This window comes from Burkholderia sp. LS-044, from assembly GCF_004803625.1.
Classification (GTDB): domain Bacteria; phylum Pseudomonadota; class Gammaproteobacteria; order Burkholderiales; family Burkholderiaceae; genus Burkholderia; species Burkholderia cepacia.
This window is the reverse complement of sequence record NZ_SSWO01000005.1, coordinates 1-113,372: the sequence shown is the minus strand read 5'-3', so window position 1 is coordinate 113,372 and position 113,372 is coordinate 1. Positions and strand designations below refer to the sequence as shown.

At 65.3% G+C, this 113,372-nt stretch carries 109 protein-coding genes and 1 pseudogene; 62 read left to right on the top strand and 48 right to left on the bottom strand.

The features are described 5' to 3' along the window. Positions 1–109: 109 nt before the first annotated feature. The 5 genes from E9536_RS14785 to E9536_RS14765 form a co-directional block, all read right to left on the bottom strand. On the bottom strand, positions 110–1,201 hold the full coding sequence (locus E9536_RS14785; RefSeq protein ID WP_136470081.1) for a porin: 1,092 nt from the start codon (positions 1,199–1,201) through the stop codon (positions 110–112). 184 nt (positions 1,202–1,385) lie between these two features. Then, positions 1,386–2,108, bottom strand: coding sequence for an SDR family NAD(P)-dependent oxidoreductase (locus E9536_RS14780; RefSeq protein ID WP_060193137.1), 723 nt, complete (start codon positions 2,106–2,108; stop codon positions 1,386–1,388). After that, positions 2,086–3,207, bottom strand: a complete 1,122-nt coding sequence (locus tag E9536_RS14775) for a 2,3-butanediol dehydrogenase (protein ID WP_124535764.1) — start codon at positions 3,205–3,207, stop codon at positions 2,086–2,088. Before E9536_RS14775 ends, E9536_RS14780 begins: the two co-directional genes overlap by 23 nt. A gap of 1 nt (position 3,208) precedes the next feature. Further along, entirely contained in the window at positions 3,209–4,513 is a 1,305-nt protein-coding gene (locus tag E9536_RS14770; RefSeq protein ID WP_027790114.1) for an MFS transporter, read from the bottom strand. 18 nt (positions 4,514–4,531) lie between these two features. Then, on the bottom strand, positions 4,532–5,065 hold the full coding sequence (locus tag E9536_RS14765) for a 2,4'-dihydroxyacetophenone dioxygenase family protein (protein ID WP_021157568.1): 534 nt from the start codon (positions 5,063–5,065) through the stop codon (positions 4,532–4,534). 184 nt (positions 5,066–5,249) lie between these two features. Between E9536_RS14765 and E9536_RS14760 the strand changes: the two genes are divergently transcribed. Next, entirely contained in the window at positions 5,250–6,230 is a 981-nt protein-coding gene (locus tag E9536_RS14760; protein WP_021157569.1) for a helix-turn-helix domain-containing protein, read from the top strand. Positions 6,231–6,339: 109 nt separating this feature from the next. Here the strand turns inward: E9536_RS14760 and E9536_RS14755 are convergent, their stop codons facing one another. The 4 genes from E9536_RS14755 to E9536_RS14740 all read right to left on the bottom strand — a co-directional run bounded on the left by E9536_RS14755 (position 6,340) and on the right by E9536_RS14740 (position 11,191). Then, the gene (locus tag E9536_RS14755; protein ID WP_060083154.1) at positions 6,340–7,905 is read right to left on the bottom strand and encodes a GMC family oxidoreductase N-terminal domain-containing protein; all 1,566 of its coding nucleotides are present in this window, start codon (positions 7,903–7,905) and stop codon (positions 6,340–6,342) included. Positions 7,906–8,050: 145 nt separating this feature from the next. Further along, positions 8,051–9,031 (bottom strand): helix-turn-helix domain-containing protein, encoded by a 981-nt coding sequence (locus E9536_RS14750; RefSeq protein ID WP_027790110.1) that lies wholly within the window; start codon positions 9,029–9,031, stop codon positions 8,051–8,053. Positions 9,032–9,234: 203 nt separating this feature from the next. Beyond that, positions 9,235–10,023, bottom strand: coding sequence for a hypothetical protein (locus E9536_RS14745; RefSeq protein ID WP_211097463.1), 789 nt, complete (start codon positions 10,021–10,023; stop codon positions 9,235–9,237). Positions 10,024–10,243: 220 nt separating this feature from the next. Further along, the gene (locus E9536_RS14740) at positions 10,244–11,191 is read right to left on the bottom strand and encodes an aldo/keto reductase (RefSeq protein WP_136470080.1); all 948 of its coding nucleotides are present in this window, start codon (positions 11,189–11,191) and stop codon (positions 10,244–10,246) included. Between the two features lie 409 nt (positions 11,192–11,600). Here E9536_RS14740 and E9536_RS14735 point away from each other — a divergent pair, with 409 nt between their 5' ends. Genes E9536_RS14735 through E9536_RS14720 form a run of 4 tightly spaced genes read left to right on the top strand, consistent with a single transcriptional unit; the run spans position 11,601 to position 17,465 of the window. Then, positions 11,601–14,051 carry a type VI secretion system Vgr family protein gene (locus E9536_RS14735; RefSeq protein WP_244105390.1) on the top strand — a complete coding sequence of 817 codons (2,451 nt, stop codon included), beginning with the start codon at positions 11,601–11,603 and terminating at the stop codon, positions 14,049–14,051. Positions 14,052–14,064: 13 nt separating this feature from the next. Beyond that, a complete protein-coding gene (locus E9536_RS14730) occupies positions 14,065–14,970 on the top strand; it encodes a DUF4123 domain-containing protein (protein WP_059699212.1) in 906 nt (301 codons plus the stop codon). A 56-nt stretch (positions 14,971–15,026) separates the two neighbouring features. Continuing rightward, positions 15,027–15,704, top strand: a complete 678-nt coding sequence (locus E9536_RS14725) for a DUF3304 domain-containing protein (protein ID WP_027790106.1) — start codon at positions 15,027–15,029, stop codon at positions 15,702–15,704. Positions 15,705–15,740: 36 nt separating this feature from the next. Further along, complete coding sequence (locus E9536_RS14720; protein WP_060193151.1) at positions 15,741–17,465, top strand: DUF2235 domain-containing protein; 1,725 nt, start codon at positions 15,741–15,743, stop codon at positions 17,463–17,465. A 63-nt stretch (positions 17,466–17,528) separates the two neighbouring features. Here the strand turns inward: E9536_RS14720 and E9536_RS14715 are convergent, their stop codons facing one another. Beyond that, a complete protein-coding gene (locus tag E9536_RS14715; protein WP_021157577.1) occupies positions 17,529–18,149 on the bottom strand; it encodes a LysE/ArgO family amino acid transporter in 621 nt (206 codons plus the stop codon). 110 nt (positions 18,150–18,259) lie between these two features. Between E9536_RS14715 and E9536_RS14710 the strand changes: the two genes are divergently transcribed. Then, positions 18,260–19,153: a LysR family transcriptional regulator ArgP gene (locus tag E9536_RS14710; protein WP_039344521.1), complete on the top strand. Its 894-nt coding sequence runs from the start codon at positions 18,260–18,262 to the stop codon at positions 19,151–19,153. A gap of 56 nt (positions 19,154–19,209) precedes the next feature. On the opposite strand, the gene fnr is transcribed toward E9536_RS14710, so the two are convergent. The 3 genes from fnr to E9536_RS14695 all read right to left on the bottom strand — a co-directional run bounded on the left by fnr (position 19,210) and on the right by E9536_RS14695 (position 21,521). After that, on the bottom strand, positions 19,210–19,956 hold the full coding sequence (gene fnr, locus E9536_RS14705; protein ID WP_059523493.1) for a fumarate/nitrate reduction transcriptional regulator Fnr: 747 nt from the start codon (positions 19,954–19,956) through the stop codon (positions 19,210–19,212). Between the two features lie 103 nt (positions 19,957–20,059). Beyond that, the gene (locus E9536_RS14700) at positions 20,060–20,527 is read right to left on the bottom strand and encodes a universal stress protein (RefSeq protein ID WP_136470078.1); all 468 of its coding nucleotides are present in this window, start codon (positions 20,525–20,527) and stop codon (positions 20,060–20,062) included. A 583-nt stretch (positions 20,528–21,110) separates the two neighbouring features. Further along, positions 21,111–21,521: a DUF3005 domain-containing protein gene (locus E9536_RS14695; protein WP_059684808.1), complete on the bottom strand. Its 411-nt coding sequence runs from the start codon at positions 21,519–21,521 to the stop codon at positions 21,111–21,113. A 278-nt stretch (positions 21,522–21,799) separates the two neighbouring features. Between E9536_RS14695 and E9536_RS14690 the strand changes: the two genes are divergently transcribed. After that, complete coding sequence (locus E9536_RS14690) at positions 21,800–22,033, top strand: hypothetical protein (RefSeq protein WP_011356723.1); 234 nt, start codon at positions 21,800–21,802, stop codon at positions 22,031–22,033. A 137-nt stretch (positions 22,034–22,170) separates the two neighbouring features. Beyond that, the gene (epsC, locus tag E9536_RS14685; protein WP_021157582.1) at positions 22,171–23,091 is read left to right on the top strand and encodes a serine O-acetyltransferase EpsC; all 921 of its coding nucleotides are present in this window, start codon (positions 22,171–22,173) and stop codon (positions 23,089–23,091) included. A 42-nt stretch (positions 23,092–23,133) separates the two neighbouring features. On the opposite strand, the gene E9536_RS14680 is transcribed toward epsC, so the two are convergent. From E9536_RS14680 to E9536_RS14670, 3 genes are all read right to left on the bottom strand, one after another. Continuing rightward, positions 23,134–23,937 (bottom strand): SDR family oxidoreductase, encoded by an 804-nt coding sequence (locus E9536_RS14680; RefSeq protein WP_136470077.1) that lies wholly within the window; start codon positions 23,935–23,937, stop codon positions 23,134–23,136. After that, on the bottom strand, positions 23,937–24,569 hold the full coding sequence (folE, locus tag E9536_RS14675; protein WP_021157584.1) for a GTP cyclohydrolase I FolE: 633 nt from the start codon (positions 24,567–24,569) through the stop codon (positions 23,937–23,939). The genes E9536_RS14680 and folE overlap by 1 nt, the downstream gene beginning before the upstream one ends. An 89-nt stretch (positions 24,570–24,658) precedes the next feature. Beyond that, on the bottom strand, positions 24,659–25,585 hold the full coding sequence (locus E9536_RS14670) for a LysR family transcriptional regulator (protein WP_059489708.1): 927 nt from the start codon (positions 25,583–25,585) through the stop codon (positions 24,659–24,661). Positions 25,586–25,701: 116 nt separating this feature from the next. On the opposite strand from E9536_RS14670, the gene pobA reads away from it, so the two are divergent. The 7 genes from pobA to E9536_RS14635 all read left to right on the top strand — a co-directional run bounded on the left by pobA (position 25,702) and on the right by E9536_RS14635 (position 32,766). Beyond that, positions 25,702–26,934 (top strand): 4-hydroxybenzoate 3-monooxygenase, encoded by a 1,233-nt coding sequence (gene pobA, locus E9536_RS14665; RefSeq protein ID WP_136470076.1) that lies wholly within the window; start codon positions 25,702–25,704, stop codon positions 26,932–26,934. Between the two features lie 143 nt (positions 26,935–27,077). Further along, the gene (locus E9536_RS14660) at positions 27,078–27,794 is read left to right on the top strand and encodes a 3-oxoacid CoA-transferase subunit A (protein WP_021157587.1); all 717 of its coding nucleotides are present in this window, start codon (positions 27,078–27,080) and stop codon (positions 27,792–27,794) included. A gap of 13 nt (positions 27,795–27,807) precedes the next feature. After that, positions 27,808–28,464, top strand: coding sequence for a CoA transferase subunit B (locus E9536_RS14655; RefSeq protein ID WP_006482308.1), 657 nt, complete (start codon positions 27,808–27,810; stop codon positions 28,462–28,464). Positions 28,465–28,552: 88 nt separating this feature from the next. Then, positions 28,553–29,911: a 3-carboxy-cis,cis-muconate cycloisomerase gene (locus E9536_RS14650; protein WP_136470075.1), complete on the top strand. Its 1,359-nt coding sequence runs from the start codon at positions 28,553–28,555 to the stop codon at positions 29,909–29,911. Positions 29,912–29,925: 14 nt separating this feature from the next. Next, the gene (gene pcaD, locus E9536_RS14645) at positions 29,926–30,711 is read left to right on the top strand and encodes a 3-oxoadipate enol-lactonase (protein WP_027790095.1); all 786 of its coding nucleotides are present in this window, start codon (positions 29,926–29,928) and stop codon (positions 30,709–30,711) included. 10 nt (positions 30,712–30,721) lie between these two features. Further along, positions 30,722–31,108 (top strand): 4-carboxymuconolactone decarboxylase, encoded by a 387-nt coding sequence (gene pcaC / locus E9536_RS14640; RefSeq protein WP_021157590.1) that lies wholly within the window; start codon positions 30,722–30,724, stop codon positions 31,106–31,108. Positions 31,109–31,407: 299 nt separating this feature from the next. After that, on the top strand, positions 31,408–32,766 hold the full coding sequence (locus E9536_RS14635; RefSeq protein WP_060083163.1) for an MFS transporter: 1,359 nt from the start codon (positions 31,408–31,410) through the stop codon (positions 32,764–32,766). A 60-nt stretch (positions 32,767–32,826) separates the two neighbouring features. On the opposite strand, the gene E9536_RS14630 is transcribed toward E9536_RS14635, so the two are convergent. Both E9536_RS14630 and E9536_RS14625 read right to left on the bottom strand, forming a co-directional pair. After that, entirely contained in the window at positions 32,827–33,075 is a 249-nt protein-coding gene (locus E9536_RS14630) for a hypothetical protein (RefSeq protein WP_027790093.1), read from the bottom strand. Positions 33,076–33,182: 107 nt separating this feature from the next. Continuing rightward, on the bottom strand, positions 33,183–33,800 hold the full coding sequence (locus tag E9536_RS14625; RefSeq protein WP_091923880.1) for a LysE family translocator: 618 nt from the start codon (positions 33,798–33,800) through the stop codon (positions 33,183–33,185). A gap of 457 nt (positions 33,801–34,257) precedes the next feature. Here E9536_RS14625 and E9536_RS14620 point away from each other — a divergent pair, with 457 nt between their 5' ends. From E9536_RS14620 to E9536_RS14610, 3 genes are all read left to right on the top strand, one after another. Then, positions 34,258–34,443 (top strand): hypothetical protein, encoded by a 186-nt coding sequence (locus E9536_RS14620; protein WP_136470074.1) that lies wholly within the window; start codon positions 34,258–34,260, stop codon positions 34,441–34,443. Continuing rightward, positions 34,444–34,710, top strand: coding sequence for a DUF1488 domain-containing protein (locus tag E9536_RS14615; RefSeq protein WP_059699228.1), 267 nt, complete (start codon positions 34,444–34,446; stop codon positions 34,708–34,710). A gap of 391 nt (positions 34,711–35,101) precedes the next feature. Continuing rightward, entirely contained in the window at positions 35,102–35,311 is a 210-nt protein-coding gene (locus E9536_RS14610) for a hypothetical protein (RefSeq protein ID WP_226150733.1), read from the top strand. 536 nt (positions 35,312–35,847) lie between these two features. Here the strand turns inward: E9536_RS14610 and E9536_RS42645 are convergent. From E9536_RS42645 to E9536_RS14585, 4 genes are all read right to left on the bottom strand, one after another. Then, the gene (locus tag E9536_RS42645; RefSeq protein WP_059699230.1) at positions 35,848–36,132 is read right to left on the bottom strand and encodes a hypothetical protein; all 285 of its coding nucleotides are present in this window, start codon (positions 36,130–36,132) and stop codon (positions 35,848–35,850) included. Positions 36,133–36,209: 77 nt separating this feature from the next. Beyond that, positions 36,210–36,497 (bottom strand): hypothetical protein, encoded by a 288-nt coding sequence (locus E9536_RS14595; RefSeq protein WP_027790089.1) that lies wholly within the window; start codon positions 36,495–36,497, stop codon positions 36,210–36,212. A 48-nt stretch (positions 36,498–36,545) separates the two neighbouring features. Continuing rightward, positions 36,546–36,818 (bottom strand): hypothetical protein, encoded by a 273-nt coding sequence (locus E9536_RS14590; RefSeq protein WP_136470073.1) that lies wholly within the window; start codon positions 36,816–36,818, stop codon positions 36,546–36,548. 62 nt (positions 36,819–36,880) lie between these two features. Further along, complete coding sequence (locus E9536_RS14585) at positions 36,881–37,078, bottom strand: hypothetical protein (protein WP_041489505.1); 198 nt, start codon at positions 37,076–37,078, stop codon at positions 36,881–36,883. Between the two features lie 538 nt (positions 37,079–37,616). Here E9536_RS14585 and E9536_RS14575 point away from each other — a divergent pair. Both E9536_RS14575 and E9536_RS14570 read left to right on the top strand, forming a co-directional pair. Then, on the top strand, positions 37,617–37,934 hold the full coding sequence (locus E9536_RS14575; RefSeq protein WP_060083184.1) for a hypothetical protein: 318 nt from the start codon (positions 37,617–37,619) through the stop codon (positions 37,932–37,934). A 147-nt stretch (positions 37,935–38,081) separates the two neighbouring features. Further along, positions 38,082–38,342 (top strand): hypothetical protein, encoded by a 261-nt coding sequence (locus E9536_RS14570; RefSeq protein WP_060175077.1) that lies wholly within the window; start codon positions 38,082–38,084, stop codon positions 38,340–38,342. A 271-nt stretch (positions 38,343–38,613) separates the two neighbouring features. Here E9536_RS14570 and E9536_RS14560 read toward each other — a convergent pair whose 3' ends face one another. Both E9536_RS14560 and E9536_RS14555 read right to left on the bottom strand, forming a co-directional pair. Further along, on the bottom strand, positions 38,614–38,853 hold the full coding sequence (locus E9536_RS14560; RefSeq protein WP_027790084.1) for a hypothetical protein: 240 nt from the start codon (positions 38,851–38,853) through the stop codon (positions 38,614–38,616). A gap of 68 nt (positions 38,854–38,921) precedes the next feature. After that, a complete protein-coding gene (locus E9536_RS14555; protein WP_060371751.1) occupies positions 38,922–39,161 on the bottom strand; it encodes a hypothetical protein in 240 nt (79 codons plus the stop codon). 724 nt (positions 39,162–39,885) lie between these two features. Between E9536_RS14555 and E9536_RS14550 the strand changes: the two genes are divergently transcribed. The 3 genes from E9536_RS14550 to E9536_RS14540 all read left to right on the top strand — a co-directional run bounded on the left by E9536_RS14550 (position 39,886) and on the right by E9536_RS14540 (position 41,256). Further along, on the top strand, positions 39,886–40,089 hold the full coding sequence (locus E9536_RS14550; protein WP_011548695.1) for a cold-shock protein: 204 nt from the start codon (positions 39,886–39,888) through the stop codon (positions 40,087–40,089). Between the two features lie 542 nt (positions 40,090–40,631). Continuing rightward, positions 40,632–40,898, top strand: coding sequence for a translation initiation factor IF-1 (gene infA / locus E9536_RS14545; RefSeq protein ID WP_027790083.1), 267 nt, complete (start codon positions 40,632–40,634; stop codon positions 40,896–40,898). Positions 40,899–40,971: 73 nt separating this feature from the next. Continuing rightward, positions 40,972–41,256 carry a hypothetical protein gene (locus E9536_RS14540; protein WP_136470072.1) on the top strand — a complete coding sequence of 95 codons (285 nt, stop codon included), beginning with the start codon at positions 40,972–40,974 and terminating at the stop codon, positions 41,254–41,256. Between the two features lie 222 nt (positions 41,257–41,478). On the opposite strand, the gene E9536_RS14535 is transcribed toward E9536_RS14540, so the two are convergent. Both E9536_RS14535 and E9536_RS14530 read right to left on the bottom strand, forming a co-directional pair. After that, positions 41,479–41,763 (bottom strand): hypothetical protein, encoded by a 285-nt coding sequence (locus E9536_RS14535; RefSeq protein WP_230942819.1) that lies wholly within the window; start codon positions 41,761–41,763, stop codon positions 41,479–41,481. 129 nt (positions 41,764–41,892) lie between these two features. Beyond that, positions 41,893–42,048 carry a hypothetical protein gene (locus E9536_RS14530; protein WP_166742277.1) on the bottom strand — a complete coding sequence of 52 codons (156 nt, stop codon included), beginning with the start codon at positions 42,046–42,048 and terminating at the stop codon, positions 41,893–41,895. A 900-nt stretch (positions 42,049–42,948) separates the two neighbouring features. Here E9536_RS14530 and E9536_RS14525 point away from each other — a divergent pair. From E9536_RS14525 to E9536_RS14475, 11 genes are all read left to right on the top strand, one after another. Next, positions 42,949–43,971 carry a porin gene (locus E9536_RS14525; protein ID WP_124535780.1) on the top strand — a complete coding sequence of 341 codons (1,023 nt, stop codon included), beginning with the start codon at positions 42,949–42,951 and terminating at the stop codon, positions 43,969–43,971. A gap of 637 nt (positions 43,972–44,608) precedes the next feature. Further along, the gene (locus E9536_RS14520) at positions 44,609–46,606 is read left to right on the top strand and encodes a hydantoinase/oxoprolinase family protein (RefSeq protein WP_136470071.1); all 1,998 of its coding nucleotides are present in this window, start codon (positions 44,609–44,611) and stop codon (positions 46,604–46,606) included. Further along, a complete protein-coding gene (locus tag E9536_RS14515; protein WP_059699243.1) occupies positions 46,606–47,070 on the top strand; it encodes an acetone carboxylase subunit gamma in 465 nt (154 codons plus the stop codon). The genes E9536_RS14520 and E9536_RS14515 overlap by 1 nt, the downstream gene beginning before the upstream one ends. A 19-nt stretch (positions 47,071–47,089) precedes the next feature. Continuing rightward, complete coding sequence (locus E9536_RS14510) at positions 47,090–49,219, top strand: hydantoinase/oxoprolinase family protein (protein WP_136470070.1); 2,130 nt, start codon at positions 47,090–47,092, stop codon at positions 49,217–49,219. A 14-nt stretch (positions 49,220–49,233) separates the two neighbouring features. After that, positions 49,234–51,495 carry a hydantoinase B/oxoprolinase family protein gene (locus E9536_RS14505; RefSeq protein ID WP_136470069.1) on the top strand — a complete coding sequence of 754 codons (2,262 nt, stop codon included), beginning with the start codon at positions 49,234–49,236 and terminating at the stop codon, positions 51,493–51,495. Next, positions 51,483–52,331, top strand: coding sequence for a hypothetical protein (locus tag E9536_RS14500; protein WP_136470068.1), 849 nt, complete (start codon positions 51,483–51,485; stop codon positions 52,329–52,331). Before E9536_RS14505 ends, E9536_RS14500 begins: the two co-directional genes overlap by 13 nt. A gap of 1 nt (position 52,332) precedes the next feature. Next, the gene (locus E9536_RS14495) at positions 52,333–54,333 is read left to right on the top strand and encodes an acetoacetate--CoA ligase (protein ID WP_136470067.1); all 2,001 of its coding nucleotides are present in this window, start codon (positions 52,333–52,335) and stop codon (positions 54,331–54,333) included. Then, positions 54,330–54,527 carry a hypothetical protein gene (locus E9536_RS14490; protein WP_136470066.1) on the top strand — a complete coding sequence of 66 codons (198 nt, stop codon included), beginning with the start codon at positions 54,330–54,332 and terminating at the stop codon, positions 54,525–54,527. The genes E9536_RS14495 and E9536_RS14490 overlap by 4 nt, the downstream gene beginning before the upstream one ends. Before the next feature lie 108 nt (positions 54,528–54,635). After that, positions 54,636–57,218 (top strand): LuxR C-terminal-related transcriptional regulator, encoded by a 2,583-nt coding sequence (locus E9536_RS14485; protein WP_247873443.1) that lies wholly within the window; start codon positions 54,636–54,638, stop codon positions 57,216–57,218. Positions 57,219–57,404: 186 nt separating this feature from the next. Continuing rightward, positions 57,405–58,418: a LysR family transcriptional regulator gene (locus E9536_RS14480; protein ID WP_124919648.1), complete on the top strand. Its 1,014-nt coding sequence runs from the start codon at positions 57,405–57,407 to the stop codon at positions 58,416–58,418. 49 nt (positions 58,419–58,467) lie between these two features. Then, the gene (locus E9536_RS14475) at positions 58,468–59,481 is read left to right on the top strand and encodes an AraC family transcriptional regulator (protein WP_226113253.1); all 1,014 of its coding nucleotides are present in this window, start codon (positions 58,468–58,470) and stop codon (positions 59,479–59,481) included. 45 nt (positions 59,482–59,526) lie between these two features. Here E9536_RS14475 and E9536_RS14470 read toward each other — a convergent pair whose 3' ends face one another. The 4 genes from E9536_RS14470 to E9536_RS14455 all read right to left on the bottom strand — a co-directional run bounded on the left by E9536_RS14470 (position 59,527) and on the right by E9536_RS14455 (position 63,395). Continuing rightward, positions 59,527–60,312, bottom strand: a complete 786-nt coding sequence (locus tag E9536_RS14470; protein ID WP_119337173.1) for an enoyl-CoA hydratase-related protein — start codon at positions 60,310–60,312, stop codon at positions 59,527–59,529. A gap of 62 nt (positions 60,313–60,374) precedes the next feature. Beyond that, the gene (locus E9536_RS14465) at positions 60,375–61,310 is read right to left on the bottom strand and encodes a 3-hydroxyacyl-CoA dehydrogenase NAD-binding domain-containing protein (RefSeq protein WP_136470064.1); all 936 of its coding nucleotides are present in this window, start codon (positions 61,308–61,310) and stop codon (positions 60,375–60,377) included. Positions 61,311–61,353: 43 nt separating this feature from the next. After that, on the bottom strand, positions 61,354–62,118 hold the full coding sequence (locus tag E9536_RS14460; RefSeq protein ID WP_059699259.1) for an acetoacetate decarboxylase: 765 nt from the start codon (positions 62,116–62,118) through the stop codon (positions 61,354–61,356). Positions 62,119–62,162: 44 nt separating this feature from the next. Then, positions 62,163–63,395 carry a CoA transferase gene (locus E9536_RS14455; RefSeq protein WP_060206207.1) on the bottom strand — a complete coding sequence of 411 codons (1,233 nt, stop codon included), beginning with the start codon at positions 63,393–63,395 and terminating at the stop codon, positions 62,163–62,165. A 241-nt stretch (positions 63,396–63,636) separates the two neighbouring features. Between E9536_RS14455 and E9536_RS14450 the strand changes: the two genes are divergently transcribed. The 6 genes from E9536_RS14450 (at position 63,637) to E9536_RS14425 (ending at position 72,600) form a co-directional block, all read left to right on the top strand. Next, positions 63,637–64,887, top strand: coding sequence for a helix-turn-helix domain-containing protein (locus E9536_RS14450; RefSeq protein WP_059699263.1), 1,251 nt, complete (start codon positions 63,637–63,639; stop codon positions 64,885–64,887). Positions 64,888–65,449: 562 nt separating this feature from the next. Beyond that, positions 65,450–67,240: an acyl-CoA dehydrogenase gene (locus E9536_RS14445; protein WP_060193184.1), complete on the top strand. Its 1,791-nt coding sequence runs from the start codon at positions 65,450–65,452 to the stop codon at positions 67,238–67,240. Between the two features lie 13 nt (positions 67,241–67,253). Continuing rightward, a complete protein-coding gene (locus tag E9536_RS14440; protein WP_136470063.1) occupies positions 67,254–68,951 on the top strand; it encodes an electron transfer flavoprotein-ubiquinone oxidoreductase in 1,698 nt (565 codons plus the stop codon). Positions 68,952–69,153: 202 nt separating this feature from the next. After that, positions 69,154–69,903 carry an electron transfer flavoprotein subunit beta/FixA family protein gene (locus E9536_RS14435; RefSeq protein ID WP_136470062.1) on the top strand — a complete coding sequence of 250 codons (750 nt, stop codon included), beginning with the start codon at positions 69,154–69,156 and terminating at the stop codon, positions 69,901–69,903. Positions 69,904–69,919: 16 nt separating this feature from the next. Then, positions 69,920–70,855: an electron transfer flavoprotein subunit alpha/FixB family protein gene (locus tag E9536_RS14430; protein ID WP_136470061.1), complete on the top strand. Its 936-nt coding sequence runs from the start codon at positions 69,920–69,922 to the stop codon at positions 70,853–70,855. A 233-nt stretch (positions 70,856–71,088) separates the two neighbouring features. After that, positions 71,089–72,600 (top strand): NADH-quinone oxidoreductase subunit M, encoded by a 1,512-nt coding sequence (locus tag E9536_RS14425; protein ID WP_136470060.1) that lies wholly within the window; start codon positions 71,089–71,091, stop codon positions 72,598–72,600. A 303-nt stretch (positions 72,601–72,903) separates the two neighbouring features. Here E9536_RS14425 and E9536_RS14420 read toward each other — a convergent pair whose 3' ends face one another. The 8 genes from E9536_RS14420 to E9536_RS14385 form a co-directional block, all read right to left on the bottom strand. Next, positions 72,904–73,839, bottom strand: a complete 936-nt coding sequence (locus E9536_RS14420) for a 3-hydroxyacyl-CoA dehydrogenase NAD-binding domain-containing protein (RefSeq protein WP_060358284.1) — start codon at positions 73,837–73,839, stop codon at positions 72,904–72,906. Between the two features lie 28 nt (positions 73,840–73,867). After that, complete coding sequence (locus E9536_RS14415; RefSeq protein WP_060172464.1) at positions 73,868–75,073, bottom strand: acyl-CoA dehydrogenase family protein; 1,206 nt, start codon at positions 75,071–75,073, stop codon at positions 73,868–73,870. A gap of 21 nt (positions 75,074–75,094) precedes the next feature. After that, positions 75,095–75,850 (bottom strand): acetoacetate decarboxylase, encoded by a 756-nt coding sequence (locus E9536_RS14410; protein ID WP_136470059.1) that lies wholly within the window; start codon positions 75,848–75,850, stop codon positions 75,095–75,097. Positions 75,851–75,935: 85 nt separating this feature from the next. Beyond that, complete coding sequence (locus E9536_RS14405) at positions 75,936–77,363, bottom strand: CoA transferase (RefSeq protein ID WP_247873442.1); 1,428 nt, start codon at positions 77,361–77,363, stop codon at positions 75,936–75,938. After that, positions 77,257–78,060, bottom strand: coding sequence for an enoyl-CoA hydratase-related protein (locus tag E9536_RS14400; RefSeq protein WP_059698784.1), 804 nt, complete (start codon positions 78,058–78,060; stop codon positions 77,257–77,259). Before E9536_RS14400 ends, E9536_RS14405 begins: the two co-directional genes overlap by 107 nt. 120 nt (positions 78,061–78,180) lie before the next feature. Next, positions 78,181–78,585 (bottom strand): DUF3331 domain-containing protein, encoded by a 405-nt coding sequence (locus E9536_RS14395; protein ID WP_136470058.1) that lies wholly within the window; start codon positions 78,583–78,585, stop codon positions 78,181–78,183. A 299-nt stretch (positions 78,586–78,884) separates the two neighbouring features. Beyond that, complete coding sequence (locus E9536_RS14390; protein ID WP_059698783.1) at positions 78,885–79,349, bottom strand: hypothetical protein; 465 nt, start codon at positions 79,347–79,349, stop codon at positions 78,885–78,887. A 64-nt stretch (positions 79,350–79,413) separates the two neighbouring features. Beyond that, on the bottom strand, positions 79,414–80,655 hold the full coding sequence (locus E9536_RS14385) for a helix-turn-helix domain-containing protein (RefSeq protein ID WP_136470057.1): 1,242 nt from the start codon (positions 80,653–80,655) through the stop codon (positions 79,414–79,416). Between the two features lie 721 nt (positions 80,656–81,376). Here E9536_RS14385 and E9536_RS14375 point away from each other — a divergent pair. The 12 genes from E9536_RS14375 to E9536_RS14320 all read left to right on the top strand — a co-directional run bounded on the left by E9536_RS14375 (position 81,377) and on the right by E9536_RS14320 (position 93,015). Beyond that, positions 81,377–81,646 (top strand): YtcA family lipoprotein, encoded by a 270-nt coding sequence (locus E9536_RS14375; protein ID WP_136470055.1) that lies wholly within the window; start codon positions 81,377–81,379, stop codon positions 81,644–81,646. A 14-nt stretch (positions 81,647–81,660) separates the two neighbouring features. Continuing rightward, positions 81,661–82,716 carry a multidrug transporter subunit MdtN gene (gene mdtN / locus E9536_RS14370; protein ID WP_136470054.1) on the top strand — a complete coding sequence of 352 codons (1,056 nt, stop codon included), beginning with the start codon at positions 81,661–81,663 and terminating at the stop codon, positions 82,714–82,716. Between the two features lie 7 nt (positions 82,717–82,723). Continuing rightward, positions 82,724–84,820: a multidrug efflux transporter permease subunit MdtO gene (gene mdtO / locus E9536_RS14365; RefSeq protein ID WP_136470053.1), complete on the top strand. Its 2,097-nt coding sequence runs from the start codon at positions 82,724–82,726 to the stop codon at positions 84,818–84,820. After that, on the top strand, positions 84,817–86,301 hold the full coding sequence (locus E9536_RS14360) for an MdtP family multidrug efflux transporter outer membrane subunit (RefSeq protein ID WP_059698773.1): 1,485 nt from the start codon (positions 84,817–84,819) through the stop codon (positions 86,299–86,301). The genes mdtO and E9536_RS14360 overlap by 4 nt, the downstream gene beginning before the upstream one ends. Before the next feature lie 8 nt (positions 86,302–86,309). Beyond that, positions 86,310–86,771, top strand: a complete 462-nt coding sequence (locus E9536_RS14355; RefSeq protein WP_247873441.1) for a MarR family winged helix-turn-helix transcriptional regulator — start codon at positions 86,310–86,312, stop codon at positions 86,769–86,771. A 97-nt stretch (positions 86,772–86,868) separates the two neighbouring features. Next, positions 86,869–87,510 (top strand): paraquat-inducible protein A, encoded by a 642-nt coding sequence (locus E9536_RS14350; RefSeq protein WP_136470051.1) that lies wholly within the window; start codon positions 86,869–86,871, stop codon positions 87,508–87,510. Next, complete coding sequence (locus E9536_RS14345; protein WP_136470050.1) at positions 87,507–88,148, top strand: paraquat-inducible protein A; 642 nt, start codon at positions 87,507–87,509, stop codon at positions 88,146–88,148. The genes E9536_RS14350 and E9536_RS14345 overlap by 4 nt, the downstream gene beginning before the upstream one ends. After that, positions 88,141–89,781 (top strand): MlaD family protein, encoded by a 1,641-nt coding sequence (locus E9536_RS14340; protein WP_168799528.1) that lies wholly within the window; start codon positions 88,141–88,143, stop codon positions 89,779–89,781. Before E9536_RS14345 ends, E9536_RS14340 begins: the two co-directional genes overlap by 8 nt. Then, positions 89,778–90,473, top strand: coding sequence for a PqiC family protein (locus tag E9536_RS14335; RefSeq protein WP_136470049.1), 696 nt, complete (start codon positions 89,778–89,780; stop codon positions 90,471–90,473). The genes E9536_RS14340 and E9536_RS14335 overlap by 4 nt, the downstream gene beginning before the upstream one ends. A 129-nt stretch (positions 90,474–90,602) precedes the next feature. Beyond that, positions 90,603–91,514: a LysR family transcriptional regulator gene (locus E9536_RS14330; protein ID WP_136470048.1), complete on the top strand. Its 912-nt coding sequence runs from the start codon at positions 90,603–90,605 to the stop codon at positions 91,512–91,514. A 463-nt stretch (positions 91,515–91,977) separates the two neighbouring features. Continuing rightward, complete coding sequence (locus E9536_RS42060; RefSeq protein ID WP_309600208.1) at positions 91,978–92,085, top strand: hypothetical protein; 108 nt, start codon at positions 91,978–91,980, stop codon at positions 92,083–92,085. Positions 92,086–92,100: 15 nt separating this feature from the next. Beyond that, on the top strand, positions 92,101–93,015 hold the full coding sequence (locus E9536_RS14320; RefSeq protein WP_136470047.1) for an MBL fold metallo-hydrolase: 915 nt from the start codon (positions 92,101–92,103) through the stop codon (positions 93,013–93,015). A gap of 141 nt (positions 93,016–93,156) precedes the next feature. Here E9536_RS14320 and E9536_RS14315 read toward each other — a convergent pair whose 3' ends face one another. The 5 genes and pseudogenes from E9536_RS14315 to E9536_RS14295 form a co-directional block, all read right to left on the bottom strand. Further along, positions 93,157–93,456, bottom strand: coding sequence for a hypothetical protein (locus E9536_RS14315; protein ID WP_049098627.1), 300 nt, complete (start codon positions 93,454–93,456; stop codon positions 93,157–93,159). A 123-nt stretch (positions 93,457–93,579) separates the two neighbouring features. Further along, positions 93,580–94,758, bottom strand: coding sequence for a chromate transporter (locus E9536_RS14310; RefSeq protein ID WP_059695103.1), 1,179 nt, complete (start codon positions 94,756–94,758; stop codon positions 93,580–93,582). Next, positions 94,755–95,732: a chromate resistance protein ChrB domain-containing protein gene (locus E9536_RS14305; RefSeq protein ID WP_060349452.1), complete on the bottom strand. Its 978-nt coding sequence runs from the start codon at positions 95,730–95,732 to the stop codon at positions 94,755–94,757. Before E9536_RS14305 ends, E9536_RS14310 begins: the two co-directional genes overlap by 4 nt. Positions 95,733–95,968: 236 nt before the next feature. Then, a pseudogene (locus E9536_RS14300) lies at positions 95,969–96,196 on the bottom strand (hypothetical protein); the annotation flags it as partial. Between the two features lie 115 nt (positions 96,197–96,311). Further along, positions 96,312–96,917, bottom strand: coding sequence for a TetR/AcrR family transcriptional regulator (locus E9536_RS14295; RefSeq protein ID WP_027790077.1), 606 nt, complete (start codon positions 96,915–96,917; stop codon positions 96,312–96,314). Between the two features lie 110 nt (positions 96,918–97,027). Between E9536_RS14295 and E9536_RS14290 the strand changes: the two genes are divergently transcribed. From E9536_RS14290 to E9536_RS14270, 5 genes are all read left to right on the top strand, one after another. Next, positions 97,028–98,083: a sugar phosphate isomerase/epimerase family protein gene (locus E9536_RS14290; protein ID WP_027790076.1), complete on the top strand. Its 1,056-nt coding sequence runs from the start codon at positions 97,028–97,030 to the stop codon at positions 98,081–98,083. Positions 98,084–98,115: 32 nt separating this feature from the next. Further along, positions 98,116–99,000, top strand: coding sequence for an alpha/beta hydrolase (locus E9536_RS14285; RefSeq protein WP_136470046.1), 885 nt, complete (start codon positions 98,116–98,118; stop codon positions 98,998–99,000). Between the two features lie 2 nt (positions 99,001–99,002). Next, a complete protein-coding gene (locus tag E9536_RS14280) occupies positions 99,003–99,941 on the top strand; it encodes an alpha/beta hydrolase (RefSeq protein ID WP_136470045.1) in 939 nt (312 codons plus the stop codon). Positions 99,942–100,175: 234 nt separating this feature from the next. Continuing rightward, positions 100,176–101,021 carry an MFS transporter gene (locus E9536_RS14275; RefSeq protein ID WP_136470044.1) on the top strand — a complete coding sequence of 282 codons (846 nt, stop codon included), beginning with the start codon at positions 100,176–100,178 and terminating at the stop codon, positions 101,019–101,021. 3 nt (positions 101,022–101,024) lie between these two features. Next, positions 101,025–101,540, top strand: coding sequence for an MFS transporter (locus E9536_RS14270; protein ID WP_136470043.1), 516 nt, complete (start codon positions 101,025–101,027; stop codon positions 101,538–101,540). Between the two features lie 26 nt (positions 101,541–101,566). Here E9536_RS14270 and E9536_RS14265 read toward each other — a convergent pair whose 3' ends face one another. From E9536_RS14265 to E9536_RS14255, 3 genes are read right to left on the bottom strand one after another with little or no spacing between them, the layout of a single operon-like run. Then, entirely contained in the window at positions 101,567–102,301 is a 735-nt protein-coding gene (locus tag E9536_RS14265) for a polysaccharide deacetylase family protein (RefSeq protein WP_136470042.1), read from the bottom strand. A gap of 23 nt (positions 102,302–102,324) precedes the next feature. Then, positions 102,325–102,891, bottom strand: coding sequence for a hypothetical protein (locus E9536_RS14260; RefSeq protein ID WP_226113248.1), 567 nt, complete (start codon positions 102,889–102,891; stop codon positions 102,325–102,327). Next, on the bottom strand, positions 102,891–104,036 hold the full coding sequence (locus E9536_RS14255; RefSeq protein ID WP_124919172.1) for a glycosyltransferase: 1,146 nt from the start codon (positions 104,034–104,036) through the stop codon (positions 102,891–102,893). Before E9536_RS14255 ends, E9536_RS14260 begins: the two co-directional genes overlap by 1 nt. Before the next feature lie 653 nt (positions 104,037–104,689). On the opposite strand from E9536_RS14255, the gene E9536_RS14250 reads away from it, so the two are divergent. The 3 genes from E9536_RS14250 to E9536_RS14240 all read left to right on the top strand — a co-directional run bounded on the left by E9536_RS14250 (position 104,690) and on the right by E9536_RS14240 (position 109,657). Continuing rightward, positions 104,690–105,994, top strand: coding sequence for a dicarboxylate/amino acid:cation symporter (locus E9536_RS14250; RefSeq protein ID WP_060083017.1), 1,305 nt, complete (start codon positions 104,690–104,692; stop codon positions 105,992–105,994). Between the two features lie 547 nt (positions 105,995–106,541). After that, positions 106,542–108,476: an SMP-30/gluconolactonase/LRE family protein gene (locus E9536_RS14245; protein ID WP_136470041.1), complete on the top strand. Its 1,935-nt coding sequence runs from the start codon at positions 106,542–106,544 to the stop codon at positions 108,474–108,476. A 341-nt stretch (positions 108,477–108,817) separates the two neighbouring features. Beyond that, the gene (locus E9536_RS14240) at positions 108,818–109,657 is read left to right on the top strand and encodes a peptidyl-prolyl cis-trans isomerase (RefSeq protein ID WP_027790068.1); all 840 of its coding nucleotides are present in this window, start codon (positions 108,818–108,820) and stop codon (positions 109,655–109,657) included. Positions 109,658–109,682: 25 nt separating this feature from the next. On the opposite strand, the gene E9536_RS14235 is transcribed toward E9536_RS14240, so the two are convergent. Beyond that, entirely contained in the window at positions 109,683–110,120 is a 438-nt protein-coding gene (locus E9536_RS14235; protein ID WP_136470040.1) for a GNAT family N-acetyltransferase, read from the bottom strand. 130 nt (positions 110,121–110,250) lie between these two features. Then, positions 110,251–111,156, bottom strand: coding sequence for a LysR substrate-binding domain-containing protein (locus tag E9536_RS14230; protein ID WP_136470039.1), 906 nt, complete (start codon positions 111,154–111,156; stop codon positions 110,251–110,253). A gap of 174 nt (positions 111,157–111,330) precedes the next feature. Here E9536_RS14230 and E9536_RS14225 point away from each other — a divergent pair, with 174 nt between their 5' ends. Further along, positions 111,331–111,831 carry a lipocalin-like domain-containing protein gene (locus E9536_RS14225; RefSeq protein WP_136470038.1) on the top strand — a complete coding sequence of 167 codons (501 nt, stop codon included), beginning with the start codon at positions 111,331–111,333 and terminating at the stop codon, positions 111,829–111,831. Between the two features lie 292 nt (positions 111,832–112,123). Continuing rightward, on the top strand, positions 112,124–113,372 hold a 1,249-nt coding region (locus E9536_RS14220; RefSeq protein ID WP_136470037.1), incomplete at its 3' end, for an MASE1 domain-containing protein.

Sequence of the window (113,372 nt, the reverse complement as noted above, 5' to 3'; positions counted from 1 at the left end):
TTCTACGTGAAGCCGACCGTCGTCGTACCGAAGTCGTTGCAGCCGAGCGTGTGCCGCAACGAAAGCTTCGGGCCGGCCACGCGGGTTGCGCGGCCGGCCGCCGCGCGTGTCAGAACCGCGTACTGAATCCGACCCGCGCGATCGACTGCAGTGCGCCGCTCGACGCACCGTTCGCGTCCATCACGCCGTTGATCTGCGCGTTGCTGCCGTGGTTCGCGCGCTGATGCACGCCCGCCACGTACACCATCGTGCGCTTCGACAGCCAGTACTGGACGGCCGCCAGGAACTGGTGCGCGTGCGCATTGTCGAGCGTGTCGTTGCCTTTCATGTAGGTGTAGCTCGCGCCGACCACCCACGCAGGCGACGGATGCCACGACGCGCCGGCTTCTGCCGCCCACGCGCCCGCGCCGTTCGCCGAGTTCCGTACGGTCGTCACGAGCGCCTTCCCCGTGACCGTGCCGAGTGTGTAGTGCACCCCTGCGCCCCAGTTGCGCACGCTGGTCGGCGGGAGCCCCGCCGACGCGCCGTATTTCTGGTTCGTATAGGCCGCGCCCGCGCCGAACGGGCCGTTGTCGTAGCTCGCGCCGACGCTGACCGTGTTGTTCGCACCGACCGACCCCGCGACGTTCCCGAAACCGTACAGCGCGCCGAAGGTCAGGCCCGACAGCGACGGGCTCGTGTACTTGACGGAATTCGCGACGCGATTGCTGCCCGCGACGCGATCCCAGTCGAACGCGCCGGTGGGGTTGTTCGGCAAGGCGAGCTTGTCGAACGGCCCGTTGCGAAAGCCGTACAGGCCGACGAGATCCTGCGCGATCTCGTTGCCGCCGGCGGCGAGCGCATCGACCATGAACTCGTACTGGTTGCCGAGCGTGAGCTTGCCGTAACGGTCGTTCTCCAGCCCGACGTAGGCCTGCCGCGCGAACAGCCCGCCGCCGATGATCGAGCCGTTGCCGAGCGAATACTGGTTCACGAGCCGGAAGATCGCGCGCGTGCCCGCGCCGAGATCCTCCTTGCCTTCGAAACCGAGCAGGTTCGGAAAGAAGATGTTGTCGTCGAACTTCGCGTTGCCGTGGCCGCCTTCGTTGCTGACGTAGCTGATGCCGGCATCCATCAGCCCGAACATCGTCACGCTGCTCTGCGCGAACGACACGGCGGGAAGGGCGCATGCCGCGAGCGCCAGAAGGGTCTTTTTCGTCATCTCCAATGTGCTCCTCACATGTTTCCGGTCAGGCCGGATATTTTTAATTGGACTACTGATTGATATGAAAAAACCCGAGCCGGGCGATTGCCGGTTCGGTGGCAACCGGAGCGAACCGGTGTGCGGCCGGTATCGGCTGGAACCGCGTGCCCGCCGATGCCGGCCGATGCCTGTCGAGCGCGCGCTAGACCGTCGAATACCCGCCGTCGACCGGCACGACCGCACCTGTCACGAACGACGCGGCGGGCGAGCACAGGAACAGGATCACGTCCGCGACTTCGTTGGCCGTGCCCCAGCGCCCGAGCGGCGTGCGTTCGAGGATGCGTCGTGACGCCTGCGCGTCGGCCATCAGGCCGCTGCTGAGCGGCGTGTCGATCCAGCCGGGCGCGACCGCGTTCACGCGGATGCCGCGATCGGCCCACGCCTGCGCGAGCGAGCGCGTGAGCTGTGCGATGCCGCCCTTGCTCGCGCTGTACGCGGGGCGGTCCTTGCTGCCGAAGTACGTGTACATCGATGCGACGTTGACGATGCTGCCGCCTTGTACGGACAGCGCCGGCAACGCGGCGTCGGAGGCGCGCATCACCGACGTCAGGTTCACGTTCAGCACGAGTTCGAACTGGTCCATCCGGTATTCGTCCGCGTGCCGGCTGATGCCGACGCCGTTGACGAGCACGTCGAGCCGCGGCAATGCGGCGATCGTGCGCGTCAGTGCGTCGCTGTCGGTCACGTCCAGTTCCATGCACCGGACGCGCGGATGCACCGGCGCGTGCGGGCCGGTAGCGTCGAGCCCGAGCGCAACGACGGATGCGCCGGCTTCCGCGAAACGCCACGCCGTGCTTGCGCCGATGCCCGATGTGCCGCCGGTTACCGCGACGGTCCTTCCTTCAAATAACCACTGGCGACTCATGTTCGACACTCTCGACGGCGTGGGTGGAGCGCGCATGCCGCTGCGCGGGGGAAACCAGGATCTTGATCTGCGTGCGATCGGCGAGCAGCGCGTCGAAGCCGTCGGCGACGGCGTCCTCCAGCGACACGGTGCGCGTGACGATCGACGTGAGATCGAGCGCGCCCGATGCGACGATGCGCAGCAGGTCCTCGTACGCATGCCGGTAGCCGACGCTCGCCGTGAAGGTCAGCTCGTCGTTGACCGCGCGGAACGCGTCGAAGCCCGCCTGCGGCATCAGGCCGACCATCACGACGCGGCCGCCCTTGCGCAGCGCCTGCATCGCCGCCTCGAACGTGGCCGGCAAGCCGGCCGCCTCGAAGCTCGCGTCGACGCCGAGCCCGCCCGATGCCTCGTGGATCGCATCGCGCAGCACGGCCGCGTCGAGCGTGCGCGCATTGAACGTGTGCGTCGCGCCGAAGCGGGCGGCGGCCGCGAGGCGCTCGGTCGACACGTCGACCGCGACGAGGGTCGTCGCACCCTGCAGCTTCGCGAGCTGGATCAGCAGCAGGCCGATCGGCCCGAGCCCGAATACCGCGCACGTGTCGCCGAGCCGGAGCTCGGCGCGGCGCAGCGCGTGCAGCGCGACGGCCGCGGGTTCCATCACGGCGGCCTGCTCGAGACTCACGCCGTCGGGCAGCCGGTGCAGCATGTAGGCGGGCACGACCGCGAAGTCGGCCATCCCGCCGTCGCCCATCAGCCCGGCGAAGCCCATCGACACGCACAGGTTGTACGACCCCGAGCGGCAGTACGCGCACTGGTGGCAGCGATATTCGGGCTCGACGGCGACACAATCGCCCGGATTCAGCGTCGTCACGCCTTCGCCGACTTCGACGACGGTGCCGCAGAATTCGTGGCCGAGCGTCAGCGGCGCGGTACGGCGCGACAGCGGATGCGGCGTGTCGACCGGAATCGCATGTGGGCCGTCCGCGTATTCGTGCAGGTCGCTGCCGCAGATGCCGCAATACGCGACCGCGATGCGCACCTCGCCCGGCCCGGGGCGCGGCGTATCGATTTCCACGAGACGGACGTCGCGCGGGCCATGCCATTGAAGTGCACGCATGTCAGCGTCCTCCGAGGTTCTGTGTATCGAGACGGTTCGCGGCCGTGCCGGCGAGCGCGCGCTTGCGCAGCACGGCGGGCGCGGTTTCGACGAGGCCGAACGACAGCACGCACGCGAGGATCGCGCCGGTAGCCGACGTCCACATCGCGAACTGCAGGCCGTACTTGTCCGCGGCGAAGCCGGCGACGGTCGGCGCGACGAAGCCGCCGATCAGCTCGCCGGCGCCCATGATCAGCCCGAGCGCGCTGGCGATCGCGCGCGGCGGCACCGTTTCCGCCGGGATCGTCGCCATGAACAGCGTGAAACAGCCGAGGCCCGTGTAGGTCGCGAGCACGAGCGCGCAGAGCGCCCACAGCGAATTCGCGTGAATCATCGCGACGGGGCACGCGGCGGCGACCAGCGCGAACACGATCATCGTCGGCTTGCGGCCGATCCGGTCGGAGATCGCGGGCACCGCGAAACCCCAGAACACCCACGCGGCGCCGAGGCAGGTCATCACGACGCCCATGTCGGCAGGGGACAGGTGGCGGCTGTCGACGAGGAACACCGGCGCGAACGAGATGATCACGATGAACCACGTGAGGAAGAAGCAGCTGATCAGCACGCAAAGCAGGATGTTGCGTTCCTTCAGCAGCGCCCAGCGGCTGATCGCCGCGCCGCCCGCGGCCGGTGCGCCGACGGTGTCGGCCTGTGCATGCCGTGCGCCGCCGGGCGGCACCTCGCGCACCCAGCGCCAGATGCAGAACGCGATCAGGAAGCCGGGAATGCACGATACGAAGAACGCGTGGCGCCAGCCGTGCGCGGTCGCGATGCCGATCACGACCGGCGGGCCGATCATCGCGCCGAGCAGGCCGGCGGCGGAGCCTTGCAGCAGGCCCATGTTCAGCCCGCGGCGGCTCGGCGTCGAACTCTCGACCATCAGCGACTGCGAGAGCGGCAGCACCGGGCCTTCGGCGATGCCCATCAGCGCGCGGAACGCGATCAGGCTCGCGAAACCGCCGACGAGCCCCGACAGCGCCGAGCACACGGAAAAGCCGATCACGGCGGCGATCAGCAGCGGCTTGCGGGTGCCGCGCGCGTCGGACCACGCGCCGGTCGCGGCGCCCGACAGCGCCCACGTGAGCGCGAGCGCGGACGACACCATGCCGAGCTGCGCATTCGTCAGGTGCAGCTCGGCGGACATGAACGGGAACAGGAACGACAGCGCGAGGCGGTCGAAGAACACGAAGCCGAACGTCATGAACAGGATCAGCAGCAGCCTGTTCTCGTACGTCCAGGCGGGCCTGGAGGAGGAAGGGGATGTCATGGTGAGCCTCGCCGCGCGTCAGCGGAACAGCTTCTCGATCGCTTGCGCGCCGAGGCCGACCTTCTCGTAGTGCGCCTTGCACATCGCGATGTACGAGTGCACGTCGAAGTAGCCGTCGGGCTGGCCTTCGTCGTCGAGCCAGATCAGCGGCCCCTTGACGATGAAGAACGCGCGCATCGGCTCGGGGTGATCGAATGCGACGAGCGTGTGGCCTTCGCCCGGCGTCTCGTAGACGAAATCGCCGCGCGTCGCGGTCCATTCGTGCTCCAGGTAACCCCACTTGCCCGACAGCGTGTAAGCGAACACCTCGTGCGGGTGATAGTGCCGGTTCACGAGCCCGGCTTCCTTCGCCATCAGGATGTCGCACCATTTGTTCTGCGACGGCGAGATCCACAGCGGCCGCGACGAAACCGTTTCGGTGAACGGAACGTAATAGCGCTCGTCGTCGGTGGCCGCGTTCGCGATGTAGGCTTCCGGAAGCGCATCGGGCTTGAACGGATTGGCAATCGGCGGGATGTTTTGCCAGAATTCGGCTACGGCTTGGTCGACCACGGTTCGTCTCCTTGTGTTTGGATGTCGTGGCCTCGACTTTAGCCAGCAGGTGCGCGCCGCTCTTGACTGGGCTGGACGAATTGCTTGATCGGGCCGGACATCGCACCGCACGACGTTTAAACGATCCATCCCCCAATTTCGCAATGCATGGCGCTCCGCACGACGGGCGCCAGCAGGAGGCGACGTGACGAATTCGACCGTTTTTTCACGCACGCGAGGCTCGACGGCCGACGTGCCGGTGCGCGACCGGATGGCGTACTGGGACGCGTTCAATGCAGAGACGCTGGTCGGCCTGCGCTGCTCGTCGCTGTCGCCGGCCGGGCTCGAGGTCGAGAAGACCGACATCGCGCTGCCGGGCCTCGGCATCGCCGACATCAGCGGCCAGGATCACGTGATCGAACGCAGCCCCGCGCTGGTGCGCCAGTTGCCGAAGGAGTCGTTGTTCGCGTGCCAGATCCTGAGCGGGCGTGCGTATTTCATCCAGCACGACCGGTGCCTGCTCGCGGAAGCCGGCGATGTCGTCGTCTACGACACGCGTGTGCCTTATCTGTTCGGATTCCTGACACCGATGCGGCAGTTGCTGATCGATATCCCGGTCACGACGCTCGACGACCGGCTCGATGCGGAACTGGCGGCGCTGCCGCTGCGGATCGCGCCGAAGCCGGGCGCGGGCGCGATGCTCGGCGCAACGTTGCGCGCGAGCGTCGAGCGGTTCATGAAGGACCCGGTCGAGCGCGATGCCGCGCGATTCGCCGAGCACACGCGCACGCTGATCGCGGAACTCGTCGATGCGGAAGTGAACGGCGCGGGCGCGTCGCGCGCGTCGCTGTCGTACCTGCTGACCGCGAAGCAGTACGTCGCGACGCACCTGGGCGACCCGGAGCTCGGGCCGCAGGCGGTTGCCGACGCGGTCGGGCTGTCGCTGCGCCACCTGAGCCGGCTCTTTGCGGCCGAAGGCGAGTCGATCACGCAGCACATCTGGTCGGAGCGGCTGGCGCACGCGCATCGCGAGCTGACCGATGCGCGGCTGCGCAAGACGAGCATCGGCGAGATCGCGTTTCGCTGGGGTTTCTCGAGCCAGGCGCACTTCAGCCGGGCGATTCGCGAGCGCTACGGCGCGTCGCCGATGGCGTTGCGCGACGCGGCGCACGCGGCCGGCCGCTGATACCGGCAGCCGATACCGGCAGCCGATACGGATGGAGCGGCGGCGCGTGTCCCACGCGCCGTTTTTTCGTGCAGCGAACGACGGCGCAGATGCGCCGCGCCGCGTCGTGTCATTCCGCCAGCATGAATTCGGCGCAGCGCTCCGCGATCATGATCGTCGGCGCGTTCGTGTTGCCGGACACGATTCGCGGCATCACCGACGCATCGCAGATCCGCAGGCCGTCGACGCCCTGCACCGAAAGGCGCGGCGTCACGACCGCGTGTTCGTCGTTGCCCATGCGGCAGGTGCCGGCCGGGTGATAGACGGTTTTCGCGCGGCGCCGCACGTAGTCGGCGAGTGCCGTATCGGTCAGCGTCTCGGCTTCGCGCACGATGCGCGCGAGCGACGGCGCGCGGATGATCCGCCGCGCGAGCGCGACGCCGCGCACGAGACCGTCGACATCGGCCGGGTCGGACAGCGCGCCGCTGTCGAACAGGATCGGCGCGGCCGGATCGTTGCCGCGCAGTTGCACCGAGCCGCGCGAGCGCGGTCTGAGCAGGCACGGGTTGATCGACAGGCCGTGGCCGGGCAGCGGCTCGCGATCGACGTCGCCGACGAGCGTCGGCAGCACGTGGAACTGGATGTCCGGGCGGCCGCTGCCGGTCGTGTCGACGAACGCGCCGGATTCGACGACGTTCGACGTCAGCAGGCCCGTGCGGCACAGCATCCACTGCAGCCCGTGCCGCAATGCCTTCAGCCCGCGATCCTCGCCCAGCAGGCTCACGGGTGCGTGGCTGCGGCCGTAGATCGAGACTTCGAGATGATCCTGGTAATTCGCGCCGACGTCGCGGCTGTCGTGCAGCACGTCGATGCCGTGCGTGTGCAGGTGCGCGCCGGGCCCGATGCCCGACAGCATCAGCAGCTTCGGCGTGCTCAGCGCGCCGGCCGCGAGCACGACGTCGGCGCGCGCGGCGGCCGAACCCGTCGCGCCGCTTGCCGTCCGCCATTCGACGCCGGTCGCACGCCGGCCGTCGAACAGGATGCGCGTCACGCGGCAGCCGGTCAGCACGCGCAGGTTCGGATGCCGCAGCGCGTCGGCGAGATAGGTGGCCGCGGTACTGCCGCGCCGGCCGTCGAAGATCGTCGTGTGGTAGAACCCGACGCCCTGTTGCGCGGCGCCGTTGAAATCGTCGTTGTAGGCGATGCCGGTTTCCTGCGCGGCTTTCACGAACGCGAGGCTCAGCGGATGCCTGAAGCGCGTGTCGCCGACCTTCAGCGGCCCGTCGGTGCCGTGAAACGGCTCGGAGAGGCGCAGGTGCGATTCGGCGCGCCTGAACACGGGCAGCACGTCGTCCCAGCCCCAGCCCGTGCAGCCGAGCGCGGCCCAGTCGTCGTAGTCGTCGCGCGTGCCGCGCACGTACAGCATCGCGTTGACCGAACTGCCGCCCCCGAGCGTGCGGCCCTGCGGCACGTAGGTCCTGCGTCCCGCCGCACCGGCTTGCGGCTCGCTCTCGAACGTGACCGTGCGGCGCGTGCCGAGTACGCGGATGAACGTCGCCGGTATCCGGATGAACAGGCTGTCGTCCTTCGGGCCGTCCTCGAGCAGCAGCACGCGCCTGCCGGCCTTCACCAGCCGGTGCGCGACCGTGCAGCCGGCCGAGCCGCCGCCGACGACGATATGGTCGTACGTCTCCATCCCGCTTCTTCTCCTTGCTGTCGGGCGGCGAAACGAGTGCCGCCGCGCAGGAAGCCAGCTTAGCGGCCGCCATGCGGCCCCGTTTGACCGGGACGGACGGGGTGTTTGCCTCGCAGGGACGCGGCGGCGGGTGGACGGTGGCGGGCTACCGCGCGTCGGCCGGCGCCGGCGCCGACGCGCGGGACTCGCTCGGCGTCTCGCCGAAGCGCGCGCGATAGCTGCGGCTGAAGTGCGCGCTGTTGTTGAAGCCCCAGCGGAACGCGATTTCGCTGACCGTCAGGTGCTTCAGCGACCGGTCGCGCAAGTCGGCGCGGCAGCGTTCGAGCCGCCGCGCAAGGATGTAGCGCGTGAGCGGCGTTCCTTCGATCTCGAAGACGCGCGCGAGCTGGCGCGGCGACAGGTTGATCGCGCGGCTCACCGACTGGCTGTCGAGATCGTCGTCGGCGAGATGGCTGTCGATGAACGCTTTTGCGCGCGACAGCGTGTGGACGGTCGACTTGGTCGGCGACGCGTCGCCGTCGCGCAGCCGCAGCATCGACTGCACGAGATCGAGGATCGCGGCGGCGCGCCGTTCGCGCGCACCGGGCGTCGGCTCCTGCGGCGCGGCGAGCAGCGCATATACCTGCCGCACGGCCCACGATGCGACGCCGTCGTCACGGTCGATCTTGACGAGGCTGCGGTAGCGCCACGGGCCGACGCGCGCCTCGAACACGTCGCGCGGCACGTCGAGCACGGTCATCGCCATGTCGGCGGGAAAACCGTGGCCGTACGGCATCGACGTGTCGTAGAGCACGAGGTCGCCGGGCCCGTGCTGCATGCAGTCGACGTCCTGGAACGTATAGCCTTGCCCTGCGTGCATCAGGCAGATGAACACGGCATCGCGCTGGTCCGCATGGATGTTGTGCGGCGTGCGCACGACCGCGTGCCGGTTCGCGACGATGTCGCAGGCGCCGAACAGCCCGAGATCGCGCTTGCGCAGCGTCGCGTCGATGCCTTCGGACGACTTGCCGCTGCATTCGATCCGCACGAGCGTGCGCGCGACATGGTCGACCCAGAAGTCGACGCGTTCGTGGCCGCGCACGGCGCGCGTCGAGATCGTGGCGATCTCCGTGCTGGTGTCCGGCATGACGTTCTCCCGATGACCGCCTGAGCGGCGCAGTCTCGGGTACGTCGGAGCGCGTGGTCAATCCGTGAAAGACCCGGGACACGCCTGTGACGCCCTTGCAGAGGGGCATGGCGGGCGCAGGCGCGATCGATGTCCGGCCGAGTCAAGGGAAGCGGCCGTGTGAGTCAAGACACGTGTGCGATTTCGGGTTAGGTCGTGCCGGGTTACTTCGACGGAGACGACGGCAGCCCGAGCGACACGTCCTGCTCGTAGCCCATCTTGCCGCCGCGGTACTCGACACTGACGTAGCCGGCCCGCCGCGCGTCGGCGACGTTCGCGTAGATCGACGTCATCACCATTCCGGCGTCGCAGTCGAGCGCGATCGCGCGGTCGATGCGGCCCGTCGCGATGTTCACGGCCCGCAGCGACTGCATCGCGAGGCCGCACTTGTCGGACAGCGCATAGACGCCGACCAGCATGTGCGTCTTCGTGCGATACCACATCGGAATATCGACGGTGCCGTCGAGCCGGATGTGATCCTGATCGTTGTCGTTCAGTCGCCCGACTTCATTCAGCGTGACGGGTAATGTCTTGCGGCCGTCGTCCCAGGTGCCGGTTGCCGTTTGACCGGCGACGTTCAGCGCGATCGGGCAGGGCTTCGGCCGCGACGGCGATGCGGCGGGCACGACCGGCGAGTCGGCGTTCGATGCCGGCGGCGATGCTTCGCACAGCGTCATGCGGCCATCGGGCTCACGGCGGCCCTGCAACGGGATCGGCTTGCGATGCGCATCGTAGTAGTAGCTGCCGTCGACGCGCCAGCGGCCCGCGTCGTTGCGGTTGATTGCGTCGTAGGTCTGCAGCGACACGTGGACCGGCGCGGTGCCGATCGTGCCGGTGTAGTTGACGACTTCGTACCAGCCTGCATAAGACGCGGCCGGCGCGCAGGCGAACGGCACGGCGAGCATGGCGGCGAACGGGCAGGCGTAGCGGGCGCGACGGGTGTTCCGGGGCATGGGCGTTTTTTGTGCGTGGTGTGGGGCCGGGCGTCACGGATATCGGTCCGGCCGTGTCGAGCCGTGCGGCGGGCCGCCCGTGCGCCGCCATTGTATCCATCCGCCCCACCCGAATGCGCTGCCTCCGCGCAGGCGGTGACAAGGGCGCGCACGCGACACGCGCCGGTCGCGGAACCGCGCAGGCCGCGCGATCCGGTCGACCGGCCCGCTGCCGACGACCTCAGGCCGCGCTGGCCTCGTCGATCCGGCGGATGTCGTCCTGATCGAGCGTGACGCGGATCGCGTCGCCGAGCGATTCCAGCTGCGCCAGCGACGTCGCGCTTGCGATCGGTGCGGTGATTGTCGGCCGCGCGATCTGCCAGGCGAGCGCGATCGCGGCCGGCTGCGTGCCGTGTTTCGCGGCTACCGCATCGAGTGCCGCGAGGATGCGCAGCCCGCGTTCATTCAGGTAGCCGGCGACGCGGTCGCCGCGCACGCTCTTCTTCAGGTCGGCCTCGCTGCGGTACTTGCCCGACAGGAAGCCGCTCGCGAGCGCGTAGTAATTGACGACGCCGAGCTTCAGGTCGCGCACGACCGGTTCGAGATCGCGTTCGTAGTTCGCACGATCGAACAGGTTGTATTCGGGCTGGATGACCTGGTACGCGGGCAGGCCGTCGCGCTGGCTGATGTCGGCGGCTTCGCGCAGCCGCGCGCCGCTGTAGTTCGATGCGCCGATGATCCGCACCTTGCCCGCTTCGATCAGCGTTTGATACGCGCCGAGCGTTTCCTCGAGCGGGGCTGTATCGGCGAGATCGCTGTGCGAGAAATACAGGTCGATGTAGTCGGTCTGCAGGCGGCGCAGCGAATCGTCGGCGGCTTTCAGGATGTTGTCTTTCGTCAGCCCCGCGCGCGCGGCCAGCAGGCCGACCTTGGTCGAGATCACGACCTGTTCGCGCTTGCCGGAGCGCTTGAGCCACTTGCCGATGATCGTTTCCGATTCGCCGCCGCTGTTGCCGGGGGCCCAGGCCGAGTAGACATCGGCCGTGTCGATGAAGTTGATGCCGGTGTCGGCGAGCGCGTCGAGCAGCGCAAACGACGTGTTCTCGTCGACGGTCCAGCCGAAGACGTTGCCGCCGAACGCGAGCGGCGAAACCTGGATGTTCGATGTGCCGAGGGGGCGGTGTGCCATGTTTCTCTCCGGGTGCTGCGGGATCAGGGGATTGGACTGCGGGAGATGAAGCCGGTCGCGTTGAGACGGCGAAGCGCAGCACGAGGTTCCTCCTGCAGCACGCAAACCGACGTGTTCGGAGGCCGTGTGTCGGGATGCCGGATCAAGCGGCATCATCATGGATGCGCCATCCGTTCGAGCGTCGCCCGGTACGCCGCAAGATATTGTATTTGTTACCGATTTCTTGCGAGAGGCGAAGAAATTACCGGGTCGTGTCAGCGTTGTCGCTGGTCGCGCTCTACGATATCCTTTCATCCCAAAAATAGGGAGGCAGCGCGCCGCTGCCATTCGAACGAAAGATCATTCTGAGGCGGTCATGGCTGACCTTGCAGCATTTATTCGCCCTCCGTTTTTCCTGCAAGACAAGCGCTTGCTCACGCTGTCTTTCCCCCACGACGACGCGCCTTCGGTCACCGACTCGTACGGCCGGCATCGTCCGGCGCGGCTGGTTGTCGAGCGGCTCGTCGCGCACGAGGGGCTCGGGATCGACTTCACGTTCGAACTGACGCTGCTGTCCGGCGAGGCCGGCGTCACGCTGGACGACATGCTGGGCAAGCTGCTCGCGGTGTCGATGGTGCGCCCCGATGGCGGCCTGCGTTATTTCACCGGTTACTGCACCGAGTTTTCGCTGGTCCGCAACGACGATTCGATTGCGGAATATCGCGCGGTGCTGCGCCCGTGGAGCCATTTCCTGCGGACCCGCGTGAACAACCGCCTGTTCCTCGGCCAATCGCTTCAGCAGCAGATCGGCACGCTGCTCGCCGATTACCAGGGGCTCGCGCCGTCGTGGGAGTGGCGCGTGCGCGGCGACGATCCCGCGCGCACGATGAACGTCCAGGGCGGTGGGCTCGGCGAAAGCGACTGGAACTACATCGTCCGCCATCTGGAAGCCGTCGGGTGCCTGTACTGGTGGGAGCACGACGAGAAAGGCCTGAAGCTGATCGTCGGCGACGACAGCACGGTGCAGTGCCCGGCCGTCGACGGTCGCTCGCCCGTGATCCGTTTCCAGACGCACGACGGTCCGATGGCCGCCGACGCCATTTCGCAATGGTCCTCGGTGCGGTTGCTGTCCGCCGGCAGTTACAGCGCGACCGCGTTCGATTTCAAGGCGCCGCATGCGGCCAATGCGCAGATTCCGACGCTGCATCCGCCGGGCGTCGCGCCGCAGGTCGAGCATCACGAATACGTGGGGCACTACGGTTTCGCGAAACAGACGCGCGCCGGCGATGCGCTCGCACGCGTGCGGATGGAGGAGATCGAGGCGGCCGCGACGCGTTTCGACGCGGCCGGCAACCATCACGGCATCCTGCCCGGACGCTGGTTCCAGCTGTCCGATCACTTCAGCGCGGCGTCGGGCAGCCCGCAGGATCACGAGTACCTGATTCTCGAAGCCCGTCACGAAGCAGCGAACAACTACCTGCAGGCGGACGGCAAGCCCGAGTATCGCAACCGCTTCGTCGCGGGCCATCGGCATACGCCCTGGCGCCCGGGCCGTGGCTTCAACAGCGAGCCTGTGCGCGTGCTGGCGCCGCAAACCGCGACCGTCGCGGGCGCGAAGGGCGCCGGCAGCATTGACGTCGACGAATACGGTCGGGTCTGCATCGTCTACCACTGGGATCGTGCGGCGCAGACCAGCGCACGGATTCGCGTGGCTGCCGGCTGGGCCGGCGGCGAGAAGGGCATGATCGCGCATCCCCGCGTGGGCAGCGAGGTGGTCGTGATGTGCCTCGACGGCAATCCCGACCGGCCGATCGTGGCGGGTACCACATACAACGCGGAACGGATGCCGCCATGGGCGCTGCCCGACCAGCAGGTGTTGACGGGGCTGCGCAGCCGCGAGCTGTCGGGCGACGCCGGTAACGCGGCGGGCGGCCGCTCGAACCACGTGCTGCTCGACGACACGCCGCAGCAGCTCCAGTTGAAGCTGCGCAGCGATACCGACGCCAGCGAACTGACCCTGGGACACAACGTCCGCATCGACAATACGCAGGGGCGCACCGATCAGCGCGCGCGCGGGTTCGAGTTGCGGACCGACGCGCACGGTGCGGTTCGGGCGGCCAAGGGCCTGTTGGTGACCAGCGAAGCGCGCTACGACGCGCGCGCCCATGCGACGGACATCGACGAAACCGTCGCGCGCCTCGACAGGGCGCACGACCTGCACGAATCGTTGTCGGGTTCCGCGCACGACGTGAAGGCGCAGGAGTCCGGCGACCAGGATGCCGTCCATCAGGCGCTTCGCACGCAGAACGACGGCCTGAGAGGCACCGGCGGCAATCCTCAGCAAGGCGAGTTTCCGGAGTTCGCGCAGCCGTTTCTCGCACTCGCCAGCCCGGCCGGGATCCTGGCCACGACGACGGGGTCGACCCATGTCGCGAGCGACCAGCACGTCGCGTTGACGAGCGGCGCCCATACGAGCATCGGCGCGGGCAAGAGCATGCTGGTCAGCGCGCAGGAGGCCGTGCGCGTCGCCGCGTTCGAAAAAGGCATCCGGCTCGTGGCCGCCGCCGCCGACATCGACATCCAGGCGCTGAAGGACAGCATCAACGTGCTGGCCAAGCTGGACGTGAAGGTCGATGCGAACCGCATCACCATCACCGCGAAGGAAGAAGTCCTGATCAACGGCGGCACCAGCTATACGCGCTGGAACGGCAGCGGCATCGTGCACGGGACCAAGGGCGAATTCACCGCGCATGCCGCGTCGCATACATTCATGGGGCCGGACAGCCTGCCGGTGCCCGCGCGCGCGTTCCCGGGCACGGCGTGCGCGCCGTGCATGGTCAACGCGGCATCGATGGCGTCGCCGTTCGCGGCCAAGGCGTGAGGCAGGGCAGCGCATGACGAATGACCTGATTGCCGCGCAGGCGGCCGACGCGTTGCAGGCGGCGCTGTCGTCGCAGGACGGGCTGCGCGCTTACGTCCTGATCGATGGCGCATTGCTCGATACCTTGCCGGACGATGACAAGGCGTCGTGGCCCGCGTTCGTCGCGGCCTCGCTGCTCGACGACGCCGCCGACGACGAGGCGAGAATCGTCGGGCCGCTGCTGTTCGAATGGCAGCCCGGCGCCGACGGTGCCGATGCCGCGGACGCGATCGAGCCGCGCAGCATTCCGTGGCCGGCAGCGAGCGTGCTCGTGTCGCCGCTGTCGCTCGAGCGACTGGCCGCGCATCTGGCGCCGATGGTGGACGTCCAGCTCGAGCAGATGGAGAGCGTGATGCTGATGCGCTTCTTCGATCCGCGCGTGCTGCCGTTCTGGCTCGACATGCTGCCCGCCGCGCATCGCGCGTATCTGGCGCAGGGCGTGCGGCACTGGATTCACCGCGATACCTCGCTGCAGCTCCGGACGGCGGACATCGCCGCGCCCGCCAACGTCAGGCAGGCCGCCGAATTTCCGCTGCAGTTGACCCAGGCTCAGGAAGACGATCTGCTCGCCGCCTGCTATCCGTACACGATGCTCGAGCGGCTGCGTACCGAAAAGCCCGCGCTGCTCGCGTCGTTGCCGGCCGCACAGCACTACGGCTTCGTGCGCGATCAACTGGCGCGCTGCCGCGCGCACGGCGCCGACAGCGCGGCGTCGCTGCTGATCTATTGCGAACTGGCGTTGCGGTACGGCGCGCGCTTCGACGAGGATCCGGCGATGGCCGCCGTGTTCGACGCGGTGGCGCAGGGGCAGGCGTTTCCGGAGGCACTGGCGCTGGTGCCGGCGGAAGACTGGCGGCGCATGCAGGAAGCGGCCGCGTGATGGCGCGTGCGCGACGCGACTCGAATGAAATCGACTGGAAGAGAAGGAAGTTCAATATGAACCGCTGCTGGATCAGCTTGCTGTCCGTGATGGTCTTTTCCACGGCTGCGTGCAGCAAAACCACGGGCGATGCTGAAAAGGAAAGCCTGGCCCCCGGCGACGCGAGCAAGTGGAATGACCCGAATTACGACGTCATAACGGCGGGGTCTTTCAACTATACGGATTACGATATCTACGGCGTTTACCTCCTGCCGCCGGACAAGAACAGCCTCGACGATGCGGCGAGCGCCGATGGGAAGAGCGCGACGCCGCGGAGCGCGACACGCTGGACAGGCGGCGGCGGGCAAAGACCGAGCCTCGCATGGGATTTGCGATGGACCACGCCTCGCAAGTTCAAAGTGTGGTGGGAGCGCGTGGTCGACAAGCGCGCATTGGAAGCTTCGTCCCCCGATTACGACGAGTACACGCATCGAGAAACCCGACCCGGGATGGCATGGTGCGAAGGCGAGATCACGATCACGCGCCCGCCCGTGAAGGGCAAGAGCGGCGGTATCGTGTTGCACTTCTTCCCCGATGGCCGTGTGGAAGGTGATATGGACTTCCACGTCGATGGCCCAGTCCCGAAGGTGGCGCTTTCAATGCGCGACGAGCAGCGCAAGCTGACCGGTCGTGCCTGCCTGAAGGAAATTCCCAATCCGTTCTATGGGCGCAAGAAGCCGGCCCAATGGAACTGACGCTGGGCACATTGCCGAAACAGGAGCGAAACTGCCGTGAGCAATCCCCCCATTGTCAGACGCATCTCGGATCTCACCCCCGCCGAGGACGCCATCCGCAGTGCCCAGCGAGAAATTCTTGATCCGCTGCTGATCGAGCAATGCAAGGAGTGCCCGAAGCCCGTGTGGTTCACGGCATTCTTCGACGGAACGGGCAACAACTTCGACCTGGACGGCCGTGGTTTGAAGGATGTCAAGCTGACCAAGTACAGCAATATCGCGAAGCTCTGGCGGTTTGCGCATGCTGAAGACAACGCGTTCCCCCGGACTGTTGCACGCTATGTCGAAGGTGTCGGCACGCCGTGCGACAAAGTAGGAGATACCGGAAAAGGTCTCGACAACGCACTCGGTATGGCTGCCGCGAGAAAAGGCGAGTTGCGCATCCGATGGATGCTCAACGAACTCGACAGGCATGTCACCGGCCACATGCCCGCTGTGAGCCAGATCAACCTGGCCGTATTCGGTTTCTCGCGGGGCGCGACGGAAGCGCGTGCCTTCGTTCGCATGCTGACCGAGCAACTCGCCGAGAATATCGGCGGGAGGCTTTGGTGGAACAAGAAGAACATGAAGGGGCATCGCCCCGAAGTGGTCGTCTATTTCCTTGGAATTCTTGATACGGTTTCGTCAACGGGCTTCGGCGGCAGCCGTGTCGAGGCTGCGGGACCGGCCATCGCTACCATTTTTTTCGGACCGCTCGCCGGCGGTTACCTCTACTACATCGACAAAGGCGGTCACGCGGAATGGGCGAACGATATTCGCATTCCGGGCTACGTGCGGCAATGTGTTCACTATGTGGCGTCGCAGGAGGTGCGGGAAAAATTCCCCGGTGACTCGGTGCGGGAAGACCAGAAGATTCCCGCGAACTGCCGCGAGGTGTACTACCCTGGCATGCACTCGGACGTGGGCGGTGGTTACGAGCACAACTACCAGGAAGGTCGAACCAACGAGTTGGCCAACGTTGCGCTGAACAATCTCTATATCGAAGCATGGAAGGCCGGCGTCCCGTTTCGTTCACCAAAGGAACTGCTTGCGGACGCCGGGCAACAGTTCGAGATTTCCAAGGAGCTGGAGGCCGCATGGAATGTCTACATGGGTCAGGGGGGCGGCAAAAGTGCGGGCGTGGCGCCGAACAGCGACAGGCTCGAGGCGCAGGTCATTTGGCACATGAACCGCTATTATCAGTGGCGCGCCAGCAGAAGCCGACGCCTGAAGGACGGCCGTCTGAAGCCACCCGGTGGCGTGGACGATCATATGGTCATTACCGATCGCGAGTGGAATGAAGATACGGATCGCTTGCGTCACGCAAACGGCGGATACCTGACTGTCTCTGTTTCGGAACAGGAAAAAGCCATCGACGCGGCCGTCCGGGTTGCCGGCAACTGGCTGGGTAGCCTCGATCCAGCGACGCGCGCGGCGTTCGACAAGTTCTTCGACCACTATGTGCACGATTCGATTGCAGGTTTCAAGAAGCAGATGGAAGACGGCTACGTCGGCGCTGCGGAATTGAGCCGCTGGACGGTCAACCGCCAGTACTTCATGGGCAAGCGCGGCAAGAAGTTCCTGTACTGGCGCTACGAGGGCGACAAGGCCGAGCAGGCCGCCACGCAACTCGCCAAGGCCGATCCGGCCAAGCAGCAGGATCCGATGGCCGCCGACGAACCCCAACTGGCCAGCAACCAGCCCATCGGCGGCACGCTGCCCGACACGACATCGGCGGCCTGACGCCGATCGCGACCGGCTGACCTCACGTCGCGGCAGACCGCATCTGCCGCGACGCTCCCCTCCCTACCGCAACTGCACGGCCGCGAGAAACAGCACCATGCTGCCGATCGCGCCGTCCAGCACGCGCCACGCAACGGCCTTGCGGAACCACGGCGCGAGCAATCGTGCCCCATAGCCGAGCCCGAGGAACCACACGACGCTGACCGACATCGCGCCGATCGCGAACGCGAGCCGCGCGCCTTCCGGTTCACGCGCGCCGGCCGTGCCGATCAGCAGGAACGTGTCGAGATACACGTGCGGGTTGAGCCACGTGAACGCGAGCGTCATCAGCACGATCGCGAGCCCGCTCTGCGGCGGCGGGGCGACCGCATCGCCGCGCACGTCGAGCGTTTCATGGCCCGGCTTGAACGCGCGGCGCAGCGCGTTGATGCCGAACCACGCGAGATAGGCGAGCCCCACATACAGCACCGCATGGACGAAGGTCGGATAGCGTTCGACGAGCGCCGATGCGCCGCCGACGCCTGCGCCGATCAGGATCATGTCGGACAGTGCGCACAGCAGCACGATCTTGCCGACGTGAGAGCGCATGATGCCCTGCCGCAGCACGAATGCGTTCTGCGCGCCGATGGTGACGATGAGCGACCCGCAGAGCGCGGCGCCGTGGGAAAAAGCGAGCCAGTTCATGATGGATGACAGCAGGAGAAGCAGTAGACGGATGAATCGGGTAGCGCTAGTCTGCGGTCAGCATGAAAATAAGAGAAGCTAAATCACCTAATGCAGATTAAGGAAATCTAATGCTCGACTACGCGTTGCTCGATGCCCTCGCGGCGGTGATCCGGCACGGTTCGTTCGAGCGTGCGGCCAAGGAGCTGAATGTCACGCCGTCGGCCGTGTCGCAGCGCGTGAAATTGCTGGAGGAGCGGGTCGGAAGCGTGCTCGTCAAGCGCGGGCAGCCGTGCGTCGCGACGACGTCGGGTGCGCTGCTGTGCCGTCACACCGAGCGCGTGCAGCTGCTCGAGGCCGAGCTGGGCGGGCGGATGCCGGCACTGCCGGGCCAGATCGCGAGCGCATGGCCGACGTTGCGCGTGGCCGTCAACGACGACAGCGTCGCGACGTGGTTCATCGACGCGGTCGGGCCGTTCTGCACGGAGCGCGAAACGTTGCTCGATCTCGTGATCGACGATCAGGATTACACGGCGTCGCGTATTCGCGACGGCAGCGTGCAGGGCGCCGTGACCGCGCAGGCCGAACCGATCCAGGGGTGCCGATCGGAGCGGCTCGGGCGGATCCGCTATCGCGCGGTATGCTCGCCGGCGTTTTACGAACGCTACTTCGGCGCGGGCATTACCCGCGATGCACTGCGTCGTGCGCCGTGTGTGATGTTCAATCCGAAGGACGGGCTGCAGGCGCGTTTCATCCGGCGCGTGACGCGCGCGGATCTCGATCCGCCGCAGCACTGGATACCGCACGTCGCGGGCTATCTGCGCGCATGCGAGACGGGATTGGGATGGGGGATGTGTCCGGACCGGATGGTCGATCGCCAGCTGGCGGCGGGTGAACTGGTCGATATGTCGCGCGGGCGAACGATCGATATCGACCTTTACTGGCAGAGCTGGCGTTTGTCGATCGGCTGGCTCGACGATTTCAGCGCGGCGCTGAAGGCGCGCGCCGCGCTGTTCCTCGATTGACCGGTCGCGTGACGCGGGCGGCGCGGCGCGCGAGATGCGCGCCGTGCGGGATCACGTCAGACGTGGTGCAGGCCGTCGAAATCGACGATCTGGACGTGGCGGCCCTGCATTTCGATCAGGCCGCGCTTCTGGAATTTCGACAGCGTGCGGCTGACCGTTTCGAGCGTCATGCCGAGGTAGCTGCCGATATCTTCGCGCGTCATCCGCAGGTTGAATTCCGACGGCGAGTAGCCGCGCTTCAGGTAACGCGACGATACGTCGAGCAGGAACGCGGCGACGCGCTCTTCGGCGTTCAGCGAACCGAGCAGCATCGTTTGCGACGTTTCGCGCACGATCTGTTCGCTCATCAGCTTGTGCATGCGCAACTGCATCGAACCGGCTTCCGAGCACAATGCCTTGAGTGCGCTGTACGGAATCACGCAGACGGAGCTGTCTTCCAGCGCGACCGCGGTGCGCGGATGCGTGTCGTCGCAGATGCCGTCGAGGCCGAGCGCTTCGCCGGCGAGATGCAGGCCGGTGACCTGCTCGCGGCCGTCGTGGCGCGTCGCGACGGTTTTCAGCGAACCCGAGCGCACCGCGTACAGGTTGTCGAATGCGTCGCCTTCGCGGAACAACGCTTCGCCGCGCTTGACGGGACGCGCCGCGCAGATGACCGATTCGAGGCGACTGAGCGCTTCGGGCGCCAGCCCCTGCGGCATGCACAGGTGCCGCATCGCGCACGTCGAGCAGTGTGCGGCCTGGCGAGGCGCCCAGCTACCGGCATGAGGCGTGGCGGCGGGACGTGTGGCGACGGGCGTCAGCATGATCGTTTACTCCGGCGTTGAATCGACGGAATCATTGTCCCACCGCAACTTGCCGCTGTCGGGTGACAAAACGTCGCGACCGGCCGCGTATGCCGAACGCCGTTCACGCGGCCGTCTCGTCGACGTTGGCGGCCGCCGGGATCAGCAGCACGGGCAGCGTCGCGTGGCGCACGCATTGCTCGGCGATGCTGCCGAGCACGAGACGGCGGAACCCGCGGCGGCCGTGCGTGCCGAGCACCAGCAGATCGGCGCCGAACGCTTTCGCGCCGTCCAGGATCAGCGACGATACGTCGTTGAGCGACGTCGCTTCGCTCAGCCGCGTCTCGCCCTTCACGCCCGCTGCCTGCATCAGCGTCGCGAAATCCTTCGCGAGCGCGTCGCCCTGCGCGACGAGCTGGTCGCGCAGCACGGACGGATCGTAGCCGGGCACGTTGTAGTAGATCGCGGCGTTCTCGACGACGTAGAACGGTTGCAGCTCGGCGCCGTGCGATTTCGCGAGCGCCAGCGCGGCATCGAACGCATGGCGGGACGTGTCGCTGCCGTCGACGGCAACCAGAATACGCTTGTACATAGTGTCTCCGAGTGGCGGGTTGAAACGAAGTCGGCCGGATGGCCGATCGGGCTGGGCGATGCGAGATGCTGCGAGGCAGGGTAAACCAATGGCCGGGACTTTGCAGCGAGGTGCCGGTCGTGCCGCGCGGCGGTGCCGCCTCCGATTTTGCGGCGCACGCCATGCACGGGGTGCATGCAGTGACGTGCGGGACGTGTCGTGCGGCGTGGCCGCCGCCGTCGTCCGCATCGTCGGTGGAAACGCATGCGCGGGCAGCGTTGTCGCGCGCGGCGCATGCGCATGCATGTGCATCGCCACGCGCGCCGATCGAAGCGACACCGCGCGACGGTCACGCGGATGCATCGCCCGCATCGCCATTCAATCGCAATCGTGCCGTTTCGACATGACCTCGATCAACGCATCTGCATCGGCGCGATTCACGGCGTGCATGAGACCGCCGGCGCCGTCGCGCGGAATCGTTCGTTCCTGCATCGCGCGGTTGCCGGCCCATGGTCGGCGCACCGTCGCGTGCGCCGATCCTCGGCCATCGGCTGTCGGCCGATACCGGTTGGCAAACGAACGATCGATTCAAACGCTGCGCCGGCTATCTCGGGACGGCCGTCAGCTCGAATACGCGCTCCGGCCGCCGCTGGTGGCCGGGCCAGTACGTGCTGCCGTACATCCGGTGGACGGGGCCGAACGGCGCATCGCTCATCGCCGGCGGTGCGTCGAAGCCTTTCTCGATCACCATGTATCCGGCACGCAGCGCGAACGCCGGATGGTTGCCGCCGGGGCGGCTGTCGAACCCGGCGAAGCCGTCGCCGGCTTCCGGCATCGCATTGACGAGCGACGCGTTGCTGCGCGTGATCTGGTCGGGCGAGATCGGCCCGCCGCCGGCGAGACGCGACGCCTCGCGGTTCTTGCCGTCGGTGTCGACCGTGCTGTCGTGCGTGTCGTCGTTGTCGAGCTCGATGCTGCGTGGGCGCAAGCGCTCGGTTTGACCGGATGATTCCATCGCGGCTCTCCTCGCGGCGAAGCGTTCCGGATCGAAGCAAATCCCGTTCCGGACATGACGGGAAAAGGCGCGCGGGCGATCGCCGCGGTCGCGCGACGCGCACTGATTTGTCGTGATTTATTTCAGCTAGAAGACGCGTTTTCTACAGAGTATGATTCTTTTCCTGCGAAGCGGCGACAGGGGATTGAGTCGCGCCGCCTCTGCCCGCGCCGGGGCGCTGCAGCACCCTTAAAGACGGGCAGTGAACAACAAAGCAAGGGACTAGAGGTGGCGGATTCATGCAAGCGACTACTGCCTTCACGCACCGCGGTTATCTGTTGAACTGTGCACCCGCGCGTGCCAGCGACGGTTCGTTCAAGCCCTATGTCGTGATCTCCCGATCGAGCGACGGGGAGCTCGTTGCGAACCGCTTTTTCCCGATCGAGCTCCAGTTCAACGACGAAGGCGACGCGATCGCGCACGCGCGCGACTGGGCCGTGCGATGGATCGACGCCAGCAGCATCACGATCTGACGCCGCCGCGATTCGGTGCCCTCGGCCGTCCGGCCGATCCCCGGCGTGCCGCTGCCGGGCACAAAACGCGGTAATCTTGCGGAACCCGTCACTTTATTAGCGGCCGTGCGACCGAGCGCGGCCGCCTGCATTGATATATGTCGACATCACCCGCCCGTCAGTGGGGCCTGGAAGAAATCGTCGCCGGCTTGCGTGAGTCGCGCGAGGAACTCCATCGCACGCGCCATCCGCGCGGCATCCGCGAACTGCCGTCACGCGATGCGATCTGCAAGATTGTGACCGGCCTGCGCGCGTCGATGTTTCCGACGCACTACGGCGCACCGGATCTGACCGACGAAAGCGTCGATTTCTACGTCGGTCACACGCTCGAAAGCACGCTGCGCATCCTGTCCGAACAGATCCGCCGCGCGCTGCCGTTCCTGCCCGAACATGCCGATACGCCGTTCGCCGAGCTCGACGAACGCGCGTTCGAGATCGCGCGCGAATTTGGCCGGCAGTTGCCGGCGGTCCGCGCGCTGCTCGTCAGCGATATCCAGGCCGCCTATGCGGGCGATCCGGCCGCGCAGCACATCACCGAGATCCTGCTGTGCTACCCCGGCGTGCTGGCGATGATGCACCACCGGCTCGCACACGCGCTGCACCAGCTTGGCGTACCGCTGCTTGCGCGATTCATCAATGAAATCGCCCATTCGGCCACCGGCATCGACATCCACCCGGGCGCGCAGATCGGCCCGAGCTTCTTCATCGACCACGGCACGGGTGTCGTGATCGGCGAGACGGCGATCATCGGCGAGCGCGTGCGCGTGTACCAGGCCGTCACGCTCGGCGCGAAAAGCTTTCCGGCCGATGGCGACGGTGCGCTGGTCAAGGGCAACGCACGGCACCCGATCGTCGAGGACGACGTGGTGATCTACGCGGGCGCGACGATTCTCGGCCGCGTGACGATCGGGCGCGGTTCGGTGATTGGCGGCAACGTGTGGCTCACGCACAGCGTGCCGCCCGGCACGAGCGTCGCGCAGGGCAAGGTTCGCGAAGGCGGGAGCACCGAGAAGCCGTAACGCGGCGCGCGGGCACCGGCTGCCTGCTGCCGCGCGCGTCGGTCAGTGCTTGCTGTCGGGCGCGCGGTGCTTGTACAGCACGTCCTGGTCGACGCGGATCAGGTTCTGCCCCGCATCGACGACGAAATCCACGCCGTTGTACGCGTTGCCCGTCAGCATCAGGATCGCGCTCGCGACGTCGTCGGGCCCCGCGATGCGCGCGAGCGGCGTCGATGCGCGGCTCGCGTGTTCGAAGTCGGCCTGCGTCTGGTCGTCGCTCGGCAGCATCAGCCCGGGGAACACCGCGTTCACGCGCAGCACCGGCGCGGACGACAGCGCGAGCATCTGCGTAAGGTTGCCGAGCGCGGCCTTCGCGACCGTATAGCTGAAATGGTCGCGGTGAAAGTTTTCCTTGATCTTCTGGTCGACCACGTTCACGACGACACCCTGCGTACCGGCCGCGCGGGCCCGTTCGTAGAACGCGCGCGTGAGCAGGATCGGCGCGCGGCAGTTGACGGCCCACGCCTGGTCGAACGCCGCGAGGTCGAAGCTCGGGAAATGATCCTGCCAGAATACCGACGCGTTGTTGACGAGCACGTCGAGGCGCCCGAAGCGCGCATACACCTGGTCGATCAGCGCGGTGATCTGTTCGGCATCCGACAGGTCAGCCTGCAACGCAACCGAATCATGCCCGCGCTCGGCGATCGTGCGGGCCGCTGCCTGCGCCGCATCGGCCGAACGGTCGTAGTGCACCGCGGTGCGATAGCCGTGCGCGGCGAAATACTCGGCGAACGCGCGCCCGGCCCGGCGCGCGGCGCCGGTCACGAGCACGACGGGCGCGTGCGCCGTTTGCTTCGTCGACTCCATTACGTATTCGTCAGGTTGACTGAAGAAGGATTCGCGACGATCGACAGGAATTCGCGCCGCGTCGACGGATCGGTGCGGAACGTGCCGAGCATGCGCGACGTCACCATCTCGACGCCCGGCTTGTGCACGCCGCGCGTCGAGATGCACTGGTGCGCGGCTTCGAGGATCACGCCGACGCCCTTCGGCTGCAGCACGTCGAACAGCGTGTCGGCGATCTGCACGGTCATCTTTTCCTGGATCTGCAGGCGCTTCGCGAACGCGTCGACGAGGCGCGCGAGTTTCGAGATGCCGACCACGCGATGGTTCGGCAGATACGCGACGTGCGCGCGGCCGATGATCGGCACCATGTGGTGCTCGCAGTAGCTCTCGAAGCGGATGTCCTTCAGCACGATCATTTCGTCGTAGCCGTCGACTTCGCTGAACGTGCGCGCGAGGATGTCGCGCGGCTCCAGCGCGTAACCGGCGAAGAACTGCTCGTAGGCGCGCACGACGCGCGCGGGCGTGTCGATCAGGCCTTCGCGTGCGGGATCGTCGCCCGCCCAGCGCAACAGCACGCGAACGGCGTCTTCCGCTTCTTCGCGGCTCGGACGGGATGCGGCCGGCTCGGGCCGCGCGGACTTCTTTTTAGCCATCTATCTGCTCCATCGAATGCCGCCGCCGGGGCGGCGCGGAATCCGGGCATTGTTTCATGCTTTCGCAGGTCGCGTGCGAGGCCCGGCACTCACTTCGGCCATTCGTCCTGCTCGTCGTTGAACAGCGACGCGACGACGCCGCGCAGCCACGCCGTGCGCGGATCGTTGTGGTACTTGCGATGCCAGTGCTGCTTCAGGTCGAAGCGCGGCAGGGCGAGCGGCGGCTCGACGGGCACGATGAACGCGTGCTCGGCTGCATACGCATAGCCGATCGCATGCGGCACCGTCGCGATCAGGTCGGTGCGGCTCAGGATGAACGGCAGGCTCATGAAATGCGGCGTCTCGAGCACCGCGCGGCGCTGCATGCGCTGCTTCGCGAGATATTTCTCGAGCACCTCCTGGCTGCGCCCTTCGGCACGCACTACCGCGTGCCCGCAGGTGAGGAACTGTTCGACCGTGAACGGCGGCGCCTGTTCGAACGGATGGCCGCGCCGCATCAGGCAGACGAACCGGTGCGTGAACAGCCGCTGCTGGAAGAAGTTGTTGCCGTCGAGATCGGGGAAGTAGCCGACCGCGAGATCGATCGACCCGGCTTCGAGGCCGCGACCGACTTCGTCGTGCGCGAGCGAGACGGAGCGCAGGTTCGCGTGCGGCGCCCGCATCGCGAACGCCTGCAGCAGCTTCGGCAGGAACACGATCTCGCCCACGTCCGACAGCGCGATCGAGAACGTATGCGTGCTCGCGGCCGGGTCGAAGTCGTGCGGCGCGACGAGGCCGCGCTCGATCTGCGCGAGCGCGTCGCGGGCGGCCGGCAGCAGCGCGAGCGCGCGCGGCGTCGGTTCCATCCCGCGCGACGTGCGCACGAACAGCGGATCGCCGAAGTACTCGCGCAGCCGGCCGAGCGCCGTGCTCACGCGCGGCTGGCTGACGCCGAGCAGGTCGCCGGCACGGCTCACGTTGCGCGTGTCGTCGAGCGCGACGAGGTAGGGAATGAGGTTCAGATCGAGCGCTTCCATCGCCAGGCCAGTATCTTGAAAACGTATACAACATATCTCCTGAATCGCGTTGCCGCATAGTCGGGAAAGCGCTCAAATGTGTTCGACGATTCGAATTAATGTTCAGGAGACGAACAATGCGCACCCAGGTCGCCATCATCGGCGCCGGCCCGTCCGGCCTTTTGCTTTCCCATCTGCTGCGCCTGCAAGGCGTCGATTCCATCCTCGTCGAAGCGCGTTCGCGCGAATACTGCGAGAACCGCATTCGCGCCGGCGTGCTGGAACAGGGCACGGTCGACACGCTGAACGACGCCGGCCTCGGCGAGCGGATGCGCCGCGAGGGGCTCGAACATCACGGCATCGAGCTGCTGTTCTCGGGCCAGCGCCATCGCATCGACCTGTCCGAATTGACCGGCGGGCGCGCAATCACCGTCTACAGCCAGCATGAAGTCGTGCGCGACCTGATCGCGGCGGGCGTCGAGCATGGCCACCAGATGCATTTCGAAGTCAGCGACGTCGCGCTGCACGACGTCGAAGGCGAACACCCGTTCGTCACGTTCAAGCATGCGGACGGCCGCGAAGACCGCATCGACTGCGACTACATCGCCGGCTGCGACGGCTTCCACGGCATCGCGCGCCAGACGATCCCGGCCGAGCGGCTGAACACGTTCGAACGCGTGTATCCGTTCGCGTGGCTCGGCATCCTTGCCGACGCGGCGCCGTCGCTCGACGAGCTCGTCTACGCGCATCACGACAACGGTTTCGCGCTGTTCTCGATGCGCTCGCCGACGGTCACGCGCCTGTACCTGCAGTGCAAGCCCGACGAGGACCTCACCGAATGGTCCGATGCGCGGATCTGGGACGAACTGCACACGCGCTTCTCGAACGACACGGGCTGGACGCCGACCGAGGGCCGGATCACGCAGAAAAGCGTGACCCCGATGCGCAGCTTCGTGTCGGAGACGATGCAGCACGGGCGCCTCTTCCTCGCCGGCGACGCCGCGCACATCGTGCCGCCGACCGGCGCGAAGGGGATGAACCTCGCGGTGGCCGACGTCCGCGCGCTGTCCCGCGCGCTCGGCGCGCGCTACCGCAACGGCGACGCGACGCTGCTCGACGCGTATTCGGCGACCTGCCTCGAACGCGTGTGGCGCGCCGAGCACTTCTCGTACTTCATGACGAACATGCTGCACTCGTCGCCGGAAGACTCGCCGTTCGTCAATCGCCTGAAGTTTGCCGAGCTGAAATACGTGACGCGCTCGCGGGCCGCCGCGCAGTCGCTCGCCGAAAACTACGTCGGGCTGCCGTTCGACGACGCGACGGCCCCCGAGGGAACCCGCCTTGACAACGCGCTGTGCGCGACTCTATGATCGGCCCATCGTTCGCTAATCGAATCTGGGTTCGATTAGCGAACAAATACCGGGATCGAGATCGGCCCCGGCGCGACACGCGGCACGCGCGTGTCCCCTCGACAGGCCGCGCATCGAGCCGCGGGTTCGTATCAGGAAGAGACATGGTCAACAAGATTTTCGAATCGCTTCAGTCGGCGGTGGCCGACATCCACGACGGCGCGACAATCATGATCGGCGGCTTCGGCACGGCCGGCATGCCGTCCGAGCTGATCGACGCGCTGATCGAACAGGGCGCGCGCGACCTGACGATCGTCAACAACAACGCGGGTAACGGCGAGACGGGCCTCGCGGCGCTGCTGAAGGCGAAGCAGGTGCGCAAGATCATCTGCTCGTTCCCGCGCCAGAGCGATTCGCAGGTGTTCGACGGGCTGTACCGCGCCGGCGAGATCGAGCTGGAACTCGTGCCGCAGGGCAACCTCGCGGAGCGTATCCGCGCGGCGGGTGCCGGCATCGGCGGCTTCTTCACGCCGACGGGTTACGGCACCAAGCTCGCGGAAGGCAAGGAAACGCGCGTGATCGACGGCAAGCCGTATGTGTTCGAGACGCCGATCCACGCCGATTTCGCGCTCGTGAAGGCGTACAAGGGCGATCGCTGGGGCAATCTCGTGTATCGCAAGACCGCGCGCAACTTCGGGCCCATCATGGCCAGCGCCGCGAAGGTCGCGATCGTGCAGGTGTCGGAAGTCGTGCCGCTCGGCGCGCTGAACCCGGAACACATCGTGACGCCGGGCATATTCGTCCAGCGCGTCGTCGAGGTGCCGCAGGCCGCGCATGCGGCCGAGCTGGCCGCCGAACATGCTGCATCGCAAGCCGCTTGAGGGAGATATTCAGATGAAACGACTGACCCGCGATGAAATGGCCAAGCGCGTCGCCCAGGACATCCCCGAAGGCGCGTACGTGAACCTCGGCATCGGCGTGCCGACGCTGGTGGCGAACCACCTCGACCCGAGCAAGGAGATCTTCCTGCACAGCGAGAACGGCCTGCTCGGCATGGGCCCCGCGCCCGCGCCCGGCGAGGAAGACGACGAACTGATCAACGCCGGCAAGCAGCACGTGACGCTGCTCACCGGCGGCGCATATTTCCACCATTCGGATTCGTTCGCGATGATGCGCGGCGGTCACCTCGATTACTGCGTGCTCGGCGCGTTCCAGGTATCGGCGAACGGCGACCTCGCGAACTGGCATACGGGTGCGCCCGATGCAATTCCGGCGGTCGGCGGCGCGATGGACCTCGCGATCGGCGCGAAGCAGGTGTTCGTGATGATGGAGCACCTGACGAAGCAGGGCGAAAGCAAGATCGTCGCGCAGTGCTCGTATCCGGTCACCGGCGTGCAATGCGTGAGCCGTATCTATACGGATCTCGCCGTGCTCGACGTGACGGCCGACGGGCTGGCCGTGAGCGAGATCTTCACCGACCTGTCGTTCGACGAACTGCAGAAGCTGACCGGCGTGCCGCTGATCGACGCGACGCAAAAGGCGGCTGCCTGAACCGTAGGCGTGCCGGCGCGTGCGCTTGCGCGCATGCCGGCGCGCTTGGGTGGACAATAGGCGCACGCCGTTTCCCCAATCTGATGCCATGCTCGAAGACAGCGCCCGCCTGACCTCCCTCATCTGCGGCACCGAGCCGCTCAACCGGATCTGGTCGCCCCGCGCGACGATCCAGCGGATGCTCGACGTCGAGGCCGCGCTCGCGCGCGCGCTCGCCGCGCAGCAGGTGATTCCCGCCGCCGCGGTCGCGCCGATCGAGCGCGCGTGCGACGCCGGCCGGCTCGACGCCGACGCGCTCGCGCACGGCGCGGCGCTCGGCGGCAATCTCGCGATTCCGCTCGTCAAGCAGCTCACCGCGCAGGTGAAGGCCGACGACCCCGAGGCCGCGAAGTTCGTGCACTGGGGGGCGACGAGCCAGGACATCATCGATACCGCGACCGTCCTTCAGCTGCGCGACACGCTCGACGTGCTCGAGCCGATGCTCGACGAAGCGTGTGCGTCGCTCGCGGCGCTCGCGCGCACGCATCGCGCGACGCCGATGATCGGCCGCACGTGGCTGCAGCAGGCGCTGCCGATCACGCTCGGCCTGAAATTCGCGCAATGGCTCGACGCGCTGCTGCGCCATCGCGCGCGTTTCGCCGAATTGCGCGAACGCGCGCTGGTGCTGCAGTTCGGCGGCGCGGCCGGCACGCTCGCGAGCCTGCGCGAGCACGCGGCCGGCGTCACGGCCGCGCTGGCGGCAGACCTGAAGCTCGCCGCACCGGCCGTGCCGTGGCACACGCAGCGCGACCGTATCGCGGAAGCCGCGTCCTGCTTCGGGATGCTGACGGGTACGCTCGGCAAGATCGCGCGCGACGTGTCGCTGCAGATGCAGACCGAAGTCGGCGAGCTCGGCGAACCGGCCGCCGCCGGCAAGGGCGGCTCGTCGACGATGCCGCACAAGCGCAACCCGGTCGGTTGCGCGGCGGTGCTCACCGCCGCGGTGCGCGCACCGAACCTCGTCGCGACGGTGTTCGCGGGCATGGTCCAGGAACATGAACGTGCGCTCGGCGGCTGGCAGGCCGAATGGGACGCGTTGCCCGATCTCGCGCGCCTGACCGGCGGCGCGCTTGCGCAGATCGCCCAGATCGTCGCGGGCCTCGACGTGAACACCGAACGCCTTGCCGCGAATCTCGAACTGACGCGCGGGCTGATTCTCGGCGAAGCGGTGATGCTCGCGCTCGGCGACAAGATCGGCCGGCTCGACGCGCATCACGTCGTCGAGCATGCGTCGAAGGAAGCCGTGCGCACGGGCTCGACGCTGTTCGATGTGCTCGCCGCCGATGCGACCGTGTCGGCGCACCTGTCGCGCGACGCGCTCGCGCGGCTGCTTGATCCCGCTCATTACGTCGGCGAGGCGCAGGCCTGCGTCGACGCCGTGCTCGCGCTGCACGCGGGCACGCAATAACCAGGAGAACCTCGATGCCTTTCGCCACTGTCAACGGCGTGAAACTGCATTACCGGATCGACCGTGCCGCGCGCGACGACGCGCCGTGGCTCGTCTTCTCGAACTCGCTCGGCGCCGACCTGCAGATGTGGGCACCGCAGATCCGTCCGCTCACGCAGCACTTCAACATCCTGCGCTACGACACGCGCGGCCACGGCCATTCCGATGCACCGGCCGGTTCGTACACGATCGAGCAGCTCGCCGGCGACGTGATCGGCCTGCTCGACCACGTCGGCATCGATCGCGCGCATTTCTGCGGAATCTCGATGGGCGGGTTGACGGGCGCGGCGCTGGCCGCACGCTTCCCGTCGCGCATCGTGCGCGCGGTGCTGTCGAACACCGCGGCAAAGATCGGTTCGCCGGAAGTGTGGGCGCCGCGCGCGCAGAAGGCGCGCGCCGAAGGGATGGCCGCGCTCGCCGACGCCGTGCTGCCGCGCTGGTTCACCGACGCATTCGTCGAGCGTGAGCCGCGCCTGTTCGATGCGATCCGCGACACCTTCGTGCATACCGACAAGGACGGTTACGCGGCGAACTGCGACGCGCTGAATGCCGCCGACCTGCGCGAAGAGGTGAAAGGCATCGCGCTGCCGGTGCTCGTCGTGACCGGCGCGAAGGACATGTCGACGCCGCCCGACCAGGGCCGCGCGCTCGCCGCCGCGATTCCGGGTGCGCAGCACGTCGAATTCGACGCCGCGCATATTTCGAACATCGAGTGCACCGACGGCTTCAACCGCGCGCTGCTCGATTTCCTGACCGCGTGAGGCACCGGCGATGAACGACCAGGAACGTTACGAAGCAGGGATGACGGTGCGTCGCGCGGTGCTCGGCGACGCGCACGTCGATCGTTCGATCGAGAACCGTACCGAGGTGACCGACGAATTCCAGAACCTGATTACGCGTTATGCATGGGGCGAGATCTGGACGCGCGACGGCCTGCCGCGCCATACGCGCAGCCTGCTGACCATCGCGATGATGGTGGCGCTCAATCGCGGCGAGGAGCTTGCGCTCCATCTGCGCGCCGCGCGCAACAACGGCGTGACCCGCGACGAGATCAAGGAAGTGCTGCTGCAGACCGCGATCTATTGCGGCGTGCCGGCCGCGAATTCCGCGTTCCATCTCGCGGACAAGATCTTCAAGGAACAGGACGCGGCCGCGTAAGACGGTCGGTCAGGCGCGGCCGGTTGAGGGCGGCCGCAACCGATCGCGTGGCCCGCTGTCGCAAGCGGGCCGTCGACGACGGAATCGATGAACGCGCCGGCAGAGCATCGGCGCACGGCACACCGGATGATTGGTGGACGAACAAAGGAAGGGCGCGGCTGCCATGCCGTATTGCTCATACATTATTAGCGTTGCTGGGGACCGGAGTAAGCGCTGACGCGCCAGCGCCGGTCGACCACGACGCATGGGATCCAGGTAGGCGCCAAGGCGCCAGCTTGGATCGACACAGGAGACTAGCGATGAATCGCGCACCCGTGGTCGATGTCCAGACCTTCATCAACGAGCAGCCGTTCGGCGGCTTTCAATGGCTCGTGTTCCTCATGTGTTTCGTGATCGTGCTGCTCGACGGTTTCGATACGGCCGCGATCGGCTTCATCGCGCCGTCGCTGCTCGGCGAATGGAACCTCACCAAGCCCGATCTCGCACCGGTACTCAGCGCCGCGCTGTTCGGCCTCGCGTGCGGCGCGCTCGTGTCGGGCCCGCTGTCCGACCGGCTCGGCCGCCGTTCGCTGCTGCTCGGCTCGGTATTCCTGTTCGGCGTCGCATGCCTGATGTCCGCATTCTCGACGACCATCGGGCATCTGACGATCCTGCGTTTCATCACCGGCGTCGGGCTGGGCGCGGCGATGCCGAACGCGGTCACGATGATGGGCGAGTTCTGCCCGGACAAGCGCCGCGCGACCGTGATCAACCTGATGTTCTGCGGCTTCCCGCTCGGCGCCGCGTTCGGCGGTTTCCTGGCCGCGTGGATGATTCCGCATTTCGGCTGGCGCAGCGTGCTGATCCTCGGCGGCGTGACGCCGCTGCTGCTCGGCGTGCTGTTGCTGCTGAAGATGCCGGAATCGGTGCGCTTCATGGTCGCGAGCGGCCAGCATGTCGACAAGATCCGCGCAACGCTTGCGCGCATCTCGCGCGAAGCGCTGAACGCCGGTTCGTTCGCGATGACCGAAGCCGCGCCGCAGACCGGCAGCAAGGGCCTCGGCGTTGTGCTGTCGCGCTCGTACATCGTCGGCTCGGTGATGCTGTGGCTCGCGTACTTCATGGGGCTCGTGATCTTCTACGCGTCGATCAACTGGATGCCGATCCTGCTGAAGGATGCCGGGCTGACGCCGAAGAGCGCGACGCTGATCTCCGCGCTGTTCCCGCTCGGCGGTGTGGGTGCCGTGCTGTGCGGCGTGCTGATGGACCGCTTCAACGCGAACCGCGTGATCGCCGTGTGCTACGCGCTGACGGCCGTCAGCGTGTATGCGATCGGGCAGGCGGCCGGCAACGTCGGGCTGCTCGTGCTGGTCGTGTTCGTGGCCGGCGTGCTGATGAACACCGCGCAATCGTCGATGCCGGCGCTCGCCGCCGCGTTCTATCCGACCGAGGGGCGCGGCACGGGTGTCGCGTGGATGCTCGGCGTCGGCCGCTTCGGCGGGATTGCGGGATCGTTCCTCGTCGCCGAGCTGACGCGCCGGCATTTCTCGTTCGCGGGCGTGTTCGCGACGATCGCCGTCGCGGGCTTGCTCGCGTGTGTCGCGCTGCTGATCAAGCAGATGGCGCGGCCGCATGGCGTGACGCAGCCGGCAGGCAAGATCGAATCGCTCGGGCATTGAGCGAAGCGCGGGCCGGTGCGATGCGCCGGCCCGCCGATACGGCGGCCGTCGGGCCGCCGGTTATTCTTCCGCGTCGTGTTCCTTCACGAAGTTGCGCAGATACGCGCGCAGCGCAGCCTCCCGGCTGCGATGATCGGAGAGGTTCGCGGCGCCCATGTCTTCCTCTTCGCCGAACATCGTCGGCGGCGCGCAATAGATGCCGATCTCGATGTCTTCGCGCAACACACGAATCTCGTGCGTGAGCGGGCGATACTCGGCGATCCAGTGCATCCCCTCGATGTGTTCACCCGCCCTCAGCAGTGGCTTCATCGGCACGCTCCCGGCAGCAGCGGCGCAACCGGCGAAGCGGTTGCGCGCGCCCGTACCAAAAGGGTACGCCTGCATGGCACGAATCTCAACGGGCGCGCTGTGAGCGCTCACTGCGGCAGCAGGTGCGCGATCAGGGGGTACAGCGACAGGATCAGCAGCACGGCCATCGTCATGTTGAAGAGGCGCAGCGCGCGGGGATTCGACAGGAAGCGGCGCAGGCCGAGCCCGAACGCGGCCCACAGGCTGATGCACGGAAAGCCGATCAGAATGAATACGACGGCCATCCACGCGGCGTTCATCCCGTAGTCGCCGGACAGGCGGATCGTCGTCGCGGCGGTCAGCACCATCATCCATGCCTTCGGATTGATCCACTGGAAAGCGGCGGCTTCGATGAACGTCATCGGCCGCGGCTTGCCGCCGTGCGCCTTCACTTCGCCCGACGTGCCGATGCGCCACGCGAGGTACAGCAGGTACGCGACGCTCGCGACTTCGAGGATCGTATAGAGCAGCGGCAGGCGCTTGAATGCTTCGCCGAGGCCGAAGCCGACACAGAGCATCAGGATCGCGACGCCGGTGCTGATGCCGAACAGGTGCGGCATGGTGCGGCGGAAACCGAAATTGACGCCGGACGCGAGCAGCATCGTGTTGTTCGGGCCGGGCGTGATCGACGTGACGAGCGCAAACAGCATGCCGGCGGGCAGCGCGCTCAGGGTGAGGAATTCCATCGCGGATTCTCCATTCTGTTCTGGACTGGGATGGAGGTCAGTTTAGCGACGGTTTTCTGTACAGTACCGGTACAGTTTGATTGACGATTGCCGGTACGGGGTTTGATCGCCCGCGCGCTGACGCGAGATAGCGCTTGCATGGCCGTGGTATAGCGCGCATTCTCGTGACGTTCGATGTGCGTGACCGATGGTTTTGCTCCGACTCCTTACGCTTCCCCCTGTCCGCACAGCTAAGCAGAAGGCTCACCACGACGATCCTGCGCGCGAACGTCGAAGCTGCGAACTTCGCGCGTCAACCGAGCCTCCCTCCGAGGTTTGATCCGCCAGTTCCGTGCGCGAGAGATGCCGTCGGCGGCAAGCCCGCGGGTCGTCGTCCGGTCCTCGTATAGGGCGGCCGACGACGAAATTCAGTCACCGCGACGGTCCTGAAATTTGAAATTCTCTTTTAGGAACCGGCATGCCTAAGCAAACCGCACTGAAGCCAGCCACGCCCGCCAGCCACAGCGATTACGTTGACGTGAAAAAGGCGCGTGCCTTGGCACTGAAGCGCGCGGACAGCGAGCGTGCCGAGAAGCGGCGCGAAAATGACGCCCACATCGATGTCAACGCGAGCAAGTGGCGTTATATCTGTCAGGAGAGTTAGATGGCGAATAGCACTGTGACGCTCAACTTTCCGAACCCCAGTCGCTCCTACGACGCTTCCAGACACTGTGTGTGTTTCTGGGGCTACGACAATTCTCGCGAGATTACCTTTCTGGTCGACGATGCGATGCTGGCGAAACTGAACTCCGACTTGGATTCTGGCGAGCCCGCCTTGCTTGCGGCCTTCGACCGCAATCGCGACCGGATTCTGGGACTCGCCCGAGACCTTTACAAGGGAGGACCCCAGAACCGGTACACGATCTCGTGAGGTCGGCCCCCGTTTGCACGCGTACCCTACGTGCGTCTTCTTTCTGACCTGCACTCGCCGCGTGTGCGGGTATTCCGGGGCTGAGGGGGCATGGATCGGTCGAAGGATGCGCTGCTTGATTATCACGAACGCAACAAGCACCGTCTCGACTTCTACGCTCCTGCCGGACCCGCATCCATGCCATCCCGCCCGTACGGCAGCGTACCGACTTCGGACGCTCGCACGCGCAAGCTGACACATGACGCACGGACTGCAGATCGGCCGCAGACTTCATCGAGATGTAAACGCTGCGATCGAAGTGGGCCGTCGCGATCCGTATCGCTTGCGCGGTTTTATCTCGACTCGGGCGGCGCGAGCCAATCAATGACGAAACCGGGGTTGTGGAGGGAGCATGTTGATGAACGATTGCCCGAAATGGGAAAAAAACGCGAAGGACGAGCAGCAAGAACAGGCGGAGGCACGCGCGACCGACGATGGCATGCCCGTGGTTCACCCGGAGCGGCAGAGAAGCCGTGCCCATTCGTGGAAAGCCGTTACACCCAGGCAGCGTATTTCCGATGCAAGGAAGCGTCTGGGCATGGGTTTTCTGCCGAACCTATAGCGTATGTGTAGCAAAACTCCTCGCTCTCAAACAGAACGTGGAGCCGCCCCAGCAAGGCGGAACTCGAAGCCGGCCAAACGCCGGCTTTTTACTTTGGCGTGTCGCTCGTGACGACAAACGGCGCATGCATCACTTTCCCGCATCGGTGAAGCGACGCAACCCGGGCAGATGAATTCGCCGAGTCGCGTTCGGCAGCTACGCCAACACAAGTTCGTGGCAGGAGGACCGCAACGCTGGGTGGCCAATTCCTTCCGTACACTCGGCCACCAACGCTTCGCGGCTCATATGGCGCGATTTCGCCACTGCATCGATCTTTTCGACGAGCTGCTTGGGGAGGCATGGCAAGACCAGCACCGAACACGACGTCGGCCGGGCGATATCAATGAGCCTCCAGATGCAAAATTGGTGCCGCTACGCGGAGCAAAGCGATGTCACCGCCATCGACGATTTTTCGGACTGAATGCCTTCGCGAACAGACCTCGTTTCGAATAGGCTGCTGAGCGCGCCGTCTGCAAGGAATGCGCACGTTGGTGCAGTCAGAGAGTAGCCAGTATCCGGAGTTGATGTTCGCTTTCGGCCCCTCGAACCAGTGCGTAGGCCCGCATCTCCGTGCGCTCAAGGAGCGAAATGGATTCCGAGCCGGAAAAGTCGCTCCATGCGTCGTCCGCAATCGAGGTCGGCGCGCCGCGGGCTCTCGCGAACGCTCGCAGGAGAGGGCTTGCCGCGCGGCGCAGCACGAGGCGGTCAGCGTTCAGAACATACGGTGGGCAGTCAGTCCGTAAGACGAGGTAGTACGGAATCGCATTGCGATCACTTTGCATGGTGGCGATACCGGTGAGGAAGAATGCGTGCGTTCAGCTTCTCGTGTCGTCGTGGCCGACCGCTGCGTTTGACCGAACTACATGTCGATGACCGAAGCTCCACTCACCTTTCCGTCGATGATGTCCTTTCCCTGCTGCCGGGCGGCACGCCTTGCCATACCAAAGTCGGAGTATGTATGCGGTTGGCCCAGCCTGAAAATACGGCTTGCGGCGGAGGTTGCTATCGCGCCCGGACGGCATATCCGTACCGCGATGTCATACCCTTCGGCATAACGGGAATGCCCGTCAAAGCGACTGAATGTACGGGCGAAGACGAGGGGATGAAGTTCGTACCCCTTGTAGAGAAGAAGCAGGTGTGTCGACATGATGGCCACTCCGCAGGGGGCGACTTGCTATACGCTCGAACGAGCTTTTCATTTCCGCCGCCGCAGCCGGCTTAGCAGGTCAAGCGCCACTGTCTCAGCGTCGTTGTTGATCATTTCCGCTCGCAACAGCAGACCGCCAACACGGACGGCTGCATCCCAACTGTCTTCCGTCATTGCCTGATGGTTGCGTGCAAGCTGCTCGGCAAGAGCCTGGAGCGCCGCCATCCTTGCCGATTCGCCGGAAGTCCGGCGCTCCTCCCTCCCGGCAATGAGCCGGAACAGGCCCAGGACCGACTCGGCGGTAACGGAGGGGATAGTCATTCGAACTTTATACGCCCTTTCGGTCCGCTCCGCCCATATATTCGCGCTGGCCCCGAGCCTGCCTAGTACCGCCTCGCATACCCCTCGCGATACAGCGAGGCGCCGATCGACGTCAGAACTGCGATCTCATCCTCACTCAATCGACTCCATGCCTCCGCCAACCAGCCGGCGAATCCGGCACAAGCATGATCCAGATCGGCGGCCGCCTTTCCCTCTGCGTTCCTCCGCTCGAAAATCATCATCACGTCATGTGGCGTCATAGTCGGCTCCTCGTGAGCTTCCAGCATAGGTGATCGGTGGCGTCTGCCCCTACTCCTTCGCATGCTCGATGTTCGCTCTCCGGCGTGCCCGCAGCAACGAGCCGAAGCCGGCCGGTAGCGGTTCGACCTGGTGTCCTGTTCCGTTGACGTCAACATGCTGCGCACGTATGGATCGTTTAAGGCCTGCGTGCGCCATGTCATCGCCCGCATCGCCGATGCATCCCGTGAACCGCGTCGGTCAGTTGCAGCCATGGGCCGTCGCTGGTCAGCTCCGCTCCAATATCTTCCGAGTGCATGGTCATATCAATTCGTATTCCTGCATGATAAGTCGATCATGGACGGGCGGAATGTGCTTTGACTGAGGTGGATTCAACCGGTCAAATGTCATGGTGACGTAGGCAGCCGACGACAGCCGATGGCCGGCTGTTGCCTGCCGCGGCGACGCACGGCATTTGATTCGACGAATGAGCGCTTCGGTCACGACTCTCGTGGTCGCAATGGGACTACACTGAAGACGCCATAGCAGGAGGAGACAGCGATGACAGACTCCGACCCCCAAAGCACCTTCCGGGGCCTGCCGCTAACCGCGGAGCAGGACGCGGAAGTGAAACACTACATAAAGGTCCGAACCCGGCGTGGCCTGCCATGGGACACGCCGGAGCTGAGCGCGATGCTCAAGGACATGCTGCTGCCCCCGGGTGACGGCAACAGCGATGTCGACTCCGCGGAGGACGAAACCAAAGCGGCCGCCGAGCGCGCAACGGCTTCGGTCGACGAAGCGATGGACCCTATCGAGGCGAGCGAGGAGTGGAATGCGGCCATGGAGTCGGAAAGCATGAAAGGACCCAGACGATAAAACTGCAGGCGATGACGCCTGTTTCCCGGTAGCGCCGTATGTGGGGGATCGTGAGGTATTCCACATGAGTTCGGTATGCATGATTTCAACGCTCGAACGCGTGCCGTCGGCCTCGCGGCATCTCCGCTGAACACGAGGGGGCCGGATATGCGGCTGATCGAGCCGGATGAACACAGAGACTTTCTGGCGACCTTGGAGCGCCGTGGCTTGGCAGAGGGCGATTTCGATCTTCAGGAAACGGATACGACCGACCCGAAGGGTGATGAGAACCTCGGTCTGCAGGGCTATGTCACCATCACCAGGCTCTCGACGCAGATTACGAAGGAATACGTGATCGGCGACGAAAGCGACTGGCTACAGCATTTCAGGAAAGATCTCGAAGCGGGTGCCTTCGACGGGCTGGAATGATATCCCGACGCGACGTGCCGCACTTGGGAGGAAGTTCGGCTCACGAGAGTCGCGGACTTCGAGGATGCGGAACGCATGCGGCCCGATCTGGCGGTGACGAGGCCGTTGGAGGGCGTGCTTGCTGCCTTGGTCTGTGGCCCTCCAGGGATGGCCATCCTCTCGACCGACCTTCGACACCGCGTCAACCTGCTGTGGCAGCAGCATGTATTGCCGTGGGTCTCGATCCCGGCGACGCCCTGATTGCTCGGGCGGCTGGCGTGCCACCCGAATTTCAATTCGTCAACGCGGGGAGATCGTCGGCCAAATGCGCGTCGAGCCATTCGTGTGCCCAGTTTTTCGCAAAGGCAATCGCATCCTCGCGCACGTCGAAGCCAGCCAGATCTCCGCTCAGTTGAACGTCGCACGTACTGCCATCTGCACGATCGATGCTGATCCGCGCGTGTGCCATGTATTCCCCGTCGGCCCTGCGCGGTGTCGGGTCGATATGGAATCGGGTTGAGTCGAGTTGCATTTTCCTTCCTCCTTCAGTTGCCGCGGGGCCCGTGGCCACCGCGAAGCGTATCGTCGCGACCAGAACAGTCAAAGCTTGAGGCGTGCCATGATCCGGCCTGCTTCCTGGTCCGATTCGCAGCTCGCCGTTCCGCCTTTGCGCAACAGCGCGCAGATCGAGAAAAACATCGGAAAGGCATCCTCATCGATTTCATGGCGACGATCGAGAATGACGCCATCCATCTCGGCGCGAGCGTCATACGGCAGGAACTGTTCGATGACACCGGAACCATTGCGCTGAATCCACTTCAGCAGGTCATTCCTGTTCATATCCAGCCTCTCGACGTTGCCGGCGCGCCATGCGCCAGGCGTGTTTGAGTCTGTGGCGGCGCCGCGGACGCAGAAACAGGATGGACCGAGGAAGGGATCAGGACGCGTTATCCAACACGCTCGTGTCCTGTAGGCAGGCATCGATCAGGCGCTTCGCATACGCAGCCGATACGCGGCGCGCTCGTCCGCATTGCGCGGTTTAGATGAGAGGCCCAATCACGTTCGGAGGGAGGGCGCCTTGAGTGGCGCGGGAATCGGTAGTGAGTCAGTCAACGAACCCATCCTACGCCCTTTGGCGAACTTGTACAGCGAAAGTTCTGCGCGAACCGCCGCACGGCATGCCGCCCCGATTGGGCGCGGGACGGACCGGCTCAGCCGCGCGTGAACAATCGCCGATACGCGGGGAGATGGGGCCACGACGGTATCGTCGAAATTTCAATTAGACATTCGAAGCAAATCGAAGCCGCGGCGCCAAGGGTATACAACCGGGGCGAGCCTCGCCGGCCGCGGCGTGTTCTTGCGCTGCCACCCGAAATGCTCCGACTGAAACAGCTTGACAGGGTGTTGGTCCCCGCGTAGGGTAGGTGTCCGAAGCCTTCAAGAAGCGCGATTGCTGCTCATCACTGACCGCGGAACGCGGTATTCGTTGTCCTCTCCCTCCTTGATCCTTTTTCGTGCTCCCCTATCGGGGCGCATACATTTGTCCAATATCAGGAGAATTTCCATGGATACCGGTACCGTCAAGTGGTTCAACGACAACAAGGGTTTTGGCTTCATCACGCCTGACAGCGGCGGCGATGACCTGTTCGCGCACTTCTCGGAGATTCGCGGCGACGGCTTCAAGACGCTGGCCGAAGGTCAAAAGGTCAGCTACGAGACGAAGAACGGGCCCAAGGGGCTGCAGGCCTCGAACATCGTTCCTCAGTAATCCACATCATTCGTCGGTCCCGTGTGCAGGATTGGCCGCGCAGTCAACGTCGGGGATCTTTCGCATCCGCGCGCAGGCGCCCACAGTCCTGCTGAGGCTACCGTTTCGCCTCGAGACGTACACCCCAAGGAAGAAAGTGGGGGATGCCGCGCATCCGGTGGCGAACGATCGGACGGCTCATTCATCGTGAGATCGCGATCGACGCATACAGAGGCAACTTTGACCAAGAGTCAATCGCGCAACAAAAGATCACTCGCGAGACCACGGCGCGCCAAGGATTTGCCGGTGCTCGGCACGGCGCTGAACTGGGTGCCGCCGAAGGCACCCTCTGCGCCCATCAAATCGAGCGGCAAGAAGCGCTCCACCGAGACGCGATAACGAGAGACGTTAACGCCCGGACGAGGTGCGGCCCGCATGTCGCGTTGGTACGCGCCCCACGCATGAGCGTTTTCGATATTTGCACTCAAACCGCTCCCTGTCGGGGACCGGATATCCGCACGCCGCTGCGATTGCGGCGCGTCACATTGATTGGAGAAATTGATTTGGCAAAGGAAGAATTGCTGGAATTGGACGGCGTCGTGGATGAGGTGCTTCCGGACAGCAGGTTTCGCGTCACCCTGGAAAACGGCGCGGTCGTTGCGGCGTACGCATCGGGCCGCATGCGCAAACACCGCATCCGTATTCTCGCTGGCGACCGGGTCAAGCTGGAATTGTCGGTCTATGACCTCACCAAAGGGCGTATCAATTTCCGGCACAAAGACGAACGGGCTTCGCCCGGTGTGCCTCGAAACCGATTTGTTCGACGCTAACCACGTAGCGCCGATAGAAGATTGATTGCGCTCGTCTACGCAATTCGTCGCCGTCAATCACCAGGAGTTCATCATGAGCATGCGTACCTATCGCGGATTCGAAATATATCCGCTGATTTATCCTCACTTTCACACAGGCTCTGGCCGTGCTCACAACTACGAAGCCGGTTTCGACGCGGCGGTCAAGGTTTGCCTGCGCGGCACTGACACCACGCTGACCCGGAGCCAGACCTTCAAGCTTGTCGACGGTTCGCCGTTTGCCAGTGCCGGTGACGCACGCCGGGCTTCGCAACGTTACGCAGAAGACATCATCGATCAGAACCGAGGCGAACATGGGATGTTCGACGCAGTTCTTTGATACGGCTCTCTGTTGAACAGCAATGCATGGGAGCGTGCGTCAATCGGAGACGCGAGTCCCGACCTGAAATTGCGCGAGCCGACGCCATGCTGCCGATCAGTGGGAAACTCGCGCCGTAACACCGACATTCGTTTCTGTCCCGTGTTCTCAAGGCAGATCAACGGACGAGCGGCCGCATCGTGCGACTGGCGCGCTACGCGCTGATGGACGTCGCGTTGCCGATCAACGTTGCGTAACGACCAGGCCGCCGACGCAGATTCGATCGATGCCTCGCGCCTTTTCGTGCCCCTGGATTTGCTCTTCGAGCAATCTGCGTGCGAGCGTTCGTGCGGCGTCACGCGCCTCCACGTCCGATGCAAAATCCCCTTCGGTATCGTGTTGCTCAGAGGTGCCGGGATCCTCTCCGATGCGGTGCAAGTGGACGATTCCGCGGTAGCGCCCAGACGTGGTCTGCATTACGCGAAGGCGTGCCACGTGCGTGTGGGTCGTACACACTTCATCATCCATGATGCCTTCCTTGCCAGGATCCCTGGCGAGACAACGACATGGCAGACTTCACCCACCTGCCTGCATCCGTGTGTTTGGCCCCCGGTAAACTTCGGCAAGGCGGGGTTTATCGCCGCCAGCGTCGAGAGGTCAATGTTTGCGGTGCATCCACCCCAAGTGATGGGAGTCCAGCCACTGAACGACTTCCTTACTTGAATGTTCGCTCTGGTAACGGCGCGCCAACGCGACTGCAACCACCGCGACCACCGCAAGACCAACCACCCAACCAATCATCGACTGAGTCATGACAGCCTCCTTGTGGATGTGGAATGCAGCCATGATTGAATTCTAGGCGTCTTGGGGGAAGGATTCACAAGTTTTGCGCCACGCCGCGCGGACGAATCGGCTCCACATGCACGATCCCTGGGGGAGGTACGCTCGGCCTTCACCTGATCGGTCTTGCCCCATATCCAAGGATCTGGGGCGCAAGCGATTTAGCAGGTCGTACACTGGAAAATGGTCGCGTCAGGCGTCTTGCGACAGGCTGCGTTTGATCAGCCGCAGGGCCGACAGGCGCCATCCGATCGCTTCGACGCGGCCGACATCCAGAACGGATCGCTGCTCTCAGGTCGCCCCGGTGATAGGGGCACATGCTCGGTCGAATCCGGGATCTCTGTCGCCATGCGTCAGGTGTCGAGGCGGAAATCCTGTTGACGTACGAGCCGCGGTGAGGCACTGACCGTCGCGCGGCCCACGCATCAAATGATCATAGAACTGTACTCATTGCGTGAAGCGCTCGAGACCAAGGCGGCGAGCCTGGCAGCGCAGCATGCGTATCTGCCCGATACAGACGCCGTTCGCGACGCCGTCCCAATTGTGCGCTACACCCGATGTCGAGATTCGCAAGCTTTACTGGCGTGCGATCGATTCTCAACCGATCCGGGGAAGCCACGATGTCGAACTACCCGAACGGGTAGGGACCGTTCGTGCCCCCATCCCTAAACTGCTTTCCTGAGGATTTCGCGGCGAGCGATCGCTTGTCTGCGTATTCGATGACAGACCGACGCGCATTGAAGCGAACCATCGGCACCGGCAGGCGAGTCACGGCCTTCCAACTTCGAAAAACACCAGGAGACGTAGTAGATGAAGCATGCCCTTTCCCCCGTCAATCTCGTCGTCACGCCTCTTATTTGCCTTGCCGTCGGCATGCCGGCCGCCCGTGCGCAAAGCAGTGTCACGCTGTACGGCGTCGTCGACGCCGGCATTCTCTATACGAGCAAGACCGTGAATCCCGCGACCGGGCAGAACGCGGGCCATCAGTTTTCGATGGTGACGGGCGGCATGACGCCGTCGCTGTTCGGCCTGAAAGGCACCGAGGATCTCGGCGGCGGGGTGAAGGCCATTTTCACGCTCGAAAGCGGGATCGATATCGCGAAAGGCAGCTTCACGGATTCGAACGGCAACATGTTCGGCCGGCAGGCGTGGGTGGGGCTCGCCAGTCCATACGGGACGGTGAAGGCCGGCGTGCAGTTCTCGCCGTTCGTGTTGTCGCTCATCTCGACCGATGCGCGCGATGTGTCTTACTTCGGCAGCGGCGTGCCGATCTACGTCGGTAGCGTGTTCGTGACCGGCATCTTCAATTCGAACGCGGTGTCCTATACGAGCCCGACGATCGGCGGGTTCCAGGGCGCCGCGATGCTCGCGCTCGGTGGCGTCGCGGGTGACTTCCAGGCGGGGCGGCAGTATTCGGCGAGCCTCAAATATACGTATGGACCGCTGCTGGTAAGCGCCGCCATGTACAACGGCAACGCGGGCGGCACCGCCGCGTCGACGCCCGTGCCGAGCACGGTGCCGTTTACGGGGCGCACGATCGGCGCCACGTATCAGTATCGCGACCTGACGGTGAAGGCGTCGTTCGTCGGCTACAAAATTTCCGGGTCGTTCGACAACCGCGTCTACAGCGGCGGCCTGAGCTATCAGATCACGCCCGCCGTGAATGCGGATGCCGGGGTCTGGTATACGAGCGACGGCAACGACACGCGCAACCACTCGATCATGGCTGCGACCGGCGTGACTTACAGCCTGTCGAAGGCGACCCTGCTGTACGGCCAGTTCGGCTTCGTCAACAACCACGGGAAGATGAATACCGGTCTGTCGACGAACGACGCGTTGTTCGGTGCGTCGGGTTCGACGTTCGGCTCGGCAGTCGGCATCCGTCACTTGTTCTGACCGGCACGCGCCGCATTCGCAACGCGGCGCGCAGCGTTCGGGCCGGCTCGGATTCTGCCGTCGACTTCGGCGGACGCTGCACCTGCCCGTTCGATGCGATGGGCCGCATCCACGTCGGGACTGCGCGTGATGTGCCGCGCACCGCACTGTTTTTTCCGAATCGCCGCGCCGACTTTCGGCGCGGCGTCCCGTCTCCCTATGTCACGCCGACGCGATGTCGGCGAACGGGCTTTGCCCGTTCGTCGTCATTGATCCGGGCCGGCCACTCGGCACGGTGTGCCAGGCGTAGTCGCGGCGCGTGCACGCCGCGCATCTCCCGTTCTCTTCACTGCATCGCGCACGAAGGCGCCGGGGCGTGATTCGATACGCATGTCCGACAAGGTCGCATACACACGTGCACCGCATACGGGCAATCCATGTCTCGAGACTACCCGGACGGGTGGCGTGGTGCGTCAAGCAGGCACCTAGACTGATTCCACGATAGACACAACAACAGGAGACGACATGCATTGCCCATTTCTCTCACCGCTGCGTGGTCGCCAGGCCGCACAGCCCGCGCCGCTAGACCTTCCCGCCGGCCCGCCGTCGCGGCGGATTCGCCAGGTCTGACCCGACCCTTCACCCAGCGAGACAGTTCATGACTCACTCATCCGATTTCACGCACGATGTGCGGTCGGGTTCGGCAAGTGCCGGGCCTGGGCGGCATCGCCTGATCAACATCGACAACGGCGGTACGCTGACCGACATTTGCGTGATGGACAGCGACAAGGTGGTGCGCACGAAGACGCTGACGACGCCGCACGATCTGTCGCAATGTCTGTTCGACGGATTGCGTAAGGCATCCGAAGCAATATACGGACGCGAGGATCTCGAGGCGCTGCTGCTGTCAACGGCGGCGATACGCTATTCGACGACGCAGGGTACCAACGCGCTGGTCGAACGCAAGGGGCCGCAGCTCGGCCTGGTGGTCGGCGGCACGCTGACGGCCGATCGGGTTCGCGACGCGGACGGTGCGGCGAGCCTGTTCGACACGGTGATCGGCGAGCGCACGGTTTCGCTGGGCAGCGAGCCGTCCGAAGCGGAGATCGTGCGCATCGTCGGCGAGCTCGCGGCGGCGGGCGCGAACCGGCTGGTCGTGGCGATCGGCGGCCCGCGGCGGGCGGAGCTCGAACAGCGGCTGAAGAGCCGGCTGCTGCGCAGTTTTCCGCCGCACCTGCTCGGCGCGCTTCCGATCCTGTATGCGCACGAAGTCGCCGACGATGCCGACGACGTGCGACGCACGTGGACCGCGCTGTTCAACGCGTTCCTGCATCCGGCGATGGAGCGCTTCCTGTACAGCGCCGAGCAGAAGCTGCGCGACGCGCGAGCGCAAAGTCCATTGCTGGTGTTCCGCAACGACGGCCATGCGGGCCGCGTCGCGAAGACGATCGCGTTGAAGACCTACAGTTCGGGCCCGCGCGGCGGGATGGAAGGCGCGCGCGTGCTGGCCGCGCACTACGGACTGACACACCTGCTGTCGATGGATATCGGCGGCACGACGACCGACATCGGCGTTGTCGACGAACACGGCGTGCGCGCGAACCGGTACGGCAACGTCGAGCGCGTGGCGACGTCGTTCGCGCTGTGCGACGTGGTCAGCGCGGGCGTCGGTGGCAGTTCGATTATTCGTGCGGACGGCGACAGGATCGTGGTCGGACCGGAGAGCGTCGGCAGCGCGCCAGGGCCGGCGTGCTTCGGCTTGGGCGGTACCCGGGCGACGATCACCGATGCGTTCGCGCTGGCGGGATTGCTTGATCCGGCGTCGTTCTTCGGCGGCAAGCTGCACCTCGACAAGGCGCGCGCACGGCAGGCCATTCATGCGCATGTCGCCGATCCGATGAAGATGAGTGACAAGGAGGCGCTCGCCGCGATGGAAGCCGCGTGGGTGAAGAAGGTTGCCGACAGCCTCGTTGCCTACACGGAAATTCGCGCCGATACGACGCTCGCCGCATTCGGCGGCGCGGGCGCGTTCGTCGCGTGCCGGGTCGCGGATGCGATCGGCGTGAAGCGCGTGTTGATTCCCGGGCTGGCGGCAGTGTTCTCCGCATACGGAATCGGCTTTTCGGATGTGGGCCATGGCTTCTCGGCGCCGCTGGCCGATACGACCGGGGACGCGCTCGCCGCGACGATGGACGTGCTGCTCACGCAAGCATCGCGCGCGATGTTCGGCGAAGGCGCGGCGATCGAAGACTGCCGGCTCGTCTACACGCTCGAGGCTACCGGCGCCGACGGCAAGACGGTCGAACACGCGTTGACGGGCCCGGCGTTGCCGCCGGGCGTCGCGCCGGGCGCCACGCTGTCGGTGACGCTGACCGCGATCAAGCGTATGCCGCAGGCGGTGCTCGACGGCCGGTTCGGCGAGGGTGGCCAGCAGGCAGCGATCGCGCGCGGCACGCGCCTGGTGGTTGTCGATGGCCGCGAAGCCGAGCTGCCGCTGTATCGCGTGGAAGACCAGCCGAAGGGCGTCGCGGTGTATGCGGCCGGCCCGGCCGTGCTCGAGGAGGACTTTTTCACCGGGCGCATCGACGCGGGCTGGCACTTCGAAATCAACTCCACCGGAGACATCCTGCTCAGCAGCGGCAAGGAGAGCAAATAATGAAGGTTCTGATTACCGAAACGCTGCGCATCGACCTGGATGCGGAGCAGTGGGAATGCCGGCGTTGCGGTCATGCGCACGGTAGCGCACGCGACAACTACAAGCGCGGGCTGCTCGTCCACGATCGCGACCCGCGCGAGATCCACAAGCCGCTGCTCGATCCGGCGCAATACGAGCGTACCTATTCACCCGATCCGGACTGGTGCCGGATTCTCGAGTACTACTGCCCGGAGTGCGGCGTTCTGGTTGAGGCCGAGTATCTGCCGCCGGGCCATCCGCCGCTGCACGACATCGAACTCGACATCGACGCGTTGAAGGCGCAATGGAAGGACCGGCCGGAGATGATCGAGCCCGCGCAGGCACCCGACCTCGCGCTCGAGCGCGTGAAGCTGCAGCGCGCGTTGCATGCGGCCGCGCATCATCGGCATGCGCTCGCCGGCGCCGCCGATGAATCGTCCACTTGAGATACGGGGAGAATCGCTCATGAAACGTGTTTCCGTCGACATCGGCGGCACCTTCACGGATTGCTTCGTCGCGTGGGGCGAGCAGTGCGTCGAGGGCAAGTCGCTGACCACGCATCACAATCTCGCGGTCGGCTTCAACGACTCGCTCGCGGACGCGTGCCGCCAGCTCGAACTGACGCCGACGCAGCTTCTGTCCGAAGTCGATTCCGTGCGTTATGCGACGACGCTCGGCACCAATGCGCTGATCGAGCGCAAGGGGCCGCGGGTCGGCTTGATCGTGACCACGGGTTTCAAGCACACGGTTCCGTTGTCCCGTGCGCGTGGTTACGGCGAAGGGCTGTCCGAGCCCGAGCAGATGGATATCCCGAATGCCGCGCGGCCGGAGCCGCTCGTCGCGATTCCGCTGATCCGTGAAGTCCGCGAACGCATCGACTATGCGGGGCAGGTGTTCTGGACGCTCGACGAGGACGACGTGCAGTTGCGCATTCGCGAACTCGTCGATGCCGGTGCGCAGGCGCTGGTCGTGATGTTCACGAACAGCGTGGTGAATCCGGTGCACGAACTGCGCGTGCGCGAAATTTTCCTCGACGAATATCCGGCGCACATGCTCGGCGCGATTCCGATGCTGTTGTCGCATCAGGTCGTCGGGCGCAAGGGCGAATACTCGCGAGCGACGTCGTCGATCATCGACGCGTTCCTGCATCAGATCATGTATCACGGGCTGGGCACGCTGGAGCTGAACCTGCGCCAGCAGGGCTACGCGAAGCCGATGCTGGTCAATCACAACTCGGGCGGGATGGCGCAACTGAACTCGACAGACGCGCTGCAGACGGTCCATTCGGGACCGGTTTCGGGGATCGCCGCCAGCGAATACCTGGCTGCCGCCGCCGAGCTCGGCAACGTGGTCGCGACCGACATGGGCGGCACCAGCTTCGACATCGGCATCGTCGTGCGGGGCGGCCAGAAATTCTACGACTTCAACCCTGTGATCGATCGCTGGCTCGTCAGCGTGCCGATGGTGCATCTCGTCGCGCTGGGCGCGGGCGGCGGCTCGATCGCGCGTTACGAGCGCATGTACAAGACCGTCGAGATCGGTCCGCAATCGGCCGGCTCCGACCCCGGGCCGGCCTGCTACGACCGCGGCGGCCAGCATCCGACCGTCACCGATGCAGACTTGCTGCTCGGCTATCTCGATCCGGAAAACTATGCAAACGGCCGCATCCCGCTGAACCCGCGTCGCGCAAAGCAGGCGATGCAAGACGACCTGTGCGACGAGCTGGACCTCGACGTGATCGAGACCGCGAAGCTGATCAAGAAGCAAGTCGACGCATCGATGGCGAACGGCATCGCGACCGAGCTGCGCACGCGCGGCTACGAGCCGAAGGATTTCACGGTGCTCGCGTACGGCGGCAACGGCCCGCTGCACGCGTGCGGGATCGCGGCCGCGCTCGGCATCGGTCGCGTCCTCGCCCCGCCGTATTCGTCGACCTTCTCCGCGTGCGGCGCCGGCACGGTGAACCAGATGCACATTCACGAGATGAATACGTGGACCGTGCTGTTCAATCCGAACACGAAAGCGTTCTTCGCGGATTTCGACGCGTTCAACCGCGGCGTCGAGGAACTGGAGCGGCGCGGGCGCGAGGATCTCGAACGGCAGGGCATGGATCCGGCGCAGATCCGCTATCGGCTCGAACTGGACATGCGCTACGGCAACCAGCGCGTGCAGACGGCGGTGGTGACGCCGCTGTCGAGGCTGAAGAACCAGCGTGACGTGCTGACGCTGATGGAGCTGTTCCATGAAAGCTACGGCTCGCGCTTCGGCGAGGGCTCCCAGAGTCCCGAGACGGGCGTGCGGATCAATACGCTGCGCGTGTGCGCGTACGTCGAACAGCCGTCGGTGAAGTTCGCGAAGCTGACGGTCAGCGACGATCCGCTGCCGCCGCCGGAGCCGGTCGGTCATCGCGACTGCCACTTCGTCGGGCACGACGGGCCGCTGCGCACCGCGATCTACGACGACCGCGCGCGCGCCGAGCGAACGCGGATCGAAGGGCCGGCCGTCATCACCACGCGCGCGACGACGTTCCTCGTCGAACCGGGCTGGATCTACCAGGCGACGGCCCAGGGCGGCGCGTGGTTCCTGCGCAAGTAAGCAAGGAGTTCGACATGCAAAACGACATCAATGCGGAAGACCGGGCGCTGCTCGACAAGTTCATCGCCGACAACACGCTGTTCCTCGGGCCGGATCCCGAGATCATGCGCAACCACAGCATCCTGCCGCGCTCGAAGGCCGAGCAGGAAGTGCTCGAGCGCGGCGTCGATCCGCACCAGGTTCACCATGTGCGCGGCTTGATCAACTCGGCGCTGTCCGAGGCGTTCACGATGGTGAACCAGATGGGGGCGGCGCCGGGTGCGAAGTGGGGCGACCTCGTGACGGCGATCTACACCGCGCAGGGCGACCTGTCGATGATCGCGCCGCACGGGATCATCGCGTTCGCCGCGTGCTGCTTCTATCCGATCCGCTTCATCATCAAGAACTGGACCGACGATCCGACCGTCGGCGTGAAGGACGGCGACGGGTTCATCCACAACGACGCGCGTTATGGCGGCATTCACAACACCGACCAGTCGATGATGATGCCGCTGTTCTACAAGGGCGAACTCGTCTGCTGGCTGTCGTCGACGATCCACGAGGGCGAAAACGGCTCGACCGAGCCGGGCGGCTTGCCGGCCAAGGCGGAGAGCAAGTACGACGAAGGCATCAAGATGCCGCCGTTCAAGATCGTCGAGAACTTCGAGCTGAAGCGCGATCTCGTCACGTTCCTGCAGAACTCGGTGCGCGATCCACGGCTGCAGCTCGAAGACATGAAGGTCAAGCTGCATGCGGTGCTGCGGCTGCGTGACCGGATCATCGCATTGCTCGACCAGTATGGCCGCGATGCGCTGATCGGCACGCTGCGCTCGCATCTGGAAGATGTCGAGACGGAGATGCGTCGTCGCATTCGCGAGCTGCCCGACGGCACGACGCGCGTGCTGCAGTTCATGGATTCGAGCCTGCGCGAGAATGCGCTGCAGAAAATCTCCTGTGCGATCACCGTGAAGGGCGACCGGATGATCATGGATTTTCGCGGCTCGGCCCCGCAGTTCATGAACCGCTCGGTGAACACCAACATCGCCTCGTTCAAGGCGGCGCTGTGTACCGGGCTGTTGCAGAACATCTGGCCGGATCTGCCGCATACGATGGCCGTGTTGTCGCCGATCGAGATCATCACCGATCGCAACTCGATCCTCGACGCCGAGGGCGAGATGCCGCAGGCGATGAGCCTGATGCCGCTGTTCAAGGGCTGCGTGGTCTGGACGATCCCGATGAACAAGCTCAGCTACAGCCTGCCGCATCGCTACTCCGCGGTGATCGCGTCGCAATACGATCAGGCGGCGACGTTCATCTACGGCGGCCTCACGCAACACGGCGACGTGACCGGTAACTTCTGCGCGGACATCAACGGCAACGGGCAGGGCGCGCGCAGCCACGCGGACGGCGAGCACTCGATCTCGCCCGTGTTCGGCTTCATGTGCGACACCGGCGAGCACGAGATTGCCGAGGAGGATACGCCGATCATCCGCCTCGGCGCGCAGCGGCTCGCGAAGGACCGGATCGGCTGGGGCAAGTATCGCGGCGGGATGGGCTACGAGCAGATCGCGACCGCGCGCGGGTCGGGCCTGTGGGGTTTCATGACCGGATGCGAGGGGTCGAAGTTCCCGTCCGCGCAGGGCCTGTTCGGCGGCTATTCGTGCCCGAGCTATCAGCTGATGAAGATCAAGGGCATCAACATCTTCAAGGTGCTGGAGGAAAATCCGAAAGCCGTCGAAACGTTCGACATCGTCGACCTGATGAACAACCGCCCGATTCCGGGGGCGAAGTACAGCAGCCACGACATGGGCATGACGTTCGAGATCTGCAACGAAGGCGAGATCTACATGATCTGTCAGGGCTCGGGCGGCGGTTACGGCGACGTGCTCGAACGCGATCCGGCGCTCGTGATGAAGGATCTGCGCGAGGAACTGATGTCGCACGAGAATGCACGCGACATCTACAAGGTCGTCTACGACGAGCAGACGCTGGTCGTGGACGTCGAGGCGACCGCCGACGCACGGGCTGCCGAGCGGCTTGCGCGTATTGCCCGTGCCCGGCCGTTCGATGCGTTCTGCGCGGAATGGGTGACGCCAGAGCCGCCTGCTTCGTTGCCCTACTTCGGGAGCTGGAGCGACAACGCGGAGATCTACGCGACGACGCTGGGCCAGCGCGTCACGATGCCGGCCGACCGGCTTCAGGGCGCGTACATGCTCGATCCGAAGGACGTGCGAATCGCGGAACTGGAAGCGCGTCTCGACGCATTGAACACGGGAGCGTCATCATGCCCGGATTGACGCAAGCCAGCCGCTCGCGTCGGCTGCTGTGGCTCGATCACGCCGGCTATAGCGCGCCGCTGCTCACGGGTGACGCGCCACCGTGGCTCGACAGCGCCGCGTGCGTCGCGTGGGCGCGGCACGCGCAGGGTCTGCTGCGCCCGGACGTGCTCACGCTGCCGCTCGCGGATGTGGCCGACGCGTGGCTCACGCGCGATTCGGCGCTTGCCGCCGAGCTGATCGGCAAGACGAAGCGCGCGCATCTGCCGCTGAAAGCGTATCTTTCAAGCGAGCCGGTGCGTGCGCACGTGGCAGCGCTGGCGGTCGCGCTGCGCGCCGCGTTGCCCGACGCGATCTTCGTGCTGGAGCTGCCGTCGCCGCGCGACTGGGCGGCGCGCGCATTCGCGTTCGCGAGCGGCACGCAGCGCGTCGAAGTCGACGAAGACGCAGCCGACGCGGCAGCGGCGTGCGTGGCGGATTTCCTGCGCACGTTCGCGACGGCCGGAGTGGACGCCGTGCTGATGCGCGAATCGCTCGGACGGGATGCCGACGGTGCCGCGCACGGGCTGGCGCTGCTTCAGCCGGTCGCGAACGTCGCGCGGCATTATGGCTGGGAATGGGGGCTGCGGATTCCGGCGTCGGTCGCCTTCTCGGGCGCGTCGGCGCCGGACTTCGCGATCGCGCCGGCGACGTGCGGCCCGGGGCCGACCGGCGTTGTCGTGCCCGCGGCGTTCTGGTTTGGCGAAGACGATTTGCCGGCGGCGCGGCCCGACACGTTCGACGTCGCGGAAATCCCCGCGTTGGCACATCCCGAAACGGTTCTCGCGCGCATTACGCGCTTACGTGAAAGGCATTGACATGACGAACGAAGGCGAACTGATGTGGACGCCGGACGACGCGTTCATGCGCGGTTCCAATCTGGCGCGTTTCATGGACTGGCTCGCGGCCGATCGCGACCTGGCGTTTGCCGACTACGATGCACTGTGGCGCTGGTCGACCGGCGAACCGGACGCGTTCTGGGCGTCGATCTGGCAGTGGTTCGACGTGCAGTTCGACGGTTCGGCGCGTCGCGTGACCGACGGCGCGCCGATGCCGCACACGCGCTGGTTTCCCGATGCACGCGTGAACTACGCGGAACACGTGCTGCGGCATGCCGCGCATGCGGACGCCGCGCAGCCGGCATTCCACTACGCGAGCGAAACGCAACCGCTGCGTACGCTGTCGCTGGTCGAGCTCGCCGGCCGGGTGCGGCGCGTCGCGACGCGCTTGCGCGAGATGGGCGTGCAGCCCGGCGACCGCGTCGTCGCGTATTTGCCGAACGTGCCCGAATGCGCGATCGCGATGCTCGCAGCCACCAGCATCGGGGCAGTATGGTCGTCGGCCGCGATCGATTTCGGTGTGCGTACGGTGGTCGACCGCTTCCGGCAGATCGCGCCGAAGGTGCTGATCGCGGCCGATCGCTACAGCTTCGGCGGACGGGTGTTCGAGCGCACGGAGGAAGCGCTGCAGATCGCGCACGCGCTGCCGTCGCTGGAGGCGCTCGTGTGGTTGTCGTCCGACGTCGATGCGCTGCCGGACGGCGCCGCGACACTGCCGTGCGCGACGCATCCGTGGCATGCGCTTCTGGATGGCCCCGACGTGCCGCCCGACGCATTCCGCTTCGAACGTGTCGGTCCCGATCATCCGCTCTGGATCGTGTTCTCGTCGGGAACGACCGGTTTGCCGAAGGCGATCGTCCACAGCCACGTCGGTATCCTCGTCGAGCACCTGAAGCTGATGCACCTGCACATGGATCTGCGCGCCGGCGACGTGATGTTCTTCTACAGCACGACCGGCTGGATGATGTGGAACCTGCTGGTCGCGTCGCTGATGACGGGCGCGGCCGCGGTGCTCTACGACGGCAGCCCGATGCACGGCGGGCCGGGTTGCCTGTGGCAGCTCGCCGCCGATGCGGGGGCGACCTGCTTCGGCGGCAGCCCGACGTTCGTGCAGATGATGGAGAAGGCCGGCCTGGAGCCCGGCCGCGAATTCGACCTGTCGCGCGTCAGGAGCGTGATCCTGAGCGGCGCGCCGAGCACGCCGGAAACCTTCTCGTGGTTCTATCGCTGCGTGAAACCGGATTTGTGGGTCACGTCTCAATCCGGCGGCACCGAGCTGTGCAGCGGGCTCGTCGGTGCCGTGCCGCTGCTGCCGGTGCGGGCGGGAGAGATCCAGGCACGCATGCTCGGCATGGCGGTCGACGTGTGGAACGATGCCGGCGAGCCGGTCGTCGACGAAATCGGCGAGCTCGTCGTCACTCGGCCGGCGCCCTCCATGCCGATCTGCTTCTGGAACGACGACGGCGGCACGCGTTATCGGGAGTCCTATTTCGACTATTTCCCCGGCGTGTGGCGGCACGGCGATTTCATGAAGATCGTGCCGCACGGCGGTTGCTACATCTATGGGCGGGCCGATTCCACGCTGAATCGACACGGCGTGCGCATCGGCTCGGCGGAGATCTATCGCGTCGTCGAGGAGATCGAAGTGGTGGCCGACAGCCTCGTCGTCTGCTGCGAACTGCCCGGCGGCCGCTACTTCATGCCGCTGTTCCTGCGCCTGCGCGATGGCGCGGCGCTCGACGATACGCTGCGCGCACGGATCGCGGAGCGGCTGCGCACGCTGTGCAGCCCGCGCCACGTGCCGGACGTGATGGTCGCGATGGAGCAGATTCCGTACACGCTGACCGGCAAGAAAATGGAGGTGCCGGTGCGCAAGATCCTGATGGGGCAGCGCGCCGAAAGCGCGGCGAGTCGCGATGCGATGGCCAATCCGGCGGCGCTCGACGCATACGTGGCTTTTGCCGGCGCGGTGCCGCGATGACGGCGTCGCTCGTAACCGGCGCGCGGGCGGCGGGGGCCGACAGCCTGGACGACGGGGCGTCGCACGATGCAGGCTGCCTGCGTCCGTTCTGCTGCAATCCGTTCGCGGCGTTCTCGGCATTTGCGCGCGTCGGCGGCTGGACGCCGCCGCTGCCGGACGAGCGTGCGGCGGAGCCGACGGCCGGCGATGCTTGAAGCGGCTTCACGATTGAGGCACGATGCCTTCTCTTCCACGCCATCCGGACGATCGTGACTGCTTCCCAGAATTCGACGCGACGCAGGCCACGCCGCCACGGCGCGGACTTGCTCGAACACAAGTTCTTTCCGCCGGTCGCGCGTCGCGGCGCGATCGTCCGGCGTGCGCTGCTCGATCGCGTGACGGGGCTCGGCGTGCCGCACATCGTGATCCTGCAGGCCCCGCTCGGCAGCGGCAAGTCGACGTTGCTGCAGCAGATCATGGAGGCAGGGCGCGCGAAGCGCTGGACGATGGCGTGGCTCGCGCTCGACGAGAACGACAACGATCCACGCCGTTTCGAAGCGTATTTCATCTCGCTGATCGCACAGATGGTCGAGGAGGCCGGCGTGGCCGCGAGCGGGCAGGCGGTGCGCCCGTCCGACAACATGCTCGACTGGGTGTTCGGCCAGCTCGCACGAGTCGACGGTCCGATCGGCATCTGCATCGACGATTTCCAGTGGATTCACGAGCCGGCGATTCTGCATTTCTTTCGCGATCTGCTGGACGCGCTGCCCGGGCGCTGTCGCGTCTACATCGGATCTCGCAACCTGCCGGACGTCGGCGTGAGCGCGTTGCAGGTTGCCGAAGAGGCGCTCGTGCTGCGGATGGAGGATCTGCGTTTCTCGACGGACGAAGCGGCCGTGTTCCTCGCGGATGCCGCCGACACGATCGATGCGGAAACGGAGGCGTTCATCCAGTCGCGTACCGAGGGATGGCCGGCGGGGCTGCAACTGTTCAAGCTCGCGCTCGCGCGCGACGAGATTCGGGACGCGCTCGACGAGATGCGCGACTGCACGCCGCTCGAACTGGTTCGCTACCTGTCGGAGAATACGCTGGCGCTACAGCCGCCCGCCGTGCGGACGTTCCTGCTGAAGACGTCGCAATTGCGGCGCCTGAACGGCTCGCTCTGCGGGGAAGTGACCGGGTTCGAACACGCGGACGCGGTGCTGCGGCAGCTCGAACGCGACGGGTTGTTCGTGGAGGCGCTCGACGGCAGCCCGGGATGGTATCGCTATCACGGGCTGTTCGCGCGCTTCCTGTCCGATCGGCTCGCGCATGAGGATGCGGCGCACGTGATCGACGTGCACCGCCGCGCCGCGCACTGGTACGTGCGCCATGGCGTGCCGGAAGAGGCGATGTTCCATGCGGTCGAGGCACGGGAGTATTCGCTCGCGATCACGACGCTGGACGACTGGGCGTCCCGACTCGTCGAGGGCGCCGAGTTGGTGACGGTCGCGTACTGGTTCGACCGGCTGCCGTTGCAGGAGGTGCTCGGCTGCCGGAGCCTCGCGGTGAAGATCGCGTGGGCGCTGGTGTTCCTGCGGCGCGGCGGGCCGACCCATCCGCTGCTGTCGTATCTCGCCGATACGCGCGACGGGCACGGCGCCGACGTCGTGCTCGCGATGGCCTTGCTGTTCGGGAACGACCTGCGCGGCGCGGCGCGGCTCGCCGACGTGCCCGCGCTGCGTCAGCCGGCGTCCGGCCTGTTCGAGGCGTTCGAGCTCGGCGCGGCGGCCAATCTCCTTGCGTTCAGCGCGATGGCCGAGTGGGACGACGAGCGGGCCCATCACCTGCTGGTGCTGGCGAACAGCCACAACGACCATGCACAGGCCGCGTTCAGCCATGGCTATACGCTCGCGTTGCGCTGCATCCTGCAGGTGATGAGCGCGCAGCCGCGGCTGGCTACCGACGCCCCGCATGCGACTCGCGGCATGCGACGCGACGCGGGCAGTCCGTACGTGAACCGGGGCATGTCGGCCGCGGCGCTGGCGGCGTCGCGTATCTGGGCCTGTTACGAGGCAGACCAGTTCGACACGGTCGAGCGACTCTCCGCTCAGTTCGGCGAGGATATTGCGCTCGCGACGGTGCCTGAATTCATCGCGTTGTCGATGGTGTCGATCGCGCGCGTGCATGTCGCGCGCGGCCGGATGCTTCAGGCGCGCGACGCGCTCGACACGCTCGAGCGTCTGAGCTTTCACAATCGCTGGTCGAGCGTGCGGGAGATGATTGCGTGGGAGCGCCTGTATCTGGCGGCGCGCAGCGGCGAGACGACACGCATCGATGCGTTGCTGTCGCAGGTATCGGGCGATACCGCCGCGCCGGACCCGGGGTGGATCGAGGTGACGGAACTGCTGAGCGGCCCTTTGCTCGGCCGCATCCGGCTCGCGTTGCAGCAGCAGCGGCTCGACCGGGCCGCCGAGTTGCTGAAGGCGGCGCTCGGCATCGTGCCGGCGCGACCGCTGCTGTCTGTCAAGCTGCAGGTCTTGCAGGCGCTGGTGCAGCATCGGCAAGGGCACACGCGGCTGGCGCTGCGCACCTTGCAGAGTGCGCAGGACGCCGCACGAGCGGGCGGCTGTACGCGTGCGTTGCTCGACGAGGGCGGCGAGCTGGCGGCGATGCTCGATGGCACGGAGCGGGCCGAGCCGCTTCCGAAGGCGAACGTCCAGAAGGCGGCGTGGTCGAGCCTGTTGTCGCAGCGGGAGGATGAAATCCTGCGGTTGCTGTGCAGCGGAGCATCGAATCGCGAGATCTCCGAGAAGCTGTTCCTGTCCGAGAACACGGTGAAGTTTCACCTGAAGAATCTTTATCTGAAACTGGACGTCAAGAATCGGGCGCAGGCGATTCTCAAGGCGCAGTCGGACGCGCGCTGACCGAAGGGGCGGCGGGGACGGATTTGCCGGCACGGTTCGAGAGGGCTGCACAGGATATCGAGCGCTTTCGCACAACCGGATTTGTGCAAAACGACAAAGCCCTGCGTAACGCAATTTTGCGAACGTCGCGGGCAATCGATCAGGATTCCCGTGCAAAAATTCCGTTTGTCCAAAACGGAAGAAACCATGGTCACGCTTCAACACATGCGCCTGTTCGTTGGCGTGGTCAACGCCGGCGGATTTTCGGCGGCGGCCCGGCAACTCGGCGTGAGCACTACCCGGGTTTCCCGCATGGTGTCGGATCTCGAACGGCACCTGACGGTCCGTTTGCTGAACCGGACGACGCGCCGCGTCTCGTTGACCGACGCAGGCGAACGATACTGGCGGCGATGCGACCAGATTCTTGCCTACCTCGAACAGGCGGAGGCGGAGACGTGCGGCGCCCATGCGCGGCCGTCCGGAAAGCTGAAGCTGCATTGCGCGAACGGGTTGGACCGGCGCTATGTGATGTCGCTCGTCGCAGCCTATCGGCAGCGTTTTCCGGAGGTCAGGATCGACTTGCTGACGACCGGGCGGCGGCCCGACCTGATCGGGGAGGGCCTGGACGTGTCGATTGCGCTCGAACGCCATCCGCCGGAATCCGGCCAGGTTTCCGAGCGAATCGGAGCGACCTTCGGCATCCTGTGCGCGTCGCGCGGATATGTCGACACACACGGTGTGCCGGCCACGCTCCAGGATCTCGAACGGCATGCGTGTCTCGGCCTGATGACGACGTCGACATCGCACGACGCATGGAACCTGATCGGCCCGGACGGTGTACAGGCGACCGCGCCGGTCACGCCCGCCTTTCGCGTCAACGACGCCGACGCGCTGGCGGCAGGCATTCGGGGCGGCATGGGCATCGGTCTGCTGCCGCTTTACTCGGCGGTCGACGGGTTGCGCGATGGGCAGCTCACATGCGTGCTGCCGCACTATCGCACCCACGACATGAACGTGTACGTGCTGTACTCGTCGCGCCAGTATCTGGATGCGAAAATCCGGACTTGGGTCGATCTGATGCGCGACACGTTGCCGTCGATGCTGGCACGTGACGAGCAGACGTTTGCCGCGTATGCCGGGCCGGGTGCCGACGTCGAGCCGGCGAGACTTGCGGAAGACGCGGATGCCGGTGCAGATGCGCGGTACGTGGGCGCGCTGTGAGCCGCGCGTACGACAGCATGGCCTTCCTTCGACACGGCGGGGAGCCGACTTGAATCCACTGACCGCCACCGTTCCCATTACCGTCGTGAACGGCTTCCTTTCCGGCGCCGAGCGGGAGACGATTGCCAGACTGGCCGAGCTGTCGGGCATTCCGCACGAGTTGCTCGGCAAGCCAGGGGCCCGTGTGACGCAGGAGCAATTCTCCACGCTCTATCGTCTGCTGGCCGGTGAACTGGACGACGAAATGCCGGGCATTTTCAGCCGACGGTTGAGAAAGGGCACGCTCAAATTTCTCTGTCTGAGCTTGCTGGACGCGCCGCGGCTCGAAGTCGCGCTATATCGGCTCACGCAGTTCTTTCATATCCTCCTCGAAGAATTCACACTCGAATCCACGCAGGACGGCAAGGCCGGCATGGTTCGATTGATCATCGAGCCTCAAGGCCCGGGTGTGAGCGCGCTCGGATGCGAACTGGTGCTGAAGCTGATTCATGGCATCGCATCCTGGCTGATTCGCCAGAAGATTCCGCTGATCGAGGTGAATTTCCAGTTTCCGCGCTCGGCACAGGCGGGCGATCATCTTTACCTGTTTCCAGGCCCGGTGAAGTTCGATCAAGCCATGACGTGTCTTCGCTTCGATGCGAACTATCTCGCGATGCCCATCAGGCAACGCAAACCGGATCTTCAGGCGTTCCTGAAGCGGGCGCCCGAAGACTGGATATTTGTCACGTTTGCGGACCAGATGGTGTGCCACCAGGTCTGGCGTTACATGGCGGATTGCCTGCCCGCGACACCGACGATCGATCAGGTCGCGCATGCGCTGAATTATTCGACGCGTACGCTCGGCCGGCGTCTGGAAGTCGAAGGCACGACGTTTCAGGCCATCAAGGATGAAGTGCGGCGCGACATCGCGATCCAGCGGCTGACTCACTCCAACGAGACGATCGCGGGAATCGCGTACGACGTCGGGTTCGACAACCCGACTGCATTTCATCGCGCGTTCCGTCACTGGACGGGCAGTACGCCGGCCGCGTATCGCCATACCGAGCGATCCGTCGGCCGGTGACGGCGCAGGCGCCGGGAGCGCGAACGCCGTGCCGCCCGGGTAGCGTCAGCGGGCGCTGAAGCTGGCGACCCGCTTTTCGAGAAACGCCGACGTCCCTTCTCGTTTGTCGTCGGTTGCCGCGCAGATCGAGAACAGTGCGCTTTCCAGCAGCATGCCCTGGTCCTGGCTCATGTCGAGCCCGCGGTTGATGGCCTGAATCGCGAATCGGGTCGCGAGCGGCGCGTTGGCGACGATCTGCGCGAGCAGCGCTTCGGCGCGCGCGAGGAGCGCATCGGCCGGCACCACCTCGTTGACGAGGCCGATCCTGTAGGCTTCGGCGGCGTCGATCATGGTCGCGGTGAGAATCAACTGCATTGCGCGGCCCTTGCCGATCAGGCGCGGCAGGCGTTGCGTGCCGCCGAACCCCGGGATGACACCGAGCTTCACTTCAGGTTGCCCGAAGTGCGCACGTTCCGTCGCCAGACGGATCGTGCAGGCCATCGCAAGCTCGCAGCCGCCACCGAGCGCAAAGCCGTTGATCGCCGCGATGACCGGCTTGCCCAGGTTTTCGATCAGATCGAACGTGGTTTGTCCCTGGCGCGTGAACGTCGCGGCATCGACGGCGCCGAGCGGCGCGATTTCGCTGATGTCCGCGCCGGCAACGAACGCCTTGTCGCCGGCGCCCGTCAGGATCACGCCGTGAATGGCGGAATCGTCGCGCGCGTCTTCCATGACCGCGCGGATTTCGTCGAGCGTCGCATGGTTCAGCGCGTTGAGCGACTTCGGACGGTTCACGGTGACGTATGCGATGCCCGCGCGCTTTTCGTATGACAGATTCAGAAGAGGTTGCATGAAGGGGGGATGATCGAGGGGGAAAGAGGCCGCGGCGATCTGCGCGGCGGCCGTCGGATGCGTCAGCGTTCTTCGGAGCGCAGCGCGAGCAGGCCAAGCAGCACTTCATCGCGGCGTGCGGCCAGTTGGTCGATCGACCGGCCGGCAACTTCTTCCCGAACGCCGGCGGTCATTTTCTGCCGTACTTCCGCCGTGATCTGCGGTGAGCCGAGCACGTTCCACCACGCGGTCATCGGGCCGGTGAACTGGTCGAAGAAGTGTTCGATGCCGCCCTGGCCGCCGCCGAGATGGAACAGCATGTTCGGGCCCATCACACCCCAGCGCAGGCCGGGTCCCCAGCACACCGCGGTATCGGCATCCTCGACGCTCACGACGTCCGTGGCGACCAGGTGGACGATCTCGCGCCAGAGCGCGGCCTGCAGGCGGTTCGCGACATGGCCGGGCACTTCCTTGTTGAGCCGGATGGTTTTCTTGCCGAGGCTCGTATAGAACGCGATGGTGCGTTCGATGGTGTCCTGCGAGGTCTGCTTGCCGCCGACGATCTCGACGAGCGGGATCAGGTGCGGCGGATTGAACGGATGGCCGATCACGCAGCGCTCGGGATGGCGCTCGCAGGCCGACTGGATCTCGCTCATCGTCAGGCCGGAAGAGCTCGACGCGATGATCACGTCGGCGGGCAGCGTTTCGTCCAGCAGCGAATAGAGCGCCTGCTTGACGGCAATCCGCTCCGGGCCGTTTTCCTGGACGAGGTCCGCGCCGGCGATGGCGGTCCGCGTATCGGCGGTGAACGTCAGCCGGTCGCGCGACGCGCCGGGGGCGAGACCGAACTTTTCGAGGGCCGGCCATGCGTTGTCGACGTACTGACGGAGCCGGGCTTCGGCATCCGGCGCAATGTCGGTGGCGACGACGTCCAGGCCCTTCGCGAGAAACAGCGCGGTCCAGCTCGCGCCGATCACGCCGGTGCCGATCACGGCAACACGCTTGATTTGCTTCGACATCTTCAACTCTCCAGAGTCGTTCTTGATGACGCGGGTCGCGGCATCAACGGAATCGATGGTCATGACGCGACGGCGCCAGGTAGTCGTGCACGACTTCGCCCGCACCCAGGGTGAGATCCGTCAGGATGTGCGTCGCCGAGAGCACTTCGAGCACCGGCAGCTGCGCGACGGGCGCAAAGCAGTGCGGATGCAGTTCGAGCGTGGCGGGGCCCGTCCATGCGCCCTTGACGACCAGGTCGCTCAGCCGGTACTTGACCAGCTCGCAGATGCGCGGCTTGCCGTCGACGTGCGGAATGATCTTCAGCAGATAGCCGGGGCCGTCGAGCGAACGGCGGACTTCTTCCGTGTCGAGCGCCTGATACTTGTAGCCCATCGTGGCCGTCGCGACGCGCACGCCGTTGTAGTCGAGCGTGCCGACGAGCGTATCGCTGCGCACCTCGAGCTTCGGCTGGGCGAGGGTCTTCGGAAAACCGAGGAGCTCGCGTCCCGCCGCAATGCCAGGCAGGTTGTCGAGGTACATCGCATGGGTGTAGCCGCCCGCGACGCCGTCGAGCGTCACCGGGATGACCTGACCCGATTCGGTGTAGGAGCCGAGCCCCGACGAGTCCGGCATCTTGATGAATTCGTATTTCACGATCGGTTCGACGATCTTCAGCGGCGCGGGAACGAGCCGCTCGAGCGCGGCGGGATCGGTCCGATACGTGATGATGATGAATTCGCGATCGACGAAGCGATACGGCGGCTTCGCGTAGGCCGGGCCGACGAGCGGCATCGCATAGGCCTGTTCAAGCAATTCCTGTTCGGTCACTTTGTTGTCCTTTCAATTCGAGGGGGAATCGGACGGCTGGCGCGTCATGCGCGCGTGCCGTGCTTCGATACGACGCCTTCGGCCAGCAGCCGGGCGATTTCGTCGGCGCCGTAACCGAGGTCGGCAAGCACGCTGTCGCTGTGTTCGCCGAGCTGCGGCGCGGGCCCGGGCGAGACCTTCTGCACACCCGCGACCTGGACGGGGCTGTTCACCGTGTGCGTCGCGCTGCCGGTCGGCTCGGCGAGCGGCACGAAGATGTCGTTCTCGTACATTTGCCGGTCGTTGATGATTTCGTCCGCGATCTGGACGACGCCGTAGATCACGCGGCCTGCGTCGAAGGTCTTCTTCCAGTACTCGAGCGGTTGCCGGGCAAACGCTTCGTCGAGAATCGCGACGAGCGCGGCCGCGTTTTCCGCGCGGGCCGCCTCGTTGGCGAAGCGCGGATCGTCGAGCAGCGCGGGCAACTGCATCGCGTCGACGAGCAGGGGCCAGTCTTTGCTCGCCGGCAGCACGACCAGCAGCCACCGGTCGTCGGCGGTGCGATACGGGTTCAGCAGCGCATTCGGCGGCGACTTGCGGCCCTGCCGCTCGCGATAGCGTGCGCCATTGAGGCCGCCTTCGATCCACGCGGCGGCGGCCCATGCGCCTTCGGCGATCAGCGAGGTGCTGACGTGGCTGCCCTTGCCGGTTTTTTCGCGGCGATAAAGGCCTGTCACGATCGCGGAATACAGCGTGCTCGCGGTCGCGTGATCGCCGATGCCCGGCACCGGCAGCGTCGGCGGGCTGTCGCCGTCGCGCGTGACCTGCATCAGGCCGGTGCGCGCCCAGTAGGCGGTGATGTCGAAGCCGGGCTTGTCGGCTTCCGGGCCTTTCGTGCCGTAGCCGGTGAGGTCGGCGTAGACGAGGCGCTCGTTGAGCGGCGCGAGTGCCTCATAGGTGAGGCCGAGCTTTTCCTTGATCTTCGGCGGGAAGTTGACGACGATGACGTCCGCCCATTGGGCGAGGCGGGTGACGATGTCGCGAGCGGCGGGCGACTTGAGGTCGAGGGCGAGGCCGCGCTTGTTGCGGTTGGTCAGTTGCCACGCGTAGTTGTGTTCGCTGATCGGGTTCGGCGGGATCGCATAGAAATGCCGATAGGGGTCGCCCGTGCCGGGCGGCTCCACTTTGATGACCGTGGCGCCGAAATCTGAAAGAATCGTCGTCGCTGCCGGTCCGGCAATGTAGCTGGCGAAATCGACGACCTTCAGGCCGGAAAATATACTCTCGGGGGTTTGCATGGGGCCTCTGGCGAGTGACACGGGGACATATCCGTCAATCGGGACGCAATGTCCGATCGACCTGTCGAGAACGTTATCCGGTCGCCCCGGGCGGTGAAATGGGAGAACTGGGCGTTCCGAATGGAACTTTTCACAACGCCCCGTCGGGCGACGGGTGTCGTTCGGCGCGTGGCGCCGACCCGATTGCCCCTGGATGCGCGTGATGGCGGCCGAGCGCCGCCGAACCGAAAGAAGAGGAAAGATGCATACAGGACATGTCCAGATTCCGGAAACGTCGGCGCTGATGCGGGACAAGATTCGGGAATTGACGCTGAATCCGACAGACGTGATCGATCGGACCTATGCGGCCCTGATTCGCATCGAGGGCTACGAGGATCTGTCGGCCGCGGTCAGGCAGGACATCATGGAGTCGATTGCGTTATCGGAGCGACTGTGGTTCGAGTCCGTATTTACCGGCGCGTTTCCGTCGGACAAGGATCTCGAGGTGTTCCAGGAATGCGGCCGACGGCGCGTCCACCAGGGCATTCCGCTGCCGTCGCTGCTGCGCGCGTTTCGCGTCGGGGTGAGGGAGGTGTGGCGTAGTTGCGCCGAACTCGGCAGCGCGTGCGACGAGTTGCGCGACGAGCTGTTCTTCGTGATCTCGCCGTACCTGATGGATTTCTTCGACGAGATGGCGCAGCTGATGTCGCGTGCCTATCTCGACGAGCAGTATCAGCAGGCGCGCTGGAAGGAGTCGCTGCGCTATCAACTGCATGAAATCATCTTCAACCCCACGGTCGACGACGACGCATTCCGCAAGGCCACCAAGGCGCTGGGGCTCGATCCCACGATGCGCCGAATCGCGATCGCGATCGAATCGGCGCACCTGGACCGCAGTGCGCTGCACGCGGAGGAGGAGACCGATCGACTGGTGCTCGCCGTCGCACGGCACCTGAAAACGCCCCGGGACAGCCTGCTCGACGTCTGGCATCGCGACCGGCTGATCGTGTGGGCGCCGTGCCTCCACGACGAATCCGCCAGCGCGAGCGACAGGCGGGTCGCGGGCAGCGTGGCTGCATGGCTCGACAGCGCGTCGTCCGACGCATCGGCCGGCATCGGGCTGGCGAGCACCGGGGCGAAAGGCTGGGCGGCGTCCGCGGAGGAGGCGATTCGCGCGCTGGCGTTCGGCCGGAGCGCAAATGCAGGGCATCGCGCGCATCGCTACTCGGACATCGTCCTCGAGGAGTGCGTGCGCGGCAATGATGGCGCGCTGAACTACCTGCTGTCGTTGATCGATGAACTGGCGGGGGAGCCGGAAATCATTGCGACGCTGGAGACGTTCTTTGCGAACCGGCAACGCCGCAAGGTGACGGCCGCCGCGCTGGATATTCACCCGAACACGCTCGACCATCGGCTCGAACGTGTGGAAAACATTACCGGTGCGAAACTCGACGACGCCGCCTGGATCGCTCGGCTCGAGATCGCGCTGAAGCTGCGGGGCGCACGCGCGTAGCGGCTCGACGCGCGGCGAGGTCTTCGTCGAACCGCCGGCATATCGAGGCATCAATTGTCATATCACGCGGCCGGCCCGGCCGCGAACGCGCACGGATGACCGTGCCGCGTGCGGCCACCGGCCGCAAGGCTTGTAGCACTCCACGCCAGTTGCCGTGCTGCGCGGCAACGCGTCGCGGCCGCCGGGCGCGATGCGCTTTGCCGCGATTGCCTCGCGCCCGTTTCTCCATTCCTTCTCCATCGGATTGCAGTCGAATCGGCTCAACGCGCGGACGTGTCGGCGACGGCTGACCGACGGAGCGCGTTCGCCGTACCCGGTATCCGCATCCGGAAGGGGCCGCCGGCAGTGACTGAATCGGTCTCGGAAGTGACAAATCGCGTCAACCTGTGCGCAGGTTTGACGAATCGCATTGATTTGGCGTGTTTTGTCAGTCAATGGGCAGGTTTGGGTATCCGGATAAGCCAGGGCCGAGACTAGGATGAGCGCATCAATCAGACGCGCTCGACCCATAGCGCGTCTTCCCGCGTGTTGTTGCACGCATCACACAATGTGGAGATGTGCGATGAGCTATATCGCCCCGGTCAAAGACATCCTCTTTGCGATCAACGAACTGGCAAACCTGGAGCAGATCGCCACGCTGCCTGGCTTCGAAGATGCAACCGCTGAAACTGCGCAAGCCGTCATTGAGGAGTCCGCGAAATTCTGCGGCGAAGTCGTGGCGCCGCTCAACGTGTCGGGTGACCGAAACGGGACGACCTGGAAGGACGGCGCCGTGACGGCATCGCCGGGCTTTGCCGACGCGTTCCGCCAATTCACGGCAGGCGGCTGGCAAGGCGTGAAGCATCCGGTCGAATTCGGTGGCCAAGGCCTGCCGAAGCTGCTCGCGACGCCGTGTGCCGAGATGCTGGATGCGTCGAACCTCGCCTTTGCTCTGTGCCCGCTGCTGACCGACGGCGCAATCGAGGCGCTGCTGACGGCCGGCACCGACGAGCAGAAGCAACGTTATCTGCCGAAGCTGATCTCGGGCGAATGGACCGGCACGATGAACCTGACCGAGCCGCAGGCGGGCTCGGATCTCGCGCTGGTGCGTTCGCGTGCGGAGCCGCAGGGCGACGGCACGTACAAGGTGTTCGGCACGAAGATCTTCATCACGTGGGGCGAGCACGACATGGCGGACAACATCGTTCACCTGGTGCTGGCGCGCACGCCGAACGCGCCGGAAGGCGTGAAGGGCATTTCGCTGTTCATCGTGCCGAAGTTCCTGGTCAACGACGACGGCTCGCTCGGCGCGCGCAACGACGTGCACTGCGTGTCGATCGAGCACAAGCTCGGGATCAAGGCGAGCCCGACGGCGGTGTTGCAGTACGGCGATAACGGTGGCGCGATCGGCTACCTGGTCGGCGAAGAGAATCGCGGCCTCGAATACATGTTCATCATGATGAACGCGGCGCGGTTCTCGGTCGGCATGCAGGGCATCGGTATCTCCGACCGCGCCTATCAGCAGGCAGTGGAGTATGCGAAGGAGCGCGTGCAGAGCCGCCCGGTCGACGGATCGGCCAAGGAGTCGGTCACGATCATTCATCACCCGGACGTGCGCCGGATGCTCGGCACGATGCGTGCGCTGACGGAAGGCGCACGGGCACTGGCGTATGTGGCGGCCGCACATAGCGATCTCGCGCACGGCCACCCCGACGAAGCGACGCGCGCGCGGAACGAGGAGATTTACGAATTCCTGGTGCCGATCGTCAAGGGCTGGAGTACCGAGGCATCGCTGGAAGCGACGAGCCTGGGCGTGCAGGTGCACGGCGGGATGGGTTTCATCGAGGAAACGGGCGCGGCGCAGTACTACCGCGACGCGCGCATCCTGACCATCTACGAAGGCACGACGGCGATCCAGGCGAACGACCTCGTGGGTCGCAAGACGTTGCGCGACGGCGGCGCGGTGGCCTCGGCCCTGCTCGCCGAGATCGGCAAGACCATCGACGCGCTTGCGGCCGTGCAAGGCGCGCCGTTCGAATCGATGCGTCGACATCTCGAGGCGGGCGCGCAGGCACTGAAGACGGCGGTCGAGCATGTCGTCGCGAATACGAAGCGCGATCCCAATGGCGTGTTCGCCGGTAGCGTGTCGTATCTGAAGCTGGCCGGCATCGTGCTGAGCGGGTGGCAGATGGCGCGTGCAATGCTGGTCGCGTCGCACAAGCAGGCGGAGGACCCGTCGTTCTACGGCGCCAAGATCGCTACCGCGCAGTGCTTCGCGGAATTCATCCTGCCGCAGGCGCTGGGGTTGAGCGCATCGATCGTCAGCGTGAAGGGCGGGGAAGGCATCCTGGCCCTGTCGGAAGACCAGTTCTGAACTGGGCACCATCATGGAAGCGATAGATCGTGGTACGCACCGTACGGCCGAACTCGTTCAGCAGTACGGCCCGCGCGAATCGATGGAATACGACGTCGTGATCGTCGGCGGCGGCCCCGCCGGGCTGTCGGCGGCGATCCGGCTCAAGCAGCTGGCCGCCGAGAAAGGCACCGAAATCGGCGTGTGCGTGCTCGAGAAAGGTTCCGAGATCGGCGCGCACATCCTGTCGGGTGCGGTGATGGATCCGCGCGCGATCACCGAACTGTTCCCCGACTGGAAGGAACGCGGCGCGCCGCTCGACGTCGAGGTGACGGAAGACCGCTTCCTGTTCCTGTCCGAGAAAAGCGCGGTCACCACGCCGAACTGGGCGCTGCCCGCCAACTTCCAGAACCACGGCAACTACGTGATTTCGCTGGGCAACGTCACGCGCTGGCTGGGCCAGCAGGCCGAGGCGCTGGGCGTCGAGATCTTCCCGGGCTTCCCGGCCGCCGAGATTCTCTACAACGACGACGGCTCCGTGAAAGGCGTCGCCACCGGCAACATGGGCGTGGGCAAGGACGGCGAGCCGACCGAGAACTTCCAGCTCGGCATGGAACTGCACGCGAAGTACACGCTGTTCGCCGAAGGCTGCCGCGGCCACCTCGGCCGCCAGCTGATCGCGAAGTTCAAGCTCGACGCGAACGCCGATCCGCAGGCGTACGGGATCGGCATCAAGGAGCTGTGGGAAATCGATCCCGCGAAGCACAAGCCGGGCCTCGTGATCCACACGGCCGGCTGGCCGCTGAAGTCGGACACCTACGGCGGCTCGTTCCTGTATCACATGGACAACAACCAGGTCGTGGTCGGCTTCGTGGTGGGCCTCGGCTACACGAACCCGTACCTGTCGCCGTTCGAGGAATTCCAGCGCTACAAGACGCACCCGTCGATCCGCGCATTCCTCGAAGGCGGCAAGCGCGTGTCGTACGGCGCGCGCGCGATCACGGCGGGCGGGCTGCTGTCGCTGCCGAAGACCGTGTTCCCGGGCGGTGCGCTGATCGGCGACGACGCGGGCTTCCTGAACGCATCGCGGATCAAGGGCAGCCACGCGGCGATCAAGACCGGCATGCTGGCGGCCGACGCCGCGTTCGACGCGGTGCAGGCGGGCCGCCAGTCGGACGAGCTCAATGCGTACCCGGATGCGTTCAAGCAATCGTGGCTGTACACGGAGCTGTACCGCGCGCGCAACTTCAAGCAGTGGATGGCGAAGGGGCTGTACCTCGGCACGCTGATGGTCGGGCTCGAGCAGAAGGTGATGGGCGGCAACGTGCCGTGGACGCTGCACCACAAGCATGCGGACCACGAGATGCTGAAGCCGGCGTCGCAGTGCGAGCCGATCGAGTACCCGAAGCCGGACGGCAAGCTGACGTTCGACCGGCTGTCGTCGGTGTTCATCTCGAACACGAACCACGAAGAGAACCAGCCGGCGCACCTGACCTTGAAGGATGCGAACGTGCCGGTGAACGTGAACCTGCGCACGTATGCAGGGCCGGAAGGGCGTTTCTGCCCGGCGGCGGTGTATGAATTCGTGAAGAACGACGACGGCAGCGATCGCCTCGTGATCAACGCGCAGAACTGCGTGCACTGCAAGACCTGCGACATCAAGGACCCGACGCAGAACATCGTGTGGGTCACGCCGGAAGGCGGTGGCGGGCCGAATTACCCGAACATGTAACGCAACGCGCCAGTGGGACTGGATGACATGAGCGGCTACCCGGTGCTGGTCGATGTTCTTCGCGAACGCATAGACGAGCGCCGCATGGAGCGGTAACACGCATCCATGTCAAATCGTAAAAGGTGGCGGGGGCCGCGTAGTCCAGGTTTGTCTTCCCGATGCCCCTGGTGAATGTGGTGGTGTTGATATTCAGGAGAATGCCTTGAAGATTTTTGTTGCAGTAAAGAGAGTCGTTGACGCGAACGTCAAAGTCGGCGTGAAGTCGGACAACACGGGCGTCGACATCGCGAACGTGAAGATGTCGATGAACCCGTTCGACGAAATCGCGGTGGAAGAAGCGGTGCGCCTGAAGGAAGCGGGAGTCGCGACCGAAGTGATCGCGGTGTCGGTGGGCGTCACGCAAGCGCAGGAAACGCTGCGCACGGCGCTGGCGATCGGCGCGGATCGTGCGATCCTCGTCGAATCGAACGACAGCGTCGAGCCGCTGGCCGTCGCGAAGATCCTGAAGGCGCTGGTCGACAAGGAGCAGCCTCAGCTGGTGATCCTCGGCAAGCAGGCGATCGACGACGATTCGAACCAGACGGGCCAGATGCTGGCCGCGCTGGCCGGCCTGCCGCAAGCGACGTTCGCATCGAAGGTGACGATCGCGGACGGCAAGGCAACGGTCGCACGCGAAGTCGACGGCGGCGCGGAAACGCTGTCGCTGACGCTGCCGGCGGTCGTGACGACCGACCTGCGCCTGAACGAGCCGCGCTACGTGACGCTGCCGAACATCATGAAGGCGAAGAAGAAGCCGCTGGAAACGGTGAAGCCGGAAGACCTCGGCGTGGACGTCGCGCCGCGTCTGAAGACGCTGAAGGTGGCCGAGCCGCCGAAGCGCGCAGCCGGCGTGAAGGTGCCGGACGTGAAGACGCTGGTCGAGAAGCTGAAGACCGAAGCCAAGGTGCTGTAAGAGGGAGCGGAAAGAAATGACGATTCTGGTGATTGCAGAACACGACAACGCGTCGATCAAGGCCGCGACGCTGAACACGGTGGCGGCGGCGGCGAAGATCGGCGGTGACATTCACGTGCTGGTCGCAGGCCACAATGCGCAAGGCGCAGCCGACGCGGCAGCAAAGATCGCGGGTGTATCGAAGGTGCTGCTGGCCGATGCGCCGCAACTCGAAGCAGGTCTCGCGGAAAACGTCGAAGCGATCGCGCTGAACATCGCGAAGGACTATTCGCACATCCTCGCGCCGGCAACGGCTTACGGCAAGAACATCGCGCCGCGTATCGCCGCGAAGCTGGACGTCGCGCAGATCTCGGACATCACGGCGGTTGACAGTGCCGACACGTTCGAGCGCCCGATCTACGCGGGCAACGCGATCGCGACGGTGCAGTCGAGCGACCCGATCAAGGTCATCACGGTGCGTGCGACGGGTTTCGATCCGGTTGCAGCGGAAGGCGGCAGCGCGTCGGTCGAGAAGATCGAAGCAGCGGCAGACGCCGGCAAGTCGCAGTTCGTGAGCCGTGAAGTGACGAAGCTGGACCGTCCGGAGCTGACGAGCGCGAAGATCATCGTGTCGGGCGGCCGCGGTCTGGGCAGCGGCGAGAACTACACGAAGGTGCTGGAGCCGCTGGCGGACAAGCTGTCGGCGGCACTCGGCGCGTCGCGCGCGGCAGTCGACGCCGGCTACGTGCCGAACGACTACCAGGTCGGCCAGACCGGCAAGATCGTCGCACCGCAGCTGTACATCGCGGTGGGCATCTCGGGTGCGATCCAGCATCTGGCCGGCATGAAGGATTCGAAGGTGATCGTCGCGATCAACAAGGATCCGGAAGCGCCGATCTTCAGCGTGGCCGACTACGGCCTCGTCGGCGATCTGTTCGCGCTCGTGCCGGAGCTCGTGAACGAGCTCGGCTGATCACTTCGGGATTGGCTCGCTCCATTCGGTTCCGGACGCGATGATCGTGTCCGGAACCGCAGGGCCCCGGAATCCGGCGCATCCCGGTCGACCGCCGGCTGCCGGCCGGACATTCAGAATGATCCGGAAGAGATAGGGTTTGGAAGCAAGGGCGCCGGGAAGTGATGGCGGTCGATAACTTCGGAATACTATCTGAACAAAAAAATAACCGATTTCGCACACACGCGTACCGTATGCATTCAATCCCCTTTGCTACTTTATCCGTATGGACGCCAGTGTTATTTGGCGTCGCCGTTCGCTGCGCGGGATCGGATGGCCGCCCGACGCTGACGCGCATGCTGGCGCTCGTGGGCGCACTGGCCGGGCTTGTGGCCACGATGCCGCTGCTGTTTGAATTCGATACGCAAGCGCCGGCGATGCAGTTCGTGGAGAACCGGCCCTGGCTGGCAACGCTCGGAATAAGCTGGCGAGTGGGCGTGGATGGTGTGTCGCTCTGGATGGTCGTATTGACCGCGCTCACGACGCTGTTGATCGTAGGCGCATCATGGCAGGCCGTTACGACACGCGTCGCCCAGTATTTCGGCGCGGTGCTGATCCTCTCCGGATTGATGGTCGGCGTGTTCGTGTCGCTCGACGGGATGCTGTTCTTCGTGTTTTTCGAATCGACGCTGATTCCGCTGTATCTCCTGATCGGGGCATGGGGCGGCAAGCACCGTTCGTACGCGGCCGTGAAGTTCTTCTTCATGTCCTTCGCAGGCTCGCTCCTGCTGCTGGCCGCGATGCTGTATCTATTCGGCCTCTCGCATACTTTCGACATGCACGTCTGGCATGAGATGAAGCTCGATCTCGTGCCGCAGCTGCTGATTTTCTGCGGGTTTCTCGCCGCCTTCGCGGTGAAGCTGCCGATGTGGCCGGTCCACGGCTGGCTGAAAGACGCCTACGCGGAGGGGCCGATCGGCGCGGCAATCATGCTGGGGATGGTCAAGATCGGCGGATACGGGTTCCTGAGGTTCATGCTGCCGATTGCCCCGGACGCGAGCCGCATGCTCGCGCCGGCAATGATCGCGCTATCGTTGTTTACCGTCATCTATGCGAGCCTCATCGCATTGGTCCAGACGGAACTGAGCGCCTTGCTGGCGTACTCGACGATTGCGCACATGGGGCTCGTCACGCTCGGCTTGTTCCTGTTCAACCAGCTTGCCGTCGAAGGTGCGATCGTCCAGATGATTTCATACGGCCTCGTTTCGGGAGCGCTGCTGATCTGCACCGGGATGTTGTACGAACGGACGCAGACACGTTCGCTCGATGCGCTCGGTGGCGTCGCGAACGTCATGCCCCGCTATGCGACCCTGGCAGTGCTGTTTTCGATGGCCAATCTCGGGCTCCCGGGCACCTCGGGATTCATTGGCGAGTTTCTTGTGATCATGGGCGCGATCAAGGCGAACTTCTGGATCGGGGGCGCTGCGGCACTGACGCTCGTTCTCGGTGCGGCCTACACGCTGCGTGGTGTCAGGCGGGTCATATTCGGCGCCGTGAAGAACGAGCGAGTTGCGCGACTCACGGATCTTGGCCGGCGGGAGCGTGCACTGCTCGTTCCGCTGGCCGTCATCGTCCTCGGGCTGGGTGTGGCACCCAGGTACTTCATCGCGACCCTGGAGCAGACGACATCGGCCGTCGTTCAGGATTCGATGCGATCCAAGCTCACGGAAACGTCACACGTCGGTGAGCGCATGGCGGTTCGCTAGGGCACGGCCATTTTGCGTCCGTTTCGCGGCAAGCGAGCGTAGTCACCGAGGGCTCGACGCCGATTCGAAACACTTCATGTTCCAGCGTACGCAAGCGACGTATGGCATGGGTAACGCGCGACGTTTTCCGAGCGGGATTGCCGTCGAAGTGAAACACGTTGCGAATGCGTAGCGGCAATTGACCTGTTGCGTCGATGTCCGGAGAGGCGAGCACGCCTGTGGTCAGCCGTGCTCGATACGTCGGAATGGCAAAGGATAGGGACTGCCGGGCCGGTCGGCCCGGCAGTCACGGCAACGGCAGCCTTAGTTTGCGTCTCGCCGCAGGGAAAGGAGACCGAGCAGCACTTCGTCGCGGCGCGCTGCGAGCTGATCGATCGACTGGCCGGCGACTTCCTCATGAACACCGGCAATCACCTTCTGGCGAAGTTCGGGCGTGATCTTCGGCGAACCGAGCACGTTCCACCACGCGGTCATCGGGCCGGTGAACTGGTCGAAGAAGTGTTCGATGCCGCCCTGGCCGCCGCCGAGATGGAACAGCATGTTCGGGCCCATGATGCCCCAACGCAGGCCCGGCCCCCAGCACACCGCGGTATCCGCGTCCTCGACGCTCACGACGTCTTCCGAGATCAGATGCACGATCTCGCGCCAGAGCGCAGCCTGAAGACGGTTGGCGACGTGGCCGGGCACTTCCTTGTTGAGCTGGATGGTTTTCTTGCCCAGGCTCGTATAAAACGCGGTTGCCCGTTCGATCGTTTCCCGTGACGTCTTCGCGCCACCGACGATTTCGACGAGCGGAATCAGGTGCGGCGGATTGAACGGATGGCCGATCACGCAGCGCTCGGGATGGCGCTCGCAGGCCGACTGGATTTCGCTCATCGTCAGGCCCGAAGAGCTCGACGCGATGATCGCGTCCGGCGCCAGAACGGCATCGAGATGCTTGTAGAGATCCTTCTTGAAGTCGATCCGCTCGGGGCCGTTTTCCTGCACGAAATCGCTGCCGGTAACCGCTTCGTCGAGATTGGCGGTGAACTGCAGTCGCTCCCGGGATGCATTCGGCGCGAGCCCGAACTGCTCGAGAGCGGGCCAGGCCGCATCGATGAATGCGCGGAGTTTCGGCTCGGCATCCGGGGCGATGTCGGTCGCCACGACATCCAGGCCCTTGGCCAGAAACAGCGCGGCCCAGCTGGCGCCGATGACACCGGTGCCGATGATGGCCACGCGTTTGATTTCCTTGCTCATGGCTTTTGATCCTTCGAATGGAGTGAGGTCAGACGAACGCGCTGAAGCCGGTAACCGCCTTGCCGACGATCAGGTGATTCATTTCGCGCGTGCCTTCATACGAGTAGAGTGCTTCCGCATCGGCGAAGAAACGTGCGACGTTGTAGTCGAGAACGATGCCGTTGCCGCCGAAGATCTCGCGCGCCCATGCGACGGTCTCGCGCATGCGGCTCGTGCAGAAAGCCTTGGCCAGCGACGACTGCTGGTCGAGCAGCTTGCCCTCGTCCTGCAACTCGGCGAGCCGGACGACCATGCATTGCGACGCAGTGATATTGCCGAGCATCTTGGCGAGGTGGTCCTGGATCATCTGGAACGACGCGATCGGGCGGCCGAACTGCTCGCGGGTCTGCGCGTAACGCAGCGCGTGCTCATAGGCGCCCATGCTGCAACCGACCGCTTCCCACGCGACGTATTGACGGGTGAGGCGCAGCACGCGTGCGGTGTCGCGAAACGACACGTCGCCCTGGAGGCGGTTCTCTTCGGGAACCCGGCAGTTGTCGAGCGTGATCACGCCGTTCTGTACGACGCGAAGTGCAATCTTGTTCTCGATTTTTTCGACGGAGAAGCCGGGGGTCGTCTTGTTCTCGACGATGAATCCCTTGACCTGATTGTCGTCGACATCGCGTGCCCAGATGATCGAGATGTCGCACCACGGCGAGTTGCCGATCCACCGCTTCTGGCCGTTGAGCACCCACGTGTCGCCTTCGCGCTTGGCCGTGGTCAGCAGGCCGCCGCCGGCACCCGATCCGACCAGCGGCTCGGTCAATCCGAAGCACCCGATCTTCTCCAGCCGTGCCATCGGAGGCAGCCATTTCTGTTTTTGCTCCTCCGATCCGCCGAGATAGATCGACCCCATAGCCAGGCCGCTATGGACGCCGTAGAAGGTCGAGATGGACGAGTCGACGCGCGCGAGCTCCATCGCGATGAAGCCGTCGAGAAGCGTGCTGCCGCCGGCGCAGCCGTAGCCTTCGAATCCGACGCCGACGATGTTGAGGTCCCTGATTTCGGGAATCAACTCGAAGGGGAACGCATCCGCGGCCCAGAACTTGTTGATTACCGGCGCAACGCGTTCTTCCATGAACGTGCGCACGCGCTTCAGCAGGGCGCGTTCGTCCTCGCTGAGGAACTCGCGAATCAGGTAGAAATCGCTATCGGGGGCCGGAAGCGGGTGGTTGGGCTTCGAGGGGGCGGTCATGGTGATGTCCTTGATACGGTTTCAGGAGGCGTTCGCGGGGGCCTGCAGATAGTCGTGGACGACTTCCGCGCCCGCGATCGTCAGATCGGTGAGGATGTGGATGGCGGACAGCACCTCGAGCACCGGCAGCTTGGCGACCGGCGCGAAACAATGCGGATGCAGTTCCAGGGAGGCGGGCCCGGTCCACGCACCCTTCACGGTGATGTCGCTCACGTAATACTTGACCAGCTCGCAGACGCGGGCCGAGCCGTCGACGTGCGGCAGGATCTTCAGCAGGAAGCCGGGCGCTTCGAGCGTCTTCTTGACGGCCGCGAGATCCAGCGGCTCGTACTTGTATCCCATGGTCGCGGTCGCGACCCGCACGCCGTTGTAGTCGAGCGTGCCCACCAGCGCGTCGTTGCGGATTTCGAGCTTCGGCTGGGCCAGTACCTTCGGAAAGCCGAGCAATTCGCGGCCGGAAGCGATGCCGGCTTCGCTGTCGAGGTACATCGCATGCGTGAAGCCACCGGGTGCGCCGTTGAACGATACGGGGACGACCTGGCCCGATTCGGTGTAGGAACCGAGGCCGCTCGAGTCCGGCATCTTGATGAACTCGTATTTGACGATCGGTTCGGTCGGAAGCAGCGGAGCGGGTATCACACGAGCCAGCGCTTCGGGATCGGTGCGATAGGTGATGATGATGAATTCGCGATCGATGAACCGGAACGGCGGCTTCGGATAAGCCGGGCTGCCGATCGGCATGGCATACGCGTGAGCGCGGATTTCGTCTTCAGTCATGAAAGGCTCCGTGTGTGCGGCTGGCGTCGGCCAGCCGGTGGGGGTTGCCAGGGGAGGCATTCAAGCCATGTGGCCGCGCGATGTGTCAGGTCTCGTCGCCGAAGCGGGCGACCACGCCTGCATCCTGCAGACGGGCGATCTCGGCATCGTCGAAGCCCATTTCGGCCAGGATCTCCGCGCCGTGTTCGCCGAGATGCGGCGCCGCGACAGGCTTGACCTTCTGCTGACTCGCGATATGGATCGGATTGCTGACCGTCTTCGTGGCAGGTTGTCCCGGCACCTCGAGCGGTACGACGATCCCGTTGATCTCGAGTTGCGGATCGTTGATGATTTCCTCGGCGATCTGAACGACACCGAAAATCACGCGCTCGGCGGTGAGCGTTTGTTTCCAGAAGGCCAGCGTTTGACCGGCGAACAACGGATCGAGGATGTCGACCAGCGCGGCCGCGTTTTTCACGCGCAGTTGTTCGTCGGCGAAGCGGGGATCGTCCAGAAGTTCGGGCCTGTTGATTGCACGGACGAAGGGCGCCCACTCCTTGCGTTGCGCGGCGACCAGCAGAATCCAGCGCCCGTCGCTCGTCTGGTACGGATTGAGCAGCGCATTCGGCGGGCTTTTGCGGTCATGCTGCGGGAAGAACTTGCCGCCGTTGAGTCCGCCTTCGACCCATGCCGCCGCGGCCCAGATGCCGTTGGCGATCAGGGAAGTCGTGACGTGGCCGCCCTTGCCGGTCCTGGTGCGCTCGTAAAGCGCAGTGACGATCGCGGCGTAGAGGGTCGTCGCTGTCGCGTGATCGCCGATGCCGGGAATGGGAAGCGTCGGCGGGCTGCCGGCGTCGTGGGTGACTTCCATGAGGCCGGAACGTGCCCAGTACGCCGTGACGTCGAAGCCCGGGGTATCGGCTTCCGGACCTTGCGCACCGTAGCCGGTAATGTCGGCGTAGATCAACTTCGGGTTGAGCGGCGCGAGATCTTCGTAGGTGACGCCCAGCGCGGCCCGCACGCGCGGCGGGAAATTGACGACCAGGACGTCGGCCCAGCGAACGAGGCGCGTCAGCACTTCGCGCGCCCCTTCCGACTTGAGATCGAGCGCGATGCTGCGCTTGTTGCGGTTCGTCAACTGCCACGCGTAGTTCGTATCGGCGACGGGGTTCGGGGGAATGATCGAAAAGAAACGATAGACGTCCCCGGTGCCGGGCGGTTCGATCTTGATGACATCCGCGCCGAAGTCGGCGAGGATCGTCGTGGCCGCGGGGCCGGCAATGTAGCTCGCGAGGTCGAGTACCTTGAGGCCTGAAAACACGTGTTTTCCGTCTGACATGGAAGTGTTCCGAATTCGAGGTTGAGAGAGGAGCGGCGTCGACGGAGCGTGCCCCGATTGCCGCTCCGGGCGAAGGTGCCGGTGTGGGTCAGCGCCCGTGAAATACAGGCGCGCGCTTCTCGAGAAAGGCCGTGGTGCCCTCCTTTTTGTCGTCGGTCGCGGCGCACAGCGCAAACAGTTTTCCTTCCAGCGCAAGGCCTTCCGGCATCGCCGCATTCAAACCGAGGTGGACGGCGTCCATTGCATACGCGACGGCGAGCGGGCCATTGGCGGCGATTTGCGCCAGGATCGTCTCCGCGCGGGCAATCAGCTGGTCGGCGGCCACGATTTCATTCACCAGGCCGATCCGGTGCGCCTCTTCCGCCGACACCATTTCCCCGGTGAGGATGAGTTGCAGCGCGATACCCTTGCCGACGAGGCGCGGCAGTCGCTGGGTGCCGCCGAAGCCGGGAATGAGCCCGAGCCGGACCTCGGGTTGGCCGAACTTCGCGCCGGGACTCGCGAGCCGGATCGTGCAAGCCAGCGCGGTCTCGCATCCGCCGCCGAGCGCGAGGCCGTTCACCGCGGCGATGACGGGCTTGCCGAGACGTTCGATGAAGTCGAGCAGCGCCTGCCCGGCACGTGTGCGCTGCTCGGCCTCGACAGGCGTGGCATTGGCCAGTTCGCCGATATCGGCGCCGGCGATGAAGGCACGGTTGCCTGCACCGGTGAGGATGACGCCGCGAATCGATGCATCGTTACGCGCATCCGTGAATGCCGCATGCAGTTCCTCGATCGCCCGTTGGTTCAACGCGTTCATCACGTCGGGACGGTTCAACGTCACATAGGCGACCGACGCCTTCTTTTCGTAGAGCAGCGTGCTGAAACTTGGAAGTGACAGGCTATTGGGCATGGAACGGATTTCTCCAGAAGAAGGCACGCGATGATTCCTGGCCTGCGGTAATCGGAAGAGGCGAACGAATCGTCTCGTGGTGGCGTCTTGCGGCGCCGAGGAACGGGTGAAAGACGAGGGTCAGAGGTCCTGGATCCGGGTGTGCTCGACCGCGGAGGCCAGGATCATGAAATGTCGGTTGACGGGTTTCGATTGCAACCGCGCGTGAATCGGCCGATAGACGAGGTCACCGACGTGGATGGTGCAGTGCGACAGCGCACAAGTGCCGGGCACTTTGGCGATACGGAGCTTCCACATCTGGTCACCGTAGTGGCACGCGGTTGGATCGCGCCAGGATACGTAGATGGTCGAGTCGCTTTTGCGGCCCAATATGCGGACGGTGGGGGCAGACGAAGCGCCATCCGGATGACGACTTTGCCCGCCGACGGTGGCGGAAGACGACGAGTGGTCGCTACGCCGGTTACCGCCGTCGAGCATGCCAACCGTGTGTGTCCAGATCGCGCTACCGGGTACGCCACTATCCATCCATGCGACTCCTCTTACCGCGGTTCATTCAAGTAAGTGGTGCTGATTAAGATCGATCTTAAGGTGACGCTGATCCGATGCATATGTGGGATATCACAACGCAGTTAGCTCTTTTTCCAATTCACATGCGATCGACGAACGAATGCCGGCCACGGAGGGCTGGTCGCTCGCCAGGCATGAATAATCAGGAGAATGTCGCGACTGCGCGAAGCGTGGCGCAGATGGCGGATGGCCGTGCGGCGCACGGCGCTCCGTAAGGGTCGATACCGACTCGCGGGCCGGCATCCGGTGTGCGGGGACTATCGAGAAGAGGGGGAGCGATGCAGCGCGTGCGCTATCGCTGTGAAATCGGCCTGAATCACGGCGAATATGAAGGCGGTGGACATGCCGAACAGGAGTACGCCGTCAGACGATTCGATCGCACCGAGCATCCGCCAGTTTTCCGTCAAGGAAAGGCCCGACGCGCCGCGTGTCGCCATGGTGTCGATCGAGAAGAACAGTGCGTCGCCGAACGAGTTGAGTGCCTTGAGTTGAACGAATACGACGGCCCACAGAGCCGACTCCAGCGTATGAAGCAGGCCGAGCGCGATGCAGATGAAGGCAACGATGACGACGAGTTTGCGCAGTTGCACATGAATGGTGTCGCGCTGCATGTCGAGCACGCCGCGAAGTCGACGCGCGACGACAGCGAGCCATACCATCGCCGCTGCGTGAAGCAGAATGTTGGCCATGCCGAGAAGAATGCCGATCGTCCAGCTTTCCATGGAGATATTCGAGTACGGAGGGGGAGAATGAAAAAATGGTGTCGCGCATCGCTTGATGCTTTCGTCACTTGACCGCGCCGCGCAGCTTGATCGCGATATCGAGCTTCGAGATCCAGCCGGCGTCGTCGAGGCGTGCCCCGACGATGTTCTCGATGCGTTCCAGGCGATAGTTGAGCGTGTTCGGATGGATGCCCAACACGCTCGCGGTTGCCTTTCGTCGCTGCAGCTGGTCGAAGTAAGTTCGAAGGGTTTCGAGCAGATCGGGTTCGCCCGCCAGTTGCTCGACCAGGGACGTGAGGTAAGTCAGCGTGCGTTTCGTGCCACGTATGCTTTCCTCGACCGCGATCTCGGAATAGAGGCGCACGCGCGCCTCGTCGAGATGGCTTCGGCCGAAGCTGAGCGCCCGGCTCGCTTCGTCGGCCGACATGGCCCAGCCCGATGCACCTTCGCCCGGCAGCCCGACGCCGATCGCCCTGACTTCGGGCAACGTGTCCGCGATCGATGCGATTTGCCTGGCCAGCTGACTATCGTTCGCACCGGTCGTCTCTCCGAGGCGCTCCGGTATCCACATGAGCAACTGCCCGCGAAACCAGATGTCGAAAATATCGTCGACAGGGACTCTGAGGCGCCGGGCGGCTGCCGCCACGATGCGGTCGATCTCGGTCTTGAAGGTGGCCGAATTGCTGTCGATCGATTCGACGTCGATGGCCAATGCCACTCTCGGGATTGTCACGTCGAGACGTAGCGCCGCCGCCGTTTTATTGAACGCATCGGTATCGTCGGGGAAATTGAAGATGATGCCGTGCAGCTGATAGCGCAGCGATTCGCGCCAGCGCGCCTGCCTGTACTGCTCCTCCAGAAAGGTCTGCGCGATTTCCTGCGACATGTTGTCGAAGAACTCCAGCAGGTAAGGGGAGATTCGAAGCAGGAGTTCGTTGCGAAGCGCGTCGTCGTTCCCGGCCACTCCGATATAGAAGCACCACAGTTCGCGGGATCCGAGCCGGAATGCGCGGAGCAGTGCTTCGAGCGGAACACCCTGATAGACGCGTCGGCGTCCGTATGCCCGGAACCCTTCAAGCGCATCCTCGGACGGCATCTTGCCCGACATGAGGCTGTCGAGCCAGAGTTTCGACGACAGGACGATCGAGTCCCGGATATCGAGCTTTGTCGTCGAATCGAGGTCGGCATAGGGCTTGATGTTCATCAACGCCTTGTACACACGTTCAACGAATGCGGCGTTATTTTCGGCGACGTTGGCGGTCCATCGGCGCAAGGCCGGCGAAATGTCGGGGATGGAAATTGTCATACGATTTGACTCCTGGCGAAGGCCCCGAGCAATCGGGCAGTGCTCCGATATGCGTGAGCGGTACGTGCGGGGCGATCGTGCTGCTGAACCAACTAAACAAAGGATTACGAAACAGGGTGGGAACAGGGCAAGTGTGTTTGTGCGCCGTGAAGCCGGCCATGCCGATGCAGTTGGCCGGGAAGGTGACGTGGATGGAGACCGTGAACGCGAACTGCGGCAGCGCGAGATGAAGTGCGTCGAATATCTCCCTCACCACGTTGTCTCAATTTCGAATTGACGTTCTTATAATCAAGAGCGGTACGCAAAGTCAACGTAAATATCTGGATTGCAAAATTTATATGCTACGGCGCGGCGGGCGAGTGAAGGCCCGTCGATCCTTGTGTGAAGGGCGTGCCGCGAGTTTTGCAGATGAGAGATGGTCGAGGCGTTGTGATTATCCACAAAGGGATTTGTGTGAAATCACAGTATTGTGAAAGACCACAATCGCAATATGATGTTTCACCATTTCATCGGCTGATTACCGCGATTACCATCAACAGCCGAATCGCACACTGCGCGTGCCGGGCCCGGTGAGGAATCCCGCTCAAACAGCCGAAAGGCATCCGGCTCCGGTCATTGCGCGTCCGTCCGGGCTTCCGTCCGCCGCGTTCGTTCGATCGTCGAATCAATCTTGCGTCATGTCCTCATGCCGCTTTCGCCCGTTGCCTTGAGTCATTTGCCGATGCGTCTGTCTATCGCCCTGAGTTTTGCTTCGATCGCGGCCAGCCTGCTGCTCGAAGGATGTGCAGCCGCGCCGTCGGTCGCCGTATTCGGCGCAGCGTTTCCGGACTGGCTGTTCTGCATCGTCGGCGGCGTGCTCGGGACGACGGTCGTTCAAGTCGTGCTGGGCAAGCGCGGCAAGCGCGCGCTGCTCGCGCCGCTGGCGATCAGCTATCCCGCGCTCGCCGCAGCGCTCGCGATGGCGTTCTGGCTGCTTTTCTTTCCCCACTGATCTCGCGTACCGTTATGTCCGACGCTTCCGGCGCATCGCGCAAAAAGTCCCTGCCTGCATGGCTCATCGTGATTGCCGCGCTGGTGCTGCTCGGCGTTGTCGTGTGGCGTCTCGACCAGTCGCCGACGACCGACGACGCATACGTCTACGCGGACACGATCAACGTCGTGCCGGAAGTCAACGGCAAGATCGTCGAGATGCCGGTACGCGACAACCAGCCGGTGAAGCAGGGCGACCTGCTGTTCCGGATCGATCCCCGGCCGTACCAGGACGCGCTGAACCAGGCGCGCGCACGGCTGGTGACGCTCGACAAGCAGATCGGGCTGACGCAACGCACGGTCAATGCGCAGCAGTACAACGCGGATTCCGTCAAGGCGGCGGTCGAGCGCTCGCGCGCGCAGGCTGCGCAGGCAGCCGACACGCTGCACCGGATGGAGCCGCTGCTCGCGCCGGGCTACACGTCGGCGGAGGACGTCGACCGGGCGCGAACCGCGCAGCGCGCGGCGCAGGCGGAACTGAACGCGGCGATGCTTCAGGCGCAGCAGGCATCCGCGGCGGTGAGCGGCGTGGACGCGCTGGTCGCGCAGCGTGCGGAAGTCGAGGCGCAGATCGCGATCGCCGAACTGAATCTCGAGTACACCGAAGTTCGTGCACCGTTCGACGGACGGGTGGCTTCCTTGCGCACGACGGTCGGCCAGTTCGCTTCGGCGCTCAAGCCGGTCTTTACGCTGATCGACACGCGTCATTGGTACGTGGTGGCGAATTTTCGCGAAACCGATCTGAAGGGCGTACGCGCCGGAATGCCGGCCACGGTCTATCTGACCAGCGACACCGGCAGGCGCTTCGGCGGCACGATCGATTCGATCAGCTACGGCGTGCTGCCCGACGACGGCGGCGTGGTGCTGGACGGGCTGCCGCGCGTGGCGCGCAGCATCAACTGGGTGCATGTGTCGCAGCGTTTCCCGGTCAAGATCGCGGTGCGTGACCCGGATCCGAACCTGTTCCGGGTCGGCACCTCGGCGGTCGCGACGCTCAGGCGCGACGCTGCTGCGCACGACACGGCACGGTGAGCGCGGCATGAGCACCGCGCAATTCTCGCCGAGCCGTCTGCAGCGCTTCGCGGGCTTCATCGGCGGAGAGATTCGTCCGTACCCGGGGCGCATGAACGTGATGCTGCGCTGCGTGCTCGCCAGCGCAATCGTCATCGTTGCGTCGATGGCGCTGGAGGTGCCGTTGCTGGCGGTGTCGCTGATCGTGGTGTTCTTCGTGACGCAGGCGAACGTCGTGGTGACGCGCCTGATCGGCGTCCTGTTCGTCGTGGGTTCGACACTCGCCGTCGGCAGTTCGATCCTGGTGTTCAAGTTCACCTACGACTATCCGCTGTTGCGGATACTGCTGGCAGGTGCGCTGTTTTTCTTCAGCGTCTACATGATGCGGGTCGCGAAGATCGGCGTGGTGTTCTTCATCGTCGCCATCGTGGTCATTTACTCGCAGACCTTCGTCGACCAGACCGATCAGGCCGAACTGCTGGTGCGCGCCGTGCTTTGGGTATGGGTCGCGGTCAACTATGCGATCGCGGTTACGCTCCTGATCAATACGCTGTTCCTGCCGGCGGAACCGGTGCGTCAGCTCCGTGCGGCCCTGTGCGGGCAACTCAATGCCGTCGACGCGCGCCTGGCCGCGCTCGAACAGCGGGCACCGACGGAGGGTGGCCCGACGGCGCGCGACATCCAGGCCGGTGCGCTGACGCTGCAGAAACTGCTCCGCTTTGCGACGATGCGCGACCCCGCGTATCGCGCGAGCCAGGCATTGCATCTCGCCCGCGTGGCGACGGTGTCGCGCCTGTACGCGGCGGCGGGCCATCTGCCGGACTCTGCTACGGGATCGGCGGCCGATGCGCTTCCGGTGCTGCGCGACGCCGTCCGGCGCCTGGCCGACGCGGCCGGCACGGACGCCCGTTTTGTCGCGCCGGACGCGCTGGCCGGACTGGCGGCGGAAGGGTTGCCGGGCGCGCTGGCGGAAATGCGCGACGCCTTGCTGACGTTCTCGGACCGGTCGGCCGCCCCGCCTGACGCTCAGTCCAGGGCCGAGAAGGAGCGCATGCTGGTGCCGGATGCCGTTACCAACCCGGTCTACGCGCAGTTCGCACTGAAGACGCTGATGGCGGCCATGTGCAGCTACGTGTTCTACGTCGCGACCGACTGGCAAGGCATCCATACGATGATGCTGACCTGCCTGATCGTCGCGCAACCGAGCCTCGGCGCATCCGCGCAGCGTGCCGTGCTGCGGATCGGCGGCGCGGCGGTCGGCAGCATGCTGGCGCTCGCGATGGTGGTCTGGGTCATGCCGCATCTGGACGGCATCGTCGGCTTGCTGATGATGACGTTGCCGGTGATCGCGCTGGCCGCGTGGGTATCGGCGGGCTCGGAGCGTATCAGTTACGCGGGTACGCAAATCATGTTTACGTTCTCGCTGGCCGTGCTCGAGCACTTTGGCCCGACCACCAATCTCACTGAAATCCGCGACCGGATGATCGGCATCGTGCTCGGCGTCGTCGTGTCCGCGGTCGCTCATGCGTTTCTGTGGCCGGAGGCCGAGGGCGAGGCGCTGCGTCAGCGCGCGGCGAAGCTGCTGCGCCGGATCGGCATGCAACTTCGCCCGGACACGACCGGGCCGGTGCCGGTCGGGCTGTGGGCCGAACTGGGCGACAGCGAGGCGATGTCGGCGCGTGTCGCGCTCGAACCGGGCTGGCAGATGGCGGACGGCGAGCACGAAGGCCTGACCTTGCGCGTGCAGACGCTGCTGGCGCATACGCGGGAAATCCTGTTGGCGACCGATGCGTTCGGCGCGGAGCGGGATGCACAGCACCTGCCGGCCGAGGTTGCCGTTGCGACGGCGGCGTTCCAGGCCGAACTGGCCGGTGCGCTGGACAGTTATGCCGACGCGCTGGTCGAGCACCCGTTGACGATCGGCGCGCCACCGCGTGTATCGATCGCAACGCTGTCGGAGCGCTGCACGGAGGATCTGTCCGCCCGACGGGGCGACGCGTCGCAGACGGCGTACGACCGGCTGCTGACCCGTGCCGGCGATCTCGCCGGCCAGATAGCGGGGCTGCCCGCCTGGGCGCCAGAACCCGTCGCTTCAGTATTGACTTCCCGAGCTTCCCAAGCATGACCGATTCGTTGATTCGACCTTCCTGTTCGTCGTTGCGCCGCATAACCGTCGCGGTGCTGCTGTGCGGGCTGTCCGCATGTGCGCTGATTCGTCACGACACCAAGCCCACGACGACACTCGATCCGGATCGGATCCGCATCGCCGACGACATCCACCTGGCGCGGGACGGCTGGCCGTCGGCGCGCTGGTGGACGCGCTACGGCGATCCGCAGCTCGACGCGCTGGTCGGTCGGGCGCTGGCCGATTCGCCGACGATGGCGATCGCGCGCACCCGCGTATCGCAGGCCAAATCCGACGTCGATCTGGTGAAGGCGGGGACCAACCTGCAGGTGAGCGCGCTCGGGTCGGTCGATCGGGAGCGCGTGTCGGGCAACGGCTTCCTGGGCGCGTATTCCGGCAATCAGCCGCTGCTGGGTGCGACCGGGCCGTGGTACACGGAAGGCATCGTCGGCCTGAGTGCAAGCCTCGATATCGATATCTGGGGCAAGCAGCGTGCGCAGGTCGAGGCCGCGCTGGGGATGCACAACGCGCGGGTGGTCGAGACGTCGGCGATCGAGCTGGAGGTCTCCGCCGACGTCGCGCAGCTCTACTACGGCATTCAGACGACCTATCGCCTCATCGGCCTGCTGGAGCAATTGCGCGACGTGGCCGCGTTCTCGATGGAGGCGCACGCCGCGCGCGCCGCACGCGGGCTCGAGCCGCAGACGCAGGCGGAGCTCGCCCGCGCGCAGAAGCTGGCGACGGAGCGGCAGCTGGTGGCTGCTCGCGGGCGCATCGTGCAGTTGCGTGAAGCGCTGCGCGCGCTGCTCGGCGCCGGGCCGACGGATCTTCCGGAGATCACGCCCGTGCCGTTGCCGCAGCCGCCGTCGTCGCTGCCGTCGACGCTGTCGTATGAACTGCTGGCGCGGCGCCCGGATTTGCAGGCGATGCGCTGGTACGTCGAAGCGTCGTTCGACAAGATCGACGCGGCGAAGGCCGCGTTCTATCCGAGTTTCGACATCAAGGCGTTTTTCGGCGTCAACGCGCTGCATCTGGGCGACCTGTTCACGCATGCGAGCCAGCAGATCAATCTCGTGCCCGGGCTGTACCTGCCCGTGTTCGACGGGGGCCGGCTCAATGCGAACCTTGGGAACGCGCGTCACGCGAGCGACCTGCTGATCCTGCAATACAACCAGTCGGTCCTGAACGCCGTGCGGGACGTCGCCACGACGGGCAGCCAACTGCAGGACCTCGATGCCGAAGCCAAGCTGCAGACGCAGAAGATCCAGGCCGTGACGTTTGCGCAGGACAGCGCCGACGCGCACTACCGCAGTGGGCTGGGCAGTCGCCTGACGGCGGAGGAAGCGAAGCAGGCCGTGCTTCTCGAGCGGGTCGCGCTGCTCGATCTCGACGGCCGTCGGATCGGCCAGGACATCGCGCTGACCAAGGCGCTCGGCGGCGGCTACCGGTCGGATGCACCGGTCGTCCTCAACCCGAGGTAATGCCGCTCATGTTCGAACAGTCACTACGATCGTCCGTTCGTGACGTGCCGCGCGAGGCCGACGGCTTTCGCACGATGATGGCCGTTCAGATCTCCATCCGGAACGTGCTGAACGAGAGGATGCTGACGGCGCTCGGGGTTCAGTTCTCGCAGGGCAATGCGCTTGCCCATCTCACCCGCAGCGAAGCGACGTCATGCCAGGAGCTTGCGAAGTCGCTCGGCTGCGGAACAAGCCGCCTCACACGACTTGCCCAGGATCTGGAACGTCGCGGGCTGATCGTGCGGCGTCGGGATGGCCGGGACCGCCGCACGCTGAATCTGTCGCTTACGTCGAAGGGGCGAGAGATCGCGGAGCGGGTTCCGCCCGTCGTCGAGGAGGCCGAGCGGATCGTGCTGGGGCGGTTGTCGGAGGAGGAACGGATGTTTCTCAGACGATTTCTCCGGCGAATCATTTGCGAGATCGACGCATGAACGGTTACGCCGCGACCGCGCCATGCCGACGGGCGTCGATGCGTGCGTCGTCGATCCGTGGCCCATGGCCTGCAACCTGTAGAGAGAGTGCCGCCGCATGTCCCGCACTGCATTGATCGCTTGCCATACCTGCGACACGTTGCTGCGCAAGCGGCCGCTCGCCGGGAACATGCAGGCGTGCTGCCCGCGTTGCAATGAACTGCTTTATCGAGGCGGCGTTTCGAAGCTCGACCGCGTCTGCGCGCTCACGCTGGCCGCGCTGATCACGTTCGTGATCGCGCAGGGTTTTCCGATCCTCGAGATGAACGTGAACGGCATGCACGTGCAGACGACGCTGTTGGGTGCGGTGCGGGCGCTGTGGGATCAGGGCATGGGCATCGTCGCCGTGATGGTGTTCTGCGCGACGCTGCTGTTTCCGCTCACCGAGATGGCAGCGCTGCTGTACGTGATGCTGCCGCTGCGCGCCGGCCGCATTCCGCGTGGTTTCGGCACGGTGCTGCGCGCGATCGGGTTGGTGCGCCCTTGGGGGATGATCGAGGTATTCATGCTCGGCATCCTCGTCACGATCGTCAAGATGGTGAGCCTTGCGCAGGTGGTGCCCGAAGCGGCGCTGTTCGCGTTCGCGGCGCTCACGCTGATGTTGACCGTCGTCGTGATGTTCGATCCGCGTGCGCTGTGGGATCTGGCTGACGAACTGCGCGGCGACAACCACGCCGGCGACGAGGCGACGATCCAATGAAGACGACTACCGCTGCCCGTGAAGGCATGGCGAGCTGCCACGTCTGCGGCCGGGTTCAGGCGCTTGCCGTCGATCGGCATGACATGCCGGCCCATTGTGCGCGCTGCGGCAGCACGCTGCACTCGCGCTTCCCGAACAGTCTCGCTCGCACCTGGGCGTTTCTGCTCGCGGCGGTGATCCTGTACATCCCGGCCAATCTGCTCCCGATGATGCGTACGTCGTCGATCGTCGGCTCGCAGTCGGACACGATCATGAGCGGCGTGGTCTATTTCTGGGTGTCGGGTGACTGGCCGCTCGCGGTGGTCGTGTTCGTCGCCAGCATTCTCGTGCCGATGCTCAAGCTCTGCGTACTGCTGATCCTGGTCATCACCGCCCAGTGCCGTTCCACCTGGCGGCCGATGCAGCGCACCACGCTCTATCGGGTCGTCGAACACATCGGCCGCTGGTCGATGCTCGACATCTTCGTCGTGACGCTCACCGTCGCGCTCGTCCACTTCCGGTCGCTCGCCGTCATCACCGCCGGTCCCGGCGCGCTGGCGTTCGGCTCGGTCGTGATCCTGACGATGCTTGCGTCGTTGCAGTTCGATCCCCGTCTGATCTGGGATCCCGTTGAAACCTCTGGAAATCACCATGAATAGTCCGCAAGGCCCGCACCGCGATTCCGATGCAGGTGCCGGCCAACCACCGACCATTGCCGAGCCGGCGGTCGCGAAGCGCGCCGGTTGGCTGCCGTCGCTCGTGTGGCTCGTGCCGCTGATTGCGGCGCTGATCGGCATCGGTCTCGTCGTCAAGTCGGTGCGCGAACGAGGCCCGGAAATCACGATTCGCTTTGCCAATGCGGAAGGGCTCGAGCCCGGCAAGACGCAGGTGAAATACAAGGATGTCGAGGTCGGCACGGTCGACGCGATCCGTCTTGCGAAGGATCTGTCGCATGTGCTGGTCGACGTCAGGCTCAAGAAGGAAGCGGAAGACTTCGCAGTGAAGGGGTCGCGCTTCTGGGTCGTGCGCCCGCGCATTGGCGCGACCGGCGTATCGGGCCTCGGCACGCTGCTGTCGGGCGCATACATCGGCGTCGACGCGGGCCGTTCGAAGGATCGCGCGCGCGCGTTCACCGGCCTCGATACGCCGCCTGCCGTGACGGGCGACCAGCGCGGTACGCAATACACGCTGCGCGGCGATTCGCTTGGCTCGGTCGATATCGGCTCGCCGGTGTACTACCGGCGCGTGCAGGTCGGGCAGGTGGTCGGCTTCTCGCTGGACAAGCTCGGCACGGGCGTTACGTTCACGGTGTTCGTCAACGCGCCGTACGACCAGTACGTTCATGAAAATTCGCGCTGGTGGCAGGCGAGCGGCGTCGATCTGCGTCTCGATTCGAGCGGCCTGAAACTGAACACGCAATCGCTCGCCACGGTGATTCTCGGCGGCATCGCGTTCCAGTCTCCGGCCGATCAACCGCCCGGGGAAGCGGCTGCGCGCGACATGGTATTCCAGCTCGCGTCGGACGAGGGGCAGGCAATGCGCGACCCCGACGGCGAACGCGTGCCGGTCGTGATGAACTTCAACCAGTCGCTGCGCGGACTCGCCGTGGGTGCGCCGGTCGACTTCCGCGGCATCGTGCTCGGCGAAGTGACGAACATCGGCATCGACTACGACGCGAAGGCGAAGAGCTTCAAGATGCCGGTGACGATGAATCTGTATCCGGAACGGCTCGGCAAGAGTTTCCGGGACGCGATTCGCAGCAAGGGCGAACCGGAACGTCGACAGATCCTGCAGCGGCTCGTCGAGCACGGGCTGCGCGGCCAGTTGCGCACCGGCAATCTGCTGACGAGCCAGCTGTACGTCGCGCTCGACTTCTTCCCGACGGCGCCGGTCGTGAAACTCGATGTCAGTCATGAGACGGTTGAACTGCCGACCGTGCCGAACACGCTCGACGAGCTGCAGTCCCAGGTGGCCGACATCGCGAAGAAGCTCGACAAGGTGCCGTTCGACCAGATCGGCGCGAACCTGAACAGCGCGCTGTCGAATGCCGACAAGCTGTTCAAGCAGCTCGACACGCAGGTCGCGCCACAGGCGCGCGACACATTGTCGGCGGCGAAGCAGACCTTCACCGCCGCCGAGGCGACGCTGCAGCAGGATTCGCCGCTGCAGTCCGACGTGCGCGGCGCGTTGAAGGAGCTGACGCACACGCTGCAGTCGCTCAACATGCTCGCCGACTATCTCGAGCGTCACCCCGAATCGCTGCTCAAGGGCAAGCCAGGAGATCAACCATGACGACACGCGTGAACGGTTTCGCGAGCGGTGCTGTGGCTGCCTTCGCCGCGCTCGCGCTCGCCGCGTGCAGCTCGCCGCCCGCGCGGTTCTACACGCTCAGCCCGGCCGACGCCGCGGCGCCGCTGCGCACCGCGCCGGCCAACCCGGCGTTCCTGATCGAGGTGCCGTCGGTCGGCGTGCCCGAGCAGGTCGCGAGGAACCAGCTGGTCGTGCAGAAGAGCGCCGCGCAGGTCGACGTGCTCGAGCAGGAACGCTGGGCGTCGCCGCCCGCCGACGAGATCCGCCGCGCGCTGTCGGACGATCTCGCCGCGCGGCTCGGCACGATCGACGTCGCGAATTCCGCGACTCCGCCCGGCGTGCCCGTGTATCGCGTCAGCGTGAACGTGCAGCGCTTCGAGTCGTGGCCGGGCAAACGCGCGGCGGTCGATGCGGTGTGGAGCGTGCGCGCGCTCGGCACGCAGGCACTGATGACCTGCCGCACGAGCGTCGCGGAACCGGTCGCTGACGGCTACGACGCGCTCGTGGTCGGTCACCGGCGCGCACTTGCCGAACTGGCGAGCCAGATCACGGGAGGTGTCGAGGCGATGGAGGCATCGCGGATTCGATTCACGAAGGCGACTGCATCGGGACAATCCAGGGCAGCGAACGTGTCACTGGCTTCGACTGTGCCTTGCCTCAATTTGCCGCGATGAACGCGGCTATCGGGCCGACGTCGCACAGTCTGCCCAGGCTATCGACGACAAGCAGGCATGGCACGGGACCATGACGCGATGAAGGTACCGTCCATCCACCGGGCGATGCAATCGTAAAAGGAAGACGTTATGGACCGCCTGGTGGCGATGAAGGCCTTTGTTCGCGTGGTCGACTGTTTGAGCTTCACCACGGCGGCCAGACATCTGCATCTCGCGCCCGCCACCGTGTCGCGCCTCGTTCAGTATCTCGAGAAGCAGGCCAACGTGCGCCTGCTGAATCGAAGCACGCGCACCGTCAGTCCGACTGAAGAGGGCCGTGCCTACTACGATGCCTGCGTTCGCGTGCTGGAACAGATCGACAACATGAACGCGGAGGCAGCAAGCGCCGGGCGCGCGCCGGAGGGGCGGATCAAGGTCGGGCTGTCCTCCGCGATTGCGAAGAGCGTGCTGATTCCCGCGCTGCCGTCGTTGCTTGATGCATTCCCGAAACTCGATGTGGAGATGGCGATCTCCGACAACCCGTTCGATTTCGCAAAGGACGCGGTTGATTGCACGATCCACATCGGTACCGTGCGGGAGAACAGCGTGATCGCAAAGGGCGTGGGATGGATCGATCGAATCATGGTTGCGTCGCCCGCCTATCTGGCACGCTACGGCGAACCCCATACGCTCGCAGAACTGAAAGGCCATGTGACCGTGGCAGCCGCATGGGATGACGGGACCGGACTGAAACCCTGGGAGATCCATGTCGGCGGCAAGGCCGCGCCGCTTGCGATGAGGAGCCGGGTCATGGCGAACGACGCGGATGCGGTCATTTCATGCGCGTTAGCGGGGCTGGGCATCATCTCGGGCTACCGCTTTGCGCTTCGTTCGTATCTTGACGACGGGTCGCTCACGGAGATCATGCGAGGCAGCGTTGCGGAAGCGAAGCCGGTGAGCATCGTGTATTACCCGAGTCGCCATATGCCGAACAAGCTGCGTACTTTCATCGATTGGTTCAAGGCCGTATTCGAAGAGGCGATCGAGGATTCCGGCAATTGATGCGACGTCGCTCAATGTCGAGACGACGGCGTATCCGGATTCCGTGCTTCACCGCGGTCGACCGGCGTTACGCCCGACCCGCTCCGGTCGCGTGTGTCACGCATCCACTTTCTGACCAGGCGCAGCATCGGCACACCAGCGCCAACCTCTGCTCGCTCGTCGAGACCTGCAAGGCGAACGGGATCGGCCCGTGCAACTATCTGATCCGGTTGCCTCAATGTCCTCCGCTCGCGCAGACGGTCGACGGTGACCCCAGGCTACTACCCTGGAATATGCGCTCCAATCCTCACGAATCGACCGAAGCGTAAGCGTTGCAGCCTGCTTCCAATGAAGGCAACGCGCATGCTTGCCATCTCCAGTCCGCTTGCGGCGTGATCGATCGCTCTTGCTTCCGGATTACCGGGAGTTGTGTTCCGGCCGCGACACAAAGATACTGTCTGGCGCGATATCCATCGCGGCGGCCGTGCCGAGCGTGTGGCGAATGAGCGTCACATTGAAGATCCTGCCTTTGGGAACCGCATACGCGGTATGGGCCGGAGCGTCCGACCAATACAAAGCAACAGCTTCTTGACGAGAGCACTTTCAAATGATCGATTTCAATGGGCCTGAAATCAATGTGGTGACGTGCACGTCCGGTGCACGCACCTTTCTCACCAACGCCTTTCTGGTCGAATTGCCGAACGGCGTCGTGGCTATCGACGCCATGATGACCGTATCGGATGCGCGCGAGATGCGTCACCGGCTGGATGCATTGCGCAAACCCTTGCTCGCGGTGCTGATCACGCACGGGCATCCCGATCACTACAACGGCATCGGCGAGCTGATCCGCGATCTTGATGATGTGCCGGTCATCACGACGCGGGGCGTCGACGAGGCGATGCGCCGTATCGACGATGCCAAGGCAGTCCAGTGGCAGTCGGTGTTCGGCGACGATTGGCCGGCGCGGCGCACCTTCCCGAATCGCCTCGTGCATGACGGCGACGTGCTGCATTTCGATGGCGTGCCGTTCGAGGCAAGAGAGTTCGGCCCTGGCGAATCGAACTGGGATCTGGTCTGGGCCGTGGGAAACCACCAGCGTGTCGCCTTCGTCGGCGACATGGTGTTCAACGGCGTCCATTCCTTCATGAACGACGGCCATACGGCGGACTGGCTGCGCAGCCTCGATGCGCTCGAACGTCGGTCCGGCGACATCGCACTGTTCTATACGGGCCACGGTCAGGCGGGCAAGCCGCTCGACATGATTGCCGCACAGCGTGCTTATATCGGGTGCTATCGCGAGGCGGTGGCCCGCCTCGCCAACGGTAATCGCAGCCTGGACGATGCCGGAAAGGACGAACTGGAGGCGATCATGAAGCGCTTCCTGCCCACGGCCGATCTCGACGTGTTCATCAAGGCCGGGGCGAATGCCGTTGCGGCCGAACTGGCGTTGCAGGAATCGGACAAGGCCATTTCCGCTGACCCGCACGCCCACTTCGACGCAAGGCGAGCAGGTCAGCGATGAAATGCAACGCATGTCGACCGTGAGCGGATGGCACTACGCGGTCGCGTGCACGCGTGGTTCATTGAAGGCCGAAGCCGGCCGGCAGCCGCAGCATCGTGGGCATGATGCGCGAACAAGGTACGGTGATTGGCCGCGTCGAGGTCAGTCGTCGTCCTCTTCGTCGTCGCCAGCGGGGCGGCTGCTGATGAGCCGGCCGTCCTCGGTCAGGCTCAGACGTTGCTCCTGGCCACCCTGCACGATGGTGACGACATAGCGAGCCTTGCCGTTCTTCACACGCCGTTGAATCACGCCGACATTGCCGCCTTGCCGTTGACGCTCGATCATTGCTCTCACCGCTTCCGGCGCGTGCTCGAGCGTCACGATCTCGCCGGCCCCCTGATCGGGCGCAGTCTTGTCGCAACCGGGTAGCGCGACAGACAGCGCGATCGCCAGCGCAATCACGCAACACGTTCGCATCACCTGCTCCTTGCCCGGTCGCTTGCGTCGTCCTCTCGAACATGAGAACGACGATCGCACGGCAACGTCCTGGCCTGGTACGTCATGTTCGTTTCCCGGTGACGCGAGTCAGTGGCGGAGAAGCGGGAAAACCACGAGCCCGATGACGGCGGCCGCCGTCACGATCACCGGTTCCTGGAGCTTCTTGAAGCGCCACAGCAGCAGCACGGTCGTGACGGCGAGCAGGGCGGTCGGGACGTCGACGATCGATCGCTTCGCGATGACGAGGACGGAGCCCGTGATCGCGCCGACTGCCGCAGCCGTAATGCCATCGACGAATGCCTTGACGCCTGGACGGTGCCCATACTTCTTCACGTAGGGCGCGGGAATGACCGTGAACAGGTAACACGGCAGGAATGTCCCGAGCGCGGCGACGCATGCGCCAGGCAGGCCCGCCACGAGGTACCCGATAAAGCCGACAGTGATCACGACCGGGCCGGGCGTGATCATCGCGACCGCGACGGCATCCACGAACTGCTTGTCGTTCAGCCAGTGGTGTTCGGTAACGACGCCGCCATAGAGGAACGGCACGATCGCGAGTCCGGAGCCGAACACGAACGCGCCGGCCTTCATGAAGAACGCACCGATCTGGACGAGCTGCGGCAGGTCGATGCCACTCAGTAGCCCGCTGGCTGCCGGCAAGTTGGCGGCGGCAACCGCATTCAGCCCGCCCCGCTGCAGCCACTTGGGCGGCGCGCGCCACAGCCAGCCGATCAGGCCTGCTGCAACGAAAAGCCATGCGATTTCCGATTCCGTGACGAAGGTCACGGCAGCCAGCGTCAGGAAGATCGCCCAGAGGAGCTTGTCGTTGCCGACGGTCTTGGTCGTGAGCTTGTAAGCGCTCATCGCGATGATGCCGACCACCGCGGCACCGACGCCGTAGAAGACGGCCTGCATCCACGACAGCCCGCCAAAATGCGCGTACGCGAACCCGAGCGCGAGCACCATCAGGAACGACGGCAGCACGAACGCGATCCCGACGAGTGTCGCCCCGAGAAGGCGGTAGTGGACGAACCCGAGATAGATCGCGAGCTGGGCCGCCATCGGTCCCGGTGCGAGCTGGGCCAGCGTGAGCCCTTCCTTGTAGTCGGCCTCGGTTATCCAGCCGCGTCGCTCGACCAGGTCGCGACGCATATAACCAGCGAGCGCGACCGGTCCGCCGAAACCGAACGTACCGAGACGCAGCATGTAGGCGACCAGCTCGCCAAGCGAGTAGGTCGGTTCGGTCGTGGCGATGGTCGTCGTCATGATTTGGCCGGGGTTTCGCTCTTGCCGTCCGATGTGAAGTGCGCATACAGGGAGTCGAGTACGGCGCCCATCTGCTCGAGCAACTGATCGTCGTTCTCCGTCCGTTGGCGCGTGCCGGCCATCACGGCCTCGAAGCCCACTGCTTCAGGCGCGGCGGGACCGCCCACGTCGAGTGCATGCACGATCTCGCCGAGACGCATTAGGGCCGGGTCCTTGTCGAGTCCGAAGCTGGCCAGCAGAACTTCGAATGTCACTCGCTCGCCCACGTGCGTAAAAGTCGCACCGTCGAAATCGAAGCCCAGCGCGTCAGCCGGGCAATCCGCCGGCGACGCGAGCCAGATGAAGCGCGCTTGCGTGTCGATGAACCGGCGGATCAGCCACGCACTGGCGACGCGATCGACCCACATCCGCTGTCGCGTCGCCCAGGCGCGGCCCTGGTACTCGCCGATCGCGAGCGGACGAATGACGCGGTCCGCGGCATGCGGCTCGCCCGGCGACAGCACCGTGTCGACCAGCGCACCGAAATCCTGCAGGGCGACTTCGGCGCGGGTGGCCGAATCGCCCGGGAAATAGTCGATCGCCCGGATGGCGTCGAGATCCTTGCGCGCGCGACGCAACAGGCGAGTGAGTTCGGCGGCTGATTGCCCGTCAAGCGTCTTGCGCACGTCGGCGAGCGCGCGTGTGAAGGTCGCGTAATCGTCGGCCCGGTCGAACAGCGCCCGGAATTCCTGTTCCTGGGACCGGTCGAGGCTCGGTGCGCGCAACAGGTGAGCTGCGCCGCCGCTCTCGGCAATCGCGCCCGCGAGTTCACGCAGCGTCTCTTCATGCGCTTCGGTGTGGGGCAGCAGGTAAACGCCGTCGCGCAGCACCGCACAGCCTTTCGCCTTGAGCGCGCGCCAGAACCGCATGCGGGCCGTCGCGTTTTCCGTCGGAAGGGTCAGAACAAGCAGTGACCATGTAGAAATAGATTTCATGTAGCGAAGTCTACGTCTCAGTTGCTGTTTCTACAAAATTTATTTGAACGATCGCGTGTAGTCCCGCACGCCCTTCCGGCAGATGGCCAGGGTGTGACAGGTAGCCGCTCGCACGAGGCGCGCCAGGAAAGCGCTGCGCCTCGCTCGGGTGAGCGTGGGATGGGTGATCGCGTAATGCGGAACGAGGTGGACGACGCCCAGGTGCTGCGGGCCGGATTTCGGTCCGGCGGAACGATCTACGGCGTCACGACAAGTGCCGTATGCATCCCCGCTTCATAGCGGCCCGGCTTGTTGCAGATCAGCGCGTCGTGGCCAGGCGTGAGCTTGAATGACATGCGCTTGCGCTTGCCGGGCGCGATATCTTCCACTTCCCCGATTGTTTTCAGGGTGTGTTCCATCACCTGTCCTTTGCCGACAGGGAGCGCATCGTCGGGGAGATCTGTCCTGAAGACGACGAACTCGTGATTCGTTGCGGTCATGCACCGGATTGTCGACGGGCGTCGCGTCGTCCGCCGAGTTGTTTTTCCGGTCTATCTGCCCGAGCTTGGAACAGCCGTCCAGTCGGTTGACCGGGCCGGGTTACGCGCCGTCACGCACAGCCGTCACGAGCGGCATCATCGCCGGCCCGATGGACGCGAGCAGGCGCTCTTTCGATACCCCGTCGCGGGATTGAACGGAAATGCCGTGCAACTGAGTCGCATAGAAATCGGCCAGCGCCTTGATGTCGGTGCCCCGCGCGAGCTGCCCCTGCTCGGCCGCGAGCTGCAAGCGTTCGGCGATCGATTGCGTGCGTGCGCGCCGGTGGGCGGCCAGCCATTCCATGACACCTTCGTTTTCGGCCGAGTAGTTGGTCGCGGCGGACACCACCATGCAGCCGTGCGGCTGGCCGCGCCTGGTATAAGCGGCGACGGCATCGCGCAGCATCCGTTCGACGGCCGCGCGGACATCGGTTTCCTCGCCGAGCGCACGATCGGCGAAGCCGCCTTCGCCTTGCTCGTAGAGTGCCACGGCCTCGTGGAACAGGGCTTCCTTGCTGCCGAACGCGGCATAGATGCGCGCTGACGCGATGCCCATCGCTTCGACCAGGTCGGACATCGACGTGCCTTCGTAGCCGCGCCGCCAGAACGCAAGCATCGCGCGTTTCAGCGCCATGTCGCGATCAAATTCTCTCGGTCGTCCCGCCATATCCCTTTCGCCCGTCGTCACATCGTGCACGGATTTTATCGCGCGCCGTGTTGACACGCGCCGTTCCCGCATTCTATTCTTTGTCGATCAACAAACAATTGGAATCGATCATGCGTACTCTCAAGGGCCCCAGTCTTCATCTCGCGCAGTTTGCCGACGATGCGGCGCCGTTCGACAGCCTGCCGAATATCGCGCAGTGGGCGGCCGGCGTCGGCTTCAAGGCGCTGCAGATTCCCGCGTGGGACGGTCGGCTGTTCGACGTGGAGACCGCCGCGGACAGTCAGGCCTATTGCGATGACATGAAGGGCATGCTGGCCGAACATGGGCTGGAGATCAGCGAACTGACCACGCATATCTTCGGGCAGCTGGTTGCCGTGCATCCGGCGTACGACGCCATGTGCGACAACTTCGCGCCCGAGGCCGTGCGCGGCAACCCGGCCGCGCGCACCGCATGGGCGCTGGATCGGCTCGAGCTGGCGGCACGGGCTTCACGCCGCCTGGGGCTGACCGACATGGGCACCTTTTCGGGCTCGTTCGCGTGGCCTTACCTGTTTCCGTTCCCGCAACGGCCCGCCGGCCTGATCGAGACGGCCTTCGACGAACTGGCGCGTCGCTGGCGGCCGATTCTCGACGCCTGCGACGAAAACGGCGTCAACCTCTGCTATGAGATTCACCCCAGCGAAGACCTGCACGACGGCGTCAGTTTCGAGCGCTTCCATGCGCTGGTCGGCCAGCACGCGCGCTGCAAGATGCTGTTCGATCCCAGCCATTTCGTGCTGCAGCAACTGGACTATCTGGCGTACATCGATATCTACCGCGACCACATCCGCATGTTCCATGTGAAGGACGCGGAGTTCCTGCCTTCGGGGCGCCAGGGCATCTACGGCGGCTACAGTTCGTGGCTGGAGCGAGCCGGCCGTTTCCGTTCGCTTGGCGACGGTCAGGTCGACTTCAAGGCGATTTTTTCGAAATTTGCTCAGTATGACTACACAGGATGGGCCACCCTCGAATGGGAGTGCTGCCTGAAGAATCAGGAGGACGGCGCGCGCGAAGGCGTCGCGTTCATCAATGACCACATCATCCGGGTGACGGAGCGCATCTTCGACGACTTCGCCGGTGCCGCGGTCGATCAACGGCAAATCCACGACATGCTCGGCATCGCTTGAGCCGTTTCCCCCCACTGCCAGGAATCATCGATATGTCCGCTCAACTTCAGTCGTCGTCTGCCGCCGCTCAAGGCTTTGCTCACCAATACGTACGCATCGACGGCCAGCGCATCCATTGCGTCATGGCCGGCGCCGGTACCCCGGTCCTGCTGATTCCGGGATGGCCGCAAACCTGGTACGCGTGGCGTCACGTGATGCAGGTGCTCGCCGCGCGCGGCTTCATGGCCGTCGCGGTCGATCCGCCAGGTACCGGCTATTCCGATCGGCCGCATGCGGGTTACGACACGGGGCACACGGCGGCGACGTTGCATCGCGTGATGGCGCAGCTCGGCTTCGATGTTTACCAGGTGGCCGGCCACGACGTCGGCATGTGGGTGGCCTATGCGCTGGCGAGCGACCGGCCCGACGCCGTGAAGTCGCTGGCGCTCACGGAGGCGGTGATCCCCGGGCTGGCGCCCGCGCCGTCGATCTTCGCCCCGCCGGAAGAAAACATCTTCCTGTGGCATTTCATGTTCAACCAGCTGGCCGACCTGCCCGAGACGCTGATTGCGGGCCGTGAGCGGGCGTATCTGGAGTTCATGTTCAACCGCTGGTCGTTCCGGCGCGATCGTGTGGCCGTCGATGTGTACATCGATGCCTATGCGGCACCGGGCGGCTTGCGCGGCGGCTTCTCCTATTACCGTGCGATTCCGGAGACGATCCGGCAGAACCAGGCGCGGGCGCAGCGCAAGCTGACGATGCCGGTGCTCGCCATCGGTGCCGAACATGCCACCGGCGATGCGCCGCTGGTCACGATGCGCGACAACGCGACCGATCTGCAGGGCGCGGTGGTCCCGGCTTGCGGCCACTTCATCATGGAAGAGGCCCCCGACGCATTCATCGGCCATCTGCTGCCTTTCCTGGAGCGGAGCCGCTGAACATGCCGATCGACACCGACATCGCATCGCTGCTGGAGCGACTGGCCGTGACCGAGGCGCCTGCGTCGCTGGACGCGTTGCGACGGGCGACCGATACGACACTGCGGGGCTGGCATGGACCGCTGGAAGCGGTCGACCATACGGAAACCTTCGCGGTGCCCACGCGCGACGGGCAGCAGATTCGCGTGCGGGCTTATTGGCCATCGGTCGCTTCGGAAAGCGCGGCACGCCGGCCGGCGCTCGTTTATGCGCACGGCGGCGGGTGGTGCCTCGGCACGCTCGAGCTATACGACAATCCATGCCGCGCGCTGGCCAACGCGACGCAATGCGTCGTGCTGTCTGTCGATTACCGGCTTGCGCCGGAGCACCGGTTTCCGGTGCCGCTGGAGGATTTCTGCGATGCGCTGGACTGGGTGGTGCGCGAGGCGGCCGGCCTGGGGCTGGACCCGGCGCGCATCGCCGTCGGCGGCGACAGTGCAGGAGGAAACCTTGCGGCGGCTGCCTGTCTGGTCGCACGTGGGCGGGGCGGCCCGTCGATCGCGCATCAGCTGTTGCTGTATCCGCCGCTGGATGCGTCGATGAGCACGACGTCCTATCGGACTTGCGGGCAGGGCTACTACCTGACGCAAGATGTCATGCGGTATTGCTTCGACATGTACCTGACCGATCCGGCCGACGGCCGGTCACCCTGCGTGTCGCCGCTGCAGGCGGCTTCGCTCGAGGGTTTGCCACCGGCCACGTTGCTGGCCTGCGAGTACGATCCGGTGCGCGACGACGCGCACGCGTATGCGGAGCGATTGCGGGAGGCCGGTGTGGCGGCCGATTTCGTCGTGCTGCCGGGGATGATCCATGCATGCATCCATATGGCCGGCGTGACGTCGGCAGCCCGCCAGGTGTTCGACGTGGGCGGCGCGCAGATGCGCAGGGCTTTCCAGCGGTGAACGTATTGCCGAAGGGGGCGGTGCGAGGTGCGTGGGGGGTTGTAGGGTTCGGCGGCCGCGCGATATCGGGAATGGTTGAGCGATTTCTGTGGTTTCGACGGATTGCCTGTTTGATCGGTCACACGGCTGCCGTATTGACGGCCGACAGCAGGTTGACTAGATTCTTCGCATGAACGCACTTTTCGTCACGACTACGACCACCACCACGACCGCCAATGGCGGGCCGGGAGGAGGTTGCGCGTCGTAGGTCGGTGTGTCGAACCCACCCCAAGCCCCGCCGGAAACGGATGGGGCTTTTTTCATGCTCCGTCTGGCCGGCATCGAACGTCAGCGGAGAACATGATGGATGATTGCGATCGCCGAGTGTCCGGCGACAGAGTCGACCCGTTTCGCCAGAAGGACAACAGCCCGGCCGCATGGCTCACCGGATTCGTGGAAGGCGTGCCGGCGTCGACGCGGATCCTGCTGGTCTTCCAGTTCCTGGTGAATCTGTCGGTGTTCGGGTCGCTGCCGCTGCTTGCCGCGTTCCTGGACATGGAGCGCCATCTGGACGCGAGCAGCGTCGCCAGCGTGCTGACGGTGAATCTGCTGGCGAGCCGGCTGTTGCCGCTGCTGCTGGGTGCGTCGGCGGATCGCTTCAGCAGCCGCGTGCTGACCACGCTCGGTCTGCTTTGCCGTGCGGCCGGGTTTGCAGGATTCGCATTTGCGCGATCGCTTCCGGGCCTGTTGATGTGGGCGTGTCTGTCCGGGCTTGGCGCCGCGCTTTACGAAACGACCGCGTATTCGATCTTCGGCTCGCTCGATGGCGCCGTGCGTCCCAAGGTGTTCGCGCTGAACAACCTGGCGCTGAATCTCGGTGCGTTGATCGGTCCGGCGCTGCTGATTGTCGTGCCGAACACGAACGGGGCGCTGCCGTTTCTGGTGAGCGGTGCGGTCTTCACGGCGCTCGCGCTGGTTGCACCGTGGATCGCGGGGCGAAGCAGGCACGACGTAGTCGACGCGCATCCGCTGCGTGGCGTGCTGGTCGCGTTTGGCGACCGGCGGTTTCGCCGGCTATGTTGGTCGCTTGTCCCGTTCTAGACCGTGTATACGCAGATTTACGTATTCATCCCGCTGACCTTTTCGCACGGCGCACACGGCTACAACGGCGTGAGGCCGTTCTACATCACGAATGCGCTGATGGGAATCGCCACCGCCTGGCTCGGCATGGGCTGGTTTCAGCGTACGGGCTGGCGATCGATGATGGTGATCGGGCATGCGTCGTTGTGCGGCTGTTTTGCGCTTGCGGCATGGCTGGTCGCCCGCGATCGGGGCGCAGATGCGTCGCTCGCGATCCTGATCGTGTTCGCGATCGTATTCACGTTTGGCGAAAGCCTGATTCTTCCCGCGTCGAACATCGCGCTCGCCGGCCTGACGACGGACGGCAACGCAGGCCGTTATTTCGGTGCGTCGGCGATTTCGTGGGCGATCGGCGGGGTGCTGGGCAACTTCATCGGCAGCGCAGCCGCACGCTGGACGGTGCTCGCGCCGGCATGGGTCATGTTCATGGTGATCGCACTGACCGGCCTGCTCGCCTTCCGCAGCCGGTGGCCACAATAGCCATCAATGCAGTCGACCAGCGCGACCTACCCGCGCCTCCGAACCCGCGCCTTCACACACTTGAACCAAAGCCGCATCGCACCGACCCCGCCCGCCACCGGAACTCGCGGCAACAGGAACGCATCGTCGGACGCCCCGGCGCAGCCGCGCCGGGTCGTCGTCGCGTTGCGGTAGCCGGCGGCGGCGACCTGGTCGCGCACGCGCGGGTCGAGATCGCCGTACGGGTAGCAGAACGATTCGACAGGCTGGCCGCTCAACGCTTCGAGCCGCCGCTTCGATTCGATGATCTGAACCTCCGACACGTGGGCCGGCACGTGCGACAGCGCGACGTGATCGAGCGTATGCGAGCCGATTTCGTGGCCGCGATCGCGCCAAGCGAGCATGTCCGCGCACGTCATGAGTGGCGAGCGCGCCGTATCGGCCCCCGCATCCCAGTCGTTCTCGCCGCCGAACCGGCCGGCGACGAAGTAGCAGGTCGCGGTGAAGCCGAGCGCGTCCAGCACGGGCATCGCATGCGTGAGCACGTTGAGAAAGCCGTCGTCGAACGAAATGCCGAAGACCTTCCCGCTGCGCTCGCCGCGCAGGTACGGCTGCAGTTCGCGCACGCTCAGGCCGCGGTAGCCGAGCCGCCTGAACAGCATCATCTGGCGGCGGAACGCGTCGGGGGCGACGCTCAGGCTGCGCAGCCGGTCGGACGGCGGCGGCAGCGTGCGGATCTGGTGATACATCAGGATCGGGTAGCGCGTGGCGGACAGCAGCATGAGCGGGTCGCGGGAACGGGGAATTACGCGGCCTTGCGGAAAATCCGCAAGGTCTTGAAGTCGCCGACTTCGGTGAAATCGGCATTCGCCGCCCATTGCTCGATGATCGGCTCGGCCTTCCGGTATGCCGACGAGCCCTTGTAGAACAGCAGGTGGCCGTCGCGCGCGGTATGGCGTGCGAACAGGTCGAGCACTTCGGCGTCGGTCTTCGCGCCGTAGCGGCTGTTCGTTTCGTCGCGGAATTCGCACAGATGGAACAGCGTGACGACGTCGAACGCCGGCAGCAGGTCCGTATTGCTCGTGTAGATGTCGCCGAAATAGGCCAGATAGGTCTTGCTCACCTCCGGTTGCCGCGTGACGAGATCGACGTACGACTTGTATTCCTTCGGCGACGCCGTCACGCCGAAGACGGTGTTGTTCAGGTGCGGCCGTGCGCATTCCACGCCGACGTGGTGGTGGCCGCCGGTGCCGAAGTGATAGATGCGGATGCCGTTGAGACGAGCGGATTCCAGCCATTCGACGAAGTGCACGTCGCACGGACACTCCTGCGTGCGCAGGTCCCAGTACTTCTTCCAGATGTTCATTGCCATTAAACGGACCTCATGGATGTCACCCAACGATAGGGGTTGTGTCGAATCGATTTCTGATAGACGGACAACGTCGCATCGACGAACCGGTCGAACGAGAACTCGCGCTTGCCCTTCAGCCGCGCGCTGCGTCCCATCGCCCGCACGCACGCGGGCTCGCGCACGATCGCGCGCAGGATGGCCTCGATCGCCTCGGGCTCGCGCGGCGGGACGACCCAGCCGTCCACGCCCGGCTCGACGTTCTCGGGCAGCCCGCCCACGCGTGTCACGATCGCGGGGCAGCCGAGCGACATTGCCTCGCGGCACGCATACGACAGGCTCTCGTGGTACGACAGCACGAACGACACGTCGATGATCGAGAACGGCGCGCGCACATCGTCGACGCGCCCGGTGAAAGCGGTGCGCGACGCCATGTGGTGCCGCTCGATCTGCTCGCGTTGTTCGCCGGACGGTTCCGCGCCGACCAGCAGCACGCGAAACCGCTCGCGCTCGTGTTCGGGCAGGCGGCCCAGCGCCGCGATCAGGTCCATCCAGCCTTTCTCGGGCGCGGTGCCGGCGCTGCTGCCCAGCACGATCGCGTCCGCGCCGGACGGCCCGAACAGCGCGATCTTGCGGCGGCGGATTTCGTCGGCGGCAAGCTGTTCCGCGGCCTGCCGGCGCACGCCGTGCTTGACGACCGTGACGTTGCCGTACGGCGACCGGAGCGCAAGCATGCTCGCCACGTAGTCGCTGACCGCGATGGTGTGGTCGGTTGCCAGCCGGGCGCGCAACACGTTGCCGAAGCTGTCGGCGCGATAGGTGTTGTGCTTGGTGAGCACGACCGCGGGCCGATACCGGCAGCCGAGCAGCGCGAGCATCACCTGCCGGTGATCGGCGGACCCGTTGACGTGGATGATGTCGAAGCGCTCGGCGCGGATCCGCTGGCGCAGCCGGACGATTTCCTGGCAGAGCCGGTTCCAGCGCGGCTTGAATTCCATGTCGAAGATGGCCACGTCGGGACTGTCCTTCAGCAGTCGCGACAGGCGGCTCCCTTCCGGCGACGCGACGGTCACGCGATGGTGCCGGCTCATCGCGGCGGCGAGGTCGCGGACGTAGGTGTCCTGGCCGCCGCCGTAGTCGCCGTGGAAGTTGGTATACAGAATGTTCATCACGATGCTGCCTTTCCTCGATCATTCATTTGGCAGGACTGCTGAGAAAATAAATGCCTCAACGTGTTGAAAGCAATGACTCGAACCCGGTTCCGCATTGCCGATGCGTGATCGTGATTGCGCACCGATGCCCGGACGGGCGCCGCGAAACGTTTCGAAATATTACAGACGCATTACGTGCCGTAGTGTCGAGGTCTGCGCATCTTTGTGAGGATGTGTCGCGATCGATTGCAGTGTCGTCACATCGTGCGATGCCGCGGTGGGGGAGGGGGAATTCCGGCGGCGCGGTTTCCTGTCGACGGCATGTGAACCGTGGCGATTCCGGCGCGAACGGTGGCGTGGCCCGATTACCCTCGCCGACCGGGTCGGAAAAACAGGCCCGAAGCGAGCAGGAAGCAGGCAGGAAGCAATCAGGAAGCGGGCAGGATCGCGACAAAACCCGGTTTTTCGATGACATCCGGACGCAAATCAACCCGTCCGACTTTCAGATTTGAAAGCCAGGGGGCCATTTGCGTTAGAATGCCCCCCCTGTCTGCCATGGCGACCGCCAAAGGCGGACTCGTCGCACCCAGAGAGACGTGGGTTTCGATTCGTAGCCGGGCGCGAAAGTTAGCCAGCCGTTAGCAACATACGCTTTGTGATTTGGATTACTAATGAAGAAGAAGCACAACATCACCAAGTACATCGTTGTCGCGATGATTCTTGGTATCGCCGTGGGTTACGCCTGCCATAGCGCATTTCCCGACCCGGCCATGGCGAAGGAAGTCGCCGGGTACGTGTCGTTGCTGTCCGACGTGTTCCTGCGCCTGATCAAGATGATCATCGCGCCGCTGGTATTTGCGACGCTGACCGTCGGCATCGCGCAGATGGGCGACGGCAGCGCGGTAGGCCGCGTCGGCGTCAAGGCGTTCGGCTGGTTCTTCATCGCTTCGTTTACGTCGTTGCTGCTAGGCCTGCTGACCGCAACGATCCTGCAACCGGGCAGCCACCTGAGCCTGCCGCTGCCGGCATCCGATGCAGCCCTCAACCTGAAGACGGGCGCCTTCACGCTGAAGGATTTCGTGGTCCACCTGGTGCCGAAGTCGATCGCGGAAGCGATGGCGAACAACGAAATCCTGCAGATCGTCATCTTCTCGATCTTCTTCGGCACCGCGCTGTCGGCGCTCGGCGAATCGGGCAAGCGCCTGACCGGCGTGATCGACGATCTCGCGCAGGTGATGCTGAAGGTCACGGGCGCCGTGATGTGGTTCGCGCCGGTCGCAGTGTTCGCGGCGCTGGCGTCGACGATCACCACCCAGGGGCTCGGCATCCTGCTCACGTTCGCGAAGTTCATGGCGAGCTTCTACCTGGCACTGGCGCTGCTGTGGGGCGTGCTGACGCTCGCCGGCGTGACGTTCCTCGGCAAGCGCGCGTTCACGCTGATCCGGCTGATCCGCGAGCCGTTCCTGCTGTCGTTCGCGACGGCGAGTTCCGAGGCCGCCTATCCGAAGCTGCTGGATGCGCTCGACCGCTTCGGCGTGAACCGCAAGATCTCGAGCTTCGTGCTGCCGATCGGCTATTCGTTCAACCTCGACGGCTCGATGATGTACTGCACGTTCGCGGTGCTGTTCATCGCGCAGGTGTACGGCATCCATCTGCCGCTGGGCACGCAGATCACGATGCTGCTGATGCTGATGGTCACGTCGAAGGGGATGGCGGGCGTGCCGCGCGCGTCGCTGGTCGTGATCGCGGCGACGCTCAACCAGTTCAACATGCCCGAAGCCGGGTTGCTGCTGATCATGGGCGTCGACATGTTCCTCGACATGGGGCGCTCGGCCACCAACGCCGTCGGCAACTCGATCGCGGCTGCCGTGGTCGCGAAGTGGGAAGGGCAGCTCGACGCCCCGCGCGACGACGACGATCCGGACAACGGACGCGTCATGAAGGTGAAGGTGCCGGAGACTTCGGCATCGGCTTGATGCGTGGCAGTGCCGCAGTGCCGCAGTGCAGCAGTGCGGCGTTAGTGGCGCGTTGCCTGCCCCGCGGTAACGGATGATCGCCGGCCTGGATTCGCAATGGATTCAGGCCGGCGATTTGTCGGGTGCAATGAATCCGCATTGAATGCCGTGGCTTTTCCCGATTCTCCGAAACAGGCACTCGCCGTTTCAATCGATCGTCGCTGAACCGGCGGCGATATTCCCTCAGGTACGAGCCTGAATTTCCCGATCCCCGATTCGATGCGCAAGTGACCATTCACTGTCGCGCAGTCACGCGTGCCGCCGGCGCGCAGGGGCGCCACGGGCGATGCCGTCGAAGCCGTTCCCGCGAAAAGCGCAATGACGCGCGCGATCCGCAATTTTTTTCGATTTATATAACGCTATTCTCGCGCTGCGCATGATCGAACGCATGCCGTACGTAATACCGACTGCGCCGGATGCTTCAGGGAAGAATTGACGTATTGCGGCTTTCAAGCCATCCGGCCGGCCCTTCATATGAGTGTTCGCACCATTCAGGAGTGCATCCGTCATGGTCGCCAGACAACGGTTTCAGGCCGCGCTGCTCGCCGCGGCGATCGCCGCGATTACCCCGCCCGTTCACGCAAGCAACACCACCGACTGGCTGGCGAACACGTACGGCACGCTTGCGGCCCACGTCGGCAACGTCGCGCGTGCGATGTGGGTCGCGCCTGAAGGCGTGATTTATACGGCGTCGATGTGGGACGAGGACGAAGGCGGTGTCGCGATTTACCAGAACGGCAAGAGCGTCGGCTCGATCGGCACGCACTCGGAGTTCCAGGGCAGCGCGATCACGGGCAACGCGACCTCGCTGTTCGTCGCGCTGCAGCCCGGCAAGACGTACGGCAGCGGCGCGGTGGGGCGCTACAACCGCGCGACGAAGTATCGCGACCGCGTGATCCAGGTCAGCGCGGCCACCAACCAGCCGCGCATCGACGTCGTCACCGGGCTCGCGACGGCCGGCTCGCTGCTTTATGCGAGCGATTTCTACGGCAATCGCGTGCGCGTGTTCACCACCGACGGCGTGTGGCAGCGGGATATCGGCGTATCGGAGCCGGGCGCGCTCGCGCTGGACGCAGCGGGCAACGTGTGGGTGGCGCAGAAGCGCGCAGGCTCGATCGTCGGCTTCAGCCCGGCCGGTGCGCTGCTGAACACGATCCGGATGCCGTCCGGGTCGCAGCCGTCGGCGCTGTATTTCGATGCGGCGGCCGGGCAGCTGCTGGTGGGCGACGAAGGCCCGGACCAGAACATCAAGCGCTATACGGTGTCGGGCCGGCCCGCGCTGGCCGGCACCTTCGGCGTGCGCGGCGGCTATCTCGACACGACGACGGGCATCAAGGGGCAGGTCGGCGCGCAGCGCTTCACGCGCATCGTCGGGATCGGCAAGGACACCGGCGGCAATCTCTACGTGCTCAACAATCCATGGGGCGGCAGCTGGGATCTCGGCCGCAACGGCGCGACCGACATTCATGCGTACAGCAGCACCGGCAGCCTGCGGTGGACGCTGCAGTCGCTGAACTTCGAAGGCATCGCCGCGCCGGACCCGGTCACGGACGGTGCGCTGTTCTACGGCGGCACGCACGTGTACGGCGGCAGCGCGGGCGGCAGGTTCATCGCGAACACGGTCGATCCGTTCACGTACCCGGCCGATCCGCGCATCGACATGAACGACACGCAGCGCGACGAGCATTTCGGTTTGCTCACGTCGGTGGGCGCGAACCGGATTCTCGTCGCGGCCGGCCAGAACCCGCCGGTCTTCTACTTCTTCCACTTCAACGCGGCGAACGGCTATGTCGCGATTCCGGACGGCGCGATCCCGGGCCCCGCGTTCAACACGACGCGGCGCGTGACGGGCGGCTTCAGCGTCGACAGCAAGGGTGGCGTGTGGGCTGGTCTCGACAAGACCGGCGCGATTACCCACTACCCGCTGACCGGTTTCGACGCGAGCGGCAAGCCGTCGTGGGGGCCGGGTGTCGCGACCCGCGTGCCCGACAGCATCCAGCCGCTCACGCGCATCGTCTATCTCGCAGACAGCGACACGATGGTGCTCGCGCAAGGCGCGATCGGGACCAACGACTGGACGTCGATCGGCACGCGCATCGAGGTGTATCACGGCTGGAGCGCGGGCAATACGACGAAGCCGGACCCGGTGATCACGCTGCCGCACAGCGGCGCGAAATCGATCGACGCGGTGGGCAACCATCTGTTCGTCGGTTACTGGTTCAGCAGCAGCGGGCCGCTGTGGCCGAACGTCGACGCGTTCAACCTGACGACCGGCAATCTCGACACGACGCTGGTCAACGCGAGCCCCGCGACCGTGGATACCAGCAGCGCGATCGATGCGATGTACAGCATTCGCGCATACCGCCGCACGAACGGCGAGTACGTGGTGATGAAGAACAACGTGAAAGGCAACAGCATCACCGTGTACCGGTGGACGCCTTGATGAACGCGCGGCTGCCTCGACCGGCGGCCGGGCTCGCGAACGCCTCACCGTATTCATCGCGATTTCGCGGGATTTCCAACGCGCATCCACGCAATTTCCACATCACGCGTTCGTAATGAGCGGCGTGCGCAACGCGCGCCTCACCGCCCGCCGGGCGGCCGTTCCAAACCTCACGACGCGGAAAAGCGGTTCCGGGCACAATGACAGCGGCACCGGCAGGCACTGCGCGTGCCCACGACGATGAACCGGATCGACTGACGGGTTGCGCCGGCGCATTGCAGCGCCGGTGAACTCGCGCGGCATGCCCCATGCCGCGTTTTTTATGCCGAAGTGACGAAACAATGAAGATGAAAACGACACCGAACCGCCTGTTTCTGATCGCCGCCCTGGCCGGCGCGATGAGCGGCCCAGTCCACGCAGAGACGCCGGCGGCCGCCGCGACCGTTGCGACGGTCAACGGCACGCCGATCACGCAGGCCGACGTCGACACGTTGCTGCGTGCGTCCGGGCAACCCGACTCGCCGCAGGTCCGCCAGGCGATCAAGAATCAGCTGATTACGCGCGTGCTGGTCCAGCAGGCCGCCGAGAAGGCGAACTACGCCGACAAGCCCGAGGTCAAGGCGGCGGTGCAGCAGGCGAAAGCGAATGCCGAAGTGCAGCTTTACCTGCGCGACAACGTGAAGCCCGAGCCGGTGACCGACGAGCAGGTCAAGGCGCGCTACGACGAACTCGTGGCCTCGCTCGGCAAGAACGAGTACAAGCCGCGCCTGATCATCGTCCAGGATCCGGTGACGGCCGCGACGGTGCTGAGCGAGCTGAAGGCGGGCAAGTCGTTCGACGGGCTGGCGCGCCAGTACAGCATTGCACCGAGCCGCGACAGCGGCGGCGAGTTGCCGTGGGTGAGCTTCCACACGCCGGCGGCGGAAGGCAAGACGTCCGGCTTGCCGCTGCCGGTCGCGCAGGCGCTCGAGAAACTGACGGTCGGCGCCGCGACGAAGGATTCGATCCCGGTCGACGGCGTGCGGGCGATCGTGAAGCTGGATGCGAAGCGGCCGACGCAGGTGCCGGGTTTCGCGACCGCGAAGCCGGCGCTGCAGCAGCAATTGCAAGCGGCCGCCGTGGAGAAGGCGAGCGCGCAGATGATCGGCAACCTGCTGAAGGACGCGAAGATCACGCAGTAACGCGGCGGCGTCGAAACGCCGGGCGTCACGCGCGCCAGATCATGCTCGCGCTCGTGTCGGTTTCCGACGCGACGCGAAAGCCGAGCCGTTCGTAGAGCCGCCGCGCCGGGTTGCCGTGCAGCACGCTGAGCGATACCGGCACGTGCGCGCGCGCCGCGTCGGCCAGCAATGCGTTCAGCACGGCTTCGCCGATGCCCCGGCCCTGGTGATCGGGGAGGATCTGGATCTGGTGAACGTGCCACTCGTCGGCGGCGCGTGTCACCTTCAGCAAGCCGATTGCGTCGTCGGCGTCGCAGACGATCATCGCATCGTCGAAGTTCGCGCGAATGCGACGGTCGTGCGCTTCGTCGTCGGTGGGCGCGCCGACGCGTTGCAGGTGCACGGTCATCGTGAGCCGACGCAGGGTCAGCAGGAACGGCAGGTCGGTGGCGCATGCCGGGCGCAGGCGGATTGCGTGTGTCATCGTGCGGACTCGTACGTTCGTTCGGGACGGGAGCGCCGACGGAAAGGTCGAACCCCGCAGCGCATCGTCCGCGATGGCGGGAAGCCGGTCAAAGGGCGCAACGCCGAATCCGGCGCGCATGCGTGGCCGATCATCCGGCGCGCCGGCCCGAGTGCGGGTGCACGTCGGCGAGATTGGCGATCAGCGTGTCGATCACGACGCGCTTCAGGCTCACGAGCGCCGAAGGCGCATCGCCTCCGCCCGCATGGAGGCACACCTCGACGGACGGCAGCGGCGGCAGGCCGTCGCGCTCGCCGAGCTGCCGCAGCGCCGGCGGCACACCCGCCATCGTTCTCGATGTAATGCCCAGGCCGCCGGCGACGCCGGCCCACAGGCTTTGCAGGCTGCCGGTCGTGTAGGCGAGCCGCCACGGGATGCCGGCCTTGTCGAGCGCGTCGGTACCCGCCTTGCGGAACAGGCACGGCGGCTTGTACAGCGCAAGATCGAGCGGTGCGCCGGCACGCGGACGCACGTCGATGCCTTGCGGCCCGATCCACGCCATCGGCAGCGTGACCAGGTGTTCGGCGTCGGCGCGATGCCCGCGCCCCATCGCGAGCACGATGTCGAGTTCGCCGCCATCGAGCCGGTCGAGCAACGCGCCGTTGCCGTCGACGACGATGTCGACGCGCACGCCCGGATGCGTGCGCTTGAACCGGCCGAGCGCGACGGGCAGCCACGATTCGGCGAAATCGCCGGGCAGCCCGAATCGCACGGCGCCGTCGATCGCCGCGCCGCGGATCGCGCCGACCGCCTCGTCGTTCAGTTCGAGGATGCGGCGCGCATAGGACAGCATCAGCTCGCCGGCTTCGGTCGGCACGAGGCCGCGGCCCTGGCGGCGAAACAGCGGCTGGCCGATCTGCGTTTCGAGCTTGCGCATCTGCTGGCTGACCGCCGACTGCGAGCGGCCGATCCGGTCGGCGGCGCGGTTGAGGCTGCCGAGCCGATCCGCGGCAATCAGCGTGCGCAGCGCATCCATGTCGAGATTCGGAAGCGTCATGATTCGGTTTTTCTTATAAGTCAGTTTCGAATTATCGTATTTATTGCACATTCCCGTCGCTACCATCAAGTGAACCGGTCGTTTCGGTTCACGGGGATGCGCGCGATACGCGGCTGGATACGCGGCTGCGGATGTCCGTGAGGTTGCTTCCCTTCTTTCCGACAAGGACATTGAATGAAAATCGGCTCGATATTCCGCCAAGGCTTTCCCGGCATGCTGCTGGCCGCGTCGATGATTCCCGGTGACGCATCGGCCACGCCGTCGCTCGCGGGGACGTGGACGCTGGTCGCGGCGGACGTACAACATCCCGACGGCACGATCGGCCGCGACTACGGTGCCGATCCGACGGGCCTGCTGCTGATCGACGCGCACGGGAACTACTCGCTGCAGATCTTCAAATCGGAACGCCCGCGCTTCGCGTCGAACGACAAGGCGACCGGCACGCCGGAGGAATTCCGTGACGCCGTGCTCGGCTCGAGTACCCACTACGGCACGCTGAGCGTCGATCCCGCGAACCACACGCTGGCGTTTCACATCAGCAATGCGTCGTACCCGAACTGGGCCGGGCAAACGCAGACGCGCACCTATCAATTGAAGGACGGCGAGCTGAGCTACCGCGTTCCGCCGCGTGCCAACGGCGACATTCCGATCTCGGTGTGGCGGCGAAAGGACTGAACCGGGAGGCCGTTCGATCCGTGACGCATGCGGCCGTGAGGCCGTGATCGCGGCCGTTCCGGCACGCGCCGGGTAGCCGGCGCCACACGCTGTTTCCGCTGGCCCGCGCAAGCCGCCGCCGGCCCGGCGAGCCGGATCAGAGGCCGCGGCTTCCCGTGCCTCCCCCACCGGTATTCCTCCGTCAGCCCTGTCCGCATATCATGCGCACATCGCGCACCTGCCGGCCGCAGGCGCCGCCGCTTCCGACGCGGCGGTGCGTCTGCCTGCACGGCGCAGCACACAGGGATTCTCGATGGACACCAAACGATCGCGGCCGGGCCTCGTCGCCGCGCTGCTCTGGGCGGCGCTGTATCTCGCGACCGGCTATATCTCGCACGAGTTCAACGGCCCCGTCCGGCTGACGGGCTACATCTGGCTGCCGGCCGGCGTGACGGTCGGCGCGTTCATGCTGCGGCCGATGCGCGAATGGCTGACGCTGGCCGGCGCGTTCCTGGCCGGGCAGCTCGCGCTGACCGGCATCGAACACGGCAGTCTGGTCAACGCGGTGCTGTTCACGGTCGACGAGGTCGGCGCCGCCGCGCTCGCGGTGTGGCTCGTCCAGCGCGTGCGGTTCTCGCTGGAAGGGCTGTATTTCCTGCGCTCGGTGATCCTCGCCGGCCTGATCGCGGGCGTGATCGGCGCGATCGGCGGCGCGGCGTGGTACACGGCGGTCAAGGGCGCGCCGTTCCTCGACGTGTGGTCGGTGTGGGCCGCGTCCGATTTCGTCGGCGTGCTGCTGGTCACGCCGGTACTCGCGTCATGGTCGCGCTTTCGCGCGCACCGCTCGGGCGACCACGAGCGCTTCGACCTGGTACTCGGCATCGTCGCGTTCGCGCTGCTCGTGATCGGCGCACTCGTGATCTTCGACGGCGACACGTCGAAGAAATTCGGCACGGGCGCCGGCTTTGCGCTGACGTATATCCCGCTGTTCCTGACCGTCGCGGTGACGCTGCTGCTCGGCGGCCGCGCGGGTTCGTCGTCGGTGCTGGTGCTCGCGCTGATCGTGATCGAGCAGACCGCGCAGGGCGACGGCCCGTTCGCGTCGTTCCATGAGCACTACGGCAGTTCGCTGCTCGAGGCGCAGCTTTACCTGGCGGTCGCGTCGCTGCTGGTGCTGACGGTGAGCACGCTGAAGACGACGCGCGAGCGCGTGCACGAGCATGCGGCGGTCCTGCAGAACAACATGGAACTCGCGCTCGCGAGTGCCGGCCAGATCGCGTACGTGCTCGATCCGGAATCGGGGCGGATCGAGTGGAGCGGCGACGTCGAGCGCGTGTTCGGTGTCGGCGTCGACGCGGCGCAGATCGCGAGCGTGTCGCTCGTGCTCGAACGTGTGCAGCCGGGCGACCGCGATGCGTTGAGCGACTACTGGAACGCGGAGATCGCCGGCGAGGATCGTGCGTCGCTGTCGCTGCGTATCGTGCAGCGCGACGGCGGCACGCAGACGATCACCGATCACGGCGCACCGTTGCTCGACTCGAATGTCGACGTGACGGTGGTGG

Bases quoted from the DNA above. Each gene is read 5' to 3' on its own strand.
- E9536_RS14785 (WP_136470081.1), bottom strand. From the start codon at position 1,201: ATGACGAAAAAGACCCTTCTGGCGCTCGCGGCATGCGCCCTTCCCGCC.
- E9536_RS14780 (WP_060193137.1), bottom strand. From the start codon at position 2,108: ATGAGTCGCCAGTGGTTATTTGAAGGAAGGACCGTCGCGGTAACCGGC.
- E9536_RS14775 (WP_124535764.1), bottom strand. From the start codon at position 3,207: ATGCGTGCACTTCAATGGCATGGCCCGCGCGACGTCCGTCTCGTGGAA.
- E9536_RS14770 (WP_027790114.1), bottom strand. From the start codon at position 4,513: ATGACATCCCCTTCCTCCTCCAGGCCCGCCTGGACGTACGAGAACAGG.
- E9536_RS14755 (WP_060083154.1), bottom strand. From the start codon at position 7,905: ATGGAGACGTACGACCATATCGTCGTCGGCGGCGGCTCGGCCGGCTGC.
- E9536_RS14750 (WP_027790110.1), bottom strand. From the start codon at position 9,031: ATGCCGGACACCAGCACGGAGATCGCCACGATCTCGACGCGCGCCGTG.
- E9536_RS14745 (WP_211097463.1), bottom strand. From the start codon at position 10,023: ATGCCCCGGAACACCCGTCGCGCCCGCTACGCCTGCCCGTTCGCCGCC.
- E9536_RS14740 (WP_136470080.1), bottom strand. From the start codon at position 11,191: ATGGCACACCGCCCCCTCGGCACATCGAACATCCAGGTTTCGCCGCTC.
- E9536_RS14730 (WP_059699212.1), top strand. From the start codon at position 14,065: ATGACGAATGACCTGATTGCCGCGCAGGCGGCCGACGCGTTGCAGGCG.
- E9536_RS14725 (WP_027790106.1), top strand. From the start codon at position 15,027: ATGAACCGCTGCTGGATCAGCTTGCTGTCCGTGATGGTCTTTTCCACG.
- E9536_RS14715 (WP_021157577.1), bottom strand. From the start codon at position 18,149: ATGAACTGGCTCGCTTTTTCCCACGGCGCCGCGCTCTGCGGGTCGCTC.
- E9536_RS14710 (WP_039344521.1), top strand. From the start codon at position 18,260: ATGCTCGACTACGCGTTGCTCGATGCCCTCGCGGCGGTGATCCGGCAC.
- fnr (WP_059523493.1), bottom strand. From the start codon at position 19,956: ATGCTGACGCCCGTCGCCACACGTCCCGCCGCCACGCCTCATGCCGGT.
- E9536_RS14700 (WP_136470078.1), bottom strand. From the start codon at position 20,527: ATGTACAAGCGTATTCTGGTTGCCGTCGACGGCAGCGACACGTCCCGC.
- E9536_RS14695 (WP_059684808.1), bottom strand. From the start codon at position 21,521: ATGGAATCATCCGGTCAAACCGAGCGCTTGCGCCCACGCAGCATCGAG.
- E9536_RS14690 (WP_011356723.1), top strand. From the start codon at position 21,800: ATGCAAGCGACTACTGCCTTCACGCACCGCGGTTATCTGTTGAACTGT.
- epsC (WP_021157582.1), top strand. From the start codon at position 22,171: ATGTCGACATCACCCGCCCGTCAGTGGGGCCTGGAAGAAATCGTCGCC.
- E9536_RS14680 (WP_136470077.1), bottom strand. From the start codon at position 23,937: ATGGAGTCGACGAAGCAAACGGCGCACGCGCCCGTCGTGCTCGTGACC.
- folE (WP_021157584.1), bottom strand. From the start codon at position 24,569: ATGGCTAAAAAGAAGTCCGCGCGGCCCGAGCCGGCCGCATCCCGTCCG.
- E9536_RS14670 (WP_059489708.1), bottom strand. From the start codon at position 25,585: ATGGAAGCGCTCGATCTGAACCTCATTCCCTACCTCGTCGCGCTCGAC.
- pobA (WP_136470076.1), top strand. From the start codon at position 25,702: ATGCGCACCCAGGTCGCCATCATCGGCGCCGGCCCGTCCGGCCTTTTG.
- E9536_RS14660 (WP_021157587.1), top strand. From the start codon at position 27,078: ATGGTCAACAAGATTTTCGAATCGCTTCAGTCGGCGGTGGCCGACATC.
- E9536_RS14655 (WP_006482308.1), top strand. From the start codon at position 27,808: ATGAAACGACTGACCCGCGATGAAATGGCCAAGCGCGTCGCCCAGGAC.
- E9536_RS14650 (WP_136470075.1), top strand. From the start codon at position 28,553: ATGCTCGAAGACAGCGCCCGCCTGACCTCCCTCATCTGCGGCACCGAG.
- pcaD (WP_027790095.1), top strand. From the start codon at position 29,926: ATGCCTTTCGCCACTGTCAACGGCGTGAAACTGCATTACCGGATCGAC.
- pcaC (WP_021157590.1), top strand. From the start codon at position 30,722: ATGAACGACCAGGAACGTTACGAAGCAGGGATGACGGTGCGTCGCGCG.
- E9536_RS14635 (WP_060083163.1), top strand. From the start codon at position 31,408: ATGAATCGCGCACCCGTGGTCGATGTCCAGACCTTCATCAACGAGCAG.
- E9536_RS14630 (WP_027790093.1), bottom strand. From the start codon at position 33,075: ATGAAGCCACTGCTGAGGGCGGGTGAACACATCGAGGGGATGCACTGG.
- E9536_RS14625 (WP_091923880.1), bottom strand. From the start codon at position 33,800: ATGGAATTCCTCACCCTGAGCGCGCTGCCCGCCGGCATGCTGTTTGCG.
- E9536_RS14620 (WP_136470074.1), top strand. From the start codon at position 34,258: ATGCCTAAGCAAACCGCACTGAAGCCAGCCACGCCCGCCAGCCACAGC.
- E9536_RS14615 (WP_059699228.1), top strand. From the start codon at position 34,444: ATGGCGAATAGCACTGTGACGCTCAACTTTCCGAACCCCAGTCGCTCC.
- E9536_RS14610 (WP_226150733.1), top strand. From the start codon at position 35,102: ATGTTGATGAACGATTGCCCGAAATGGGAAAAAAACGCGAAGGACGAG.
- E9536_RS42645 (WP_059699230.1), bottom strand. From the start codon at position 36,132: ATGCAAAGTGATCGCAATGCGATTCCGTACTACCTCGTCTTACGGACT.
- E9536_RS14595 (WP_027790089.1), bottom strand. From the start codon at position 36,497: ATGTCGACACACCTGCTTCTTCTCTACAAGGGGTACGAACTTCATCCC.
- E9536_RS14590 (WP_136470073.1), bottom strand. From the start codon at position 36,818: ATGACTATCCCCTCCGTTACCGCCGAGTCGGTCCTGGGCCTGTTCCGG.
- E9536_RS14585 (WP_041489505.1), bottom strand. From the start codon at position 37,078: ATGACGCCACATGACGTGATGATGATTTTCGAGCGGAGGAACGCAGAG.
- E9536_RS14575 (WP_060083184.1), top strand. From the start codon at position 37,617: ATGACAGACTCCGACCCCCAAAGCACCTTCCGGGGCCTGCCGCTAACC.
- E9536_RS14570 (WP_060175077.1), top strand. From the start codon at position 38,082: ATGCGGCTGATCGAGCCGGATGAACACAGAGACTTTCTGGCGACCTTG.
- E9536_RS14560 (WP_027790084.1), bottom strand. From the start codon at position 38,853: ATGCAACTCGACTCAACCCGATTCCATATCGACCCGACACCGCGCAGG.
- E9536_RS14555 (WP_060371751.1), bottom strand. From the start codon at position 39,161: ATGAACAGGAATGACCTGCTGAAGTGGATTCAGCGCAATGGTTCCGGT.
- E9536_RS14550 (WP_011548695.1), top strand. From the start codon at position 39,886: ATGGATACCGGTACCGTCAAGTGGTTCAACGACAACAAGGGTTTTGGC.
- E9536_RS14540 (WP_136470072.1), top strand. From the start codon at position 40,972: ATGAGCATGCGTACCTATCGCGGATTCGAAATATATCCGCTGATTTAT.
- E9536_RS14535 (WP_230942819.1), bottom strand. From the start codon at position 41,763: ATGGATGATGAAGTGTGTACGACCCACACGCACGTGGCACGCCTTCGC.
- E9536_RS14530 (WP_166742277.1), bottom strand. From the start codon at position 42,048: ATGACTCAGTCGATGATTGGTTGGGTGGTTGGTCTTGCGGTGGTCGCG.
- E9536_RS14525 (WP_124535780.1), top strand. From the start codon at position 42,949: ATGCCGGCCGCCCGTGCGCAAAGCAGTGTCACGCTGTACGGCGTCGTC.
- E9536_RS14520 (WP_136470071.1), top strand. From the start codon at position 44,609: ATGACTCACTCATCCGATTTCACGCACGATGTGCGGTCGGGTTCGGCA.
- E9536_RS14515 (WP_059699243.1), top strand. From the start codon at position 46,606: ATGAAGGTTCTGATTACCGAAACGCTGCGCATCGACCTGGATGCGGAG.
- E9536_RS14510 (WP_136470070.1), top strand. From the start codon at position 47,090: ATGAAACGTGTTTCCGTCGACATCGGCGGCACCTTCACGGATTGCTTC.
- E9536_RS14505 (WP_136470069.1), top strand. From the start codon at position 49,234: ATGCAAAACGACATCAATGCGGAAGACCGGGCGCTGCTCGACAAGTTC.
- E9536_RS14500 (WP_136470068.1), top strand. From the start codon at position 51,483: ATGCCCGGATTGACGCAAGCCAGCCGCTCGCGTCGGCTGCTGTGGCTC.
- E9536_RS14495 (WP_136470067.1), top strand. From the start codon at position 52,333: ATGACGAACGAAGGCGAACTGATGTGGACGCCGGACGACGCGTTCATG.
- E9536_RS14490 (WP_136470066.1), top strand. From the start codon at position 54,330: ATGACGGCGTCGCTCGTAACCGGCGCGCGGGCGGCGGGGGCCGACAGC.
- E9536_RS14480 (WP_124919648.1), top strand. From the start codon at position 57,405: ATGGTCACGCTTCAACACATGCGCCTGTTCGTTGGCGTGGTCAACGCC.
- E9536_RS14470 (WP_119337173.1), bottom strand. From the start codon at position 60,312: ATGCAACCTCTTCTGAATCTGTCATACGAAAAGCGCGCGGGCATCGCA.
- E9536_RS14465 (WP_136470064.1), bottom strand. From the start codon at position 61,310: ATGTCGAAGCAAATCAAGCGTGTTGCCGTGATCGGCACCGGCGTGATC.
- E9536_RS14455 (WP_060206207.1), bottom strand. From the start codon at position 63,395: ATGCAAACCCCCGAGAGTATATTTTCCGGCCTGAAGGTCGTCGATTTC.
- E9536_RS14450 (WP_059699263.1), top strand. From the start codon at position 63,637: ATGCATACAGGACATGTCCAGATTCCGGAAACGTCGGCGCTGATGCGG.
- E9536_RS14445 (WP_060193184.1), top strand. From the start codon at position 65,450: ATGAGCTATATCGCCCCGGTCAAAGACATCCTCTTTGCGATCAACGAA.
- E9536_RS14440 (WP_136470063.1), top strand. From the start codon at position 67,254: ATGGAAGCGATAGATCGTGGTACGCACCGTACGGCCGAACTCGTTCAG.
- E9536_RS14430 (WP_136470061.1), top strand. From the start codon at position 69,920: ATGACGATTCTGGTGATTGCAGAACACGACAACGCGTCGATCAAGGCC.
- E9536_RS14425 (WP_136470060.1), top strand. From the start codon at position 71,089: ATGCATTCAATCCCCTTTGCTACTTTATCCGTATGGACGCCAGTGTTA.
- E9536_RS14420 (WP_060358284.1), bottom strand. From the start codon at position 73,839: ATGAGCAAGGAAATCAAACGCGTGGCCATCATCGGCACCGGTGTCATC.
- E9536_RS14415 (WP_060172464.1), bottom strand. From the start codon at position 75,073: ATGACCGCCCCCTCGAAGCCCAACCACCCGCTTCCGGCCCCCGATAGC.
- E9536_RS14410 (WP_136470059.1), bottom strand. From the start codon at position 75,850: ATGACTGAAGACGAAATCCGCGCTCACGCGTATGCCATGCCGATCGGC.
- E9536_RS14400 (WP_059698784.1), bottom strand. From the start codon at position 78,060: ATGCCCAATAGCCTGTCACTTCCAAGTTTCAGCACGCTGCTCTACGAA.
- E9536_RS14395 (WP_136470058.1), bottom strand. From the start codon at position 78,585: ATGGATAGTGGCGTACCCGGTAGCGCGATCTGGACACACACGGTTGGC.
- E9536_RS14390 (WP_059698783.1), bottom strand. From the start codon at position 79,349: ATGGAAAGCTGGACGATCGGCATTCTTCTCGGCATGGCCAACATTCTG.
- E9536_RS14385 (WP_136470057.1), bottom strand. From the start codon at position 80,655: ATGACAATTTCCATCCCCGACATTTCGCCGGCCTTGCGCCGATGGACC.
- E9536_RS14375 (WP_136470055.1), top strand. From the start codon at position 81,377: ATGCGTCTGTCTATCGCCCTGAGTTTTGCTTCGATCGCGGCCAGCCTG.
- mdtN (WP_136470054.1), top strand. From the start codon at position 81,661: ATGTCCGACGCTTCCGGCGCATCGCGCAAAAAGTCCCTGCCTGCATGG.
- mdtO (WP_136470053.1), top strand. From the start codon at position 82,724: ATGAGCACCGCGCAATTCTCGCCGAGCCGTCTGCAGCGCTTCGCGGGC.
- E9536_RS14360 (WP_059698773.1), top strand. From the start codon at position 84,817: ATGACCGATTCGTTGATTCGACCTTCCTGTTCGTCGTTGCGCCGCATA.
- E9536_RS14355 (WP_247873441.1), top strand. From the start codon at position 86,310: ATGTTCGAACAGTCACTACGATCGTCCGTTCGTGACGTGCCGCGCGAG.
- E9536_RS14350 (WP_136470051.1), top strand. From the start codon at position 86,869: ATGTCCCGCACTGCATTGATCGCTTGCCATACCTGCGACACGTTGCTG.
- E9536_RS14345 (WP_136470050.1), top strand. From the start codon at position 87,507: ATGAAGACGACTACCGCTGCCCGTGAAGGCATGGCGAGCTGCCACGTC.
- E9536_RS14340 (WP_168799528.1), top strand. From the start codon at position 88,141: ATGAATAGTCCGCAAGGCCCGCACCGCGATTCCGATGCAGGTGCCGGC.
- E9536_RS14335 (WP_136470049.1), top strand. From the start codon at position 89,778: ATGACGACACGCGTGAACGGTTTCGCGAGCGGTGCTGTGGCTGCCTTC.
- E9536_RS14330 (WP_136470048.1), top strand. From the start codon at position 90,603: ATGGACCGCCTGGTGGCGATGAAGGCCTTTGTTCGCGTGGTCGACTGT.
- E9536_RS14320 (WP_136470047.1), top strand. From the start codon at position 92,101: ATGATCGATTTCAATGGGCCTGAAATCAATGTGGTGACGTGCACGTCC.
- E9536_RS14310 (WP_059695103.1), bottom strand. From the start codon at position 94,758: ATGACGACGACCATCGCCACGACCGAACCGACCTACTCGCTTGGCGAG.
- E9536_RS14305 (WP_060349452.1), bottom strand. From the start codon at position 95,732: ATGAAATCTATTTCTACATGGTCACTGCTTGTTCTGACCCTTCCGACG.
- E9536_RS14295 (WP_027790077.1), bottom strand. From the start codon at position 96,917: ATGGCGGGACGACCGAGAGAATTTGATCGCGACATGGCGCTGAAACGC.
- E9536_RS14290 (WP_027790076.1), top strand. From the start codon at position 97,028: ATGCGTACTCTCAAGGGCCCCAGTCTTCATCTCGCGCAGTTTGCCGAC.
- E9536_RS14285 (WP_136470046.1), top strand. From the start codon at position 98,116: ATGTCCGCTCAACTTCAGTCGTCGTCTGCCGCCGCTCAAGGCTTTGCT.
- E9536_RS14280 (WP_136470045.1), top strand. From the start codon at position 99,003: ATGCCGATCGACACCGACATCGCATCGCTGCTGGAGCGACTGGCCGTG.
- E9536_RS14265 (WP_136470042.1), bottom strand. From the start codon at position 102,301: ATGCTGCTGTCCGCCACGCGCTACCCGATCCTGATGTATCACCAGATC.
- E9536_RS14260 (WP_226113248.1), bottom strand. From the start codon at position 102,891: ATGGCAATGAACATCTGGAAGAAGTACTGGGACCTGCGCACGCAGGAG.
- E9536_RS14255 (WP_124919172.1), bottom strand. From the start codon at position 104,036: ATGAACATTCTGTATACCAACTTCCACGGCGACTACGGCGGCGGCCAG.
- E9536_RS14250 (WP_060083017.1), top strand. From the start codon at position 104,690: ATGAAGAAGAAGCACAACATCACCAAGTACATCGTTGTCGCGATGATT.
- E9536_RS14245 (WP_136470041.1), top strand. From the start codon at position 106,542: ATGGTCGCCAGACAACGGTTTCAGGCCGCGCTGCTCGCCGCGGCGATC.
- E9536_RS14240 (WP_027790068.1), top strand. From the start codon at position 108,818: ATGAAGATGAAAACGACACCGAACCGCCTGTTTCTGATCGCCGCCCTG.
- E9536_RS14235 (WP_136470040.1), bottom strand. From the start codon at position 110,120: ATGACACACGCAATCCGCCTGCGCCCGGCATGCGCCACCGACCTGCCG.
- E9536_RS14230 (WP_136470039.1), bottom strand. From the start codon at position 111,156: ATGACGCTTCCGAATCTCGACATGGATGCGCTGCGCACGCTGATTGCC.
- E9536_RS14225 (WP_136470038.1), top strand. From the start codon at position 111,331: ATGAAAATCGGCTCGATATTCCGCCAAGGCTTTCCCGGCATGCTGCTG.